General features: G+C 64.4%; 106 protein-coding genes, 3 tRNA genes and 1 pseudogene (2 of these 110 cut by a window edge). 50 read left to right on the top strand and 60 right to left on the bottom strand.

Going from position 1 to position 111387, the window contains the following annotated elements:
• Positions 1-1084, top strand: partial view of a type VI secretion system protein TssA gene (locus AC6H34_RS11970; RefSeq protein ID WP_497538958.1) — the 3' portion only. The gene continues 200 nt to the left of window position 1, outside the view; the window shows 1084 of its 1284 coding nt (coding positions 201-1284); its start codon lies off the left edge, out of view; the stop codon is at positions 1082-1084.
• Positions 1085-1264: 180 nt separating this feature from the next.
• Entirely contained in the window at positions 1265-3604 is a 2340-nt protein-coding gene (locus AC6H34_RS11965) for a caspase family protein (protein ID WP_497538957.1), read from the top strand.
• Positions 3605-3830: 226 nt separating this feature from the next.
• Here AC6H34_RS11965 and AC6H34_RS11960 read toward each other — a convergent pair whose 3' ends face one another.
• Together AC6H34_RS11960 and AC6H34_RS11955 are read right to left on the bottom strand one after the other, a co-directional pair.
• Positions 3831-4385 (bottom strand): tail fiber domain-containing protein, encoded by a 555-nt coding sequence (locus tag AC6H34_RS11960; RefSeq protein WP_448149764.1) that lies wholly within the window; start codon positions 4383-4385, stop codon positions 3831-3833.
• Positions 4386-4855: 470 nt separating this feature from the next.
• Entirely contained in the window at positions 4856-5785 is a 930-nt protein-coding gene (locus tag AC6H34_RS11955) for an AraC family transcriptional regulator (protein WP_497538956.1), read from the bottom strand.
• Positions 5786-5876: 91 nt separating this feature from the next.
• On the opposite strand from AC6H34_RS11955, the gene AC6H34_RS11950 reads away from it, so the two are divergent.
• Entirely contained in the window at positions 5877-6704 is an 828-nt protein-coding gene (locus AC6H34_RS11950; protein ID WP_497538955.1) for an SDR family oxidoreductase, read from the top strand.
• Between the two features lie 187 nt (positions 6705-6891).
• Here the strand turns inward: AC6H34_RS11950 and AC6H34_RS11945 are convergent, their stop codons facing one another.
• Positions 6892-8310 (bottom strand): RtcB family protein, encoded by a 1419-nt coding sequence (locus AC6H34_RS11945; protein ID WP_497538954.1) that lies wholly within the window; start codon positions 8308-8310, stop codon positions 6892-6894.
• A gap of 349 nt (positions 8311-8659) precedes the next feature.
• On the opposite strand from AC6H34_RS11945, the gene rtcR reads away from it, so the two are divergent.
• Positions 8660-10264: an RNA repair transcriptional activator RtcR gene (gene rtcR / locus AC6H34_RS11940; protein ID WP_497538953.1), complete on the top strand. Its 1605-nt coding sequence runs from the start codon at positions 8660-8662 to the stop codon at positions 10262-10264.
• A 201-nt stretch (positions 10265-10465) separates the two neighbouring features.
• On the opposite strand, the gene AC6H34_RS11935 is transcribed toward rtcR, so the two are convergent.
• Both AC6H34_RS11935 and AC6H34_RS11930 read right to left on the bottom strand, forming a co-directional pair.
• A complete protein-coding gene (locus AC6H34_RS11935) occupies positions 10466-11215 on the bottom strand; it encodes an outer membrane protein (RefSeq protein WP_497538952.1) in 750 nt (249 codons plus the stop codon).
• A gap of 624 nt (positions 11216-11839) precedes the next feature.
• Positions 11840-11929: transfer RNA gene (locus AC6H34_RS11930), tRNA-Ser, on the bottom strand.
• A 149-nt stretch (positions 11930-12078) separates the two neighbouring features.
• Between AC6H34_RS11930 and AC6H34_RS11925 the strand changes: the two genes are divergently transcribed.
• The 6 genes from AC6H34_RS11925 to AC6H34_RS11900 all read left to right on the top strand — a co-directional run bounded on the left by AC6H34_RS11925 (position 12079) and on the right by AC6H34_RS11900 (position 20203).
• The gene (locus AC6H34_RS11925; protein ID WP_497538951.1) at positions 12079-12399 is read left to right on the top strand and encodes a PetM family of cytochrome b6f complex subunit 7; all 321 of its coding nucleotides are present in this window, start codon (positions 12079-12081) and stop codon (positions 12397-12399) included.
• Positions 12400-12466: 67 nt separating this feature from the next.
• Positions 12467-13258 carry a molybdate ABC transporter substrate-binding protein gene (gene modA / locus AC6H34_RS11920; protein WP_448149771.1) on the top strand — a complete coding sequence of 264 codons (792 nt, stop codon included), beginning with the start codon at positions 12467-12469 and terminating at the stop codon, positions 13256-13258.
• A gap of 241 nt (positions 13259-13499) precedes the next feature.
• The gene (locus AC6H34_RS11915; protein ID WP_497538950.1) at positions 13500-14171 is read left to right on the top strand and encodes a TetR/AcrR family transcriptional regulator; all 672 of its coding nucleotides are present in this window, start codon (positions 13500-13502) and stop codon (positions 14169-14171) included.
• Positions 14168-15604 carry a DHA2 family efflux MFS transporter permease subunit gene (locus AC6H34_RS11910; protein WP_497538949.1) on the top strand — a complete coding sequence of 479 codons (1437 nt, stop codon included), beginning with the start codon at positions 14168-14170 and terminating at the stop codon, positions 15602-15604. The genes AC6H34_RS11915 and AC6H34_RS11910 overlap by 4 nt, the downstream gene beginning before the upstream one ends.
• A gap of 175 nt (positions 15605-15779) precedes the next feature.
• Entirely contained in the window at positions 15780-17021 is a 1242-nt protein-coding gene (locus AC6H34_RS11905) for an efflux RND transporter periplasmic adaptor subunit (protein ID WP_497538948.1), read from the top strand.
• Between the two features lie 2 nt (positions 17022-17023).
• Positions 17024-20203, top strand: coding sequence for an efflux RND transporter permease subunit (locus AC6H34_RS11900; protein WP_497538947.1), 3180 nt, complete (start codon positions 17024-17026; stop codon positions 20201-20203).
• A gap of 131 nt (positions 20204-20334) precedes the next feature.
• On the opposite strand, the gene AC6H34_RS11895 is transcribed toward AC6H34_RS11900, so the two are convergent.
• On the bottom strand, positions 20335-21162 hold the full coding sequence (locus AC6H34_RS11895; protein ID WP_497538946.1) for a class I SAM-dependent methyltransferase: 828 nt from the start codon (positions 21160-21162) through the stop codon (positions 20335-20337).
• 256 nt (positions 21163-21418) lie between these two features.
• On the opposite strand from AC6H34_RS11895, the gene acs reads away from it, so the two are divergent.
• A complete protein-coding gene (gene acs / locus AC6H34_RS11890) occupies positions 21419-23362 on the top strand; it encodes an acetate--CoA ligase (protein ID WP_448149777.1) in 1944 nt (647 codons plus the stop codon).
• Between the two features lie 257 nt (positions 23363-23619).
• Positions 23620-25407, top strand: a complete 1788-nt coding sequence (locus AC6H34_RS11885; RefSeq protein ID WP_497538945.1) for a chloride channel protein — start codon at positions 23620-23622, stop codon at positions 25405-25407.
• Positions 25408-25505: 98 nt separating this feature from the next.
• Here AC6H34_RS11885 and AC6H34_RS11880 read toward each other — a convergent pair whose 3' ends face one another.
• Positions 25506-26708, bottom strand: a complete 1203-nt coding sequence (locus AC6H34_RS11880) for a pyridoxal phosphate-dependent aminotransferase (RefSeq protein ID WP_448149779.1) — start codon at positions 26706-26708, stop codon at positions 25506-25508.
• A gap of 353 nt (positions 26709-27061) precedes the next feature.
• Here AC6H34_RS11880 and AC6H34_RS11875 point away from each other — a divergent pair, with 353 nt between their 5' ends.
• Both AC6H34_RS11875 and AC6H34_RS11870 read left to right on the top strand, forming a co-directional pair.
• A complete protein-coding gene (locus AC6H34_RS11875) occupies positions 27062-27223 on the top strand; it encodes a hypothetical protein (RefSeq protein WP_448149780.1) in 162 nt (53 codons plus the stop codon).
• Between the two features lie 177 nt (positions 27224-27400).
• Complete coding sequence (locus AC6H34_RS11870) at positions 27401-28126, top strand: NAD-dependent epimerase/dehydratase family protein (RefSeq protein ID WP_497538944.1); 726 nt, start codon at positions 27401-27403, stop codon at positions 28124-28126.
• Between the two features lie 19 nt (positions 28127-28145).
• On the opposite strand, the gene gcvA is transcribed toward AC6H34_RS11870, so the two are convergent.
• Positions 28146-29051, bottom strand: coding sequence for a transcriptional regulator GcvA (gene gcvA / locus AC6H34_RS11865; RefSeq protein ID WP_497538943.1), 906 nt, complete (start codon positions 29049-29051; stop codon positions 28146-28148).
• Between the two features lie 110 nt (positions 29052-29161).
• On the opposite strand from gcvA, the gene AC6H34_RS11860 reads away from it, so the two are divergent.
• The 6 genes and pseudogenes from AC6H34_RS11860 (at position 29162) to queC (ending at position 35753) form a co-directional block, all read left to right on the top strand.
• The gene (locus tag AC6H34_RS11860; protein ID WP_497538942.1) at positions 29162-29866 is read left to right on the top strand and encodes an SDR family oxidoreductase; all 705 of its coding nucleotides are present in this window, start codon (positions 29162-29164) and stop codon (positions 29864-29866) included.
• 105 nt (positions 29867-29971) lie between these two features.
• Positions 29972-31219 carry an aconitase X gene (locus tag AC6H34_RS11855; RefSeq protein ID WP_497538941.1) on the top strand — a complete coding sequence of 416 codons (1248 nt, stop codon included), beginning with the start codon at positions 29972-29974 and terminating at the stop codon, positions 31217-31219.
• A complete protein-coding gene (locus AC6H34_RS11850; protein ID WP_497538940.1) occupies positions 31216-31647 on the top strand; it encodes an aconitase X swivel domain-containing protein in 432 nt (143 codons plus the stop codon). Before AC6H34_RS11855 ends, AC6H34_RS11850 begins: the two co-directional genes overlap by 4 nt.
• Positions 31648-31808: 161 nt before the next feature.
• Complete coding sequence (locus AC6H34_RS11845) at positions 31809-33866, top strand: elongation factor G (protein ID WP_497538939.1); 2058 nt, start codon at positions 31809-31811, stop codon at positions 33864-33866.
• 173 nt (positions 33867-34039) lie between these two features.
• Positions 34040-34942, top strand: a pseudogene (trhO, locus tag AC6H34_RS11840) (oxygen-dependent tRNA uridine(34) hydroxylase TrhO); the annotation flags it as partial.
• A gap of 115 nt (positions 34943-35057) precedes the next feature.
• A complete protein-coding gene (gene queC, locus AC6H34_RS11835) occupies positions 35058-35753 on the top strand; it encodes a 7-cyano-7-deazaguanine synthase QueC (protein ID WP_497538938.1) in 696 nt (231 codons plus the stop codon).
• Positions 35754-35810: 57 nt separating this feature from the next.
• Here the strand turns inward: queC and AC6H34_RS11830 are convergent, their stop codons facing one another.
• The 3 genes from AC6H34_RS11830 to AC6H34_RS11820 form a co-directional block, all read right to left on the bottom strand.
• Positions 35811-36065, bottom strand: coding sequence for a hypothetical protein (locus AC6H34_RS11830; RefSeq protein WP_448149788.1), 255 nt, complete (start codon positions 36063-36065; stop codon positions 35811-35813).
• A 113-nt stretch (positions 36066-36178) separates the two neighbouring features.
• Entirely contained in the window at positions 36179-37162 is a 984-nt protein-coding gene (locus AC6H34_RS11825) for a glycosyltransferase family 2 protein (protein WP_497538937.1), read from the bottom strand.
• Positions 37163-37169: 7 nt separating this feature from the next.
• Positions 37170-38216: a glycosyltransferase family 2 protein gene (locus AC6H34_RS11820; RefSeq protein WP_497538936.1), complete on the bottom strand. Its 1047-nt coding sequence runs from the start codon at positions 38214-38216 to the stop codon at positions 37170-37172.
• Positions 38217-38627: 411 nt separating this feature from the next.
• Here AC6H34_RS11820 and AC6H34_RS11815 point away from each other — a divergent pair, with 411 nt between their 5' ends.
• Together AC6H34_RS11815 and AC6H34_RS11810 are read left to right on the top strand one after the other, a co-directional pair.
• The gene (locus AC6H34_RS11815) at positions 38628-39038 is read left to right on the top strand and encodes a YeeE/YedE family protein (protein WP_448149791.1); all 411 of its coding nucleotides are present in this window, start codon (positions 38628-38630) and stop codon (positions 39036-39038) included.
• Positions 39035-39466, top strand: coding sequence for a DUF6691 family protein (locus AC6H34_RS11810; protein WP_448149792.1), 432 nt, complete (start codon positions 39035-39037; stop codon positions 39464-39466). The genes AC6H34_RS11815 and AC6H34_RS11810 overlap by 4 nt, the downstream gene beginning before the upstream one ends.
• 56 nt (positions 39467-39522) lie before the next feature.
• Here AC6H34_RS11810 and AC6H34_RS11805 read toward each other — a convergent pair whose 3' ends face one another.
• The 10 genes from AC6H34_RS11805 to AC6H34_RS11760 form a co-directional block, all read right to left on the bottom strand.
• Positions 39523-40428 (bottom strand): glycosyltransferase family 2 protein, encoded by a 906-nt coding sequence (locus AC6H34_RS11805; RefSeq protein ID WP_497538935.1) that lies wholly within the window; start codon positions 40426-40428, stop codon positions 39523-39525.
• Positions 40429-40635: 207 nt separating this feature from the next.
• Entirely contained in the window at positions 40636-41523 is an 888-nt protein-coding gene (locus tag AC6H34_RS11800; RefSeq protein ID WP_448151367.1) for a glycosyltransferase family 2 protein, read from the bottom strand.
• A gap of 808 nt (positions 41524-42331) precedes the next feature.
• Positions 42332-42408 (bottom strand) — tRNA-Arg (locus AC6H34_RS11795).
• 67 nt (positions 42409-42475) lie between these two features.
• Positions 42476-43612, bottom strand: a complete 1137-nt coding sequence (locus tag AC6H34_RS11790) for an ABC transporter permease (protein WP_448149805.1) — start codon at positions 43610-43612, stop codon at positions 42476-42478.
• Between the two features lies 1 nt (position 43613).
• Entirely contained in the window at positions 43614-44690 is a 1077-nt protein-coding gene (locus AC6H34_RS11785; RefSeq protein WP_497538934.1) for a microcin C ABC transporter permease YejB, read from the bottom strand.
• A gap of 121 nt (positions 44691-44811) precedes the next feature.
• Positions 44812-45591 carry an LPS export ABC transporter ATP-binding protein gene (lptB, locus tag AC6H34_RS11780; RefSeq protein ID WP_497538933.1) on the bottom strand — a complete coding sequence of 260 codons (780 nt, stop codon included), beginning with the start codon at positions 45589-45591 and terminating at the stop codon, positions 44812-44814.
• Positions 45592-45731: 140 nt separating this feature from the next.
• Positions 45732-46334 carry an LptA/OstA family protein gene (locus AC6H34_RS11775; protein ID WP_497538932.1) on the bottom strand — a complete coding sequence of 201 codons (603 nt, stop codon included), beginning with the start codon at positions 46332-46334 and terminating at the stop codon, positions 45732-45734.
• Positions 46335-46407: 73 nt separating this feature from the next.
• Positions 46408-47124: an LptA/OstA family protein gene (locus AC6H34_RS11770; protein ID WP_497538931.1), complete on the bottom strand. Its 717-nt coding sequence runs from the start codon at positions 47122-47124 to the stop codon at positions 46408-46410.
• Complete coding sequence (lptC, locus tag AC6H34_RS11765; protein ID WP_497538930.1) at positions 47121-47897, bottom strand: LPS export ABC transporter periplasmic protein LptC; 777 nt, start codon at positions 47895-47897, stop codon at positions 47121-47123. The genes AC6H34_RS11770 and lptC overlap by 4 nt, the downstream gene beginning before the upstream one ends.
• A gap of 304 nt (positions 47898-48201) precedes the next feature.
• Positions 48202-48816, bottom strand: coding sequence for a ribonuclease D (locus AC6H34_RS11760; RefSeq protein ID WP_448149810.1), 615 nt, complete (start codon positions 48814-48816; stop codon positions 48202-48204).
• Between the two features lie 168 nt (positions 48817-48984).
• On the opposite strand from AC6H34_RS11760, the gene ubiB reads away from it, so the two are divergent.
• Positions 48985-50520, top strand: coding sequence for a 2-polyprenylphenol 6-hydroxylase (ubiB, locus tag AC6H34_RS11755; RefSeq protein WP_448151369.1), 1536 nt, complete (start codon positions 48985-48987; stop codon positions 50518-50520).
• 39 nt (positions 50521-50559) lie between these two features.
• On the opposite strand, the gene AC6H34_RS11750 is transcribed toward ubiB, so the two are convergent.
• The 6 genes from AC6H34_RS11750 to AC6H34_RS11725 form a co-directional block, all read right to left on the bottom strand.
• Positions 50560-51000, bottom strand: a complete 441-nt coding sequence (locus tag AC6H34_RS11750) for a DUF805 domain-containing protein (RefSeq protein WP_497538929.1) — start codon at positions 50998-51000, stop codon at positions 50560-50562.
• A gap of 29 nt (positions 51001-51029) precedes the next feature.
• Entirely contained in the window at positions 51030-51449 is a 420-nt protein-coding gene (locus AC6H34_RS11745; RefSeq protein ID WP_448149812.1) for a DUF805 domain-containing protein, read from the bottom strand.
• Positions 51450-51522: 73 nt separating this feature from the next.
• Positions 51523-51930 carry a DUF805 domain-containing protein gene (locus AC6H34_RS11740; protein ID WP_497538928.1) on the bottom strand — a complete coding sequence of 136 codons (408 nt, stop codon included), beginning with the start codon at positions 51928-51930 and terminating at the stop codon, positions 51523-51525.
• A gap of 467 nt (positions 51931-52397) precedes the next feature.
• Positions 52398-54317, bottom strand: coding sequence for a sulfate adenylyltransferase subunit CysN (gene cysN / locus AC6H34_RS11735; RefSeq protein ID WP_497538927.1), 1920 nt, complete (start codon positions 54315-54317; stop codon positions 52398-52400).
• On the bottom strand, positions 54317-55225 hold the full coding sequence (gene cysD / locus AC6H34_RS11730; RefSeq protein ID WP_497538926.1) for a sulfate adenylyltransferase subunit CysD: 909 nt from the start codon (positions 55223-55225) through the stop codon (positions 54317-54319). The genes cysN and cysD overlap by 1 nt, the downstream gene beginning before the upstream one ends.
• 291 nt (positions 55226-55516) lie before the next feature.
• Positions 55517-56764 (bottom strand): NAD(P)/FAD-dependent oxidoreductase, encoded by a 1248-nt coding sequence (locus AC6H34_RS11725; protein WP_497538925.1) that lies wholly within the window; start codon positions 56762-56764, stop codon positions 55517-55519.
• A gap of 159 nt (positions 56765-56923) precedes the next feature.
• On the opposite strand from AC6H34_RS11725, the gene AC6H34_RS11720 reads away from it, so the two are divergent.
• Together AC6H34_RS11720 and AC6H34_RS11715 are read left to right on the top strand one after the other, a co-directional pair.
• Positions 56924-57835: a dihydrodipicolinate synthase family protein gene (locus AC6H34_RS11720; RefSeq protein ID WP_497538924.1), complete on the top strand. Its 912-nt coding sequence runs from the start codon at positions 56924-56926 to the stop codon at positions 57833-57835.
• 113 nt (positions 57836-57948) lie between these two features.
• A complete protein-coding gene (locus AC6H34_RS11715) occupies positions 57949-58947 on the top strand; it encodes a 4-hydroxyproline epimerase (protein ID WP_497538923.1) in 999 nt (332 codons plus the stop codon).
• Positions 58948-58990: 43 nt separating this feature from the next.
• On the opposite strand, the gene AC6H34_RS11710 is transcribed toward AC6H34_RS11715, so the two are convergent.
• Positions 58991-59716, bottom strand: coding sequence for an SDR family oxidoreductase (locus AC6H34_RS11710; protein WP_497538922.1), 726 nt, complete (start codon positions 59714-59716; stop codon positions 58991-58993).
• A gap of 273 nt (positions 59717-59989) precedes the next feature.
• On the opposite strand from AC6H34_RS11710, the gene AC6H34_RS11705 reads away from it, so the two are divergent.
• The 4 genes from AC6H34_RS11705 (at position 59990) to AC6H34_RS11690 (ending at position 63999) form a co-directional block, all read left to right on the top strand.
• Positions 59990-60874 carry a sugar phosphate isomerase/epimerase family protein gene (locus AC6H34_RS11705; RefSeq protein WP_448149819.1) on the top strand — a complete coding sequence of 295 codons (885 nt, stop codon included), beginning with the start codon at positions 59990-59992 and terminating at the stop codon, positions 60872-60874.
• A 165-nt stretch (positions 60875-61039) separates the two neighbouring features.
• On the top strand, positions 61040-62272 hold the full coding sequence (locus tag AC6H34_RS11700; RefSeq protein WP_448149820.1) for an ROK family transcriptional regulator: 1233 nt from the start codon (positions 61040-61042) through the stop codon (positions 62270-62272).
• A gap of 59 nt (positions 62273-62331) precedes the next feature.
• The gene (locus AC6H34_RS11695; RefSeq protein WP_497538921.1) at positions 62332-63285 is read left to right on the top strand and encodes a tagatose kinase; all 954 of its coding nucleotides are present in this window, start codon (positions 62332-62334) and stop codon (positions 63283-63285) included.
• A 63-nt stretch (positions 63286-63348) separates the two neighbouring features.
• On the top strand, positions 63349-63999 hold the full coding sequence (locus AC6H34_RS11690) for a GntR family transcriptional regulator (RefSeq protein WP_497538920.1): 651 nt from the start codon (positions 63349-63351) through the stop codon (positions 63997-63999).
• 45 nt (positions 64000-64044) lie between these two features.
• On the opposite strand, the gene AC6H34_RS11685 is transcribed toward AC6H34_RS11690, so the two are convergent.
• The 4 genes from AC6H34_RS11685 to AC6H34_RS11670 are packed head-to-tail and all read right to left on the bottom strand — an operon-like array spanning position 64045 to position 67838.
• Complete coding sequence (locus AC6H34_RS11685; protein ID WP_497538919.1) at positions 64045-64425, bottom strand: DUF2147 domain-containing protein; 381 nt, start codon at positions 64423-64425, stop codon at positions 64045-64047.
• Positions 64422-65654 (bottom strand): class I SAM-dependent methyltransferase, encoded by a 1233-nt coding sequence (locus AC6H34_RS11680; protein ID WP_497539880.1) that lies wholly within the window; start codon positions 65652-65654, stop codon positions 64422-64424. Before AC6H34_RS11680 ends, AC6H34_RS11685 begins: the two co-directional genes overlap by 4 nt.
• A gap of 13 nt (positions 65655-65667) precedes the next feature.
• Complete coding sequence (locus AC6H34_RS11675) at positions 65668-66486, bottom strand: DUF1365 domain-containing protein (protein ID WP_497538918.1); 819 nt, start codon at positions 66484-66486, stop codon at positions 65668-65670.
• On the bottom strand, positions 66483-67838 hold the full coding sequence (locus AC6H34_RS11670) for an NAD(P)/FAD-dependent oxidoreductase (protein ID WP_497539879.1): 1356 nt from the start codon (positions 67836-67838) through the stop codon (positions 66483-66485). Before AC6H34_RS11670 ends, AC6H34_RS11675 begins: the two co-directional genes overlap by 4 nt.
• A 207-nt stretch (positions 67839-68045) precedes the next feature.
• Between AC6H34_RS11670 and AC6H34_RS11665 the strand changes: the two genes are divergently transcribed.
• Genes AC6H34_RS11665 through AC6H34_RS11650 form a run of 4 tightly spaced genes read left to right on the top strand, consistent with a single transcriptional unit; the run spans position 68046 to position 71118 of the window.
• Entirely contained in the window at positions 68046-68621 is a 576-nt protein-coding gene (locus AC6H34_RS11665) for a sigma-70 family RNA polymerase sigma factor (RefSeq protein WP_497538917.1), read from the top strand.
• On the top strand, positions 68618-69280 hold the full coding sequence (locus tag AC6H34_RS11660; protein ID WP_448149826.1) for a ChrR family anti-sigma-E factor: 663 nt from the start codon (positions 68618-68620) through the stop codon (positions 69278-69280). The genes AC6H34_RS11665 and AC6H34_RS11660 overlap by 4 nt, the downstream gene beginning before the upstream one ends.
• A gap of 3 nt (positions 69281-69283) precedes the next feature.
• Positions 69284-70099, top strand: a complete 816-nt coding sequence (locus AC6H34_RS11655; RefSeq protein WP_448149827.1) for a DUF1295 domain-containing protein — start codon at positions 69284-69286, stop codon at positions 70097-70099.
• Entirely contained in the window at positions 70096-71118 is a 1023-nt protein-coding gene (locus AC6H34_RS11650; protein WP_497538916.1) for an SAM-dependent methyltransferase, read from the top strand. The genes AC6H34_RS11655 and AC6H34_RS11650 overlap by 4 nt, the downstream gene beginning before the upstream one ends.
• 33 nt (positions 71119-71151) lie before the next feature.
• On the opposite strand, the gene AC6H34_RS11645 is transcribed toward AC6H34_RS11650, so the two are convergent.
• The 3 genes from AC6H34_RS11645 to AC6H34_RS11635 all read right to left on the bottom strand — a co-directional run bounded on the left by AC6H34_RS11645 (position 71152) and on the right by AC6H34_RS11635 (position 72319).
• Positions 71152-71541: a DUF2177 family protein gene (locus tag AC6H34_RS11645; protein ID WP_448149829.1), complete on the bottom strand. Its 390-nt coding sequence runs from the start codon at positions 71539-71541 to the stop codon at positions 71152-71154.
• A 113-nt stretch (positions 71542-71654) separates the two neighbouring features.
• A tRNA-Ala gene (locus AC6H34_RS11640) sits at positions 71655-71730 on the bottom strand.
• Between the two features lie 190 nt (positions 71731-71920).
• A complete protein-coding gene (locus AC6H34_RS11635) occupies positions 71921-72319 on the bottom strand; it encodes a TIGR02300 family protein (protein WP_448149830.1) in 399 nt (132 codons plus the stop codon).
• A 170-nt stretch (positions 72320-72489) separates the two neighbouring features.
• On the opposite strand from AC6H34_RS11635, the gene aroA reads away from it, so the two are divergent.
• From aroA to grpE, 3 genes are all read left to right on the top strand, one after another.
• Complete coding sequence (aroA, locus tag AC6H34_RS11630; protein WP_497538915.1) at positions 72490-73845, top strand: 3-phosphoshikimate 1-carboxyvinyltransferase; 1356 nt, start codon at positions 72490-72492, stop codon at positions 73843-73845.
• Positions 73842-74465 carry a (d)CMP kinase gene (gene cmk, locus AC6H34_RS11625; RefSeq protein ID WP_448149832.1) on the top strand — a complete coding sequence of 208 codons (624 nt, stop codon included), beginning with the start codon at positions 73842-73844 and terminating at the stop codon, positions 74463-74465. The genes aroA and cmk overlap by 4 nt, the downstream gene beginning before the upstream one ends.
• Before the next feature lie 66 nt (positions 74466-74531).
• Positions 74532-75161, top strand: coding sequence for a nucleotide exchange factor GrpE (gene grpE / locus AC6H34_RS11620; RefSeq protein ID WP_448149833.1), 630 nt, complete (start codon positions 74532-74534; stop codon positions 75159-75161).
• Between the two features lie 115 nt (positions 75162-75276).
• On the opposite strand, the gene AC6H34_RS11615 is transcribed toward grpE, so the two are convergent.
• From AC6H34_RS11615 to AC6H34_RS11605, 3 genes are read right to left on the bottom strand one after another with little or no spacing between them, the layout of a single operon-like run.
• Positions 75277-75993, bottom strand: coding sequence for a siderophore-interacting protein (locus AC6H34_RS11615; protein ID WP_497538914.1), 717 nt, complete (start codon positions 75991-75993; stop codon positions 75277-75279).
• Positions 75994-76006: 13 nt separating this feature from the next.
• Positions 76007-77983 carry a Fe(3+)-hydroxamate ABC transporter permease FhuB gene (fhuB, locus tag AC6H34_RS11610; protein ID WP_497538913.1) on the bottom strand — a complete coding sequence of 659 codons (1977 nt, stop codon included), beginning with the start codon at positions 77981-77983 and terminating at the stop codon, positions 76007-76009.
• Complete coding sequence (locus tag AC6H34_RS11605; RefSeq protein ID WP_497538912.1) at positions 77970-78839, bottom strand: ABC transporter substrate-binding protein; 870 nt, start codon at positions 78837-78839, stop codon at positions 77970-77972. The genes fhuB and AC6H34_RS11605 overlap by 14 nt, the downstream gene beginning before the upstream one ends.
• 392 nt (positions 78840-79231) lie before the next feature.
• Between AC6H34_RS11605 and AC6H34_RS11600 the strand changes: the two genes are divergently transcribed.
• The 8 genes from AC6H34_RS11600 to AC6H34_RS11565 all read left to right on the top strand — a co-directional run bounded on the left by AC6H34_RS11600 (position 79232) and on the right by AC6H34_RS11565 (position 86852).
• Positions 79232-81379, top strand: a complete 2148-nt coding sequence (locus AC6H34_RS11600) for a TonB-dependent siderophore receptor (protein ID WP_497538911.1) — start codon at positions 79232-79234, stop codon at positions 81377-81379.
• The gene (gene exbB / locus AC6H34_RS11595; protein WP_497538910.1) at positions 81373-82326 is read left to right on the top strand and encodes a tonB-system energizer ExbB; all 954 of its coding nucleotides are present in this window, start codon (positions 81373-81375) and stop codon (positions 82324-82326) included. The genes AC6H34_RS11600 and exbB overlap by 7 nt, the downstream gene beginning before the upstream one ends.
• Positions 82327-82330: 4 nt before the next feature.
• Entirely contained in the window at positions 82331-82783 is a 453-nt protein-coding gene (gene exbD / locus AC6H34_RS11590) for a TonB system transport protein ExbD (RefSeq protein WP_448149839.1), read from the top strand.
• Positions 82780-83667, top strand: a complete 888-nt coding sequence (locus tag AC6H34_RS11585; RefSeq protein ID WP_497538909.1) for an energy transducer TonB family protein — start codon at positions 82780-82782, stop codon at positions 83665-83667. Before exbD ends, AC6H34_RS11585 begins: the two co-directional genes overlap by 4 nt.
• 7 nt (positions 83668-83674) lie before the next feature.
• Positions 83675-84496, top strand: a complete 822-nt coding sequence (locus AC6H34_RS11580) for an ATP-binding cassette domain-containing protein (RefSeq protein WP_497538908.1) — start codon at positions 83675-83677, stop codon at positions 84494-84496.
• 379 nt (positions 84497-84875) lie between these two features.
• Positions 84876-85736 (top strand): c-type cytochrome, encoded by an 861-nt coding sequence (locus AC6H34_RS11575; RefSeq protein WP_497538907.1) that lies wholly within the window; start codon positions 84876-84878, stop codon positions 85734-85736.
• Positions 85737-86104: 368 nt separating this feature from the next.
• Positions 86105-86437: a hypothetical protein gene (locus AC6H34_RS11570; protein ID WP_497538906.1), complete on the top strand. Its 333-nt coding sequence runs from the start codon at positions 86105-86107 to the stop codon at positions 86435-86437.
• A gap of 85 nt (positions 86438-86522) precedes the next feature.
• A complete protein-coding gene (locus tag AC6H34_RS11565) occupies positions 86523-86852 on the top strand; it encodes a GlpM family protein (RefSeq protein WP_497538905.1) in 330 nt (109 codons plus the stop codon).
• A gap of 62 nt (positions 86853-86914) precedes the next feature.
• Here the strand turns inward: AC6H34_RS11565 and trxA are convergent, their stop codons facing one another.
• Both trxA and AC6H34_RS11555 read right to left on the bottom strand, forming a co-directional pair.
• Positions 86915-87247, bottom strand: a complete 333-nt coding sequence (trxA, locus tag AC6H34_RS11560) for a thioredoxin (RefSeq protein ID WP_284312895.1) — start codon at positions 87245-87247, stop codon at positions 86915-86917.
• Positions 87248-87505: 258 nt separating this feature from the next.
• Positions 87506-87955 carry a L,D-transpeptidase gene (locus tag AC6H34_RS11555; RefSeq protein ID WP_448149845.1) on the bottom strand — a complete coding sequence of 150 codons (450 nt, stop codon included), beginning with the start codon at positions 87953-87955 and terminating at the stop codon, positions 87506-87508.
• Positions 87956-88206: 251 nt separating this feature from the next.
• Here AC6H34_RS11555 and mepA point away from each other — a divergent pair, with 251 nt between their 5' ends.
• Positions 88207-89151, top strand: a complete 945-nt coding sequence (gene mepA, locus AC6H34_RS11550; RefSeq protein WP_448149846.1) for a penicillin-insensitive murein endopeptidase — start codon at positions 88207-88209, stop codon at positions 89149-89151.
• Between the two features lie 54 nt (positions 89152-89205).
• Here the strand turns inward: mepA and AC6H34_RS11545 are convergent, their stop codons facing one another.
• The 3 genes from AC6H34_RS11545 to AC6H34_RS11535 form a co-directional block, all read right to left on the bottom strand.
• The gene (locus AC6H34_RS11545; protein WP_448149847.1) at positions 89206-89712 is read right to left on the bottom strand and encodes a TIGR00645 family protein; all 507 of its coding nucleotides are present in this window, start codon (positions 89710-89712) and stop codon (positions 89206-89208) included.
• A 115-nt stretch (positions 89713-89827) separates the two neighbouring features.
• On the bottom strand, positions 89828-90196 hold the full coding sequence (folB, locus tag AC6H34_RS11540) for a dihydroneopterin aldolase (protein WP_448149848.1): 369 nt from the start codon (positions 90194-90196) through the stop codon (positions 89828-89830).
• An 18-nt stretch (positions 90197-90214) separates the two neighbouring features.
• A complete protein-coding gene (locus AC6H34_RS11535) occupies positions 90215-91027 on the bottom strand; it encodes a HesA/MoeB/ThiF family protein (RefSeq protein ID WP_448149849.1) in 813 nt (270 codons plus the stop codon).
• A gap of 182 nt (positions 91028-91209) precedes the next feature.
• Here AC6H34_RS11535 and polA point away from each other — a divergent pair, with 182 nt between their 5' ends.
• Together polA and AC6H34_RS11525 are read left to right on the top strand one after the other, a co-directional pair.
• On the top strand, positions 91210-94188 hold the full coding sequence (polA, locus tag AC6H34_RS11530; protein WP_497538904.1) for a DNA polymerase I: 2979 nt from the start codon (positions 91210-91212) through the stop codon (positions 94186-94188).
• 252 nt (positions 94189-94440) lie between these two features.
• Positions 94441-95127 carry a DUF2076 domain-containing protein gene (locus tag AC6H34_RS11525; protein ID WP_497538903.1) on the top strand — a complete coding sequence of 229 codons (687 nt, stop codon included), beginning with the start codon at positions 94441-94443 and terminating at the stop codon, positions 95125-95127.
• Between the two features lie 158 nt (positions 95128-95285).
• On the opposite strand, the gene cysK is transcribed toward AC6H34_RS11525, so the two are convergent.
• The 7 genes from cysK to AC6H34_RS11490 all read right to left on the bottom strand — a co-directional run bounded on the left by cysK (position 95286) and on the right by AC6H34_RS11490 (position 101753).
• Entirely contained in the window at positions 95286-96245 is a 960-nt protein-coding gene (gene cysK, locus AC6H34_RS11520; protein WP_448149852.1) for a cysteine synthase A, read from the bottom strand.
• A gap of 93 nt (positions 96246-96338) precedes the next feature.
• A complete protein-coding gene (locus AC6H34_RS11515; RefSeq protein ID WP_448149853.1) occupies positions 96339-96785 on the bottom strand; it encodes an RrF2 family transcriptional regulator in 447 nt (148 codons plus the stop codon).
• A gap of 22 nt (positions 96786-96807) precedes the next feature.
• On the bottom strand, positions 96808-97278 hold the full coding sequence (dut, locus tag AC6H34_RS11510) for a dUTP diphosphatase (protein WP_448149854.1): 471 nt from the start codon (positions 97276-97278) through the stop codon (positions 96808-96810).
• Positions 97279-97474: 196 nt separating this feature from the next.
• Complete coding sequence (coaBC, locus tag AC6H34_RS11505; RefSeq protein WP_497538902.1) at positions 97475-98737, bottom strand: bifunctional phosphopantothenoylcysteine decarboxylase/phosphopantothenate--cysteine ligase CoaBC; 1263 nt, start codon at positions 98735-98737, stop codon at positions 97475-97477.
• Positions 98738-98823: 86 nt separating this feature from the next.
• Positions 98824-99642: an AcvB/VirJ family lysyl-phosphatidylglycerol hydrolase gene (locus tag AC6H34_RS11500; protein ID WP_448149856.1), complete on the bottom strand. Its 819-nt coding sequence runs from the start codon at positions 99640-99642 to the stop codon at positions 98824-98826.
• 162 nt (positions 99643-99804) lie between these two features.
• Positions 99805-100344: a translation initiation factor IF-3 gene (gene infC / locus AC6H34_RS11495; RefSeq protein WP_497539878.1), complete on the bottom strand. Its 540-nt coding sequence runs from the start codon at positions 100342-100344 to the stop codon at positions 99805-99807.
• A 149-nt stretch (positions 100345-100493) separates the two neighbouring features.
• Entirely contained in the window at positions 100494-101753 is a 1260-nt protein-coding gene (locus tag AC6H34_RS11490; RefSeq protein WP_448149857.1) for a glycosyltransferase family 4 protein, read from the bottom strand.
• 117 nt (positions 101754-101870) lie between these two features.
• Here AC6H34_RS11490 and AC6H34_RS11485 point away from each other — a divergent pair, with 117 nt between their 5' ends.
• The gene (locus AC6H34_RS11485; protein ID WP_448149858.1) at positions 101871-102656 is read left to right on the top strand and encodes an alpha/beta hydrolase; all 786 of its coding nucleotides are present in this window, start codon (positions 101871-101873) and stop codon (positions 102654-102656) included.
• 52 nt (positions 102657-102708) lie between these two features.
• The gene (locus AC6H34_RS11480; RefSeq protein ID WP_448149859.1) at positions 102709-103272 is read left to right on the top strand and encodes a NifU family protein; all 564 of its coding nucleotides are present in this window, start codon (positions 102709-102711) and stop codon (positions 103270-103272) included.
• A gap of 83 nt (positions 103273-103355) precedes the next feature.
• On the opposite strand, the gene AC6H34_RS11475 is transcribed toward AC6H34_RS11480, so the two are convergent.
• The 10 genes from AC6H34_RS11475 to AC6H34_RS11430 form a co-directional block, all read right to left on the bottom strand.
• Entirely contained in the window at positions 103356-103727 is a 372-nt protein-coding gene (locus AC6H34_RS11475; protein ID WP_497538901.1) for a hypothetical protein, read from the bottom strand.
• A gap of 191 nt (positions 103728-103918) precedes the next feature.
• Positions 103919-105154: a DUF1501 domain-containing protein gene (locus AC6H34_RS11470; RefSeq protein WP_497538900.1), complete on the bottom strand. Its 1236-nt coding sequence runs from the start codon at positions 105152-105154 to the stop codon at positions 103919-103921.
• 3 nt (positions 105155-105157) lie between these two features.
• The gene (locus AC6H34_RS11465; protein WP_497538899.1) at positions 105158-106618 is read right to left on the bottom strand and encodes a DUF1800 domain-containing protein; all 1461 of its coding nucleotides are present in this window, start codon (positions 106616-106618) and stop codon (positions 105158-105160) included.
• 126 nt (positions 106619-106744) lie between these two features.
• Entirely contained in the window at positions 106745-106969 is a 225-nt protein-coding gene (locus AC6H34_RS11460) for a GCG_CRPN prefix-to-repeats domain-containing protein (RefSeq protein WP_497539877.1), read from the bottom strand.
• Between the two features lie 131 nt (positions 106970-107100).
• Complete coding sequence (locus AC6H34_RS11455; protein ID WP_497538898.1) at positions 107101-107541, bottom strand: periplasmic heavy metal sensor; 441 nt, start codon at positions 107539-107541, stop codon at positions 107101-107103.
• A gap of 2 nt (positions 107542-107543) precedes the next feature.
• Positions 107544-107981 (bottom strand): hypothetical protein, encoded by a 438-nt coding sequence (locus AC6H34_RS11450; RefSeq protein ID WP_497538897.1) that lies wholly within the window; start codon positions 107979-107981, stop codon positions 107544-107546.
• A complete protein-coding gene (locus AC6H34_RS11445; protein WP_497538896.1) occupies positions 107974-108288 on the bottom strand; it encodes a hypothetical protein in 315 nt (104 codons plus the stop codon). Before AC6H34_RS11445 ends, AC6H34_RS11450 begins: the two co-directional genes overlap by 8 nt.
• Positions 108281-108826 carry an RNA polymerase sigma factor gene (locus AC6H34_RS11440; RefSeq protein WP_497538895.1) on the bottom strand — a complete coding sequence of 182 codons (546 nt, stop codon included), beginning with the start codon at positions 108824-108826 and terminating at the stop codon, positions 108281-108283. Before AC6H34_RS11440 ends, AC6H34_RS11445 begins: the two co-directional genes overlap by 8 nt.
• Positions 108827-108867: 41 nt before the next feature.
• Positions 108868-109296, bottom strand: a complete 429-nt coding sequence (locus tag AC6H34_RS11435) for an EF-hand domain-containing protein (RefSeq protein ID WP_497538894.1) — start codon at positions 109294-109296, stop codon at positions 108868-108870.
• Positions 109297-109415: 119 nt separating this feature from the next.
• Positions 109416-110108, bottom strand: a complete 693-nt coding sequence (locus tag AC6H34_RS11430; protein WP_497538893.1) for a GntR family transcriptional regulator — start codon at positions 110106-110108, stop codon at positions 109416-109418.
• A gap of 190 nt (positions 110109-110298) precedes the next feature.
• Between AC6H34_RS11430 and mdcA the strand changes: the two genes are divergently transcribed.
• A protein-coding gene (gene mdcA / locus AC6H34_RS11425; RefSeq protein WP_497538892.1) for a malonate decarboxylase subunit alpha crosses the window boundary here: on the top strand, positions 110299-111387 show its 5' portion. 558 nt of this gene lie beyond the right edge of the window; only the first 1089 of its 1647 coding nucleotides appear in the window; its start codon is at positions 110299-110301; the stop codon falls past the right edge of the window.

The raw sequence follows: 111387 nt of genomic DNA, 5'->3' as shown, positions 1-111387 counted from the left end.
CGATCTGAGATACCTCGTCCTCGCTGCAAAATATCATATCCTGTCTGACGACCTGCCGGGCTTCGTCGATGCGATCGCAGCAGCGAGCGCCCTGCTGTCGGCCCAGTGGGACCATTGCCATCCCACGGAAGCGGCAGGCGGGGCGGAACTGCGGTCAGCCTTCCTCAAATCGTTCGACGACCTGCCCACGGTGGTGCTGCCGCTGCAGAGCGCCACCCTGATCAACGACAAGCGGCTGGGCACGCTGTCGATGCGCTCGATCCTTGTCAGCGAGAAGAAGCTGCCGCCCCGCGAGGGGGAAGCAGCCGTCGATTCCGCTGGAGTGAGGGATGCCTTCCTGCGCTTCGAACCCCTGCAGCAGCTCGTCGATCTGCAAGCCAGCCTGCAGGCGATTCTGGCCAGCCTCGACAGTCTGCGGCAGCTCTTCATAGACAAGGCCGATCATCAGACCGCCCCCCAGTTCGAGCAACTGCCGGAACTCGTGCGGTCCATTCGCGCCTATGTCGGCGAAATCGTGGCGACCCGCCAGCCGGATCTGGCACAGCCCGAACCCTCCGCCGAGGAAGGCAGGGAGGATGGCGCGGGCATCGGGGTCCCGGCGCCGTCCGGCCCCCTCGATGTCGCGTCGGTGAAGGAGGCGTCGAATGCGCTGGCGGCGATTCTCGCCTATTATGCGAGCCACGAGCCCTCCAGCCCGGCCAGGCTCCTGATCAAACAGGCACATCAGCTCGTCGGCAAGTCGTTCATCGACGTCATGAAGATCCTGGCTCCCGGCCTGGTCGAGAAGGCGAAGATCCAGATCGGCGGCAGCGTACCCTTCGCCCTGAATTTCGCTCAGCTTTCCGCCCTCGCCGCCGACGAAGGCAAGCCCCCCGAGGGGGAGGCGGAAGCGCGCAGCTATGCGGTGGCCACGCGCGGGGAAGCCACGGCACTGATGCGCCAGGTCGAGATGTTCTACAACAACATCGAACCTTCGAGCCCGATTCCGATGCTGATCGAAAAGTCGAGAAACCTCGTCGCGAAGGATTTTTACGCCCTTCTCACGGAAATATCACGGAAAGATGAGAAGAAGGACGACAAGTAGTAAGCTGCCGGGCCGACGAGTCGAGGTCGTCGCGAGTATGCCCGGATACCCAAGTAACGTATCCGTGATTACTCAAGCTGCCTTTTGAGTGTGCTGCTGACATCAGTAATCTCGAAAGGGTAATGAGCACTCAGTTCCAAAGATGATACAATACGGATCAAAGTATTGTAGGAGGCACTAATGACGACGCCGACCTCGAAGCGGATTGCGGGCACTCGTCGTGCCCATGCGTGGAAGGCCGCCCTGCCCCTTGCGGCGCTCGCGGCCATGACGATTGCGTTGCCCGTGGATGCCAAGGCCGCCGACAGGCGTGTGGCCTTCGTCGTCGGCAACAGCCGCTATGCGGTGGTTCCGCAGCTCAACAATCCCGACAACGACGCCACGGCCGTCGCCGCCGCCTTGAAGCGCGAGGGCTTCGAAGTGGTGACGGCCCTCGATCTCGACCGCGCCGACTTCGACAAGGCTCTCCAGCGCTTCATCCGGTCGCTGCCGGGCTCCGAACTCAGCGTGTTCTACTATTCGGGTCACGGCATACAGGTGGGCGGCGACAACCGCATCATTCCGATCGACGCGAAGCTGAAGGACCCGGCCGACCTGGAAGTCGAGACGATCAACGTCAAGACGATCATCGCCTACATGGAGCAGAATTCGAAGACGCAGCTGGTCTACCTGGACTCCTGCCGGAACAATCCCTTCCAGTCCCGCTCGTTTCTCGTCGGTCCCGAGAAGCAGATGGCGGTCGCAGGCGTCGGCCTGGCACCGCCGACGACGATTCCCAGCAGTCTCGTCGCCTACTCGACCCAGCCCGGGGCCGTGGCGGAGGACGGAACGGGCGACAAGTCGCCATTCACGGCGTCGATGCTCAAATATTCCTTCACCCTGGGCGTCGACGTGCAGCGCGCGCTCGACAAGGTGACCGCGGATGTCTGGGAGGCAACCAGCAAGCGCCAGCATCCCTGGTCGCTCAATACGCTCGCGCAGCCCGTCTACCTGGCCAAGCCCGTCATCCGCATCGCAGCGGTGATGCCGGCTGCGACCACGAAGAACGTCGCCGTGAGGATCGGGCCGGCGCCGAGGCAGGACACCGCGACGGTCGAGGCGCCGCCGGAGGCCCCGGTGCAGGTCGCGGTATTGCTTGGCGAGACGTTCAACAAGCCGCGCCGCGTTCCGATCGGCGTCGGCCAGGTGGCGATGCTCGATGACCTGCCGCTCGTTCGCGCTGCTACCGGAGCGCAGATCCAGATCGCGGCGGCACCGGCTTTCGGCACGATGTATCTCAACGGCGCTCCCCTGGCCGAGGGCGATGTAGTCGACCAGAACGCCATCCGCGCCGTGACGTTCGAGCCGTCCATCGGCTCGGAGGGCAAGGTCCAGAGCGTTCAGCTCAAGGTGGAGCAGCCCGGCGGCGGAAGCGGCGGAGAGATCGTCTCCGGCAAGATCGAGTCCTTCGTGCCGGCCTGTGATGAACAGGCGGGCGAGCCCCTCGACCCGCAGGGCGTGAGCGCCGGCAAGCTGCCCAACGAGATCGACGGCAAGGCCGCCATCGCCGCCTGCGGCGAGATGGTCGCGAAGTTTCCCAATGTCGCCCGCTACAAATATGAACTGGGCCGTGCCAAGCTCGCCGACAAGGACGTGCCGGGAGCCATCGAGCAGTTCAATGCCGCCGCCGATGCGGGCTATACGCGCGCCTATTACGAACTGGGCTATCTGGCGGAGCGGGGCCTGGGGCGGCCGCAGGATCTTGTCGAAGCCAACCGGCTCTTCAAGATGGGCGCCGACCATGGCGACCCCTATGCGATGCTCGCCTACGGGCGGAATCTGACACTCGGGCGCGGTGTGCCGAAATCCGTCGACGACGGCGTCAAGCTGCTCAACCGGGCCGTGGAACTCGGGCATACCTATGCGATGAACACGGTCGGCGCGATGTACTACTATGGCCAGAATCTCCCGGCCAATCCCAAGCGCGGTGTCAAGTTCTACGAAGCTGCCCTAGCGCGAAACGACATCTACGCCATGCACAACATGGGCATCGCCTATCTCGAGGGCAAAGGCGTGGCGCGCAACCCGGCCACCGCGATGGAACTGTTCAAGAATGCTTCCGACGGCGGCCACCCGAACGCGCCCGCCAGCATCGGAGCGATGTACTTCAAGGGCAATGGCGTCAAGAAGGACCTGGCGACGGCGATCAGCTGGTACCAGATCGGCGCCGAGCGCGGCGACTTCTACGCCGCCTCGAACCTGGCCTGGATCTATTCGAAGGGCCCCGCGGCACAGCGGGACCTGCAAAAGGCCGTGTGGTATGCGAGCCTCGCGATCGCTCTCGACGCCTATGGCGACCACAAGGACGAAGCCAAGAATCTTCATGCCCTTCCCCAAAAGGAGAAGGAGCAGGCCCTGCAGCAGCTCAACAGCGAGATCGGTGGCGATCCCACCGCAGCGGGCGCTGACATCGACGACACGCTTGTTGTCGTTGCGCGCAAGGCCTGGCAGAAGCGCAATCCGCGCCTCGACCTGTTCTGAAGCGCGATGCGGGGAGCTTGAATCCAGCAAGCGGAACCGCCGGACGCAATTTCTGTCATGCCCGGGCAGGGCCCGGGCATCCAGGCACCGTCGGCGGGATATCTGATCCGCCCCGGATCACCCGGCCAGGTCCGGTGAGGAAAACAGATCGAGATCCTGCGGATTTCCCGCACGGCCATCTTGCATGCGGGGAGCGCATTCCTGCCGCTCCCCCATCAAGCCGCACTCAATCGTTGAACTGGCGCTCAGACTTCCTGTAGTCCGCCAGGGTCATCATCCTCACGTCGAGGCGGTCATAATCCACCATGAAATAACCGCTGTCCGTGGTGATGACGGCATCCGGCCGGATGGATAGGAGATCCTGCGCCATCACGCCGACATAGGCCGGGCCGCCCCAGACATAGCGGAAGCTGTACACCGGCAAGCCGCTTGGAGAGTGGCCGAGCGCGCGGATGTCGGTCTTGAGGCGACGGTCCGACCAGCCGCCTCCTCCCGAACTGCCGCCACCACCGCCACCGCCGCCACCGCCACCACCGCCGCCGGTGCCGCCGAGGAGACGAGGACCATTCTCCTCCTGCACCGCCGGGCTGGGATCCACGATCACCTTCTTGCGGCGATAGACGGGCCGGCGCTTCCTGTAGACGGGCGCCGGACCTGGTTGAGGCTCATCCCAGGCGGGAGCCACACGATAGGCCGACTCGCAACTGGCGAGCATGGCGGCCAAACCGGTCCCGAAGACCCCCAGCAGTAGTCCCCGTCGCGTATCGAACTTGCTCGTCATCGATATCTCCTAAAATCTGGCCGCACCACGGCGCCGAGTTCGGATTATAACAAGCGCTGCGGAGCCAGGTGTGACGTCGCGCATAGGCCGGCGCGTATCTAGCGAAGCTTGCCCGCCCCGCCGGGTTCGCCCGGCCGCCGATCAAGGCGTGGACGCGCTCTCGCCCAATGAAACGCACAACTCGAGGGCGCCCGAAACGTTTGCTCTCAGCGTTCTTATTATAGAATACATTGGCATCGGCAGCCCTCATGCAAATAGGGGGCTCCGCCAATGTATTCGAACTGTAATCGCATATGTCAAGCTTTGCAGAGCACCGGACAGCCGCGACCATGCGGCCGGATAGTGAATGCCGGTTGCACCTCAAAGTTCCATTATTACTGGGATAGCCGATCCCGCGTGAACCAAACCGGAAGTGAGGTCACGGCGCCTGCCTTCGGAAACAGGCCGCTTCCTCGATCCGAGGGGGTCAGCTACGCCGCAGCGGCCTGAAGCCCGTTTGCAAGGCGCCTCGAACGGGCGAAGGCACCCGGCGAGCAGCCTACGCGCCGACGAAAGGCGGTGCTGAAGGCGCTGGCGGATTCATATCCGATCTCCTCGGCCAGGCGATCGAGCGGCTTGCCGCCGCGGCTCAGCGCATCCCGCGCCAGCGTCATGCGCCAACGCAGGAGATACTCCATCGGCGCACAGCCGAGGGTGTGCGAAAAGCGAGCCGAAAACGCGGATCGCGACATGCCCGCCAGCTTCGCGAGCCCGGCGACCGTCCACCCCGCTCGCACCTCGGCATGCATCGCATGAAGGGCGCGGGCCAAGGCGGCATCCTGCATTCCCGCCAGCAAACCGGAAGGCGGCGTTCCCCGCGGGACGCCGGGGCGGCGAAGGCATTCCACCAGCATGACATCGAGATGCCGCCGCAGCACCATGTCCTTGCCCGGCCGTTCGGCCGCGCATTCGTCCATGATCAGGCTGACGATGTGGGACAGCTGCATCGTATCCCCATCCCCGTCGCGAATGTGGATCACTGCGGGCAGGAGGGCCAGGACGAGCGGCGCGTTGACGGGATCGAGCCTGAACGCGCCGCCGAGCATCTCGAAGTCCGGCTCCCCCTCGGGATCGCCATGCCTGACGCCATGGGTCGACGGAACGCCCTTGGAGCATGCGGCGCCCGGACGGCTGAGCAGCGCGAAGGCCGGCGATGACGGCAACAGCACGAAGTCGCCTCGCTCGAGCACAAGAGGCTCGTTCCCCTCCACGGCAAGCCAGCAGCGACCCCGCATAACGACCGCGAAGCCGGGTTCCTCATAGGCGGCGTAGCGCACACCCCATTCGCCCCTGCCGGTGATCGGCTTGGAGAAGACTGCATGCGGGCGAAGCAGGCCAATAATATCGGTGACTGGATCCATTTTGGACGACAGATAAAGAAATATGGATCATTAATTATATATCATCCTCACCCGCATGCCTATCCTCCGCTCCATCGAAGTGGAGACAGACATGTCGAAGACAGTTCTCATAACGGGCGCATCATCGGGCTACGGCAAAGCCGCCGCCGAGCTTTTCGCTGGGCGCGGATGGAAGGTGCTTGCCACGATGCGGCGGCCCGACCCAGCCCTTTTCGCCGCCTTTCCAGACCGCGTGACGGTGCTGCCGCTCGACGTCACCGACGAAAGGAGCATCCGAGAAGCCATCGCCTCCGGTGTCGCCAGCCATGGCGCCATCGATGTCTGGGTGAACAATGCCGGCATCGGACTCGGCTCGATCGTGGAGGCGACGCCCGACAGCACGATCCGTGAAATCTTCGAGACCAATACGTTCGGCGTGTTCGCGGCCTGCCGCGCTGTCATCCCCAGGATGCGCGAGCAGGGAGGTGGGGTGATCGTGAACGTCACCTCGAGTACCGCCATCGGCATCATGCCGCTGGTGGCGATCTACGCGGCGAGCAAATGCGCGGTCGAGGGCTTCACCGAATCGATGGCCTACGAACTCGAAGGCTTCAACATCAAGGCCCGCCTCGTCGAGCCCGGCTATGCGCCGACCACCAACTTCACCGCCAGCGGCAGCGCCCGCATGGCAGGCCTCTTCCCGGCCGACTACGCCGCCTTCGCGCAAGCGTGCTTCGCCAGGATGGGGAGCTACCCGACCGCCTATTGCACGGAGGCGGAGGTCGCGGAAGCCGTCTTCGTCGCGGCGACCGACGAGAGCCCGCGGATTCGATATCCCGCGGGGCCCGACACCAGGCTTCTCGCCGAGCTCCGCTGGAGCACGTCCGAGGACCATTACCAACGGAAGATGCGGGAATTGTTCAGCCCGGCGGGAGCTTAGGGCGTATCGGCCTCCAATCCGCGCAACCAAGCGGCCTGATGGAGGCCGATCTGGAGGATCCGTTCCAGTTCAGCACACAGGCCCGCCGTGCCATCCCAATGGGTAGCGACGCTGGCTTCGCAGCCTTGACTGCCTTGCACATTTACCGAATTTCGAGAGAAGGCGGGCTCGCCGCCTTCTCTCACGATCAACGCCGCCTCTTGCGCCAAGGCGCGTTCCTCTGCCAGTCCCCAGCCATGATGCTCCCATAGGGAATCACCTCATCGACCACATCGGCCAGACCGTAGTGCTCGATCTGCTTCCGCACATTCGCAGCGGACTTATAGGCGCCGGGCAACTCGGAAATATCCGCGAAGCCGGAAAAGAAACGCACATCCAGCCCCGCCGTCTCCTTTGCCAGGATATCCGCCATGTTGTTCGGGCTCAGACCTCGGCTATCGGCGCCATATTCCTCAGCCAGACGCCGCAAGTAGGCGCTGCGGGAGAAGTTACGTCCAGCACCATGCGGCGAGAAACCGAGTCCATGACTTGCGTTCGAGCCGCGGACGATCAGGATAGGCTCCGCCATGTTGAGCGGAATAAGGGTCAGATCCGTCGCGTCGCCGGCCCATCCGTTGAAGGCGGGCGTTGCTCCCTTGCCGTGATAGAAGAGCCCATCCGTCTTCCGGAAGACGAAGTTGTGTTCGTTCCAGAAGCGGTCGGCGACCTTGACGGAGAGTTTCTCCGCCGCCATGTCGTGAATTACGAAATGATTCTCCTTCGTCCATTGACGGACTGCCTGGAGGGCTGACCAGTAGGAGGCTCCCTCCTCCGTGTCCGCGGGGATCCAGGCATTGTCGCGCAGCGTTTCCGGAGAGATGCGCTCGCGGAAGGCGTTCGCCACTTTCATGCCCTTGTCGTATAGCCGCGCTCCCGGCGCACGAGAGCCATGATGAGTGACGAGCGCCGTTTCGCTGGTCGACTTCATCGTTCCGACATAGGCGAAATGGTTGCCGTCGCCCTGCGTTCCGAAATGTTCGATCCCGACACTAAGCGCCCCTTCCTTGAGAAACGCATTCTCCTGGAAAGCCGAAAGTACCTCCTCCGACGGCTTGAACTGCGCACCGCGTGAGCGGCCGCCCGGCCCGAAATGTGTCACCGCATGAACAGCGTCCAGCAGCGACTTCGGACCGACGCCGGGAAATATCGAGATGGCCATGGAGCAGCAAATATCGGCTGAGTGCATACCCGGATGAATTGCCTCAGATGCCACGACCCCGCCGACGGGAATGCTGCCGATTGGGCCGGCGGGACAGGCGTCCGGCATGATCGCTGCAGCCCGGACGACCGGCGTGCGGACGAGTTCACGCATCGTTGCGTTGACTTTCTCGACATTGTCTAATTCGAGAGCCCCCTCCGGGCGGATGTTCGAATAGATCTCGATATCGTTTTCCATGCGCAAGGCGAGCGTCGGCACGGGCTGAAATGTCCGCGCAGCCGCCATCGCCTCGTCCCTGGAGCCCCCCTCGCCCAGGATCTTGTTGGCTGCATCCAGCGCTGGGCGGAACCATTTACCCTGTGGCATGCCCGCGTCGATCAGATCTTGCCCACTTACGATTTCAATCATCTTCTTTTCTGCGTCCGCAGCCCTTTTATTCTACTCTTCCACAGCATCCGGTCATGGTGACCGGATTTGAAAAACCGCTCACCGCATCTCCCTTATGGGAAGCGCCGGCGTGACGACGTTCGAACCCTCACAACATTCATCCGGCACCCGGACCGAGAGGTTCTGGCGGACATGTTTCAAGCAGCGTGCCAATTGGGGGACTCAAACTCGGTCAAGGTCGGCTTTTTTCTCTATCTCACTGTTTTAAAACGAATAAAAATCGGAGCCAAAGCTCTGGCCCCAAGTTGCGGCTTTTGAGCTTATTCAATAATCTATCTTTAAATATAGGATTTATAATCATGGATAAGAAATGAAGCGCCGTGTTGCCATTAGCATGCTGGGGACGACTCTCGATATGGGTCGCCGCGAGGACCGTTGGAATCGATGGCGCCCGAATGTCGGGCTTTGCCAGCAGCGCGGGGTGTTCATCGATCGCCTTGAGCTCATCCATGACAACCGATCCGAATGGCTAGCCAAGGTAATCATCAGCGATATCGAAATCGTCTCGCCGGCAACCGAAGTCCGCCAGCATATCATCAACCTTCGTGACCCATGGGATTTTTCCGAGGTCTATACGAGCCTGAGGGATTTTGCTCGCCACTATAATTTCGATCCGGACGCCGAGGACTACCTCGTCAACATCACCACCGGAACGCATGTCGCGCAGATCTGCTGGTTCCTACTGACGGAGGCCCGGTTCATTCCCGGGCGCTTGCTCCAGCTATCTCCCCCGCGGGACCGTGAGCCGGGACAGGATTTCGCCGGAACTCACACGATCATCGACCTCGACCTTTCCCGCTACGACGAAATCGCCACGCGTTTCGCCTCAGAGCGGGATGACGCGACATCCTTCCTGAAATCGGGCATTTCGACGCGAAACGCGGGGTTCAACCGGCTGATCGACGAAATTGAACGCGTGGCAATCCGGTCGAAGGCTCCTGTCCTGCTGACAGGACCAACCGGCGCCGGCAAATCGCAGCTCGCCAAGCGGATCTACGAGCTGAAGAAGGCGCAGCGCCAGGTTGTCGGCCCCTTTGTCGAGGTGAACTGTGCCACGCTCCGCGGCGACCAGGCGATGTCGGCGCTTTTCGGTCACGTCAAGGGTGCCTTCACGGGTTCTGCCGGAGAACGGGCGGGCCTCCTGAGATCTGCGGACAAGGGCGTTCTCTTCCTTGACGAAATCGGCGAGCTGGGTGCGGACGAACAAGCAATGTGTCTGCGTGCCATCGAGGAAAAGCGCTTCCTGCCTGTCGGCGCGGACAAAGAGATCGTGGCCGATTTCCAGCTTCTGGCCGGCACGAATCGCGACCTGCGCGAAGCGGTGCGAGAAGGTCGGTTTCGCGAAGACCTGTTCGCCCGCCTGAACCTTTGGACATTCAAGCTTCCTGCATTGCGGGAACGCCGGGAAGATATAGAACCGAATTTAGATTTCGAGCTTCGTCGTTTCCTGGAGCGGGAAGGCCAGAACGTCACGTTCAACAAGGAGGCTCGCGAACGCTATCTCGCTTTTGCTACCGGGCCGGAAGCCTTGTGGAATGCCAATTTTCGCGACCTCTCTGCGTCCGTCACCCGAATGGCGACACTCGCCCCGCAGGGGCGGATCACCGTGGAGGTGACCAACGACGAGATTCGGCGACTGAAGGACTCATGGAGCAACTCGCCCTCTAGCACGATGCACGAGAACGTACTTCGCGAAATCATGAGCGACGAGTCTGTAGCCCGACTAGACCTCTTCGACGCACTGCAGCTTGCTGCCGTCTTGCGTACCTGCAGGGATCATGTAACCGCGAGTGCGGCCGGCCGCGCGCTGTTTGCGAACTCTCGCCTCGAGAAGAAGAGCAGCAATGACGCTGATCGTTTGACGAAGTACTTGGCACGCTTCGGCTTGAAATTCGAGGACATCCGGCGGGCGTGAACCGCGGCGACCCTGCAGGGATGGTGTCAGAGTCCCGTGGCTTCGAAGTGCCGCGCAGGTGCATGGCGGCCAAGCCTGGACTCGAACAAGATGCATTGTCTTTGAGGCAGTAGACGGCTCGCTTTGGCGACAGGGCGTGCTATCAATTCAAAATGAAAAAGCCCGGCAAAAGCCGGGCCTCCACTTGCAGCGGGTCCCACCTCAGAACTTGTAGTTCACGCCGAGGCGTACGGTATGGAAATCGCTGCGCAACTTGGTGTGAATGGTGTACCCGGTGGGGGCCGCGTCCAAAATCTCCGTACCAGACATCGTTGAGCTGCCGAGGTCGATATACTGGTATTCGAGCTTGGCGGTCCAATGTTCGCTGAAAGCGTATTCGACGCCGGCACCCAGCGCATATCCGGCTTTCGTCTTGTCGTCTCGAATGGTAGCAAAATAGGGGTCGTCGTTATAGTTCTGCGAAAGCTTCACGCCTCCGAAAGCCAAACCTCCGGTCGCATAGACCAGAATATTGTCGAAGGCGTAGCCTACGCGAGGACGGACCGTTCCAAACCAGTTGACCTGACTCTTGGTCTTGACGAAGTAATCGGAAATGGGACCGACCGCGGAAGCGGTGTCGGTGATCCCAGCTCCCTGAACGTCACCTTCGAGGCCGAGTACGAAATTGCCGTACTGCCAATTGTATCCGCCCTGGAGGCCGCCGAACACACCCTTCGGTGAAACACTGCCGTAGGTATCAGGAAAAGGACCTGCGCCATCAAACAGCTCGGTCATATTGACGTGATGGCCCGCGCTGAAAGCATAGCCACCACTTATACCTGCGTAAAATCCCGTCCAGTTGTAAGGCACATATGCTGGCGCCGCAGGCTCTGCTGGAGCAGGCGCAAGATCAGCTGCAAAAGCAGTGCCAGCAAACATAGATACCGCAGCGGCAACTAAAATACGATTCATGGAAGATCCCCGAACTTGACGACCAATTTATAGCGCACGTCTCGGGTAAATGCTGTTGCAGATCGGCAACAATTGAAATTTATCAAATCGATAGCCCTTGCTTTGGAAGTCCAAAACAAACCTATGAATGAAATAATACATTAACAATTTAACTTTTATTTTAATAATATAACTGGTGTCGAGCCTCGACATCGACTTACTCTAGATGAACAACGTGGATGATGCCGCTTTAGAAAACTCAAATATGGTTAGGCAACAAAATTCTGGCGCTGAGTACTCAGAGAACACAGGTCGCTTAAAAGATGTTTACAAGGACAATTGTGGTACTTGGTTTTTCTAAATAGAGCGAGAGGCTGACATGGTCATTGCTCGCTACTGAGCAAGATGAAAAGCGCGTTAGCAGGTTTTCCGGCCCTCCGATGCGCTGTGTGAGCTCCGATTCACCGAGAAAATGGGGCCGACGCAGCCTGAACCTTCGGTGAAACAATCCCGAATGTCCGCATTTTTAAGAGAGGAGAAGTCGGCTGCAGCAATAGTGTCTATCGCTCTGCCAACGAGCAGCGAAGAGAACGCCACTTTTTCGTCCCAGCAACCTTCGGCAGGCGATACGATGCCGAGCTACACTGGCGGAAGGGGCGGGATTCGAACCCGCGATACGGTTTCCCGTATACACACTTTCCAGGCGTGCGCCTTCAACCACTCGGCCACCCTTCCGTCGAGCGGTGCTTATGGCGATGTCGGGGCCGTTTGTAAACCTGTGTTTGCAGGTTTTTCGCCGGATCCGGCTGATCGGACGGCGAATATCCTTCCGGCGCAGCGGCGAGATGGCCTAAGCTGCCGCGTCGCCCGAACGAGAAGACGTCATGCGTTTCCTGGCCCGCGCCCTCGGCCTGTTCCTGGCCGCCGGAACCTTCGTTGCCGTCGTCGTCGACGGCACGCGCTCCATCGCCGACAACCAGTTCGTCTATCTGTCCATCCGAGGCTTCTGGAAATGGTTCGCCGCCGCGAGCCTGGAGCGGGCACAGGGCTGGGTCGAGGCCTCGCTCTCGCCCTTCGTCTGGGCGCATATCGCAGCCCCGGTGCTGGACCTGCCCTTCGCCTGTCTCCTGGCGCTGCTAGCGGCCCTCCTGCTATGGCTTGGCCGCAGGCCCGCAAGCCGCATCGGCTATGTGTCGCATCTCTAGAATGGGGGCGCCGGTCCCGGGCTTGCCGTTTGCACGACCACGCTATATCCCTTGAAATACAGCCGCCATGGCTGACTGGGGATCCATCATGCTGCACTTCGCCCGCCGGGCCTTCCTTGCCCTCACCCTTGGCCTCGTCCTCTCGCCGGCCGTTGCACAGGCCCAGGACGTCACCGTCTTCGCTGCCGCCAGCCTCAAGGGTTCGCTCGACGCCGCCGCCAAGGCCTGGACCGCGAGTTCGGGCAAGAACGTCAAGATCTCCTATGCCGCCTCCTCGGCCCTGATGAAGCAGATCGAGCAGGGCGCGCCGGCCGACATCTTCGCCTCGGCCGATCTCGACTGGATGAAGTACGGGACCGACAAGAAGCTCATCAAGACCGACAGCGTCGCCAACCTCCTCGGCAACGCGCTGGTGCTGGTCGCCCCCGCCGATTCCACCACGACGATCACGCTCGGGCCGAATGCCGATCTCGCCGGAGCCATCGGCGACAGCAAGCTGGCCGTGGGCGAGGTGAAGACGGTGCCGGCCGGCAAATATGCGGTCGAGGCGCTCACCAAGCTCGGCATCCTCGCCTCCGTGCAGCCGAAATTCGCGCAGACGGACAATGTGCGCTCGGCGCTTGCCCTAGTGGCGCGAGGCGAGGCGAAATTCGGCATCGTCTATGCCACCGATGCCGCCGCCGAGCCCAAGGTGAAGGTGGCGGCGACCTTCCCCGAGGATTCGCATGCCCCGATCATCTACCCCTTCGCCCTCACGGCTTCATCGACCAACGCCGACGCGGCGGCATTCCTGGCCTATTTGAAGACGCCCGATGGCCAGGCGCCGTTCGCGAAGGCGGGCTTTACGCTGTTGAAATAGCCGAGCCCAAGGGAGCATTCGGAAATGGCGGCTTCGGCCGCCATTTTCTTTTTGGCCGCGCCCGCGTGCCCACGCTCCAAGGCCTTTACACGCCCGAAACATTGCTCACGCAGATGTGCGCGCAGTGCGAGCGCTCTTTGAAGTTGCAGCATTGAATCCGGCGTATTTTCTTCATATTTCGGGCCATAAACGAAACTCACTAGTTTCATTCGTAACTGCCAGGTTTTGATTCGAGGCCACCATGGATTCGCTGACGGACGACAAGCCTACGGGCGAGGAAAGGTGGCGCGACATCCGCCGGAACAACCTGCTCGACGCGGCGAGCCGCATCTTCGCCCGGCATGGCTACGAGGCGACCTCCGTGGAGGACATCGCCTTCGAGGCCGGCATCGGCAAGCCCACGGTCTACCGCTACTTCCCCTCGAAGCAGGCCCTGTTCGAGGCCGTGTTCGGCCAGGCCCTCGACGACCTCGAGATCAGGCTGGACGCCGCCCTTCTGCAGGACGGCGGCTTCGAAGAACGGCTAATGCGCCTCGTCATCGAGATCGTGCCGACGTTCCGCACCCATTTCGGCTCCATCCGCAACATAAACGAGGGCGAGACTTCGAAGCGGCGGCTGTTCCGCCAGCGCCGCAGCGAGATCGAACAGCGCCTCAGGGGCGTGATCGAAGCGGCACAGCGCGGGGGCGAGGTCCGCCCGCTCGATGCCGGCGTCGCCGCCAAGCTGATGATCGGCATGATGTGGAGCGGCGTGGGAGCCGACCACCTCAGCGATACCGAGGTCGCAGACGCGGTGATCGGCATGGCCCTTCACGGTATTTCCCAGGGCAGCCTCGCGAAGGGACATCCCGGCGACGGCACCGTCACCCTGCTCAGGCCGCGCGGCCGCAAGGGCAGGAGCGCCCGTTCATGAGCGAAGGCCGCATTCCCCAGGGCCGCCTGCTGCCGCTGATCATCGCCTGCGGGCTGTTCATGGAGAACCTCGATTCCACGGTGCTCTCCACCGCGTTGCCCACGATCGCGCGCGACTTCGGCACAAGCCCCATCTATCTCAAGCTGACGCTGACCTCCTATCTCCTCTCACTCGCCATCTTCATTCCCACCTCGGGCTGGATGGCCGATCGCTTCGGCGCGCGCACGGTCTTCCGCGCCGCCATCGTGGTGTTCGCGCTGGGGTCGATCGCCTGCGGCCTTTCCACCAATCTCACCGAACTCGTCGCCGCCCGCATCATCCAGGGCATGGGCGGGGCGATGATGACGCCGGTCGGCCGCCTGATCATCCTCAAGACCACTCCCAAGCACGATCTGGTCAACGCCATGGCATGGCTCACCTTCCCCGCGCTGCTGGGCCCCTTGAGCGGGCCACCGCTGGGTGGCTTCATCACCTATTATTTCCACTGGCGGCTGATCTTCTGGATCAACATCCCCATTGCCGTCCTCGGCATCATCCTGGCCACGCTCTATGTGCCCAATGTGCGCGAGGACGACCGGCGTCCCTTCGATCTCGTCGGATTCGGCCTGCTCGCCCCCGGCCTCGTCGCCCTGATGGGCGGAGCGACGCTTTCGGGCCTCGACCTTGTGCCGGCGAGCTACAACATCGCGCTCGCCGCGCTGGGCGCGGTGCTGATCGGTCTCTATGTCCCGCATGCCCGGCGCTCGGCCAATCCGCTGATCGAATTGCGCCTGATGAGCCTGCCTGCGTTCCGCTCCTCGATCACCGGCGGTTTCCTCTTCCGCATCGGCGTGGGAGCGACACCCTTCCTGCTGGCGCTCTACTTCCAGCTCGGCTTTCATTTCACGCCCTTCGAGTCCGGCCTGCTCACGCTGGCGACCGGCGCGGGCGCCATGGCGATGAAGACGCTGGCCGGCCCGATCCTGCGGCGCGTCGGCTTCCGGCGCGTGCTGACGCTCAACGCGCTGATCTCGTCGGCACTGGTGGCGGGGCCTGCCCTCTTCTATGCGGGCATGCCGGTCTACCTGATCTCGCTCACCCTGCTGGCGGCGGGGTTCACACGATCGCTGCAATTCACGAGTATCAACACCGCCGGCGTCTCGGACGTGCCGCCCCACCTGATGGGGCGGGTCACCAGCATGACGTCCGTCCTGCAGGAACTCGCGAGTTCGGTCGGCGTGTCCCTGGCGGCGCTTGCCCTGGAGGCGTCGATGCGCTTCCAAGGCGTGACCAGCCTGACCGCGGCGATCTTCCCGCCCGTCTTCGTCGTGATCGGGATCGTCGCCATGACTTCGACGCTGATCTTCATGCGCTTGCCGCGGGATGTCGGCAGTGAATTGCTCGCGCCCGCACCGGTGGCGGCATCCAAGGGAGGTCCGGTGCCTGCGGAGTGAGGCATCGCTCCGCAATCACGAACAGGTTAAATAACGTCCAGTATTGATCAAATTTTCAACACTGAAACATTACTTAACATAGCGTCATACTTTTGACGACCTAAACATTACAAAATAGGCTCGAGTTTTTTTGTGTGTACGCATTTGAGGCGTATGTATTTCTGTGGGTATAATCATGGCCGAGACAAAAGAAGATAAGCAGGTGAAGCCGCGCCGTCGCTGGCCGGTGTTCCTGACCATCCTGATTGCCGGCGGCATCGGATATGGCGGCTGGCGCCACTTCGTGGTCGACGCTGCCCCCGCCCCCACGCCCGAGACCAAGGCAGCGCAGGCCCCCGCCAAGGTGCCCGTTACCTATGCTGAAGTGAAGAAAGCCGACTATCCCGTGCACAGCTATGGCTTGGGCACGGTGGCGCCGTTCAAGACCGTGACGGTGCGCAGCCGGGTCGATGGGGAAATCACCAGAATCTTCTTCAAGCAGGGGCAGATGGTGAAGCAGGGCGACCCGCTGGTGGAGATCGACAAGCGGCCCTACCAGGCTGCGCTCGACCAGGCGACCGCCAAGAAGGCACAGGACGAGGCCAATCTCAGGAATGACGAGCTGAACCTCCAGCGTTTCCAGAACCTCGCCGAAAAGAGCTTTGAATCCAAGCAGGACGTCGACACCCAGCAGGCTCTCGTGGACCAGGTCAAGGCGCAGATCCAGGGCGACGAGGCAGCCATCGACAATGCGCAGACCAACCTGGGCTACACCACGATCGCCGCGCCCATAACCGGCCGCACCGGCTTCCGCCTGATCGACCCTGGCAACATCGTGCATGCCACCGACCAGACGGGCATCGTCACCATCGCACAACTGCAGCCGATCGCCGTGCAGTTCACCGAACCGGAGGACCAGCTTCCAGCCATCTCGAAGGCCTATGACGGCGGCACGGTGCCCGTGGACGCGCTGTCCTCCGACGGTCAGACGACATTGTCGCACGGCAGGCTGGCGGTGATCGACAATTCGGTCAACCAGGCCACCGGTACGATCAGCCTGAAGGCGCGCTTCGACAATCAGGACAACGCGCTCTGGCCGGGCCTGTCCGTGACCACCCGCATGCTGGTGAACACGCAGCGCCAGGTTCTGGTGGTGCCGCAAGACGCCGTGCAGCACGGACCTGCCGGGCTGTTCGCCTATGTCATCGGCGACGACGACAAGGTCACGGCCAAGCCGATCAAGGTCAGCCTCGACAGCCAGGACGGCGCCGTCATCGCCGATGGGCTTGCATTAGGGCAGAAGGTAGTGGTGGCAGGCCAGTCCCGCCTGCAGAACGGCGCCCTGGTCGACGCCCAGCCGATGGCCTCGACCGGCGAGAAAGTCGCCTCCCGATCCGCCCCGCCGGCTGACGGCGCCACCGAGAAGAAGGCGGATTGATCATGGCCGGCGGCATCTCAGCTCCCTTCATCCGCTACCCGATCGCAACCTCTCTGCTGATGGTCGGCATCCTCTTCGTGGGCATCATCGCCTATCCGCAACTGCCGGTGGCACCCCTTCCCGAAGTCGATTTCCCCACCATCCAGGTCTCCGCCAGCCTGCCCGGCGCCGATCCCGCCACCATGGCTTCGTCCGTGGCGCAGCCACTCGAATCGCAGTTCTCGCTGATCCCGGGCGTGTCGGAGATGACGTCGTCCAGCCAGACCTCGTCGACCCAGATCACCTTGCAGTTCGACCTCTCGCGCAATATCGACGGCGCAGGTGCGGACGTCCTAGCCGCCATCAATGCCGCCAATGGGCAATTGCCCAAGAACATGCCGAGCCCGCCGACCTACAGGAAGGTGAACCCGGCCGACTCGCCCATCCTGCTGCTCGGCGCCACATCCGATACCCTGCCGTTGACCGAGGTATCGGACCAGGCCCTCACCAAGCTCGCCCAGGCCATCAGCCAGATCAACGGAGTCGGCCAGGTCAATGTCGGCGGCCAGCAGACCCCCTCGATCCGGGTGCAGGTCGATCCGGCCAGGCTCGTGGCAAAGGGCCTGTCGCTGGAGGACGTGCGGACGCCCCTGGCGGTCACCACCGTCAACAACCCCAAGGGTACGTTCAACGGCGCCACCCGTTCCTACACCATCTACACCAACGACCAGCTCACGGACGCCAAGGACTGGAACGACGTCATCATAGCCTATCGCAACGGTAGTCCGATCCGCGTCCGCGACATCGGCCAGGCCGTGAGCGCACCGCAGGACGACACACAGGCCGGCTGGGCCGATGGCAAGCGCGGCGTCTTCCTCGTCATCTTCAAGCAGCCGGGCGCCAACGTCATCAACACCGTCGACAGCGTGATGAAGGAGCTGCCGCATCTGGAGGCCGGCATTTCGCCGGCCATCAAGATCTCCGTGCTCTCCGACCGGACGCAGACCATCCGGGCCGCGGTGAAGGACGTCCAGTTCACGCTGCTGCTGACGATCGGCCTCGTGGTCATGGTGATCTTCATCTTCCTGCGCAGCGTGTGGGCAACCATCATTCCCTCGATCACGGTGCCGCTCGCTTTGCTCGGCGCCTGCGCCCTGATGTGGATGGCCGGCTACAGCCTCGACAACCTCTCGCTGATGGCGCTCACCATCGCAGTCGGTTTCGTGGTCGACGACGCCATCGTCATGCTGGAGAACATCACCCGTTACATCGAGGAAGGCGAAAGGCCGATGGCCGCCGCCATCAAGGGCGCCGGCGAGATCGGCTTCACCATCCTCTCCATCTCGATCTCGCTGATCGCCGTGCTGATCCCCCTCCTCCTGATGAGCGGCATCATCGGGCGCCTGTTCCGCGAATTCTCCATCACGCTTGCCATGACCATCGTGGTCTCCGCCTTCGTGTCGCTGACGCTGACGCCGATGATGGCCTCGCGCTTCCTCAAGCCCGTGCATGACGAGCATCACGGCAAGCTCTTCCAGCTGAGCGAACGCGCCTTCCAGGCCCTGGTCAACGGCTACGAGCACGGCCTCGACCTCGTGCTGCGGTTCCGCTTCATGACCCTGCTGGTGTTTTTCGCCACGGTGGCGCTGACAGGCTATCTTTTCGTCATCATCCCCAAGGGCTTCTTCCCGCAGCAGGACACCGGCCTGATCACCGGCGTGGTCGAGGCCGCCCAGGATACCTCCGTCGCCGACATGGCCGGTCACATGGAGGAACTCGGCGCCATCGTCCTCAAGGACCCGGCCATCGCCCACATGGCGATGCGCATGGGCGGCAACGGCAACACGCTCAATGACGGCACGATGTACATCACGCTGAAACCGCGCGACGAACGCACGGCCTCGGCCGACGAGGTCATCCGCCGCCTGCAGCGCCAAACCTCCAAGGTGGAGGGAGCGCGGCTCTTCCTGCAATCGGCGCAGGACGTGCGCCTGGGCGGCCGTGCCTCGCGCACCCAGTACCAGTTCACGCTGCAGGGCACCGACATCGACCAGTTGAACGAGTGGGCACCCAAGCTCCTCGACAAGATGAAGTCGATGCCGGAACTGCGGGACGTCGCCTCCGACCAGCAGGCCTCGGGTACCACACTGACGCTGTCGATCGACCGCGACCAGGCGGCGCGCTACGGCCTGACGCCCGACATCATCGACGCCACGCTCTACGATGCCTTCGGCCAGCGCCAGATAGCCAGCTTCTCGACCCAGCTCTCCACCTATTACGTCATCCTGGAGGTGCTGCCCGCCCTGCAGAAGAACACCTCGACCCTGCAGCAGATCTATCTGCGCTCGCCCACCACGGGAGGCGAGGTGCCGCTATCGGCCTTCGCGAAATGGACGACCGATCCGGTTCGCCCGCTTGCCATCAACCACCAGGGGCAATTCCCCGCCGTCACGATCTCCTTCAACCTGGCCCCGGGCACCGCGCTCGGCCAGGCGACGGAGGCCATCAACGCCGTGGAACGGCAGATGAACGTGCCGGCGACCATCACCTCCACCTTCCAGGGCACGGCGCAGGCCTTCCAGGACTCGCTTTCCTCCGTGCCGCTGCTGATCGTGGCGGCGCTGATCGTGGTCTACCTGATCCTCGGCATCCTCTATGAAAGCTATATTCACCCGCTGACCATCCTCTCGACCCTGCCCTCGGCCGGCGTCGGGGCGCTGGCAACGCTGCTGCTCTTCCACTTCGACTTTAGCCTGATCGCGCTGATCGGCGTGATCCTGCTGATCGGCATCGTGAAGAAGAACGGCATCATGCTGGTGGACTTCGCCATCGTGGCCGAGCGCGACCACCGCATGACTCCGCTGGAAGCCATACGCAGGGCCTGCCTGCTGCGTTTCCGCCCGATCCTGATGACCACCATGGCCGCGTTACTCGGCGGCGTGCCACTGATGCTGGGGCATGGCACCGGCTCGGAAATCCGCCAGCCCCTGGGCTACGCGATGGTGGGCGGGCTCATCGTCAGCCAGGTGCTGACCTTGTTCACCACGCCGGTGATCTATCTCTACCTCGACAGCCTGTCCAAGTGGATCAGCCCGAAGCGCGCGGAGAAGGAGTTCGAGCCGGAAGAGGCGGGTATGGCCGGCGAACCGCTCGAAGGCCGCGATGTGCCCGAACTCAAACCGCAGACCATCGCGGCGGAGTAGCGTCCGGAACCCATCGGATCTCAAACCGCTGCGTTCAATGCGTAAGACACCGGCCACGTCGATGGCTGGAGCCTCGATCTTGCTGCCGGACTGTTTTAAGAGCCGGCTGGAAGCCGGCGGTCCCAGGAACGTCACACAGCCCGCACCACCATCTCGATCGGCGCCAGCAGGCCATCGCCCACAGCGGACATGACATTGCCGACGCGCAGCTGGGCGCTCTCGCCCATCAGCACCTGCGGCCCGATCGGCGGAGCACCTTCACGGGCGGCTTTCTCCCGCATTTCGCGCCCCACCTTGATGGCCAGGTCGCGGTGGCTGCGTTCCAGGTCGATGGCGAAGCCCGCAGCCTCCAGGCACTTGCGGTAATGGGCCGGCGTCTCCACGAAGCTGGTGTCCATCGTCATCGCCCAGGGCATTGGATAAGGCAGATCGCCCTCGGCCATGCGCATGATGTCGTAGACGCCGAAGCGCGCGCCCTGCCGCATCACGCGGCGCACCTCGCGGAAGAGCGCGGCCTTGTCGGCGATGTTCATGCCGACATGCAGCATCACCGCGCCCTCGAACTCGCCGTCGGCGAAGGGCATGGCGAGCGCGCTCGCCTGCACGAAGGAGACCTTGCCCGAGAGGTGGCAGCGCCGGGTCAGGGTCTCCGCGACCTCGACGAATTCGGGCGTGAGGTCGACGCCGACGACGTCGCAACCGAGCAGGCGCGCCAAGTGCCGAGCCGGGCCGCCGATGCCCGAGCCGACCTCCAGCACCGTCATGCCATGCTCGAAGCCAAGATCCTCGGCCAGTTCCTCGGTGGCCGCGCTCCAGCCCAGATGGAACTCGTCTATGTCCGAAAGGTCCTCGATGGCGAGATTGTCGGGATCCTTGCCGCGCGACTGCAATGCGGCGAACAGGGCCTTTTCCAGCGAACCATGCGTGTAGTGACGCGCGACAGCTCCTTCGATATCCATCGGGCTCCCCTTTTCCGGTGTGGTGGCAGTCATCGCTACAGGCTTGGAAGTATAACATCCGGTGGGAATGCCGCCGAGGGAATTGCGGGCCACCCGCCCCTCGCGGCACGGCCAGACGCCTCAAATGCGGGCACTCTGTCGCAAGGGCTTGCTCCCGGCAGCGGCTTTGTCTTAAGCCTTTTGTCACGAAGACACGCCAAATCGAACTTGGCGGAGTGGAGGCCGGCGGGATCGGACCGCGCGGTGGGAGGAATATATGTCTGAGACCAGGATTTACGACGTTCCCCGCGAATGGGCCGAGGACGCCTATGTCGACAATTCCCGCTACCAGGCGATGTACGAGGCCTCCGTCGCCGATCCCGAAGCCTTCTGGGGCGAGCACGGCAAGCGCATCGGCTGGTTCGAGCCTTACACGCGCGTCAAGAACACCCGCTACGCTCCCGACGTCTCGATCCGCTGGTACGAGGACGGCACCACCAACGTCGCCTGGAACTGCGTGGACCGGCACCTGCCCGAGCACGGCGACCGCACCGCCATCATCTGGGAGGGGGATGACCCCTCGCAGTCGCGCCACATCAGCTATCGCGAGCTCGCAATCGAGGTGCAGCGCTTTGCCAACGTGCTGAAGGGCGAGGGCGTCAAGAAGGGCGACCGCGTCACCATCTACATGCCGATGATCCCCGAGGCTGCCTTCGCCATGCTGGCCTGCGCCCGCATCGGCGCCGTTCATTCGGTGGTGTTCGGCGGATTCTCCCCGGATTCACTGGCCGGCCGCATCGCCGACTGCACCTCCACGGTGGTGGTCACAGCCGACGAGGGTCTGCGCGGCGGACGGCGCGTTCCGCTCAAGGCCAATGTCGACGCGGCCTGCGCCAAGACTGAAGGCGTCGCCTCGGTGATCGTGGTCCGCCGGACCGGCGCCCCGGTGCCGATGGTGGCAGGGCGCGACCATTTCTACGACGACCTCGCCGCCAACGTCCCCGACGAATGCCCCTGCGAGGAAATGGCCGCCGAGGATCCGCTCTTCATCCTCTACACGTCCGGCTCGACCGGAAAGCCCAAGGGGGTGCTGCACACCACGGCGGGTTATCTTGTCTATGCCGCGATGACGCACCAGTACGTCTTCGACTACCACGACGGGGATATCTACTGGTGCACGGCCGATGTCGGCTGGGTCACCGGCCATTCCTATATCGTCTACGGTCCCCTCGCCAACGGCGCGACGACCCTGATGTTCGAGGGCGTGCCGAACTATCCTACCGTGTCGCGCTTCTGGGAAGTGATCGACAAGCACAAGGTCACGATCTTCTATACCGCCCCGACCGCCATCCGCGCCTTGATGGGCGCCGGCGAGGAGCCCGTGAAGAAGACGTCCCGGGCATCCCTCCGCCTGCTCGGATCGGTGGGCGAGCCCATCAATCCGGAAGCCTGGGAGTGGTATCATCGCGTGGTGGGCGAGCATCGCTGCCCAATCGTCGATACCTGGTGGCAGACCGAGACCGGCGGCATCCTGATCACGCCTCTGCCCGGCGCCACCAAACTGAAGCCCGGCTCGGCGACGCGGCCCTTTTTCGGCATCCGTCCGGAGATCGTCGACGCCGAGGGCAACGTCCTACACGGCGCCTGCGAAGGCAATCTCGTCATTGCCGATTCCTGGCCGGGCCAGATGCGCACCGTCTATGGCGATCATCAGCGTTTCTTCGAGACGTATTTCTCCGCCTACAAGGGCAAGTATTTCACCGGTGACGGCTGCCGTCGCGACGAGGACGGCTACTACTGGATCACGGGCCGCGTGGATGACGTCATCAACGTCTCCGGCCACCGCATGGGCACCGCGGAGGTCGAGAGTGCGCTGGTCGCACACGAAAAGGTCTCGGAGGCGGCGGTGGTGGGCTATCCGCATGACCTCAAGGGCCAGGGCATCTATGCCTATGTCACGCTGATGGCGGGCGAGATCGGGGACGAGGGTCTGCGCCGCGAACTCGTCGCCTGGGTTCGCAAGGAGATCGGCCCCATCGCCTCCCCCGATCTCATCCAGTTCGCCCCCGGCCTGCCCAAGACGCGCTCGGGCAAGATCATGCGCCGCATCCTGCGCAAGATCGCCGAAGACGAATTCTCGGCGCTTGGCGACACCTCGACCCTCGCCGACCCGGCAGTGGTGGATGACCTCATCACCAACCGGCAGAACAGGAAAGAGTGAAAATCTCAAGGATGCCCGAACCCGGATTTCCCTCCCCAGCCTTGTGGGGAGGGCCTGGATTCATCTGGTGCGCAGTAGAAGACCAGCTGGCGGTCTACTTCGGCAATCCACCAATTTTATCGAAATAATAGCTCGAAATCCGGCGCAAGATTGTGTCGCCGCTGGACTTTTTGCTTTCACCCGAACCGTTTAAACAGGGATCGATCTGCTTCTCCCACGCCCCTCTCCGGCAGGACGGGGGGTAGTTTGCGTTTGTCATGTCCGCTGCCAGTGACGATACCAGCCTCTTCTCGCGCGCCGTACCGACGTGGATGCGCGCGCTCGTGCGCCGCAGCGAGAGCGGCATGGTCCTGCTGGCGGCCGTCGTCGGCGCGCTCGCGGGCCTTGCGGTCTTCCTGATCAGCCATACCGCCCAACTCGCCCACGAGCTTTTCTTCGGCCTGCAATCGGAGGAGCGCCTCAGCGGCACGCTCGGCCTGCCGATGGTGCTGGCTCTCAGCGTACCCGCCTGCGGCGGCCTGATACTCGGCTTCGTCAACCTCGTGATAGCGCGCCGGCGCCTGCCCCGTCCGATAGACCCCATCGAGGCCAACGCCCTTCACGGCGGTCGCATGTCGCTGAAGGGCAGCCTCATCGTCTGCCTGCAGACCTGGATCTCCAACGGCTTCGGCGCTTCGGTGGGCCTTGAAGCCGCCTATTCCCAGATCGGCTCCGGCCTGGCGGCGCGGCTGGGCACGAGCTTCCACCTGCGCCGGGCCGACATGCGCTTGATCGTCGGCTGCGGCTCGGCCGGGGCGATTGCGGGGGCCTTCGGTGCTCCACTGACAGGCGCCTTTTACGCCTTCGAGATCATCATCGGCTCCTATGCGGTGTCGAACCTGGCGCCTGTCGCCGCCGCGGCCATCGCCGGCACCATCGTCACCCACCTGCTGGGCCTGGAATCCTACGCGGTGGTCGGCGGCGTCGCCTTCCAGCCTCAGGCCGCGGGCGCCGCCACGCTCTGCGGCCTCGGCCTGTTCTGCGCCGGCATCGCCATCGCGGTCATGCAGGCGGTCGCCTGGACCGAGAAGGCGTTCCGCGGCACCAGCCTGCCGATCTGGCTGATGCCCTGCCTCGGCGGCCTGCTGGTCGGCGCGCTGGCGCTGATCTCTCCCAAGGTGCTTTCCTCAGGCCATGGCGCGCTGGTGAACATGCTCGTCGGGCCGCCAGCGCCGGTGCTGGTGCTGGGGGGACTGATCCTTCTCAAGGCGCTTGCTTCGGCCCTCTCGCTCGGATCGGGCTTTCGCGGCGGCCTGTTCTTCGCTTCGCTCTTCCTGGGCGCCCTGGTCGGCCAGTTCTATCTCGGGGGCCTGGAGCTTGTCGTCACCAATACGGGACTGACCCCGCATGCCGCGGCCCTCGCCGGCATGGCGGCGCTGGCGGCGGCAATCGTAGGAGGCCCGCTGACCATGAGCTTCCTCGTGCTCGAGATGACGGGCGACTTCCAGCTCACCGTCGCCGTGCTGATGGCGGTGATCGTCGCCTCCATAACGGTACGCGAGACTTTCGGCTATTCGTTCGCCACTTGGCGCTTCCATCTTCGTGGGGAGGCGATCCGCAGCGCGCATGACATCGGCTGGGCACGTGACCTCACCGTGGGCCGGGTGATGCGCACACCGGTGCCCACGGTGGACAGGAACGCCTCGCTGGTGGTCTTCCGCAATGCCTACCCGCTCGGCTCGGCCCACTATGTCGTGGCGATCGACACGCTGACCAGCCGCTATGCCGGCCTGATCCGCGTCGCCGATGCCTGGCAGGCCAATCCCGAACTGCCGGATGGCGGCAGGGCGGTGGAGACCCTGGCACTGTTCCGCGATCAGGCCCTGGCGGCCGGCATGACGCTGAAGCAGGCCACGCAGCAGATGGAACGCTGCGAGGCCGAGGCACTGGCGGTGACGGACGAGGCAGGCCATGTGATCGGCCTGCTGTCGGAAGCCCATGCGCTCCGGCGCTACGCCGAGGCTGCGGACAGGGCGCGGCGGGATCTTGCCGGGGAAGGGATCTAGCCCGGGAACACGGACGCTCCCCGGCGTGCCGGAATCGTATATTCCGACCGGGGAGGAGCCGGCCCCAAGCAGGCGGTCCCCGAAAGACGCGCTACCGCTCACACCAGCGTGTTGCAGAACCTCTGGATGCGCCGGCCCGCTTCTTCCAGTGCCTCGTTCGAAGTCGCGTAGGAGATGCGGAAATTCGGACCGAGGCCGAAGGCGGAGCCATGCACCACCGCCACGCCCTCGGCCTGCAGCAGCTCGGAGACGAAATCCTCGTCCGTCTCGATCACCTTGCCGGAGGGTGCCTTCTTGCCGATGGTGCCGGCGCAGGAAGGATAAACGTAGAAAGCTCCCTCGGGCGTCGGGCACTGGATGCCCTTGGCCTGGTTCAGCATGGAGACGATGAGGTCGCGGCGGCCCTCGAAGACCTTGCGGCGCACGGGAATGTAGTCCTGCGTGCCGTTGAGGGCTTCCACCGCGGCCCATTGCGCGATGGTGCAGGCGCCGGAAGTCTGCTGTCCCTGGATCATGTCCATCGCCTTGATCAGGTGCTCGGGGCCGGCCGCATAGCCGATGCGCCAGCCCGTCATCGAATAGGCCTTGGAGACGCCGTTGATCGTGAGCGTGCGGTCATAGAGCTTCGGCTCGACCTGGGCCGGCGTGTAGTAGGTGAAATCGCCGTAGACGAGATGCTCGTACATGTCGTCCGTCATCATCCATACATGCGGATGGCGCAGCAGCACGTCGGTGAGTGCCTTCAGCTCGTCATAGGTGTAGGCAGCCCCCGAGGGGTTGGAGGGTGAGTTGAAGATGAACCACTTCGTCTTCGGCGTGATCGCCTTCTCGAGGGCTTCGGCCGTGAGCTTGAAGTTGGTCGCGATGGTGGTCGGGGCGAAGACCGGCGTGCCGCCGCACAGGGCCACCATTTCGGGATAGGAGACCCAGTACGGCGTGGGGATGATCACCTCGTCGCCGGTGTTCAGCGTCGCCATCAGGCCGTTGAACAGGATCTGCTTGCCGCCGGTTCCGACGATGGTCTGCGAAGGCTTGTAGTCGAGCCCGTTCTCCCGCTTGAACTTGGCGGCAATGGCCTCGCGCAACTGCGGGATGCCCGAGACCGGCGGATACTTCGTCTCGCCGCGCATCATGGCGTCGATCGCCGCCTTCTTGATGTTGTCTGGCGTGTCCATGTCCGGCTCCCCCGCGCCCAGGCCGATGATGTCCCGGCCGGCCGCTTTCAATTCGCGCGCCTTCTGGCTCACCGCGATGGTCGCGGAAGGCTTGATGCGCGAAAGGGCGTCGGCGAGAAAGGCCATGGGGAGACTCCTGGTTAACCGGATGATTTTGCGGGCGGACCCTAGGCGCGCCTCGACAGCGGTTCAAGTGGACGGATTACATTTTCTTCACAACTCAAGGTGAAATGCCGCCGGCCATATTGCTTGGCTGCCGCGACACAACATTGCCATGAAACTTCCTCACCGCCGCCCGCAGACGTGCAAAGACCTGCCGTGATCGCGCGTATTCTTGGGAACATAGCCGATGCGCTTCGGGAAGAGGTCGTGATCTGGTTGAGTGCCGCGTGCGTTTTGACACTTCGCGACGGAAATCGAAGGTCTAAACGATAGGAACGTTAGGACGTTACAAGTCGATTGCGTTCAAGGAGATCACGATGGCCGTCAATCAGGCAGCACCGCACTTCTTCAAGGCCGATACCCGCGCCATGCGCGTATCGGCAGCCGAGGCAGAACGTCAATTGACCCTGGCGTTGTGGCTGGTTGGACTGCTTGTTGTCGCGACATTGATTACGGCGACCGTGGGTTTCTTCGCTTAACCCCCCCCGCGAGCGATAGAAATGGTCGCCTAACGCGCCGGATGGACCCCCCGCCATCCGGCGCATTTTTTTGTCTCGCGGCCGCGTATGGTCCAGCAGTTCTCTCCGCTCTTGGTGCTTTTTCCTGACCCGTCGCTGATGCACCCTTCAGGACAACGCATTTGACGGGAGCATCGAATGAACAATCGCGTCTTCCTCGCCGGAGCCTCCGGCGCCATCGGCCGGCCGCTGACGAGGCTGCTCGTGGCAGCAGGCCATCATGTCGTCGGCACTACGCGCTCGCCCGCGAGGGCCGAAGCGCTCGAGGCGCTCGGAGCCGAACCCGCCGTCGTCGATGTCTATGACGCCGAGGCGCTTGCCACCGCCGTCCGGACCGCAAGGCCCGACATCGTCATCCACCAGCTCACCGATCTGCCGGCCGGCGTCGATCCCGCCCGCATGGCCGAGTTCGCAGGGCGCAACGCCCGCCTGCGCCGGGAGGGCACGGCAAATCTGCTGAAGGCGACGCTCGCCGCCGGCGCACGGCGCCTGGTCGCCCAGAGCATCGCGTGGGTCTACGCGCCCGGCCTCGAGCCTCATCGGGAGGAAGATCCACTGGATCGGCACGCGGAAGGCCTGCGTGCGGTCAGCATCGGCGGCGTCATCGCCCTGGAGGAGGCCGTGCTGACGGCTCCTCTGCAGGGTGTCGTGCTGCGCTATGGCCGTCTCTACGGCCCCGGGACGGGCGTGGACGCCGCGCTTGCCCCCGCTGTCCATGTGGAGGCGGCGGCGGAGGCCGCCCTGCTGGCCATGGAGAATGCGGCGCCGGGCGTGTTCAACGTGGCCGAACCGTGCGAGAGCCTGTCGAGCGAGAAGGCAAGGCGCGAGCTTGGCTGGCAAGCGGATTTCCGCATGGCGGCATGAAGCTTTTCTACCGGCCCGTTCATCCGCTGCAGTCGGCCGGCGAGTGTGCGAGCAGCCACGACCGCATGCACGCCACGGCCTCCGTCTGGCGTTTCCTGCGCGGTGCCACGACATAGAAATTCGCCGGACCGCGAATAGCGTGATGGAGCGGCTTCACCAGCCGCCCGGCGACGAGATCCGGCGCGGCGAGGATGTCGCTCACCAGGGCTACCCCCTGACCCGCGACGGCGGCATCTATCGCGAGCGAGGACAGGCTGAACTTGAGCCCCCGTGGCGGCGTCCTCGCGCCCTGGCCCATCAGACCCTCCAGATAGTCCGGCCAGAGCCCATGGGTGTCGTGCAGCAGCGTGTGATCGGCGAGATCTTCAGGCGTGCGCAGGGGGTGGGGGCCGGCAAGCAGAGCCGGGCTGCAGACGGCCTCGAACATCGGCGCGAACAGGAGGTCGGCCGTGAGCCCGGGCCCGAAGGGAGGTTGGCCGTATCGCACCGCGATGTCGACACCGTCGCTCTGGAAATTGGAGAGGCCGTCGGTCGCCACCACCCGCACGTCGAGATCCGGATAGGCTTCCGTGAACTGGCCAAGCCGGGGGATCAGCCATTTGGCGGCGAATGAAGGCGTGACGCTGACGGTGAGGCTCGCAGGCTGCGGCTTCAGGCTGGCCGTCGCGTCCGCGATCAGTTCGAAGGCACGGCGTATCGAGGGCAGATAGGCCCTGCCTTCCTCGCTGAGGGCGAGCGAACGCGGCAGGCGCTCGAACAATCTCGCCTTGAGTTCCCTCTCCAGGCCGCGCACCTGTTGCGCGACGGCGCCCTGGGTAACGCCGAGCTCCTCCGCGGCGAGGCGGAAATTCAAATGGCGCGCGGCGGCCTCGAAGGCCTTGAGGGCATTGAGCGGGGGCAGGCGAGCGAAACGAAGATCGGCCATTAGGCAATAGATTTTCTATAGGAAAGACAGCTCAATTCTGCTTCGACAGACCCGGCAGTGCAAGCCTATCCTATGCTTCCTCGGAGAGTTTCCTGCCATCGGAGAAACCCATGCCTGTAGAAAAAGTAGCGCTCGTCACAGCCGCCGGACGCGGCATGGGTGCCGCCATTGCCCGCGAACTTGCCGATAGCGGCTATCGCGTCGCCCTGCTCTCGCCATCCGAACGTTCACTCGAACTGGCCCGGGAGATCGGCGGCCTGGGCATCCAGGGGTCAGTTGCCGAGGAGGCGGATCTGGAGAGACTGGTTTCTTCGGCGCTCGACAAATATGGCCGGATCGACGCGGTGGTGAACAACACCGGCCATCCTCCCAAGGGCGATCTGATCGACATCACCGACGAAAGCTGGCGCGCGGGGCTGGATCTCCTGCTGCTCAACGTCGCCCGTATCATGCGGCTCGTCACGCCGCCGATGCTGAAGCAGGGTGGCGGGGCCATCGTCAACATCTCCAGCATAACGGCGGTGGCGCCGGAGCTGAGCATGCCGGTCTCTTCAGTGCTGCGTGCCGCTCTAGGCGCCTGGACCCGCCTTTACGCCGAGCGCTATGCCAAGAACAACATCCGCATGAATTCCGTGCTGCCGGGCTTCATCGACAGCTATCCGAGCGATCCGTCCTGGATCGCCAAGGTTCCGGCCGGCCGCTTCGGTACGACGAAGGAGATCGCGACCGCGGTGCGGTTCCTGCTCTCGGAGGATGCCGGCTTCATCACGGGCCAGAACATCCGGGTGGACGGCGGATTCGTGCGCGCGGTGTAGGGCAGCCCGCCTTGCGAAACCGGCGATCATGACCATACGCCATTTCCAAATCGGCGCGCTTGCGGTTTAACCTGTTCCGCACCTACCGGCTCCGGAACATCCCCTTTGCAGCTCACGTCCGACGAACGCTCGATGCGCGATGGCGAACAGGGACCCGCCCTCGCCTTCGTCATGGACATATTGCTGCGCTTCGGCGAGGCGATCGGCGCTCCGGCGCTGATTCCCATCAGCCAGGCCCATATCGACGGATGCCTCTATCACGGCGAGGTCAGCCTGGATTTCGTGGAGCGCCTGGCAAATGACGGCGGCACGGTCCGTGTGCCGACCACCCTCAACGTCGGCTCGATGGATCTGATCCACCCCGAACTAATCGGCGGTCCCGAAACGGAGCGGATAGCCGGGCGGCGACTGATGGAGGCACATCTGGCGCTTGGCTGCGAGCCGAGCTTCACCTGCGCACCCTATCAGACGCGCTTTCGTCCGCGTTTCGGCGACCAGATCGCCTGGGGCGAGTCCAATGCCATCGTCTTCGCCAACTCGGTCATCGGTGCTCGCACCAACCGCTACGGCGACTTCATCGACCTGTGTTGCGCCATCGCGGGGCGGGCACCGGCGTTCGGCTTGCACTTGGACGAGCAACGGCGCGGCGAGATGCTGTTTCGCCTCCCCGACCTGCCGGCAGGCTGGTGCGGCTCCGATATGTTGTACGTCGCCGTCGGCTATCTCGTCGGCGAAAGATCGCGGGGTCGCGTGCCCGTGATCGAGGGCTTGTCGCCGGCCACGGAGGACCAACTCAAGGCACTGGGAGCCGTTGCAGCCTCGTCGGGCTCGGTCGCGCTGTTCCATGCGGTAGGCATCACGCCGGAGGCGCCGACCCTGCAGGACGCCCTTGGCGGCCGGGTTCCGGCCGAGACCGTCGATCTCACCCTTGCGGAGCTGGAGCAAGCGCTGGCGGGACTGTCGACGGCGGCGGAAGGCGCACCGCTCACCGCCGTGAGCCTGGGCACGCCGCATTTCTCCCTGCAGGAATTCAGGGCGCTGGCGGCGCACCTCGCGAAATTCCAGAAGGCGCCCGGCCTCGAATTCTACATCAACACCAGCCGCGAGACCTATCGGGCTGTCGAGTCCCAGGGCTTGAGCAGGCTGATCGAGAGGGCCGGCATCACCATCCTCACCGACACCTGCACATATGTCACCGCCCTTGCCCGCCGGCTCGACGGCGTGGTGATGACCAATTCGGGCAAGATGGCGCATTACGCGCCCGGCAATATCGGCGTGAGCATCGCCTTCGGCTCGCTGGCCGATTGCGTCGCCTCGGCCGCCGCCGGCTGCGTCACGAGGAACCCGGCATGACCGCCCTGCCCGCCCGCACGTTGGTGGAAGGCCGCGCCGAGGGACTGCTGATGCTGTGGAGCGTCCCGCTCAGCTTCTGGGGCGGCTATGACAGCGGCACCGGCCGGGTGATAGACCATTCGCATCCGGCCTTCGGCGTCGAGGTCGCCGGCCGCATCCTCGCCATGCCTTCGGGGCGCGGGTCTTCCTCCGCCAGTTCGGTGCTGGCAGAGGCGATCCGCCGCGGCACGGCGCCGGCAGGCATCATCCTCGCCCAGGCGGATCCCATCATCACCGTAGGTGCCATCGTAGCGGCCCGGCTCTACTGCAGGGCCTGTCCCGTCGTGGTCTGCGACGCTGAAGTCATGGGCCGGCTCGTCGACGGCACGCTCCTCCGCCTGATCGCAGGGACGGACACGGCGACCTTAAATCTAAGCGCCGCTGTATAAATCCCCGTCGCAAGGCCGTCATTTTTCCCTTGCCACTGCGCCTGATCGGCGCGACGCTTCCTCTCAGCCGCCCAACCCCCGCGCCGGAATTCCCAGGATTTCCGCCCGCAACAAGGGGCCAAGGATAAACCGCGGCGGCCAAACATAGGAGGGACGCGACAATGACGCAGAACACTCCAGGCGGCAGACGATTCAGCGGGCCACGCTGCATTGCCCTCGTTGGCCCGTTCCAAAGCGGAAAGACCACTCTCCTCGAAGCCATCCTCGCGCGCATGGGCGTGCTGCAGCGCCAGGGCACCGTTGCCGCCGGCTCCACCATCGGCGACGCCAGCGCCGAGGCTCGTTCCCACGCCATGAGCATCGAGGCCAACGTCGCCTCCGTGGACTTCATGGGCGACACCTACACCTTCATCGACTGCCCCGGCTCGATCGAATTCCTGGCCGAGATGCGGCCCGCCCTGCCTGCGATCGACGCCGCCGTGGTGGTGTGCGAGGCGGACGAGAAGAAGGTTCCCGCACTGCAGCTCATCCTGCGCGAGCTGGAGGACCTGAAGATCCCGCGCTTCCTCTTCCTCAACAAGATCGACAACGCCCACCATGGCGTGCGCGAGGCCTTGCCCCTGCTGCAGCCCGCCTCCCGACTGCCGCTGCTGCTGCGCCAGATCCCGATCTGGAAGCACGGCGTCGCCGTCGGCTATATCGACCTCGCCCTGGAGCGCGCCTTCATCTATCAGGAGCATGCTGCCTCACAGATCGTCGACATTCCGCCGGACGAGCAGAACGAGAGCAAGGATGCGCGCTATTCCATGCTGGAGCGCCTGTCCGACCATGACGATGCGTTGATGGAGCAGCTTCTCGAGGAGGTCGAGCCGCCGCGCGACCAGGTGTTCGACGACCTCGCCCATGAACTGCGTGACGGGCTCGCCGTACCCGTCCTGATGGGCTCGGCCCTCAACGGCAACGGCATGCTGCGCCTGATGAAGGCCCTGCGCCATGAAGCTCCCGGCATCACCGAGACGGCGGCGCGCCTGGGCGTCGCTCCCGGCAGCGAGCCGCTCGGCTATGTGATGAAGACCTTCCACACGGCCCATGCCGGCAAGCTCTCGCTCACCCGCATCCTCTCGGGCAGCTTCCAGGAAGGCATGACGGTGACGACTACCTCCGGGGATTCCGGCCGCATCGCGGGCTGTGCCCGCCTGCTCGGGCAGACCACGCAGAAGACCGGACAAGCCGGCCCCGGCGATACCGTTGCCTTCAGCAAGGTCGACGTCGCCCACACCGGAGACATGCTGGCCATCGGCAAGGCTGTCCCCTCGCCGGTAGCCACGCAAGCGCCGCAACCCGTGATGGCGCTCGCCGTGCGCGCCCGCGACCGCAAGGACGACGTGAAGCTCACCGCCGCGATCCAGCGCCTGCTCGACGAGGATCGCGCCCTCAGCGTGGAGCAGAACGCCGAACTCGGCGACATCATCCTGCGCGGCCAGGGCGAGATGCATCTGCGTGTCGCGGTGGAGAAGCTCGCATCGAAATTCGGCGTGGCCGTCAACTCGCACGTGCCGCAGATCGGCTATCGCGAGACCATCCGCAAGGCGGTGACGGGCGTGCGCGGCCGCCACAAGAAGCAATCCGGCGGGCATGGCCAGTTCGGCGACGTGGTGATCGACGTGATACCCCTGTCGCGTGGCGAGGGCTTCGCCTTCATCGACAAGATCACCGGCGGCGTGGTGCCGCGCAATTACATCCCCTCGGTCGAGGAAGGCGTGAAGCAATATCTCAGGCGCGGCCCGCTCGGCTTCCCGGTGGTGGACGTGGGCGTCTCCCTCACGGACGGCTCCTACCATACCGTGGACTCCTCGGACATGGCCTTCCAGACGGCGGCCCGCATCGGCATGAGCGAGGCGATGCCGCAATGCAGTCCCGTGCTGCTGGAGCCCGTGCTCTCGGTGGATATCGCAGTGCCTTCGGACGCCACCGCCAAGGCCAACGCCATCGTCTCCTCCCGGCGCGGGCAGATCCTCGGTTTCGACGCACGGCCGGGCTGGGAAGGCTGGGACGTCGTGCAGGCGCTGATTCCGGAAGCCGAGATCACCGACCTCATCATCGAGCTGCGCTCGGCGACCTCGGGGGTCGGGACGTTCAAGGCGAAGTTCGATCACCTGGCGGAGCTCTCCGGGCGACAGGCGGACACGATCGTGGCTTCGCGGCAAGCGGCGCAATAGCCCCGAGACCGCCGGCATCCCGCCGGCTCCTGGAACGACAACGGCCCGGAATGGGGAACCGCCCTCATTCCGGGCAGCTTTTCCTGCGGAAGGGCAGTTGGTCCAGGCAGCATGATCCCGCCGACCGTACCGGGAAGGTTTACCATCCCTCGCATCCGCGCTAGATAGCGCCGATGAAGCCCATCGAAATCGCCGCCTTCTATCATTTTGCCCGCCTGCCGGGTTTTGCCGACCTGCGCGAACCGCTGGCCAGGCTTACCTGCTCGCTCGGCATCAAGGGCATCATCCTGCTGGCGCCGGAAGGCATCAACGGCACGGTTGCGGGCACGCCCGAAGCGATGGCGACCTTCCATCGGCGCCTTCGCGACATCACCGGCCTCCATGGCATCGAGCACAAGACCTCCTTCGCCGAGGCGATGCCCTTCCTGCGCATGAAGGTGAGGCTGAAGGCCGAGATCGTCACCATCGGCGATACCAGCGTCGACCCGCTTGAGCGTGTCGGCACCTATGTCGAGCCGAAGGACTGGAACGCCCTGATCTCCGATCCCGATGTGCTGGTGATCGACACGCGCAATGATTTCGAGGTGCGCATCGGCAGCTTCAAGGGCGCCGTCGATCCCCGGACCAAGGCTTTCGGCGATTTCCCTGCCTATGTCAGGGGCAATCTCGACCCCGCGCGCCATCGCAAGGTGGCAATGTTCTGCACCGGCGGCATTCGGTGCGAGAAGGCCACCAGCCTGATGCTGCGCGAGGGATTCGAGGAGGTCTACCACCTCAGGGGCGGCGTCCTCCAATATCTGGAGGAGATCCCGTCGGAGGAGAGCCTGTGGCAGGGCGCCTGCTTCGTGTTCGACCAGCGTGTCGCCGTCGGGCACGGGCTTACGGTCGAGGATTACCAACTCTGCCATGGCTGCCTCGCTCCGCTGAGCGCAGAGGAGCGACACTCGCCCGACTACGAGGAAGGCGTGAGCTGCCCCCACTGCTCCCCGATCCTGACGCTGGAGCAAAAGGCTTCCTCGCGCGAACGGCACAAGCAGATGGAACTGGCGAAGAAAAGAGGCGGCGTGCACCTTGGTCCGGCCATGGAGACGCCGACCCCCAAGCCGGACCAGGCGGGCTTCTCCACAGGGCACGGAGAGGAGCTCCCACCTTCCTCGATTAGCGCTCCCACCGCCTCCCGCGATTCCTCCCATGCCTGAGGCCGCGCTCGTTCTCTTCTCCGCCGGGCAGGATTCGACCACCTGCCTCGCCTGGGCCCTGGAGCGCTTCGACCATGTCGAGACCATCGGCTTCGACTACGGCCAGCGGCATCGCATCGAATTGGAAATGCGGCCCAAGGTCCTGGCCGCGCTGCGGGAGAGCTTTCCGGCCTGGGGTGCGAGATTGGGCGGAGATCACCTTGTGGATCTCGGCATTCTCGGCAGGATCAGCGAGACGTCGCTCACCCGCGATGTCGAGATCGCCATGCAGGACAATGGGCTGCCGAACAGCTTCGTGCCGGGGCGCAACCTGCTCTTCCTGACCTTTGCCGCCGCGCTGGCCTATCGGCGGGGCGCGAAGCATCTCGTCACCGGCGTGTGCGAAACGGATTATTCCGGCTATCCCGACTGTCGGGACGACACCATCAAGGCGATGCAGGTCGCCCTCAACCTCGGCATGGAAACGCGTTTCGTCGTCCACACGCCCCTGATGTGGATCGACAAGGCGGCCACCTGGTCGCTCGCCCGCGAACTCGGGGGCAATGCCCTGGTCGAGCTCATTCGCGAGGATACGCACAGTTGCTATCAGGGTGACCGTGCGCATCGCCACGACTGGGGCTTCGGCTGCGGGGCCTGCCCTGCCTGCGAGCTCAGGGCTTCCGGCTACCAAAAATTCGTCGCAGCCTGAGCGTGCACGACAGGGCTTTCCGGGGTGCTGGCGGCAGCCCGGCCGCTGCGATCCGCCTCAGCTCTGGTGCGGGTGGTGCCGGTAGCCGTGCTTCACATGGCGATAATGGCGATAGTGCTTGTATCCGTCGCGCTGGACCCAGGGCCGGTAGTGCTCGCAGCCCTCATAGGCGTTGGGCACCCAGTGGCGCGGCAACGGGCCGGCATAACGGCAGTCGGTGGCGCTGTAGGGATAGCCGCGCTGCGTGCTGCAGGCGCCCAGCCCACCAGCCAGCAAGGCAACCATGGTTGCCGCAATCAATTTCGTGCTCATCGACGTCCTTCCGCACTCCGACCACGACGGCAACCTGAACCGGACATGCGACCTCGTCAAGCGCGGCGACTCCCGCCACCCATGCCGGCATCGACCCCGCAGCGATGTCGGTTTCACATCTTCTCGATCTTGGTAGGATCGAGCCTGCCCGTCACGAGATCCCACAAACCCGCCAAGTTGCCGATGAGCCGGCCGCGGCGATCGGCCCAGGGTTCCGGACGCAGGCTCTTGATGAGATTTGAGCCCAGGTTCCACAAGCCACCCCTCAGGGCACCCGATGGGCTCATATTGCCCTTGCGCATGATATAGACGCGGTTGGCGATCTGCGAATAGCCCAGACGCCTGCCGGGACTGCGCCCCGCCTTCTTGGTGCCGAGGTGGACGCCACGCAGGCGGGCCCCTTTGACGACCCGGCCGTGACGTGCGATCTCGCGCGAAAAGTCGACATCCTCGAGCCAGGAATAGAGCGGCAGCCTTTCGTCGAACAGCAGGCCATGGCGGCGGACCGTATCGAGCCGCACCGCCATGTTGCAGCCATACGCATTGTAGACGGGGCTCACCGCATCAGGCGCCCGGTTGGGGCCGGCGCCCCTCAGCGCCTCCAGCCCGGTGCCCATGTCGATGCCGGCGCCCGGGCCGCCATCGGCCAGCACGCATCCCGTCGCGATCACCACGTCGGGGTGCGCGAGGAAAAGCTTTTCGATCTCGACCAGGAAATCGTCGTCAGGCAGGAAATCGTCGTCGAAGAAGACCAGCACGTCCGCCTTGCTCGCCGCCATCAGGGCATTGCGCTGGCGGCACAGCCCAACGGGGCTCGACACCACCTCCAGCACCGGACAGGCCTGACGCAGGATATCGACGTCGGCATCCTCCGCACGGGCCGGGCAGATCAGGAACTCCTCCGGGGGCCGGGTCTGGTTGCGCATGAACAGGACGGTATCCGTCAAGACCTCGCGGCGTCCGGCGGTAGCGATGCCGACAGCAATCTTCAGCCTGGCCGCAGTCGATGCCACGGCAGGATCTCCCCAGGTCATCACCTGGTACGGCGCCGCATCGCGGCCGTGATAGTTCCGAAAATTGTGCAACATATGCATCATTTCACTATCAAAAATTCATGTTTTCGGTCAGCGCAAAGAAACCTAGCCGATCGAAAGATGCCGGAGATTCGAATTTTTGACTGATTTCTTCAGAAAACAGATTCAAGTTCTTTGGATTATTTATTAATTTATCGTACATTATATATTCCGCCCCGAATCGAAAATGTTCTTTTCTATGTAGTTCTATATTTATCTTATCTTTTAAGTCGGCTGTAAACTTGAAATGCAGAAGTACCGCCGTTTCGTCCGCGAATACTGGATGATGAATTCCGTGCGGACTTCCGTAGTCATTCGCGGCTTCGCCAGTCCGGCAACGGGTGAACGGCGTCTTGTTCAGCCCTGGCGGCTGTGGCGGATAGGACTCGACGATATGTCTGTGCCACCGCTCGGGCGAGATCTTGAGCAATCGTCCGAGTTGAGCCCGAAGGAAATAATCGAGCCACGTGGAGCGCTCCTCACGCGCAAGGCTGGAAATCAGCCGCAGGCGCGGGCCGCCAAGACATTCCAATTCCCGACGCGCCCGGCTCCATGGCTTGAGCGGACGCTGGCGAAACCGATAGATCGAATCGAAAAAGCAGCAGGTCTCCACCAGCCTGTCGTCGGGCTGGACCGCCAGGAAGGAACCCCTGGGATACATGTCGACCATCAATGCGAAAACCGCATTGGCCTCATCAGGCAGACTGGCGACCAACTCGTCGATCGTGCGCCTCGGGCAATCGCGATATACGAGATATTCGTCGAGATCGACATAGAGCGCCCAGGAATCGGCCGGAAGCGCCCGCCGCGCGGCGTTCACCCATTCCATGCCGAAGTTCGATTCACGGAACGAAAGGTCCATCGACAGGCAATGAACATCCTTTTGCGATCGAAGATATTCCACGCTGCCGTCGGACGAGTCATTGTCTATGACAATGAAGCATCTAATTCCTAGCGACCTATAATATTCCAGCCATCCAGGTAACCGTTTGATTTCATTTCGGCATACGGAAATCATCGTAATGCCATCGATGGGCACGATATCCTTTACGTAAGTATAGATATCTGAGATCGACATTGTAATACTATCGCCTCGGCCACTCCTAAATATCGCAGCAGACGACAAGGGGCGTCAAGCCTGAACAATAGAATAACCATCCCCTCGCACAAGGACGTAGGCAAGCACATCGAAAGTGTGAAAGCGCCCGAACGTCACCTCCCGTTCCGAACAGTATGTATTTAGGGATATTCGACACTTTCGAAATTTGCGATGAAGCGGCTGAAATCGAGTATCGTCGGAGATTCCTTCGCGCTGCCTGAAGATCTGCCGCAGTGTCCTCTAAAGCCCATGGGCGCGGCGACGCTCCCTCGTCCCGCCCGCGATGATGCATGTCAACGAGGGACGCAGAACATCCGGGCTATCCAGCACTTGCCCAGGAGCGGCAGACAACCGACATCTTGCTTTCATGACATCAGCAGGAGTTCCTTGATGAGTCCCTATTGGCCATCCCTATTCGGCGGCATGCTGATCGGCCTCTCCGCCGCATTGCTGCTTCTCCTCAACGGCCGCATTGCCGGCATAAGCGGCATCGTCGGCCGGTTGGCGCAAGGTTCCGACATCCTCACCAACGGCATGTTCCTGATCGGCCTCATGCTGGGTCCCCCGCTTTTTCTGTTGCTGGCGGGCCAATGGCCGGCAGTGACGATCACGGTGCCCTGGCCCCTTCTGGCGGTGGCGGGCCTCCTGGTCGGTTTCGGCACGCGCATGGGGTCCGGCTGCACCTCGGGTCACGGCGTCATGGGTCTCGCCCGCCTTTCTCCCCGCTCCTTCGCCGCCGTCGTCACCTTTCTCGTCACCGGCATTGCGGCGGTGACCGTTCTGCGGAGCTTCATGTCATGAAACGTAGGATCCGGCAGGGACTCGCAGCTCTGGGAACCGGAGCGATCTTCGGCTTCGGCCTATCCCTCTCGGGCATGCTCAACCCGGTCCGCGTACAGGGCTTCCTCGACATTTTCGGCCATTGGGATCCGAGTCTGGCTTTTGTACTCGCCGGCGCGGTCGTCGTCGCCTTCCTCGGCGTCCGCCTGGCGCGGCGCCTCGCCCATCCTGTCCTCGACGCGGACTTCAAGTTGCCGACGACGCGCGCGATCGACATGCCGCTCATCCTCGGCTCGGCGCTCTTTGGCGTAGGCTGGGGTCTCGCCGGCCTCTGCCCCGGTCCCGCCGTCGCCTCGCTTTCTCTGGGCCTGTGGCAGACGGCCCTCTTCGTGGTGGCCATGGTCGCGGGCATGATCCTGCATGACCGCGTACTGGCAAAGCGCAGCTAGCTCCGTGGAACCGGCAAGGGATCTTCGTCAGCGCTCAAGCCTCGCCCCATCTTGCCTTAGTGGCCGCGCAGGGCAGCCCCTACCTGCCCGGCACTCGCCTGGCCCTTCCGGGCGCGGCGGCCATCGCGATACCCTTCGAGGCGTCCGCGCAGCGTATTCAGGTAGTATGCCGCCCGGCCCCGCTTGCCCTTGGCAAGGCTGATCACGGCGCCGCCGAGCGACCGCACCATGTAGTTCATCGAATGGGCAAATCCCAGGTCGTGCTTGCCGAGGACATAACCCATGCCCCGGCCATAGCCGAGCGCCTTCTGCTGCATGCGCGCGTCGGTGACGTCGATACTGATCTCGGGGTGGTGCCCGTAGATATCGTAGTCGTAGTAGACCCGGAAACCCCTCTGCATCATGCGCAGCACGATGTCCGGCCCTTCGCAGGCCTGCCAGGGCGAGGAGGCGCCCACGCCGACATCGACGTCATAGCCGCCTACGGCGTCGAAGGCCTCGCGCTTGCAGAAGGATACCCATTCGATCAGGGAGTTGAACACTTCCTCCCGGCGGGTCCATCGCGCCCCATCGAGAAAGCGGCCATTGATCGGGCGCCCCGTCTCGTCGCCCGCGCGGCCATTGACGACGTCCGCCCGCATCTTTTCGAAGGTCTGCGTCACCTTTTCGAGAAGCCAGGTCGGATAGGTGCAATCGTCATCGGGAAAGCCATAGATCTCGCCCGTGGCATGTTTGACACCGTCATTCCGGCCCCGGCTCAATCCCCGGCTTTCAGGCGTACGGATGTGCCGGACCGGAAAGGGGCGCTGCCTCGCCGCGAGAATCTCCGTGACCCGCTCGTCGCCATTCTGGTCGACGATGATGATCTCGAAATCCTTGAATGTCTGGGCCTCCAGGCTATCGAGCATCAGCGCGATCTCCCTGGACCGACCAAGGGTCGCCATGATGAGCGAGAAACGCACGGCCATTGTCTCCTGAACGGGCATCGGTGATTGCATTTGTAGGATAGGGAGCGCGAAAAGTCTCCTCGCGCCTAAGTTCCCGGCGTTAGTAATTTAGGTGGATCATCGGCTTCCGATCGGATGACGACGAGAGCTGAACCGCTGTTTCATGCGGTCTCGGAAGACGGTGGCTTACCCATCCGATACCCTTCCACTCCCGATCCCGCATTACATCTTCAAAATGTTCGCGGGGTGCAGGCGGCCTCGCGCAAGGTCCCACAGGGCGATGAGATTCCCCATCAGCCGGCCGCGGCGATCGGTCCAGGGCTCGGGCCAGGCGCTCCTGAAGAAATTGGAGAGCAGGTTTGCCGCACTCCCCTCCAAGGCCCCCTTCAGGGTCATATTGCCCTTCCTCAGGATATAGACCCGGTTGGCTATCTGCGAATAGCCGAGGCGCCTGCCGGGGCTGCGGCCCGCCTTCTTGGTGCCGAGGTGGACGCCGCGCATGCGCAGACTTTTCACGATGCGGCCATGACGGGCGAGTTGGCGCGAGAAATCGACATCCTCGAGCCAGGCGTAGAGCGGCAGATTCTCGTCGAAGCGTGGCCCAAACCGGCGCACGGGAGCGAGGCGCACCGCCATGTTGCAGCCATAGCCGTTGTAGACCGGCTCCGGCTGGAACGGCAGGTCGTTCGGCCCCGCCGAGGCGAGCGCCTCGAAGCCGTCGCTGAAGTCGAGGCCCGCTGTCGTGGCGCCGTCGGCCAGGACGTCGCCCGTGGCGACGACGACATCCGGAAGAGCCAGGAACAGCCGCTCGGTTTCCTCAAGGAAATCCGGCGCGGGCAGAAAATCGTCATCGAAGAACACCATGACATCGGCCGAGGAGGCCTCCATCATGGCATTGCGCTGGTGGGACGAGCCCATGGGGCTCGAAATGATGCGCAACTGGGGAACGAGCTGCTGGAGGGCGGGGACGTCGACATCATCGGGCTTGGCGGGGCAGATCAGGAACTCGTCGGGAAAATGCCGCTGATGGACCATGAACCGTACGGTTTCCGTCAGGACGTCCCGCCGGCCGGCTGTGGCGATGGCGATTGCGATCTTCAACTTTTCCATCGAGCTCACAGCTGCCGATCTCCAGCGTTCTTCCTCGGCGTCTTCGTAGGCAGGATGTGAGGATGCACGTTCCTGCCGGCTTCTTCGAAGAAACCGTGCGAATTCCAATGCCTGCGCAGCTCGAAGGGACCCGCATGGCTGACGATGCCAGCCGCCTCGGGACTCCGATGCCGCCTCACCCAGAATGATACCCAAAAACCACTCTAGAGACAGTCGGCGTCACCGACGGTCCCAACACTGCGTAGCGATATTTTATATTGGCCGCCCTCTCAGGTTACATGCCTCCTGCATTCCAGACGAATGCGAAGACGAGCGCATCCGTCAGGCGGCAAGCCACCGAGCCCCCGGCAAAATTCGACCTCGCGAATTCAATTACGCTAGGGAAGACGACGGCACAGATATGCAAGGTTTCTCCCCTCCAACACAACCTATGAAAATCGGTAACTCACTACCCCTTTTGGGAAACAGGTGGGTACTTTCCGATATTCGCATTGGATATAAGCCGCGCAAGCACAGATCCGCAGGAAGAAGGAAGCGGCGTGTTGCGCCTCCGAGTCAGGCCTCCGAAGGAGCCGCTGTCGGTCCGCCCCATGCCCGGCACGATCGCATCGGCGCCGTAGAGGCGCCGGACCACCTCGCATCGCCCCCTCGACGTCGAGGAGACCTTGACGACGAGCCACGGAGGAGTTCTTGGAACGCCTGCTGCAAAGCCATCCGCCGGCCGGCAATTAAAGCCTGCGCGAGCACCGATCCAGCGCCCGATTCGTGATGATCGGAGTGGCCGACGAAAAAATGGGAAGCGTGGAAGTGGCGCACCCAGCACGATTCGAACGTGCGACCTTTGCCTTCGGAGGGCAACGCTCTATCCAGCTGAGCTATGGGTGCGTCGAAGCCCTTCTAGCCGATCATGGCGCTTCCCGCAATCGCCTCGGCGGCAGATTGCGGGAGTAGTTCAGTTGAAAGTCTTGCGCGGATCGAGGGCGTCGCGAACTGCCTCGCCGATCAGGATCAGCAGCGAGAGCAACATGGCCGTCACCAGGAAGCCGCTGATCGAGAGCCAGTAGGCGTCCGGCTTGGCGGCGGCCTGCTTGAGCAACTCGCCGAGGGAGGCCGTGCCGGGTGGCAGGCCGAGGCCGAGATAGTCGAGCGCCGTCAGGGTCGAGACCGAACTCGACAGGATGAAGGGCAGCATGGTCAGCGTCGCCACCGTGGCGTTGGGCAGGAGATGCTTGATCATGATGGTGCTGTCGGACAGGCCGAGCGCCTTGGCGGCGCGCACATATTCGAGATTGCGCGCGCGCAGGAACTCCGCCCGCACCAATGCCACCAGCGAGGTCCAGGAAAACAGCATCAGGATGCCGAGCAGGATCCAGAAGCCCGGCGCCAGCACGGCCGAGATGATGATCAGCAGGTAGAGCGCCGGCAGCGCGTTCCAGATTTCGATGATGCGCTGGAAGATCAGGTCGATCCAGCCGCCGAAATAGCCCTGGATCGCACCCGCCGCCACGCCGATGAGAGAGGAGAAGAAGGTGAGGATGAGGCCGAACAGCAGCGATATGCGCGTGCCGTAGATGATGCGCGCCAACACGTCGCGGGCGGTATTGTCGGTGCCGAGCCAGTTCCATTCGATGTCGCGGCAGGTCGACCCGCCGACGGTCTGCGCCGCGGCCTTGCACTGATCGTCGCTCAGCGCCCAGGTCGGCGGCGAGGGCACGCCCATGGGCGGATTGAGGTTGCGCGTCTCCGGGCCGTACCGGATAGGCGGCCACAGCACGAAGGCGCCGCGATCGGCGAGGAGCTTGATCAGGAAGGGATCGCGGTAGTCGGCCTCGGTCTCGAAGTCGCCGCCGAAATCGGTCTCGGTATAGGTGTGGAACACCGGCGTGTAGAGGTGGCCGCGGTCATAGATCACCAGCGGCTTGTCGTTGGCGATGAACTCCGCGCCCAGCGTCAGCACGAAGATGACGAGGAACAGCCAGAGCGACCAGTAGCCGCGCTTGTTGGCCTTGAAGTTGCGCCAGCGCCGCTGGTTGAGGGGCGTCAGCGAGAACCAGCCCTTCCTGGCGGGCTTGAGGAGGGAAGCCTCCATCTCAGACCTCGCGCGCTTCGAAGTCGATCCGCGGATCGACCAGCATGTAGATGAGATCCGAGACGAGGTTGATGACCAGGGCCAGCAGGGAGAGGATGTAGATGCTGGCGAGGACCACCGGATAGTCACGGTTGAGGATCGAGTTGTAGTTGAGCAGGCCCAGCCCATCGAGCGAGAAGGTCTGCTCGATCAGCAGCGAGCCGGAGAACAGGGCGCCGATGAAGGCAGCGGGAAAGCCGGAAATCACGATCAGCATGGCATTGCGGAAGACATGGCCGTAGAGCACGCGGCGGGTGGAGAGCCCCTTCATGCGGGCGGTCAGGACATATTGCTTGCGGATCTCGTCGAGGAAGGAATTCTTCGTCAGCATGGTGAGCGTGGCGAAGGCCGATACGCTCATGGCGATCAACGGCAGCGTCATATGCCAGGCATAATCGGTGACCTTGCCCAACAGGGAGAGGTCGCTCCAATTGTCGGAGACCAGCCTCGCATTGGGAAAGATCTGCCAGAAGGCGCTGCCTGCGAACAGGGTGATCAGGAGAATGCCGAGCGTGAAGCCCGGGATGGCGTAGCCGATGATGATCACGGCGCTCGTCCAGCCGTCGAAGAAGGAGCTGTCGTTCACCGCCTTGCGGATGCCGAGCGGAATGGAGATGGCATAGGAGAGCAGCATCACCCACACGCCGATGGAGATGGATACCGGCAGCTTCTCCTTGATCAGTTCAAGCACGGGAGTATCGCGGAAATAGCTCTGGCCGAAATTGAAGGTGGCGTAGTTCTTCATCATCAGCCAGAAGCGCTCGGGCGCCGGCTTGTCGAAGCCGTACTGCTTGCGCAGGCTTTCGATGAAGGCTGGGTCCAGCCCTTGCGAACCGCGGTACTGCGAGGCAGTGGCGTCGAAATTCTGGCCGCCCCCGCCGAAATCCCCGCCCCCGCCGGAAGCCGCACCGGAGAGCTGCGCCACCATGCGCTCCACCGGGCCGCCGGGCACGATCTGGATGATCGCGAAGGAGATGAGCATGATGCCGAACAGAGTCGGCACGATCATCAGGAGGCGGCGGAGGATATAGGCGAGCAAATCGGGTTATCCTGGGATCTTCCGGGTACGCGGACATCTTGTCCGCATCTTGGAAACGTTGTCCACGCCGGATGAGCGGAAGCGGGCAGAACGCCCGCACACCCGGCGGGATGCTCCGGGGCTACATCCGGAACTCGCTGCCCAGATAGAGCCTCCTGGCATCCGGATTATCGATGATCTCCTGTGGCGTGCCTTGCGTCAGCACATGGCCTGAGTGGATGATATAGGCACGGTCGATCAGCGCCAGCGTCTCGCGGACGTTGTGGTCGGTGATCAGCACGCCGATGCCGCGATTGGTGAGATGGCGCACCAGCGTCTGGATGTCTCCCACGGCAATGGGGTCGATGCCGGCGAAGGGCTCGTCCAGGAGCATGAAGGAGGGGCGCCCCGCCAGCGCCCGGGCGATCTCGACGCGCCGCCGCTCGCCGCCCGAGAGCGCGATGGAGGCGGTCTTGCGCAGGCGCTCGATCTTGAATTCTTCCAGCAGTTCGTCGAGCTGGCGCTCGCGCTCGGCCTTGTTGGGTTCCACCACCTCGAGAACCGCCCGGATGTTCTGCTCGACGTTGAGGCCCCGGAAGATCGAGGCCTCCTGCGGCAGGTAGCCCACGCCGAGCCGGGCGCGGCGATACATGGGCAGGTGGGTAACCTCATGGCCGTCGAGCTCGATGCGGCCGTGATCGGGCGGCACGAGACCGGTGATCATGTAGAACACCGTGGTCTTGCCCGCACCATTGGGGCCGAGCAGGCCGACGGCCTCGCCCCGACGCACTTCCAGGCTCACGTCGCTCACCACGGTGCGCTTGCCGTAGGTCTTGGCGATCGACACGACCTGGAGGACGCCCTCGGCCGTTTCGGCAGGCTTGGCGCTGCTGCCCGTTTCGTACTGTGCTGCCTCGATCATTCCCGGTCCAAATCTGTTCGAAGGCAGCTCGTCTCTACTTGCAGGGTCCCGCGGAAAAACCACGAAGCGCTTTTCCGAGGCCTGCCTGGCCGCAATCGCATTCTGTTACTCACTACGCCTCCGCCGCCCATGGGCCGGCCTCAGCACTTTGTCGGGTCGCTCCCCGAGATGAAGTGGCCTGTGGTTCCGCCCGTGACATTGGCAAGGCCCGTCTGCGTGTTGACCACGAGCTTCCTGCCCTTGAGCACATTGCAGCCCTGGCTCATGAGCACCTCTTCGCCGGTCAATGTGGCGATATTGGTCTCCATGTCGAGAATGCCGTCATCGCCGGTGGCCTTCTGGTCCTTGGAGGTGACGACGACCTTGCCCTTGGCCACCAGGCGCTTGACCTTGTTGGCAGGCTGGGCCGGCTCGTCGGAAGCGGCGGCATCCCCCGCCGCCGAAGCGGTTGCCGCCGCCTGGGCGTCACCCGTGGGTGCCTCCGCCGGCGCCTGGCCGTCCTTGCCGGCATCGGGGGCCTCGTAGAAGACGGTGAGTTCCTCCGAGGTCAGGACGGAATCGCCCTGCGTGGCCACCACGTTCCCGGTGAAGATGGCCTTCTGCTCCTCGTTGTGCATCTCGAGCTGATCGGCCTTGATGTTCACCGGCTTGTCGCTGTCTGACGAAAAGCCCTCGAACGGTGTCGAGGGCTTCTTCTCGTCGGCGCCAGCCGCCGGCATGATCGCGGCGTTGAGGAGCAACATCAAAGGTAGTATGAGCGCCGGCCCCCGCCGGCGTAACCACGTGTCGCGCTGCGCCATCTCGGCCCCGCTTCCTTCAGTTGGCGTTTTTCTTCTGGTCGTTGCTCTGAGTGAAGACGCCGGACACCCCCCCGCCGCCGCCCTGGACGTTGGCGACGCCCGTCTTCAGGTTGACCACCAGCTTCTTGCCCTTGAGCACGTTCGGTCCCTGGATCATCACCACTTCGCCGCCGGTGAGCGTGGCGAGATTGGTGGCCATGTCCATCACGCCGTAATCCCCCGTGGCCTTCTGGTCCTTGGAGGTGACGACGACGCTGCCCTTGGCGATCAGCTTCTTGATCGAATTGGCCTGGGTACCCGAACCGGAAGCGGCCGGCTTGTCGGAGGAAGCCGGCTTGTCGGCAGCGGCCTGGTTGGCCGTCGCTGCGGCCGGCTGGGAATCGGCGGGCTTGGCGGCAGCATCGGCGGGCTTGGCCGCATCCGTCGAATCGGTCTTGTCGGCCTTCTTGCCGCCGCCCGCTTCCGAATTGTCGTAGTAGACCGTCAGCTCATTGGTGCGGAGCACCGAATCGCCCTGGGTAGCCACGACATTGCCGGTGAAGATGGCCTTCTGCTCGTCCTGATGGACTTCGAGCGAGTCCGACTTCACGTCGACAGGCTTGCCGCTATCCGATGAGAAGCCCTGGAACGGGCTCGCCGCCTTCTTCTGGGCTGCGCCGGCATCGGCGGCCGAAAGCGCCAGGGCGAACGGCAGCAGGGCAAGTGGCGCCAGGCGGCTGAGTTTCGTCTTCATTGTGGGGAGCTTCCCTGAGCTGGGGTGGCGGTATCGGATGGGGCCGACCCGGTCGGATCGGCATCGTCGGGCGTGTCGTCGGTCTCCGGCGCGGCGCCATCGGCGCTTTCCGGCTTGAGCGGCGTGCGGAAAGTCGCACTCACGCCGCCGGCGAAAGTGATCTTGGAGCCACCTTCGATGATGTTGAGGTTCTTGGCCGAGATGGTGCCGCTGGTGAGGTTCACCGTCACCGGCTCGTCGCTGTGCACGGTGCTGGCCTTGAAGTCGATGATTCCGCTCTTCAGCATGGCGTCATACCCCTTGGTGGAGTTGACGTGGACATTGTCCTGCAGGAAGAGCGTCTGGGTATTGGAATCGAACTTGCCGGTCGAAGCGGTCAGCGTCGCATTGCTCTGGTCGACGGCGGAGATCACGGCATTGAGGTCGGTAAGGCTGACGACGCCAGGCGCAGTGACCTTCTGGGAGCCAGTGGTGGCCTTCACGTCATATTTCTGGCCCCGGTTGTTCGTGCCGGTCAGATGCGGCAACTCGACCGTGAGCGCACCGTCCTTCGGCGGAGCCGGCGGCACGGGAACCGGCACGATGGGCTCGCGGAAAGGGTTGAACCAGGCAAGAACCACGAACAATCCCGCCCCGGCAACCGCAGTTGCGGGAACGGCTACTTTCAGAAAGCGCACCAGCCTGCTGTGAGCGCGGGCAGCCCTGAAGGCGCTTTCACGCGAAGGCGAGGCGGGCCGAGCAATTTTTACCCGCGCATCCATGATATCGGCCAAAATTATACCTATCGAAACGCGTCCGGCAGCCGGAATTAAACGCCGCCATCCGCCATATTGCGATGCGGAGGGCGCACGTCAACCCGGCGCAAGGACGCCAGCTAATCCCTGCCTGCAATTCCTAAACTTTGGGTGAAATCCGCAACAGGTGCGCCCTCATAGCAGAAATCCCCAGTGGGGGGAACGTCACGTGAGGGAACGCGACTTCCGACCCACCCGGAAATGCCGGCCTTGTCTTCGCATGTCCTAGCGTTGCGCTGTGGCGTTTCCAAGACGAGGATGGGGCAAGGCTGCGCCACAGGCTTCAGCTATGCGCAAAAATGTCCGTGTCGGGCCAGCCCTGCAGGTCCAGCATAGCGCGGGTGGGCAGGAAGTCGAAGCACGCGCGGGCGATGTCGGCCCGGCTCTCGCGGGCGAGCGTGACGTCGAGCTTCGCCTTCAGTTCGTGGAGGTAAAGCACGTCCGATGCGGCATAGGCGAGCTGGGCGTCGGTGAGGGTGTCCGCTCCCCAATCGGAGGATTGCTGCTGCTTGGAGAGATCCACGCCCAGCAATTCGCGCACTAGGTCCTTGAGGCCGTGACGATCGGTGTAGGTACGCACCAGGCGCGAGGCGATCTTCGTGCAGTAGACGGGCCTGGCCATCACGCCGAATGCATTCTGGAGCGAGGCGATGTCGAAGCGGGCGAAATGGAAGATCTTGACGACGGAGGGGTTGGCAAGAAGCCGCTCCAGATTGGGAGCGCTCTTCTGACCCTGCGCAATCTGGACCACGTCCGCCGTCCCGTCGCCGGGCGAGAGCTGCACCACGCAGAGCCGGTCTCGATGCGGGTTGAGACCCATGGTCTCGGTGTCGATGGCGGCACTCGTCGTATAGCGGGACAGGTCGGGCAGGTCGCCCCGATGGTAGCGAATGGTCACGGAAAGATCCTGAAATCGATATCGAAAGGTCGGATTGCACATAGAACCCTTGTGAGAGGATAAGCAAGGCTCCTAGGGTTTTGCCAACGGGCGCGCGCGTGCTATCGACCTCCCCGCAGATTCAAACGGCTGGTACCCTTGGCTTCCTTTCTCGACCCCTTTCGACTCATGCGCGCGGGCTGGACCTTGGCGCGCGAGGGCGCGCTCGGTCTCGTCGACGTGCACGAACTCCCGGCTCCCGGCCGCCTCACCGTGCGGCTCGGCCGGCTCATCGAGCGGCGGAAGGTCGAGGGCGGCAAGGGACTGGCGGCGGCACTGGTGAAGCTGGGGCCGAGCTGGGTCAAGCTCGGCCAGTTCCTGGCAACGCGGCCGGACGTGGTGGGCTTCGCGGTCGCACGTGACCTGGAGGAGTTGCAGGACCGCATGCCGCCCTTCGGCCGGGCGGTGGCCATCGCGGAGATCGAGCGGGCGCTGGCCGGGCCGCTCGGCCATTTCTTCGCCGAACTGTCGGAACCGGTGGCCGCCGCCTCCGTGGCGCAGGTCCACAAGGCGACCATCCGCGATGCCGACGGCGAGCGCGAGGTGGCAGTCAAGGTGCTGCGGCCTGGCGTCGACCGGCGCTTCCGCAGCGATCTCTCGACCTTCTATTTCGCCGCCCGCACCATCGAGCGCATCGATCCGCGCGCCAAGCGCCTGAAGCCGGTCGAGATTGTCGACATGCTCGCGCGCACCGTCGCCTTCGAGATGGACTCGCGGCTTGAGGCTGCCGCCCTGTCGGAGATGGCGGAGAACATCGCGGACGATCCCGACTTCCGCATTCCCGCGCCGGACTGGAATCGCACGGCCCGCACGGTGCTGACGCTGGAATGGATCGACGGCATCCCGCTCTCGGATGTCGAAGGCCTGCGGGCAGCCGGCTTCAATCTCAACGAACTCGCCCGCATCGTCATCCAGACCTTCCTGAGACACGCCATCCGCGACGGTTTCTTCCATGCGGACATGCATCAGGGCAACCTGATGATCGATGCCTCGGGCAATCTCGTGGCGGTCGACTTCGGCATCATGGGACGCGCGGGGCTGAAGGAGCGCCGCTTCCTTGCCGAAATCCTGCACGGCTTCATCACCCGTAACTATCATCGCGTGGCGGAAGTGCATTTCGAGGCGGGCTATGTGCCCGCCACCCACTCGATCGAGGATTTCGCGCAAGCCATCCGCGCCATCGGCGAGCCCATCCACCAGAAGCGGGCCGACGAGATTTCGATGGCCAAGCTCCTGACGCTGCTCTTCGAGGTCACCGACCTCTTCGACATGAAGACGCGGCCCGAGTTGATCCTGCTTCAGAAGACCATGGTCGTGGTGGAGGGCGTGGCGCGCCGCCTCAACCCCAAGCTCGACATGTGGTCCACCGCCGACCCCGTGGTGCGCGAATGGATCGAGCGCAATCTGGGGCCTCTCGGCAAGCTCGGTGACCTGGGCACGCAGACGCTGGAGGCAGGAAAGTCCATCACGCTCATCCCCAGCCTGCTCAACCGCGCCGAGTCGCTGGCCGGGCGCCTGCACGAAGCCGCGGAGAAGGGCTTCGCTCTGCTGCCCGAAAGCGTGGAGGCCATAGGAAAGGCCGAGGCAAGACGCAACCGCTGGGGCAATCTGGCGCTGTGGGTGATCGCGGCGGCGCTGGTCTATATCGCCTGGCGGGGCTGGTAGCAGCCCGGGCTTCCGCGCATCCGGCAGAGGCGCAAAGGCTCAGAGATCACCGTTGACCGCCTGCCATTGCGCGACCATGCCCCTGGGCGCCGGCCCGAACTGGTTGGCCTGTGGCGAGCCGCGCCCGAAGATGAGCTCGAACAAGGGCCAGAGCTGCACCGCCGGCACCAGCAGCACGAGCAGGAACCACGCCGAACGGTCGCGATCGTGGCAGCGCTTGGCGAGAATGAAGGCGAACAGCACGAGCCCGATGAGGGCAAGCCCGGCCAGCGGCACGCTCAGCCAGGCCATGAAGGTCGCGACAGGCTCCGGCGGCACCAGCAGCGTTGCGAAGCCGAGCCAGAGCAGCCCTATCGCGGCCAGGATAATCGCGACGCAAAACAGCGCGAACAGCATGTCGAGCCGGGCGAGGCGCCCTCTCGGGCTGAGCAGAACCTGCCGGAGCCCCGGTCCGTCGTCGGGCATTTCGGCGATCGACAAAGCAGGCCCCCGCGCTGCCGTTGCATCCCTCAGGAGAATACATCGGAAAGCTGGCTATTGCCTATGCCCTTGGGCGACGGGCCATATTCGTTGGGTCCTTGCGTGCCATCGAGGAAGCCGAGCTCCACCAACGACCACAGGCTGATGAGAAAGCCGATATAGGGAATGGCGCCTCCGACCGTCCAGCCCAGGACCCACCAGCCGGACTTCTCACGATCATGGCAGCGCTTCACGCTCACCGCCCATAGCGGCCACAGACAAATGACGAGCGCGACGCCGCCCACCACCAGGGCCGGGTTTTCGCCATCGTGCCCGCTCATGGCGGTGCCGACAAGCCCGGCTATCAGCGCGAGAAGGAACACACCGAAGACAATACCGAGATGGTAGAGCCAGTAATCCAGGCGCGTGATGCGCCCCTCGAAGCTGAACAGCTTGTACTGCCAGGTCATGGCCGAGCCCTTGCCCCTATGGATGCTGGCACGAGACTGCGCCGGCGCGAGAGCCGGCGCTGTGCGAAAAGTCTCAGGAAAAGACGCTGGAGACCTGGTTGCCGGCAATGCCTTTCGGCGAGGGGCCGAAACGGTTAGGGCCTTGCGTGCCATCGAGGAAGCCGACTTCGATCAGGTACCAGATGCCGACCAGCGGAATGAAGCAGATGAGAATGAACCAGGCGGAGCGATCCCGGTCATGGCAACGCTTGGCATTGATGGCCAAACTTGCCCAGAGGAAGGGAATATAGACGACGAGAGCGATGGCATAGAAAGCCGGGGGTGGTCCACCGGCACCGAACTGTGCTGCCGAACCACCGAACAACGTGGCGATGATGAACAGGGCAATATAAAAGACAATCGATATGCCGAAATTGGACAGCCAAAACTGCAGACGCGTGATGCGGCCCTCGAAATTGAAAAGCAAACTCTTGAGATCCATTATTTCACTCCCCGGTGAATGTTCGTGTCCGTTTCAGAATTTGGTCGATCTGAAGCGACGTTTTGAGTAATTATAAATAAGATAGGCCGTCTTTTCGGTAGATCCGGCCTCCCTCACTCAGCGGCAAATGACATGATGGCAGAAAATTGGCAAGGCCACGGACCGCAAAATTACATAAAGGCTGGATCTGAGTGTCGACTGTTACCCAAGTCACAACAAACGAGCGTGACACCGATTTGCCAGCTTGCAAATTTGCTTGAAAGGCCGGCCGCCTGCTAGGCCTGCGCCGCCATGGGAAGCAGGAATTTCATGCCGGTGCGGGCCAACCAGACCGCCAACGCCACGATACGAAGTCCTGCCATGCCCCCCGCCCCTCTGGTGCGGTCTCCATCAGAACCCCGTCCTTCCCAAAAGGAAAGGCCGGGAATGACCCGGCCTTTTGCAATCTTCTCCAGAATGGCAGCTGCCTACAGCCCCCAGACGTCCTGGTGTTCCAGAAGGCCGCGCTCACGCAGGGCCTTGACGACCTCGTCCGCAAGGTCCTGCGCCGTGTGGCCCGGCGTCTTCAGCACGATCTCGGCATTCTCCGGCCGCTCATAGGGGCTGGTGACGCCGGTGAAATGCGGGATCTGGCCAGCGAGTGCCTTGGCGTAGAGGCCCTTGGGGTCGCGCTTGATGCAATCCTCGATCGGCGTGTCGACGAAGATCTCGACGAACTCGCCGGCCTCGACCAGCGAGCGCACCAGCGCACGCTCGGCCTCGAAGGGCGAGATGAAGGAGCACAGCACCAGGGTGCCGGCCTCGACGAAGAGCTTGGCCACCTCGCCAACGCGGCGGATATTCTCGACCCGGTCGGCGTCCGAGAAGCCGAGATCGCGGTTGAGGCCGTGGCGGACATTGTCGCCGTCGAGCAGCATGGTGTGATGCCCGGCATGGGCGAGCTGCTGTTCCACCAGATTGGCGATGGTGGATTTGCCCGAGCCTGACAGGCCGGTGAACCAGACGATCGCCGACTTCTGGTGCTTGAGGGAGGAACGGGCCAGCTTGTCGATGGCCAGCGACTGGCGGTGGATGTTGGTGGCCCGGCGCAGGGCGAAGTCAACCATGCCGGCCGCAGCCGTCTGGTTGGTCGAGCGGTCGATCAGGATGAAGGCGCCCGTCTCGCGATTGTCGGCATAGGCGTCGAACGCCACCGGAACGCTGGTCGAGACGTTGACGACGCCGATCTCGTTGAGCTGCAGCGTTCTGGCCGCAAGATGTTCCTGCGTGTTGACGTCTATCTTGTGCTTGATCGAGGTGACGGCGGCCGGCACGAACTTGGTGCCGATACGCAGCATGTAGGAACGGCCGGGAAGCAGCGCCTCCTCCGACATCCAGATCACATGCGCGGCGAACTGGTCGGCGACATCGGGTCTCTCGGTGGCCAGCGAAAGGACATCGCCTCGCGCGGCATCGATCTCGTCGGCAAGGGTGAGCGTGACGGCATCTCCAGCCACGGCCTGTTCGAGGTCGCCGTCCTGGGTGACGATGCGGGTCACCACCGATGTCTTGCCGGAAGCCGCCACCGTCACGCTGTCGCCCGGCCGGATGGCGCCTGAGGCGAGCGTCCCGGAAAAGCCGCGGAAATCGAGATTCGGCCGGTTAACCCACTGCACCGGAAAGCGGAAGGGCTTCTTGACGGCGTTGGAGGCGATATCAATGCCTTCCAGATGTTCGATAAGGCTCGGGCCATCATACCACGCGATACGCGCCGAACGGCTCGACACATTGTCGCCGAAGCGGGCCGACATCGGAATGGGCGTCACCGACGCGAAGCCGAGATTGGCGGTAAAGGCATAAATATCGTGAACGATCTTATCGAACACGGCCTTGTCGAAACCAGTCAGGTCGATCTTGTTCACCGCCACGACGATGTGGTGGATCCCCAGCAGGGAGCAGATGGTGGCGTGGCGTTTGGTCTGCACCAGCACGCCCTTGCGGGCATCGATCATCAGGACGGCGAGGTCGGCCGTGGAGGCGCCCGTCGCCATGTTGCGCGTATACTGCTCGTGGCCGGGCGTGTCGGCGACGATAAAGGAACGCTTGGCCGTCGAGAAGAAGCGATAGGCGACGTCGATGGTGATGCCCTGTTCGCGCTCCGCCTCCAGCCCGTCGACCAGGAGGGCGAAGTCGATGTCCTCGCCCGTGGTGCCATGGCGCTTCGAATCCTTCTCGAGCGTGGCGAGCTGGTCCTCGAAGATCAGCTTGGAATCATAGAGCAGGCGCCCGATGAGGGTCGACTTGCCGTCGTCCACCGACCCGCAGGTCAGGAAGCGCAGCAACTCCTTCTCGCGGGGTTTCAGCATCTCGGCGAGGGAAAGCTGCGCCTGGGGAGAGGGTGCGTTCATCAGAAATAGCCCTCGCGCTTCTTCTTTTCCATCGAGGCCGCTTCGTCGTTGTCGATCAGCCGGCCCTGGCGCTCGGAGGTGCGGGCCGTGAGCATCTCGCGCACGATGTCGGCCACCGAGGTGGCATCGGAATCGATCGCGCCGGAAAGCGGATAGCATCCCAGCGTGCGGAAGCGGACCCGGCGCATCTGCGGCACCTCGCCCGGCTCCAGCGGCAGGCGGTCGTCGTCGACCATCAGCATGGTGCCGGCGCGGAATACCACCGGGCGCTCCTTGGCCAGATAGAGCGGCACGATCGGGATATCCTCCTCGAGGATGTACTGCCAGATGTCGAGCTCGGTCCAGTTGGACAGCGGGAAGACGCGGATCGACTCGCCCTGCCGGATCTTGGTGTTGTAGAGCGACCAGAGTTCCGGGCGCTGGTTGCGCGGATCCCAAGTATGGTTCGCTGTTCGGAAGGAAAAGATGCGCTCCTTGGCGCGGCTCTTTTCCTCGTCGCGCCGAGCACCGCCGAAGGCGGCGTCGAACTTGTATTTGTCGAGCGCCTGTCGCAGGCCCTCCGTCTTCATCACCTGGGTGTGCAGAGCGGAACCCGAGGTAATCGGGTTGATGCCACGCGCGACGCCATCCTGGTTGATGTGAACGATGAGGTCGAGCCCATAGCGCTTGGCGATCTCGTCACGGAACGAAATCATGTCCCGGAATTTCCAGGTCGTATCGACATGAAGCAGAGGGAAGGGCAGCTTCGAGGGATAAAAGGCCTTGAGCGCCAGATGGAGCATGACGCCCGAATCCTTGCCGATGGAATAGAGCATCACCGGATTTGAGAATTCGGCCGCGACTTCGCGGATAATCCCGATCGACTCGGCTTCGAGCCGCTTGAGATGCGGAGAGAGGGTGCGCGACATCGGTGCCCTTGGGCTCTTTTTCACACGAAAAGCTGCGTAATTAGGGGATTTTACATAGAAGGTCAGTGCACGCAGCGCAAGTGCGTTTCTTGCATGGGAATTAGGCGCCCCGGAGATTGCTGCTCCAACTTCGGTGCCGGAGGCTCCCCGTCGATCGTCCCATGAACATCGCATGATTTGCGACAGATCCCAAGGAAGGCGCTGCAGCCTGCGCCGGACGATAAGCCGTCATCGCGACAGCCGCCGTCCCTGCGTCATTTTCGCGCCTCGTCGGGGATCGGCGTATCGATGCTAGTCGAAGCGCTTCAGGTCATACGGCGCCAGCGCGACTGCCGGGTCCTTTCCGCCGATCATTGCCGCCACGAGTTCACCGGTGAGGGGCCCAAGGGTAAGGCCGAGATGCTGGTGGCCGAAGGCGTAGAACAGGTTGGGCGCGCGCATCGTCCCGCCGATGGCCGGCAGGTAGTCGGGCAGGGTCGGGCGCGAGCCGAACCAATGTCGCCAGGGCCCGCGAGCCGGCAGGCCGAGCGACGCCGCACTGGTTTCCAGGCGATGCCACTTGCGGCCATCCGCCGGGGCATCATGCGCTCCGAACTCGACGAAGCTGGATGCACGCAGGCCGGAGCGGAAGCAGGATACGATCATCGATCGCTCCTCGAAGACGACAGGCGGCAGATCGGCGGGCCAGTCGTGATCCGGGCTCTGAATATGATAGCCCCGCTCGGCGATGATCGGCGCATGAAGGCCGACGGGTGCCAGCAGAGCGCCGCTCTCGACCCCGGACGCGACGAGGGCGCGGCGCGGCCTGATCCGCTCGCCTCCGGCCAGCACGAGCACAGCCGCCCCGTCCACGATCTCGATCGCCTGCGCCAGGCCTTTCCTTCGTTCGCCGCCCGCCGCCTGGAACGCCGCGCCAAGAGCCGACAGCACGGCGCCGGGATCGGCGACCTGACCCGTATTCTCGAACAGGATGGCCCCAGCCGGCGGCATCCTCATCGCGCGTGAGAGCCACGCCAGTTCGTCGTTCGAGGCCTCGTGGAAGCGTGCCGTCCCGGTATCGGCCGCCCGCCAGGCCTGCAATCCCGCCACGGCCGCCTCCCGTCCGTGCCAAACGACCGCGTGGCCACCTTCCTTGAGCAGGCCGCGGGGCTCCAGACTGCCCGCAAGCCGGCGCCATGCCGGCATGGACTCGGCCAGCAGGGCGGAGAGCGCGGCCCTGCCGGTCGCGAAGCGCTCCGGCCGGGCGGCAGCGGCGAGCCGCATTCCGAAGGGAAGCCAGCGGGCAATCTGAGCCGGCGGCAGGGAAACGGGGCCTCCGAACAGCGACAGTCGACGCGGCAGGGAGCGCAGCGTCGCCATCGAAGCAAGCGGCTCCACCTGCTCGATGGCGACATGGCCGGCATTGCCGTAGGACGCCGGTGGGCGGTCGCGATCAGGATCGATCAACAGCACCGCATCTCCCCGGCGCTGCAGGACCAGCGCACAACACAGGCCGACGATGCCGCCGCCCAGGACGACCGTTTTCTCCGACTGCGCCATACTTTCCCGCTGCACTGTTTTGCCCTTGCCATTCATGATCGTATATCGTATACGATTTTCAGGTAGCAGACTTCAAGCGTATTCCCCACGCCGTTTCGCGCTGATAGAACGCCGGAACAGGTGTGAGGCAAACCCAATCCTGATTAGCGGAGACGATCCATGAAGACCAATTGGAACGGGGTGTTCCCCGCAGTTACCACGCAGTTCGACGCCAGCCTCGCCATCGACATCGATGCCACCCAGGGCGTCCAGGACGCACTGGTCAGGGACGGCGTCAACGGCCTGATCGTGATGGGCACCTGCGGCGAGAACAATTCGCTCGATCCCGAGGAAAAGCGTACCGTGCTGAAGGCTGCCGTCGAGGTGGTGAACAAGCGCGTCCCCGTGATCACCGGCGTCTCCGAGTTCGACACGCGCCGCGCCATCGCCTATGCGAAGGATGCAGAGAGGATCGGCGCCGATGGGCTGATGGTATTGCCCGCCATGGTCTATGTGCCCAAGCCCGAGGAATTGACCGCGCATTTCCGCATGATCGCCGAGGCGACCTCGCTGCCAATCATGCTCTACAACAATCCTCCCGCCTATCGCGTCAACATCGGCTCGGATGTCCTGCGCGCGCTGGAAGACGTGCCCAATATCGTCGCGGTCAAGGAGAGTGCTCCGGATCCGCGCCGCTTCACCGACCTGATCAACGAGTTCGGCGACCGCTTCGAGATCTTCGCGGGCCTCGACGACGTCGCCCTGGAAGGCCTGATGCTGGGTGCCAAGGGTTGGGTCTCCGGCCTCACGAGCGCCTTCCCGCAGGAATCGGTTGAACTCGTCAGGGCCGCCGCGCGGGGCGACTGGGAAACAGCACGCACCATCTACCGCTGGTTCATGCCGCTGCTGCATCTGGATGCCGAGCACGACCTCGTGCAGTCGATCAAGCTGGCTGAGCAGATCATGGGACGCGGATCCGAACGTGTCCGCCCGCCCCGCTGGCCCCTCACGGGTGCCCGCCGCGCCGAGGTGACGGCTATGGTGGAGAAAGCGGCGGCGACCCGGCCGACGCTGAAGCTCAAGGCGGCCTGAGCGCGGATGGAGTGGCGGTCTTCGACCGCCATCCTCGGAAACTCCATCCTCGTCCGTAAAGAAAGATGGCGGTCGGAGACCGCCACTCCAATTTCGTCGCGAAAGTCCTGCCCATGCGTCATACCTTCTTCTGCATCGATGGCCACACGGCCGGTAATCCCGTGCGACTCGTCGCTGGCGGGGCACCGCTCCTGCGCGGCGCCAGCATGTCGGAGCGGCGCCAGGATTTCCTCGAGCGGTTCGACTGGATCCGCACAGGGCTGTGCTTCGAGCCACGCGGCCATGACATGATGTCCGGTGGGTTCCTCTACCCGCCGACCCGGGACGACACCGATATCGGTATCCTCTTCATCGAGACGTCGGGCTGTCTGCCCATGTGCGGCCACGGCACCATCGGCATCATCACCTTCGGCCTGGAGAACGGACTCATCGAGCCGCGCACGCCCGGCCAGCTCAAGGTGGAGGTGCCCGCCGGCATCATCGATATCGCCTATGAAGCCGAGGGCAATCGCGTCACATCGGTCCGCATCGTCAACGTGCCGTCCTATCTCGCTGCCAGCGGCATCGAGATCGACGTACCCGATTTCGGGCCTCTCAGCGTCGATGTGGCCTATGGGGGCAACTATTACGCCATCGTCGAACCGCAGGGCGCCTATACCGGCCTCGACGACCTCGGTGCGGCCCGCATCATCGCCCTGAGCGGCAAGGTGCGGCAATTGATGCGCGAGAAATACGAGCCTGTGCATCCGCTCGACGAGACCATTCGCGGCGTCAGCCACGTGCTGTGGGCCGACAAGCCGCGCGGCAACGGCGCCGATGGCCGGAACGCCGTCTTCTATGGCGACAAGGCCATCGACCGCTCGCCCTGCGGCACGGGGACTTCCGCGCGCCTCGCCCATCTAACGGCCAAGGGGCGGCTCAAGCCCGGGGACAGCTTCGTGCATGAAAGCTATATCGGCTCGCGGTTCACCGGCAGGGTCGAGGGACTGACCAATCTGGCCGGCCAGCCGGCCATCATTCCCTCGATCAAGGGTTCGGCGATCTCGACTGGTTTCAACACCATCTGGATCGACCGCGAGGATCGGTTCTGGCAGGGCTTCCAGGTGGTATAGGGGCCAAGGCAGCGCCGACGTCCCCATCCACCTTCCGGAAAGCTCAGATATCCTGGTTCTGCGGCAGCATCACCAGATCGCGAATCGTGACGTTCGGCGGCCGCGTGAGCATGAAATGCAGCGCGTCGGCGACGTCTTCCGAACGCAGGCCGCCATGCTCGTTCGCGCGTCGCTCGATCTCGGCCGGATCGGTGATGCCCCACAATTCGTTCAGCACCATGCCCGGCGCCAGCGAGCCGATGCGCACATTGTGCGGTGCGATCTGGCGGCGCACGCCATGCACGAAGCTCTGCACGGCGTGCTTGCTGGCCGAATAGACCGGCTCCCACTGGATCGCCTGGTGGCCCGAGACGGACGAGGTGACTACGATGTCGCCGCTGCGCCGGGCGATCATGCCTGGCAGCACCGCATGAACGGTCCGGAAGACGGCATTGATGTTGAGGGTGAGGAGCTTGTCCCACTCATCCGGGTCGCCATCGACGACGTCACCGGCGATATAGCTGCCCGCATTGGCGAACAGGATGTCGACCGCGCCGAAGCACTTCGTGGCCGCCTCCATGACTTTCGCGGACGCGGCAGGATCGGTCAGGTCGGCCGCGACGGTGAGCGACTCTCCGCCTATCTCGGCGGCAAGCGCGTCCAGCTTGTCGACGGAACGTGCCACCAGCACCTGCCGGACGCCTTCCTGCGCAAACCGTCGAGCAACCGCTCGCCCGATACCGGAACTGGCGCCGGTGACGATCATCACCTTCCCGCTCAGAGAAACCATGTCTTCCTCCCTGGCCGCCGCTGCCGGCGGTTTGTTTTTTGCGCTATGCGACCGTGTTTCCGAGGCCCGGCTGCTCTCATAGGCGGCGAGAGCAGGCCACGGCAAGGGCAAGACGGGCCGCTTTCGCTGCCGGCGACGATCCATGAATCATCCGACAACTTGAACACCCCGCAGTTTGCTGCTACTCACAACAAATAAGCAACAGCAAAATCACGACGATGCCGGACGGCTCCGCAGGGACCGCTCCGGCACGAAAAAAGGGCAGGAGCGCATATGGAAAAGCTAGGCATTCATTCCTTCGTCTGGACGGGTGGCACCACCCAGGAGGAACTCGAAGGCGCGATGGAGAAGTCGCACAGCCTCGGCTACAAGCTGATCGAATTTCCCCGGCTCGATCCCAAGAAGTTCGACGTTTCCTGGCTGGCCAAGCGCCTGAAGGACTATGACCTGAGGGTCGCCGTCACCATGGGCCTGCCGCTCGACGGCGATATTTCCAGCGAAGACGCTGCCGTGGTGAAGCACGGCGAGCAGATCCTCGCCGATGCGGTGGCGATCACGCGTGACCTCGGCGGACAGAAACTCGGCGGGATCATCTTCTCGGCTCACACCAAATATCGCAGCCTGCCCACGAAGAAGGGGTGGGACAACAGTGTCGGCGCACTCTCCCGCATCGCCGTCAAGGCCAAGGAAGCAGGGGTGACGCTCAATCTGGAGATCGTCAACCGCTTCGAGACCAACCTGCTCAATACCACCGCGCAGGGCCTCGCCTTCATCAAGGATACCGGCGCCGACAACATCTTCCTGCATCTCGATACCTTCCACATGAATATCGAGGAGGCGGATCCCGCGCAGGCTATCCAACTGGCCGGCGACAAGCTCGGCTATTTCCATATCGGCGAGAGCAACCGCGGCTATCTCGGCTCCGGCGTGATCGACTTCCCCTCGATCTTCGACGCCCTTGTGGCAGGCGGATACGACGACTGGATCACATTCGAGAGCTTCTCGTCCGAAGTCGTGGACGAGGACCTTTCGATCACCTGCGCGATCTGGCGCAACACCTGGAAGGACAATGTCGACGTGGCTCGCCACGCCAAGGCCTATATCGAGGACTGCTACCAGGTGGCCAAGCGCAAGGCTGCGACGACACGCACGGTGTGAGATCATCGGGACAGCCGGCGACGTGCCGGCTCCTGGAAATGGTAGTGCCTGCCGGCAAGGAAAAAGCCGGCAGGTTGTCGCCGATCCCAGGCACGCACTCCCGGTTTGCATCCTCCACGCCTTCGTGGAATAGACTGCAAGAGCAATCTTCCCGGACTCCCCACCTTGGCAACGCCGCAGACTGTCCGCCATCTCAACGAAATCAGGGCGCTCAACGCGCTGTTCCGTAACGCGGGCATGAGCCGCGCCGATCTTGCACGCGCACTCGGCCTCAACCGTTCGACAACGGGCAACATCATCACCAGCCTGATGACGGAAGGCCTCGCCGTCGAGCGACCGGGTACGCCGCGCGGCGAGAGTGCGGCCAGGACCGGGCGCCCCGGCATCCACGTCCAGATCGACCCTGTCGGCGCCAGCTTCCTCGGCGCCGAGATCGGCGTCGACAGGCTTACCGTCGTCGCCATCGACATGGCGGCACAGGAGATCTCGCGTGTCTCCATTCCCTTTCCGACCTTCGCGGAAACGCCCGACGAGGGCATCGATCGCATGGCCGCTCTCATTGCCGAGGTGATCGGGAGGCTGGCCAATCCCGGCCGCATACGGGGCCTGTGCGTGGCGCTCCCGGCCCTTCTCGATACCGATGGCCTCGTGATCAACGGCCTGATCCTCGGCTGGCGGAACGTTCCGCTGAAGGCGATGATTGCCGAGCGGATCATGGCGCGCTTCCCGGATCTCGACTTCGACATCTCCATCGAGAACGATGCCAACGCCTTCGCCATCGCCGAGACCTATCGCGATACCACGCACAGGTCCGAGACCGTGGCCTTCCTTCTGATCGAGAATGGAGCAGGCGGAGGCATCGTCATCGGCGGGCGGCTGTTCCGGGGCTCGGCGGGGCTCGCCGGCGAGTTCGGCCAGATCGTGCTCGGCGGCCCCGGCTTCTATACCGGGCGCCATAAGCCGGGGCATCTCGAAAGCTATATCGGCAAGGATGCCGTCCTCGCCCGCTATCGGGACAACGGTGCCCGGGACGATGTCGATATCGACGATCTCCTCCAGGCGCTCGCCGCGGGCGACGCCGCAGCGCTCAAGACCGCCCAGGCGTGGGGCCAGGGCCTGGCGACGGGCCTGATCCAGGTCACAAGCGTGCTCAATCCGGGCCTCATCATTCTCGGCGGCTCGGTGGCGCCGCTCTTTCCGCATGTGGCGCGTGAAGTGGAGCAGGCCATGGAGCGCGAACTGCTGGAGGGCTTCCCCATGCCGAAGATCGAAACCTCTTCCCTCGGACTCGAAGGTCCGGCGCTGGGCGCAGCGCTTCTGATGCACCAGCGCATGTTCTCGATCGACGAAAGCGCGATCTATGCGAGCGAGCAGCCGATCACGCTGTTCCAAAGCTGAAGGACCGGCCTGGCGCGGTCCAGGCGCGAGAACCCACAAACATCATACGGGAGAATTCCATGATCGAAGGCAAGGTCGTCACCATCGGCGAGATACTCGTGGAGATCATGGCGACCACCACCGGCAATGGTTTCCTCGAGCCGCAGCCTCTGATCGGGCCCTTTCCCAGCGGGGCTCCCGCCATCTTCATCGACCAGGTCGGAAAGCTCGGCCACGCCGCGGGCATCGTAGCGGCGGTGGGCGACGATGATTTCGGCACCATCAATCTCGATCGCCTGAAGCAGGACGGCGTCGACATCTCGGCCGTGGCCGTCCATCCCGGTGCAGCCACCGGCAGCGCCTTCGTACGCTATCGTCCCGACGGCAGCAGGGCCTTCGTCTACAACATGCGCGACAGTGCCGTCGGCAGGATCGCCGCCACGCCCGAAGCGGAAACCCTGCTCGCCTCAGCCGGCCATCTCCACGTCATGGGCTCCGGCCTGCCGGTGCCGGCGATCACCGGAATGGTGCGTTCCACCCTGCCGACCTTGAAGGCGCGTGGGGGCACCGTCTCCTTCGATCCCAACATTCGCCGCGAGATGCTGCGTGACGAGGGCGGCAAGGCCATCTTCCAGAGCGTCCTGGCCGCGACCGATCTGTTCCTGCCCTCCGGCGAGGAACTGTCGCTGTTCACCGGCGAGACCGACGAGGGCAGGGCCGTTACGGCCCTGCTCGATGCAGGGGTGAAGGAAATCGTGCTCAAGCGCGGCGAGGCGGGCTCCAGCCATTTCGACCGCAGCGGTCGCACGGACATGCCTGGTTTCGTCGTCGCCGAGGTCGATCCCACCGGCGCTGGCGACTGCTTCGGAGCCACCTTTCTCGTCGCTCGGCGCCTGGGCCGCAGCGTTTCCGAAGCACTCCGCTACGCCAATGCGGCCGGCGCACGCACGGTATCGGTCCAGGGGCCCATGGAAGGCAGTTCCACCTTTTCCGATCTCGACCGCTTCATTGCGAAAACGCCGGTTCGGGCCTAGAGAAAAGCCGGGGGCAGGTCTTCGGACCTGTCTGCCGGCCTTGTCCTTCAACTGCGTATCGTCATGACCCTGCTTGAAAAAAAGGCTCTGCCCGAGCGTATCGCCGACGTCATGCGCAGCCGGATCATCGCCGGCAGCCTCGCGCCGGATATGTCCATCCGACAGGATCTGCTGGCCGCTGAACTCGGCGTCAGCAAGATCCCGGTGCGCGAAGCGCTCGCAAGGCTCGAGCAGGACGGCCTCATCGTTTCGCAGACGAATCGCGGCTTCTTCGTCGCGCCGCTCTCGGCCGAGGATGCCTATGACGTGTTCGCCCTGCGGCTGAAGATCGAACCGGATGCCGTGGCGTATGGCTGCGAGCGGGCGGGTCCGGAGGACCGCGCCGCCACCCGTCGCACCCTGGATGCGCTCAATGGCGCCATTGCGGGGCACACGGAGAATATCGGGGCCTGCAACCGGGCCTTCCATCTCTCCCTGATCCGGCCCGGCCGGCGGCGCGTCACCTTGCAGGTCGTCGAGCGCCTGCATCTGCTGGCCGAGCGCTACATCTTCAAGCACCTGGAGTCTTCAAGCCGGAACGCCCGGGCGGAGGCCGAGCACGAGGCTCTGTTCGAGAGCTGGAGCCGCGGGGACGCCTCGGCGGCGGCAGCAAGGACGGCGGCCCATATCGAGGCGACGCTGGCCGATCTCACGGAACAGTTCAACGCGGGCTGACGGCTTCCCTTTCCGGAAGACCGTTTGGCCTTTTGCCAGCCTACGTCAACGTAATCTTGTCCAGCTTACACTGCTGCACAGCAGGCCGCCCAGGATGCAGCCCCGGGTCTGCAGCTTGCCGCCGAGACTCATCGTCATGACATAGGTCCGATGCCGCTGTGGATCGTAGGCCGTGCCCTTCCAGGCCTTGGCCCCGGTCGGCTGCAGCTTCATTTCCAGCCTGTCTCCCACCTTCTCACCGCTGGCGGGGTCGCGGATCCAGGTATTGGTGGCGCAGAGCGCCTGGCCGCAGGGCGCAATGACGACGCGGGCATTGCCATCGTCGCGAGACCAGTTGCCGAGGACGTCCGTAAATCCGCCACCGCTCTGCGCGAATGCAGGCCAGGCCAGCGCGACCAGAGCCATCCCTGCGACGAGGCGCCTCATGCTCCGCCCTCGGCGTGTTCCAGCGTATAGAGCCCGACGTCCAGCGCTCCCGCGCGGAAGCCGGCCTCGCAATAGGAGAGATAGTAGAGCCACATCCGCCGGAAGGCCTCGCCATATCCCATCTTGGCGATCGCAGGCCAGGCGGATTCGAAACGCTGACGCCAGTCGCGGAGCGTGCGGGCATAGCTCGGGCCGAAGGTTTGCGTGACCGTCACCCTCAGCCCTGCCTGCTCGAGCCGCTCTCGCATCAGGGTCTTGGTGGGCAGGAAGCCGCCCGGGAAGATGTAGCGCTGTATGAAGTCAGGATGGGCGCGGTAGGACTCGAAGCGCTCGTCGGCGATGGTGATCGCCTGCAGCACGGCGCGCCCGCCAGGAGCAAGGCGGCGGGCCAGGGTACGGAAATAGGACGGAAGGTAGCGCTCCCCCACCGCCTCGATCATCTCGATGGAGACGATGCGGTCGAACATGCCCTCGATGTCCCGATAATCCTGCAGCCGCAGGTCTGCCTTGTCCCACACGCCAGCGTCCTGCGCCACGCGCCAGGACTCGACGAGCTGGGCCTGCGACAGGGTCACGCCCACGACCGCGACATCGTGCACGGCGGCGAGCCGAGCCGCCAGCGCTCCCCACCCACAGCCGATCTCCAGCACGCGGTTTCCAGGGACGAGGCCGAGGGCGCCGGTGACCGCCGCGAGCTTGCGCTCCTGCCCCTGCTCCAGCGTATCTTCCTCGCGGTCGTAGATAGCGGCCGAGTAGATCATGCGGCTGCACAGCCATTGCCGGTAGAACTCGTTGCCAAGATCGTAGTGGAACCCGATGTTCCGCCTGGCCCGGGCCTTCGTATTGCTATTGCGGCGATGACCCAGCCAGTTGAATAGCCGGCTCGGCAGCGAGCCGCCGAGCCGGCGGACGATCTCGCTGCCGTTGCAGGCCACGAGCTCTATGAGGGCCGTGAGATCCGGGCTCGACCAGTCCCCCCTGATGAAGGCTTCAGCAAAGCCGACATCGCCGCCGAAAAGGAGACTGCGCAGAGCGCGGAGGCGATGCAGCACCAGCACCGCATCCGGCCCTGGCTGGCCGGTCTGGCGGCTCAGCGTCCGGCCATCGGGCATCACGACGGTGAGGGAGCCCTTGCCTAGACATGACAGGAGGCGACGAAGGAACCCGGCTGCCAGGCCAGCCCCGGGCCGTGTCTGGGAAGTCATGTCGTTCAGGCCGAGATCCTGCATCTGCTGGGTGGCATCAGTCATGGTCGTGGTGTCCGGATGATTCGATGGCGGTGACGGGGCGTGCCGGCGGTGGCGGCCGGGGCCGGAAGCGAAGCCCCTTGAGCCACAGCCGAAGGGCCTCCCAATGGATTCCGCCCAGCACACGCAGCATCTGCAGGGGGTGCCCGATGAAGGATCTCAGCAGGGCGGCATCGTCGAAGGCGATCCGTCGCGCCGAATGACCCGCAGTGAGCACGACGCCCTCGCTGTCGCTGACGCTGATCAGCACGGCGAGCCTCTCTCCCGGCGAGGAAAGCCTGAAGGCATAGGTCAGGTCCATCGGCATGAAAGGAGAGACGTGGAAATCCTTTGTGCAGGCTTGGCGCAGCGTGCCGTCGGCCCGCGGCGCGGCGGGAATGAGATAGGCGTGACGCTGGCCGAAGGTGTTGTTGACCTCGTAGAGGACCGCTGCGAGCCCCCCTCGGGGGCGATGGCAGAAGAAGATCGTGAGGGGGTTGAATGCAAAGCCGAGGATGCGCGGCATCGTCAGCACGCTGATGGGGCCGTCCACGACGGGCAGGCCGGCCTGTGCCAGATGAGCCTCGATCTGGATGCGCAGGCTCTGCGGGCCGCCGCTGCCATAGTCGCCATCGTGGAAGCTGAAGAGATTGAAGCGGTTGCGGGAAAAGAAGCGGCAATTGCGCGCGACGGCATCGATCTCATCCAGGTCGAGGAAGATGGAGAGGATGGGATAGCGCAGCCTATGGGTGCGGGGGCGGAGGCGCTGGTGCATCACCCAGCCTTCATACAGGGCGGATATCGCCACGCCGCGCCTGGAATCCCTTTCTCTCACGCCGCCGCCTCCTGCTCGAAACGCGGCATCCCGCCGACATGGATCCGATCCGATTCGGCCTCGACGCGCCAGGGACGGCGCACACCTCCCAGGGATTCAGCAACGGCGAGGCCTGCCTGGAGGCCGTCCTCATGAAAGCCCGTTCCGAAATATGCACCGGCGAACCATGTACGCCGTCGCCCCTGCAGCGACCAGAGATCGCGCTGTGCCATGATCGCTTCGCCGTCAAAGATGGGATGTTGATAAATTTGCCGGCAAATTATCTTGCTCTCGTCGATCATGCCGCCTGGATTGAGCGTGACGAAGAGCGGATTGACCGGATCGATGCCCTGCAGGCGGTTCATCCAGTAGGTTACGCAAAGCGGTGCGCCCGTCCCGGCCTGCGAGACGTAGTTCCAGCTCGACCACACGGCCCGGCGTTTCGGCATGGCGAAGGCGTCCCGATGAAGGACGGCCTCGTTCCGGCTGTAGCGGAAACGCCCTAGCAGGCGAACTTCGTCCGTCATGGCGTCCGCGAGCAGGCCGAGGCTTTGATCGGCGTGGGACGCGAGCACGACGTGATCATAGCGCTCCGGCCCGGCGCCGAGCGCCTCGACAAGGACACTATCTTCGCTCCTCAGCACCCTTCGCACCGGCGTACCCAGACGCAGCCGGCCGGAAAAATCGTCGAGCATGGCGCGCACATAGACCCGCGCACCACCCTCCACCGTTCGCCAGATGGGCCGGTTGGCGACCTTGAGCAGCCCGTGGTTGTCGCAGAAGCGGATGAAGGCGGCAGCCGGATAGTCCATCACCTGCCGGACGGGAATCGACCAGATCGCCGCCGCCATCGGATAGAGATGATCCTCGCGCATCGCCTGCCCATAGCCCTCCCGATCGAGAAGGGCGCCGAGCGTAAGATCCCCGGCGCCCCGGAGGTGGTGCGGTGCCTCGCGATAGAAACGCAGGATCTCCCGCAGCATGGACCAGAAGCGCATACGCAGCAGGTTCCGCTTCTGGGCGAACAGCCCCTTGAGATCGGTTCCGGCGTATTCGAGCCGCCCTCCTCCCAGCGAGACCGCAAAAGACATGTCGGAAGGCCGGGTGGTGACTCCCAGATGGCCGAACAACGCGGCAAGATTGGGATAGGTCGCCTCATTGTAGACGATGAAGCCGGTATCCACGGGAATGGCTCCCTGCTCGCCGGACACCGAAACCGTATTGGAGTGCCCGCCTGGCCGGGTCGCGGCCTCATAGAGCGTCACGTCATGCCGCTTCGCGAGCAGCCACGCCGAGGACAGGCCCGAAATCCCGGAGCCGACGACGGCTATGCGCAGGGGCGGACTGGAGGCGGGGCCGGCATCGTTCGTCATGTTCACGCCCAGGCAATCGGGGGAGCGCGGCAGCGCCCCTGGTTTGGCAACGGGATCGATGCCGGCTATACGTTGGGCACCCGCCATCGGATCACTGATCCAACCTCGCGCGCTCTGCGTATCGGGAGCATGCATGGCTCTCTGGCACACAAGATGCTCGAATTTCGCCCCCGGAAGACACCATCCCGGCAAGGGAGCGTCGTGACGATGAACCAGGCTGCCGCTCCTGTTCCGCCCGAAGCGCCGTCGGCCATGGATGCCCTGGTGGTGGCGATCGCCGAGCGGCAGGACAGGGAGGCTTTTGCAAGGCTGTTCGGCTATTTTGCCCCGCGGGTGAAGGGCTTTCTCATGCGGCGCGGCGCCAATGCCGGCCTTGCCGAGGAGATCGCGCAGGAGACGATGCTCTCGGTCTGGCGCAAGGCCTCGCATTTCTCGCCCGGACGCGGGACGGCAAGCACCTGGGTGTTCACTATCGCCCGCAATCTCGCCGTCGACCGCATGCGCCGCGACGGTCCCCAGCCGGAAGCGGAAATGGAGCCGGCGGAGGAAGCCGCGGTGGAAAGCGCCGAGGCGGCGCTGATCTCGGCCGAACGCGAACAGCGCCTCCGGGCGGCCCTTGCCACGCTTTCGCCGGAGCAGGGCACCATCCTTCGGCTTTCCTTCTTCCAGGATCGCCCCCATTCCGAAGTTGCCACGGAGCTCGGCATCCCGCTCGGCACTGTGAAATCGCGCATCCGCCTCGCCATTGCGCGGCTGCGCCTGCTTTTGGACGACCTGTCATGACGATCACCCGCCCCATCACCCATCATCCGGACGACGGCGTGCTGCTCGCCCATGCTGCAGGAACACTCGGACTTGCGCCACGCCTCGTGGTCGGCGCCCATCTGGAAGCCTGTTCCACCTGCCGCGCCCGCGTCGCCCGGTTCGAAGCCGTCGGCGGCGCCATGCTCGACGCGCAGGCTCCCGAGGCGCTCGCCTCCGACGCGCTGGAGCGCGCCATGGCCGCGCTGGACGCGCCGGCGCCGGTCGAGCCGCCGCCACGTCTTGCACCCGCCAGCTTTCCGCTCGGCATCGCACTGCCCAGATCGCTTGCGGGGCAGCGGCTCGGCCCCTGGCGCTGGACGGCACCCGGCATCGAGATCAGCAAGGTCGAAGGGCTGTGGAAGACAAGGGAGCGCTGTTTCCTGCTCAAGGCCGCGCCCGGGGTGACGGTGCCACACCACGATCATGACGGCGTGGAACTCGCCCAGATCCTCACGGGCGCCCTCATCGACGAGGACGAGCGTTTCGAGGTCGGCGACTGTGCCCAGGCCGAGCCCGGGCTGCGGCACCAACCGCAATCGGACCCGAAAGATGGCTGCATCTGCCTGATCGCCATCGACGGGCGGACCCGTCCGAGCCAATGGACGGGCCGCCTGATCCAGCGTTTCATCGATATCTGAAGCATGACCTCCGCCCTGCCCCTCTGGATCGCCGCCGCCGCCGTCTTCCTGGGCCTCCTCATGGCGGCCGCCTGGCTGGCGCAGCGCCGCACGGGCCAGTCGGGCTGGGCCGACGTCGCCTGGACAATCGGTGTCGGTCTCACCGGCGCCGCTCTGGCCCTTGCCCCGCTGGGCGACACGCCCGAGCCGCTCCGGCAGGGATTGGTGGCGGCGCTGGCGATAGCCTGGGCTCTGCGCCTCGGAGGCCATATCCTGCTCCGGACGCTCGGCGGCGGGGAGGATCCGCGCTATCGCCAACTCGCCCTCGAATGGGGCGACGCCTTTCCCCGCCGCCTGTTCTGGTTCCTGCAGCTCCAGGCCGTCTGCGCCCTCTTCCTGGCGCTCTCCGTCCTCCTCGCGGGCCACAGCCCGGGACCGCTGCGCTGGAACGACGTCGCCGGCATCGCCCTGCTGCTCCTCGCCATCGCCGGGGAGGGCCTGAGCGACCTCCAGCTTGCACGCTTCCGGGCTACCCCAGCGAGTGGCAAGAGGGTCTGCAGGGAAGGGCTGTGGGCGTTCTCGCGCCACCCCAACTACTTCTTCGAGTGGCTTGCCTGGCTGGCCTACCCCCTGATCGCCATCGATTTCGGCGGCGCTTATCCGTGGGGATGGCTGGCGTTGTCGGGACCGGCGTTCATGTATTGGCTGCTCGTTCACGTGTCCGGAGTGCCGCCGCTCGAAGCCCATATGCTGCGCTCACGCGGGCAGGCCTATCGTGCCTATCAGGACCGAGTGAGCGCCTTCTTTCCCACGTTCCAGCCCAGGGAGCCCCGGCAATGAATATGCTCACCTCCGCCATCGGCGTCATCGAGCGCACGTCCATGCCGGACTGGATGACGCGTGGCGGCGTGAGTTTCCTGGTCGGACGAACCAGCCGGCGCCTCGCGAACCGCCCGCCTGCCGATGCGCCGTTCGCAGCCATGATGGGCGAACACGCCATCGCCCTGCATGCAAGCGCGGCCAATGCCCAACACTACGAAATCCCCGCAGCCTTCTTCTCGCTCATCCTCGGTCCACGGCACAAATATTCCTGCTGCCTCTATCCCACGGGCCAGGAGACCCTCGCCGAGGCGGAGACGCTGGCACTGGAAGAAACGATCGCCCATGCCGGCCTTTCGGACGGACAGGCAATCCTGGAACTCGGCTGCGGCTGGGGCTCGCTCAGCCTAGCCATGGCGGCGCGTTTTCCCAACTCCCGCATCACCGCCGTATCGAACGCCGCCGGCCAAAAGGCTTTCATCGAGGCCCAGGCTGCCGCGCGCGGGCTCGCCAACCTCTCGGTCCTCACGGCGGACATGAACGTCTTTGCCACCCAGGAGCGATTCGATCGCATCGTTTCGGTGGAGATGTTCGAGCACATGACCAACTGGCGTGCCCTGCTGTCCCGCATCCGCGGCTGGCTGCGACCCGAAGGGCGGCTCTTCCTTCATGTGTTCAGCCATCGCAGCCAGCCCTATCGCTTCGATCATGCCGACAGGACGGACTGGATCGCCCAGCATTTCTTCACCGGCGGCATCATGCCGAGCCATGGGCTCATTCGCGAGTTCGCCGACATCTTCGGGCTCGACGAGGCCTGGCAATGGAGCGGGTGCCACTACCAGCGAACGGCCCGCGACTGGCTCGCCAACTTCGATGCCCACGGCGAGGAAATCGAAGCGATCCTCCGGGATGTCCATGGCCCCGGGGCGGGCCTGTGGAAGCGCCGCTGGCGGCTATTCTTCCTGGCCACCGAAGGCCTCTTCGGCCACGCGGAAGGAAGGGAATGGGGCGTCAGCCATTACAGGCTGCGGCCGGCCTGAGCCGGCCGAGATGTCTTCCGGCGCCCAGGAAGGTCATGGCCTGGCCGCGGCCAGATAGCCCGCAACGGCCGCGGCTGCGGTCAGCATCGTACCCCAGGCCATATCTGCGAGAGTCACCGCCAGGGGCCAGCCTTTCAGCGTGGCATGATTGGTGAGATCGTAGGTGCCGTAGGCCACCAGGCCGAGAAGAGCGCCGCGGGCGAGCACGTGCTCCCAGCGTCGCGAAGGCAGCACCGCCAGACAGACGATACCTGCGGCATAAAGGAGGTAGAACAGCACGGCAGGCGCCCATGCCACCGAGTCCGCGAGCAGGTGGCCAGTGAGCGGCCGATAGAGCCTGGCCGTCATGACGGTGAGCCAGACCGCATCCACCAGAAGAAAGGAGGCAAGCGTGGCGAGATAGATCGTGGCTGTCCTGATCATGGAATCGCTCCGAATCGCTGCCTGCGATACGAGCGCAAGCCGGCGACGGATCAATTTCGTGGCGGCGGAAACAATAAAGCCGCCTGGCGGCGGCTTGAAGACTTCGGAAGATATGGTGGAGCCAGACGGGATCGAACCGTCGACCTCTACAATGCCATTGTAGCGCTCTCCCAGCTGAGCTATGACCCCACTTCGCGAAGACGGTATGGGTGCCGCCCTCGGGTACCTTCGGCGTTTCCGCCGACGGGCCGCTCCTTTCTCACAGGTCGCGGTCCGATGCAAGTCATGTGACGAAGAAATTTCGTAAAAATCACTTCCCCGTCGAAAAGGCGCGCCCCTGTGGAAAACCGCGCCCTCTCTTGCCGGCGCGAGGCAGCCCTCAGGCTTCCTCGTCGTCCTCGATGCCGTCGCCGATCAGGTCGGTAACGTCGTCGTTCTCGTCCTCGTCTTCCTCAAGGAAGGTATCGTCGTCGGACGAGGAGTCGTCCTCGACATCGATATCGTCGTCGCCGACCGCGGTCTTGGCGGCGCTCGCCTCGTCGTCGGCCTCTTCCAGGCTGATGAGCTCGGCATCCGTCACGGGATCGAGATCGGTATCCTCGTCCGTCTGGCTGGCCCGCGGCGCGGTAGCGTCGGGACGGACGCCACGCAGCAGCGGAGCGGCGATGGCGACCACCTGGCCGGTATAGGGCGAGATGATCGGATCCTTGTTCAGATCGTAAAATTTGCGCCCAGTCGTCGGACAGACGCGTTTCGTGCCAAGTTCGGGTCTGGCCACGGCGTAAACCTCTATCGAAATACGGAGTGCGAGGCCGCTACAGTCAACAGCCCCCGATGTCAATTAGAATCGCAAAGATGGGAGCTTTTCATGGATTGGCAAGGGGACGTCAGTGAAACTCCCCAGCTTCTTCCTTTGCCCGCCGGGCCATCCATGCTAAGCGCCCGGCCATGCCTGCCCGTCCCCAGAAATCGACCGGACCCGAGACCCAGCCCCTGACCGCACGGCGCTCGCCTCGGCTGGTGGGTCGAGTCCGCGTGCCCGGCGACAAGTCGATCTCCCATCGCGCGCTGATCGTGGGCCTGCTCAGCGTGGGGAGGACCGAAGTGGAGGGGCTGCTGGAATCGGGAGACGTGCTTGCCACGGCTGCAGCCTGCCGCAAGCTTGGCGCCACCGTGACGCGGGAGGACGAAGGCTCCTGGCGGATCCACGGTGTTGGCGTCGGAGGCCTCCTCTCGTCCGGCAGCACGCTCGATTTCGGCAATGCCGGCACCGGCTCGCGCCTGGTGATGGGCGTCGTCGCGGGCCACGGCGTCACCGCGACCTTCGACGGTGACGCGTCCCTGCGCAGGCGGCCGATGATGCGGGTGCTGACGCCGCTCCTGAAGATGGGCGCAGAGATCGTCACCAGCGCCGAGGGTTATCGCCTGCCGCTCACTCTGCGCGGCGCGGCCGATCCCGTGCCTATCGTGTACGAGACGCCGATCGCTTCCGCACAGGTCAAGTCCGCGGTGTTGCTGGCCGGCATCAATGCACCCGGCGAGACCGCCGTGATCGAGGCCGAAGCCACGCGCGACCACACCGAACGCATGCTCCGTCATTTCGGGGCCGAGATCGCCGTCACCCCGCATGGTCCGCGGGGGCGCCGCATCGTGCTGCGCGGCCGGCCCGAATTGAAGCCGAGGCCCGTGATCGTGCCCGCTGATCCCTCTTCCGCCGCCTTTCCGCTGGTGGCGGCGCTGATCGTGCCGGATTCGGACATCGTGATCGAGGGCGTGATGATGAATCCGCTGCGCACCGGGCTGATCACCACCCTGAGGGAGATGGGCGCCGACATCACCATGCTCAACGCCCGGGTCGAGGGTGGCGAGGACGTTGCCGACCTTGCCGTGCGCCATTCCGCGCTGCATGGCGTGGAGGTGCCCGCCGGGCGGGCGCCCTCGATGATCGACGAATATCCGGTGCTGGCGGTGGCCGCTGCGTTCGCCAAGGGCGAGACTCGCATGAACGGCCTCGGCGAACTGCGCGTGAAGGAGAGCGACCGGCTGTCCGCCATAGCCGCGGGCTTGGCCGCGAACGGTGTGGCGCATGCCGTGGAAGACGATGACCTGATCGTGTCGGGCATCGGGGAAGCACCGGGCGGCGGCCTGGTGACGACCCGTATGGACCACCGCATCGCCATGGCCTTCCTGGTGATGGGTCTTGCTTCGCATGCACCGGTGGGCGTGGACGATACCGGCTTCATCGCCACCAGCTTCCCGGGGTTCATTCCGACGATGCGCAGCCTTGGAGCCGATTTGGCATGATCATCGCGATTGACGGCCCCGCCGCCTCCGGAAAAGGCACGCTTGCACGCCGGCTTGCAGAGCATTTCGGCCTGCCCCACCTCGACACCGGCCTTCTCTATCGCGCGGTCGGCCGCGCCGCGCTGGATGGGGGGCTCGACCTCGACGATGCCGACGCCACCGCCGAGATCGCCGAGCGGCTGGAGGTTTCCACCCTCGACGAGAGCCGGCTGCGCGGGCGGGAGATGGGCGAAGCCGCTTCCGTCGTCGCGGCCCATCCCAAGGTCCGCAAGGCGCTGCTCGACCTGCAACGCCGCTTCGCCCACCAGCGGGGCGGAGCGGTTCTCGACGGACGGGACATCGGGACGGTGATCGCGCCCGGCGCCGAGGTGAAGATCTTCGTGACCGCCGCGCCGGAGATCCGTGCAAGGCGCCGCCATCTGGAGCTCGAGAAGCGCGGTGATGCGCCGCCCTACGAGGCTGTGCTCGCCGATATCCGCAAGCGCGACGCCCGCGACGCCGGCCGCACGGATGCACCGCTGAAGCCGGCGCCCGACGCCCATGTGCTGGACACGACCGCTCTCGATGTCGAAAGTGCCTTCGCAGCAGCCCTTCTGCTGGCAAACCGGCACAAAAGCTGATCAACCCTTGATTTTAAGCCCTCGGGGGCTGATATCCGCCCCGAATGATTTTTTGGAACAGGTGAGATGACGAGCAAGACCAAACCCGAAGCCGAGACACCGATCGAGGCGGAAGCGAGCGCTTCGGCCGAAGCAACGGCGGAAAGCACGGGCCAGGCCGGTGAGCAGGGCGCCGTCAATGACAATGCCTTCGAAGTGCTGACCAAGCTCCAGGCCGAGAACGCCGATCTGAAGGATCGGCTGCTGCGTACCATGGCCGAGATCGAGAATGTGCGCCGCCGCGGCGAGCGCGAGGTCAACGATACCCGCCAGTATGCCATCGCCAAATTCGCAGGCGACATGCTCGGCGTGGCCGACAACATGTCCCGCGCGCTTGCGAACGTTCCCGCCGAAGCCCGTGAGGGCGATGCTGCGGTGAAGACACTGGTGGAAGGCGTGGAACTGACCGAGAAGGAACTGCTGCGCTCGCTGGAACGGCATGGCGTCAAGAAGCTCGACCCTCAGGGAGAGCGCTTCGACCCCAACTTCCACCAGGCCATGTTCGAGGTTCCCGATCCTTCGGTCCCGAACGGCACGGTCGCGCAAGTCGTCCAGGTGGGCTACAGCATCGGCTCGCGCGTGCTTCGCCCGGCACTGGTCGGCGTCGCCCGGGGCGGCCCCAAGCCAGTAGCCGCCGAGACCGAGAAGCAGGGCTAAAGGCACGGGGCTGCGGCCCTGAGGTTTGCCTTGATGCCTTCTCATCGATTCGCGGTGCCGTCGTTCCGGCCTGAAAGCCGGAATGACGCGGCGATTGCTCCAGGGTCGCAGTGCCCTATGTGAGGCAGTCGAAATCGCCTTCGGCGCGCCCGGCCTTCCAGTAGTTCAGGATCTGGCAGCGCACCGGCGGCAGGGCCAGCACGCCACGCGCGTGCCGGCGTATGGCACGGGCGATGCCGGCCTCCGCTCCGGCCCAGACCATCAGGCCTTCGTCACCCCTGGGGACGGCCTCGCGCAGGGCATCGGCGAGGCGGCTCGGTTCCCCTGCCCGCCGTTGCAGACAGCAAACCTCCCGGCCTGCGCAGGCAAGCAGGCAGCGCGTATCCGGATCGGGCGTCTCCAGCAGGACCGTGACGGCGACCTCTCGGGGCAGGATTTCGAGCATATGGGCTATCGCCGGCAGGGCAGTCCGGTCGCCAGCCAGCAGGTAGGACCGGCAAGGCGGGGCGGGAATGACGCCCGGCCCGCGCAGTCCGACCTTGTCGCCGGGGCGCGCATGCAGCGCAAAGCGGGAGCCGATGGAATCCTCCCCGTGTAGAACGACGTCGATGTGAAGCTCGCACCGCTCCGGGTCCAGGTGGCGCAGGGAATAGGTGCGGATACGCTCGCGGCCGGCGGCATCGGCGAGATGTAGCTTCAGATAAGGCCCCAGAGTGCCCGGCGGCGGCAACAGCCTAGCCAGGCCCTCCCCGCCCAGCACCAGCCTGCGCAGACCCGGCGCGAGATCGCGGGAAGCGAGGACGGCGGCTTCGATCGGCTCTGCTGACGACATCAGGACCGTTCCTTCATTGCGGTTTGCGGCCAAGCTGCCAGACGAGGTAGGGCAGGCCGATGAGCGCGGCGACGATGCCGGTTGGCAATTGCCGCGGGGAAATGGCGGTGCGCGCGAGAGCGTCGGCGACCACCATGACGATGGCGCCGATCAGGGCCGAGGCCAGCAGTTGCGCCCCAGCTCGCCGCAACCCCAGGAGGCGCGCGATATGCGGGCCGGCAAGGCCGACGAAGGTGAGAGGCCCTGTGGCCATCACCGCAGCTGCCGTCAGTAGGGAGGCGATGCCCATGATGGCGAGCCGCACGCCCGGGAGGGGGAGGCCGACGGCGCGGGACACCGCTTCGCCGAGCGGCATGATCTCGAGCCAGCGCCCCAGCAGGAGCAGAAGGGGAAGCAGGACGGCGACGAACACGACCGAGATCAGCACGCTCGGCCACCCGGTCTGGTAGGTGGACCCGGCGATCCAGGCGAGCACCTGGTTGGCACGCGGATCGCCGAGAGCCAGGAAGGCGACGACGATGGCATCGAGCAGCGCCGACAGCGCGATGCCGGTCAGCAGTACTTGATCGGGCGCGAAGCCGCTGCGGCGTCCGGCGAGGAGCACGGCGGCCAGGGCGAGAAATGCGCCGCCGGCACCGAGGAGAACCTGCCCCGCCGGCGTAACGACCCCCAGCAGCAGCGCCGTCACCACGCCGAACGCGACGCCGGTGCCCACCCCCAGCACTTCCGGCGCCGCCAGGGGATTGCCGGAAAGGCGCTGCAGCAGCAGGCCTGCCACCGCCAGCATCGCGCCCGCGAGCAGGGCGATGAGGGTACGCGGCAGGCGCCAGGGCTCGACCGCCGCGAAATCCGCGAGCGCGGTGAACTGCCAGCCCCCGCTCGTGCGGCCGACCAGGAGTGCCAGGACCGTTGCGGCGAGCAGAAGAGCGGCGAGCATGGGCAGCAGCATCGACGTGCTGCGCGGTTCCGCTGGACCGGCGCTGCGGATCGCCGGTGGTTCGTTGCGGCGCAGCCGCGGGAGCAGCCACAGGAGCAGTGGCGCCCCCAGCAGCGCCGTGGCCGCTCCGGTCGGTAGGTTGGCGATGCCCGCCAGTTCCAGCAGGCTCACCGCGCCATCGACCGCGAGCACCAGCAGGCCGCCGACGATCGGCGCGGCGGCAAGCCTCCAGCCGAAGCGTCGAGCGCCCGACAGGGCCGCGATCTGAGGTGCGGCAAGGCCGATGAAACCGATGACGCCGACATGGGCGGTGACGATGGCCGTCAGCAATGCGGCCACCACCGCGCCGAAGCCCCGGATCCAGGCGATGGGCAGGCCCAGGCCGCGGGCGGCCTCGTCGTCCAGCGAGAGCAGCGAGAGCGGTCTGGCTCCGAGGATGGCGAGCAGCAGGAGGCCGCCGAGGCGGGGAGCCATCGCGACAGGGGCCGACCAATCCTGCTGGGCCAGCGAACCGCCGCCCCAAAGGAAGAGGACGGAAACATATTCCTGGTTGGTCAGGCGCAACGCCACCGTCAGCGCACCACAGAACAGGCCCGTCACCAGGCCAGCGAGAACGAGGGCGATGGAGGAGAAGCGATTGCGCACGGCGCACAGGAGCACGAAGCCGAGTGCCAGCAAGGCCCCGGCCAGGGCCACGGCCTCGCGGGCGGCGAGCAGTGCCGGCGCCGCCAGGAGGGCGGCCGTCATGGCAAGTTGGGCACCAGCCTCCAGGCCGAGCGTGGTGGGAGACGCAAGGGGATTGCGCAGCACCTGCTGCAGCAAGAGCCCCCCAAGACCTAGCCCGGCTCCGGCGAGAAAGGCCGTCAAGGCGCGCGGAAGCATTGAAAAGTGAAAGAGAAGCTGCCGGGGATCATCGAGTGAGGGATCGAACGCGGCCTGCCACCACTGTATCGCGGAGAGTTGCGCCTCCCAGCACCAGGCCGTCAGCAGGCCGGCCAAGCAAGTCAGCGCGGCAAGGGTGGCGGCAAGGCGCGTGACCTCATAAGCGCGCATTGTTCCGTTCCGGCAGAAGGCGATCCACGAGCAGGTCCGCGAAGCGGTCGGCGGCGGTGATCTCGCCGAAGGTCCACACCGCCGGCATGCGGCTGACGCGCCCCTGCCGCACGGCGGGCAGGTTGCCCCAGAGGCTGTCCGCGGACGGCGCCAGCGAGACCTCTGCCGGCAGCGGGTCGACCACCACGACATCCATATCCGGCAAGGCGGCGAGCCTCTCGATGCCAGTGAGGGCGAACCCCCAGTCATTGACGGCTTGCGTCCAGGCGTTGACGAGGCCGAGGCGGTCGAGCACGGCTCCAGGCAGGCTGGAACGACCGTAGATTCGCACAAAGCGCGCATCGAGAAACTGGATGACCAGGACCCTGCGCGACGCCTGCCCGGCGAGCCTGCCTCGAATGGCCGCGAGCTTTGCCTCGCTTGTCGCGACGAGGGCCTTTGCCCGATCCTCGCGGCCCAGCAACCGGGCGAGCGAAAGCAGTTCTTGCCCGGCCTGCGCGAGCGCGTCGCCCTGCCCTCTCTGAAGCGAGATTTCGCGCGTGGGCGCAATCCGTTCCAGCAGCGGCCGGGAAGCGCCGCCGAGAGGGCTGATCAGAATGAGATCAGGGTTGAGCGCGGCGACGATCTCCGGATTCGGCGCATCGCGCAGGCCCATGTCCGGGGTGCCCTCGGGCAGGGCCGGCTCACGGACCCAGATACGATAGAGACCGGCATCGCCGACACCGACAGGCAGCATGCCGATGGACAGCAGCATGGCGGTGGCAGTCCAATCGAGCGCGACGATGCGAACGGGCGCCTCGGCACGGGCAAGGCTTGCCGGCCAGGCGCTCCCCAGCGCGCAGGCCAGGAGACCCATGGCGACTGTTCGCCTCGTGCTCCTCGCCTGACATTCCCTGATTATTCGCATCCTGTCGCTCATGGCGGGCGGCAATGCAGCTGCCGGAAAGAAGCTGCCCCTCGTCAAGTCAGAGCGCTTATGGCATTCATAATATAGGCGTTGCAAGTCTTCGTATAATTCTTCATGTGCAGTTTAAATCTCTTCAAAATTGCACAGTCTTTATGTTATATAATTCAGTAATTTGGATTAATTGTAAATTAAACTCATTTACAATGAGAAGTTTTTGAGTCTAAACGTCCACCTTGCAAGCGCTTTGGCTAGATACCTCTAGGGCTGCGCGAAATTCCAATTTGAAAGTGGCGAAGCCGATGGGTCGGGGTGAGAGAGTGTGTGTTCGGGCGAAGGTCTTCATGACCTCGAGCCTGTTGGCCTTGAGCGTCGCGACGGTCGCGAACGCGCAACAGGCCGATGCCAATGGCGGCACCGTGGCTCTCGACCCCGTGATCGTCACCGGCGAGAGCGGCACCGGACCGGTCACGGGTTACGTCGCCAAGCAGACCACGGCTGGCTCCAAGACCGACACGCCCATCGAGAAAGTCCCGCAGTCGGTCACTGTAATCGGCGCCGAGCAGTTGGAAGCCCAGCAGCCCCTGAAGCTCGACCAGGCCCTTAGCTACACGGCCGGCGTAACCGGCGCCCCCTATGGCTATGATTCCCGCACCAACTGGGTGTTCATCCGCGGCTTCGATGCGAGCCAGACGGGCATCTTCCTGGACGGGCTTCCGCTCTACCAATACGCCTTCGGCAGCTTCTACATCGATCCCTACCAGCTCGAACGAGTGGAGGTTCTGCGCGGCCCTTCCTCGACGCTTTATGGCGGCGGCAATCTCGGCGGCATCCTCAACCTCGTCTCCAAGCGGCCCACCGATCAGCCGTTTCGTGAAGTGGAGGCTGGTGTCAACACCTGGGGGCAGGCCTATACGGGTTTCGATCTCGGCGGCAAGATCGACGATGCCGGCGTATGGAGCTACCGCGTAAACGGCAAGATCGCCGGCGGCGGCTATGAGGTCGACAAGGCCAAGGGTTTCCAAGGCTACATCGCACCGTCGCTGACCTACAAGCCGAACGATGCGACGAGCCTGACACTCCTCGGCAGCTTCACCAGCATGGACCTCGACCATACCGGCGGCTTCCTGCCCTACTACGGCACGGTAAAGCCGGCGAGCTTCGGCTACATCTCACGCAGTTTCTACTCGGCCGAACCGTCTGACGACATGTATCGCCGCCAGCAGGCGCTGCTGGGCTACGAGTTCAAGCACGACTTCAACGATGCCTGGACCTTCCGGCAGAACGTACGCTACGGCTATTTGGACACGCGCGAGCGCTACGCCTATCCCTACGGCTATTACGATCCCAACAACGCCGTCTATGGCGGCGGCAATCCCCAGCCGATAACGCCGGACAACGAGCTCTACCGCATCGGTTTCGAGCAGCATACCATCGCGAACATCTTGTCGGCCGACAATCAGCTCGAAGGCAAGTTCGACACCGGCCCCCTTGCCCATGACGTACTGTTCGGCATCGACTACAAATACTACAATATCAATCAGTCGCAGGCGCTGTTCAACGCAACGCCCATCAGCGCCACGGATCCGGTCTATGGCGCTCCGCAGGGGGCAACCGGCGCTCCCTATATTCGCCAGCACTACACGATGAACCAGCTCGGCGCGTATCTGCAGGACCAGATCAGCTTCGCCGACAATTGGCTGCTGACCCTGAACGGACGGTATGACCGAGTCTGGACCGAAAGCCGGGGCACCGCCAATTTCGACGGCACGGAAGGCGCCTTCAGCGGTCGCGCCGGCCTCTCCTACGCCTTTTCCAACGGCATCACGCCCTATGTCTCGGTGGCTCGCGGCTTCGACCCCGTGATCGGATCCGATTATGCCGGCAAGCCCTTCAAGGCCCAGACCGGCGTACAGTATGAAGCGGGCCTGAAATATCGCCCATCCTTCTTCGACGGCCTGATCACGGTCGCCTACTATGATCTGACCAAGCAGAACGTGCTGACCAACGATACCGCACATCTGTTCTTCCAGAACCAGCTCGGCGAGGTGCGCTCGCGCGGCCTCGAATTCGAGGCACAGGCCAACGTCACCGATGCTCTCAAGATGACGGCCGCCTTAACCACCTCGCGCATCACGATCGAGAAGGACACGGACTCCACGGTGATCGGGAAGCGTCCGAGTATCGTACCGGAAACCACCGCCTCGCTGTGGGCCGACTATACGTTCCAGGAGGGCATCCTGAAGAATCTCGGCCTGCAGGGCGGCATCCGCTATCTCGGTTCCTCCTATGCGGACAACCAGAACCTCTACAAGGTTCCTTCCGCCGTACTGTTCGATGCGGGGGTGCACTATAAGTACAAGGACTGGGACTTCGCGGTCAATGTGAACAATGTATTCGACAAGCGTTATGTCGCAGCCTGCAACGGCTCCCTCTCCTGCTACTATGGACCCGGTCGCGTTGCTTCCTTCAAGGCCAGCTATACATGGTAAGGCCGCAGGAATGGAGTGACGACCAGAGATCGCCGCTCGCGGACACCACATCCCTGTGGAGGGGCAAGCCGGCGGCCAGTGACCGCCGCTCCGCGCCGGGCCGCCTCCGGGTCCCACGGGCCCTCGCACGGCGGATCCGGCTTGGGCTGATCGCTGCACTGGCCCCGGCCAGTGCCCTTGCCCAGCAGGCCGATGGTGCACCGGCACCCTCCCTGCTTCCGCACGACCTCTCGCCGTGGTCGATGTTCATGCAGGCCGACATCGTCGTGAAGGCGGTGATGATCGGCCTGGCCTTCGCCTCCCTGGTGACCTGGACGGTATGGCTCGCCAAGGGGATCGAACTCCTGGCGGCCAAGCGGCGGGCGCAGGCCGCCACCCGCATGCTCGAGCGTGCCGGCAGCCTGGCCGAGGCGCGCCACGCCGTGGAGGGCGGCTGGACGCGCCGCGGCACGGTCGCCGATCTCGTCCAGGCGGCGGTGAGCGAACAGCAGCGCTCGGATGAGCTTTCGGCCGAGGGCGTCAAGGAACGCCTCTCCATCGCGCTCGCCCGTATCGAGGCCCGTGCCGGCCGCTCGATGACCCGCGGCACCGGCCTTCTCGCCACCATCGGTGCCACCGCCCCCTTCGTCGGCCTGTTCGGCACGGTCTGGGGCATCATGAACGCCTTCATCGGCATCTCCCAGTCGCATACCACCAACTTGGCCGTGGTGGCGCCCGGCATCGCCGAGGCCCTTCTCGCCACCGCCATCGGTCTCGTCGCCGCCATTCCCGCCGTGATCATCTACAATGTCTTCGCGAGGGCCATCGCGGGCTATCGCGCCCTGCTGTCGGACGCCTCCGGCGAGGTGCTGCAGCATGTCTCCCGCGATCTGGAGCGACAGGAACGCCAGGCCGGTGCGACTCCCGCTCGCTCCCTCGCGCCCGCGCGCACGCATGTGACGAGCTGACCTCATGGGCGTTTCCCTCAAGGACCCGCAGGACGGCGATCTCGCCGAAGTCGCCGACATCAACGTCACGCCGTTCATCGACGTGATCCTGGTCCTCCTCATCATCTTCATGGTGGCGGCGCCGCTCTCCACAGTCGACGTCGCCGTCGACCTGCCGGTCTCCAACGCCAAGGTGCAGCCGCGCCCGGACAAGCCGGTGTTTCTCACCGTGAAGAAGGACCTGTCGCTCACGCTGGGCGAAGACACCGTCCCGCGCGACCAGCTCCAGCCGGCCATGGACCGCCTCACCCGCGCGGACCGCGAGCAGCGCGTCTTCCTGCGCGCCGATGGCGGCGTCGCCTATCGCGACATCATGGGCGTGATGAACCTGCTGCGTAGCGCCGGCTATCTCAAGATCGCGCTGGTCGGCCTCGAGGATACGGGGCAGGCCCCGGCCGGGGCCGTTCAGGCGCAATGAGAGCACGGGCGTCCTCGCTGGCAGACCGGGCCAGGCACTGGCCATTGCCGTTGCTCGGCCTGTGGACCGCCGCAGCGGCAATCATGCTGGCGGTGCATGGCGGCGCGATCTGGGCCACTCGCGACTGGCACCCGGTCGAGCCGCCGCCGAAGGGCGATCCGCAGATCCCGATCGAGATCGATACGCCGCCACCGCCGGAGCCGGCGCCTCCGCAACTGCCCCAGGAAGCCATCCCGGAAGTGAAGCCCGAGGAAGTGCCGGACACGCAGGCCGACACGGTCCAGCCGGTCGAGCCCGACCCGGTGCCGACGGAGGCCACGCAGGCGGAGCCGACGCCGGTTCCACCCGACGAGGTGCAGCAGGCGTCACCGGACGAGCCGGCCCCCGTGCCGCCGGAAGAGGCACAAGCCGAGACGCCGCCGGAGCCGGAACCCGATGTGGTGCCCGAGACGCAGAAGACGCAGCACGCCGAAGTCGTCCTGCCGCCTGCGCCAAGGCAGGAGAAGAAGGAGCGCAGGCAGCCGCCGCGCAAGCAGCCGGAGCGCAGGAAGGTCGAACAGCCGCGCCCGCAGCCGCAACGTCAGCAACCCGCCATAAACGCCACGCCCGGAGGACGGGTGACGGGCGATGAATTGGCGGCATGGCGGCGAACCGTCTCCGGAAGGGTGACCAGCGCGACACGAAATCGTGGGGGGTCCATACGCGGAACGGCGAAGGTCACCATCTCCATCAGCGGTTCAGGAAGGATTACCTCGGTATCCGCTTCCTCGGCCAATCCGGAGGCCGAGGCCAAGGCCAAATCCTTGATTCAAGGCATCGGCTCGGTCCCTGCCCCTCCCGGGGGAGCAGGCCGATCAGTTACCGTGCCCATCATTTTCAGATAGGCGTGTCATGCTCCAGCCTCAATCCGGGACCGAAGCTTCGCCCCCCGGCACGGAAGTGGCTCTGTTCACTCTTCGCGAGACGAGCTTCGCAATCCCAGGCCGCACGCTGCTCCATCCCCTCACGCTGGATCTCGCACCCGGACGGGTCATCGGACTGATCGGTCACAACGGCTCCGGCAAGTCGACCCTGGTGAAGCTGCTGGCGCGGCAACAGCAGCCCACGACCGGGGAAATCCGCTTCAATGGCGCCGCGCTGCCGGCCTGGGGCGAGCGGGACTTCGCCCGCAAGGTTGCCTATCTGCCCCAGCATACTCCGCCGGCGACCGGCCTTCTCAGCCGGGAACTGGTCGCCTTCGGACGCTATCCCTGGCATGGTGCGCTCGGGCGCTTCAGCGCGCGCGATGCCGAAAAGGTGGCCGAAGCGCTGAGGCTCGCCAATGTCGAGGCCTTCGCGGACCGCCTGGTGGATACGCTGTCCGGCGGCGAACGCCAGCGCGTCTGGCTCGCCATGCTGGTGGCGCAGGATACGCGCTGCCTGCTACTCGACGAGCCGATCTCGGCCCTCGACGTTGCCCATCAGGTCGAGGTGCTGTCGCTGGTGCGGCGTCTTTCGCAGGAGCGCGGCGCGGGCATCGTCGTCGTCCTGCATGACGTGAACATGGCCGCGCGCTATTGCGACGAACTCATCGCGCTGCGGGGCGGGCGCCTGATCGCGCGCGGCACGCCGGCGGATATCATGACGACGCCGTGCCTCGAAAGAATCTACGGCATTGAAATGAGTGTCATCCCGCACCCAGAGACCGGCCTTCCCGTAAGTTTCGTGCGCTGAGAATAATCAGCCCACGACCCCAAGGCACGTGGGTAAAACAAGCGCCTCTATCGCAACGGCACGTATATCTCCGATCATCGCGAACCAGTCCTTCACGTGCCTGCCAATAGCGAGCCCCTTGGTGAGGCGGATGGCCTTGTCTAGGCCTTCCCCTTGGCGAGATATTCGTCCCGTTCTTCATACCAACACCCGAGGAGAAGATTCGGGTATAAACTATATTCAAATTATTGATTTCATTTTTTCTTGTCAGAATTGGAGGTCGCGAATATCATCCAAAATGATTACTCAATTTCCTCACTATAGTTTAGAATAATTATAGAATAGACGTTCGCCTTCGCATATGTTTCGGCCTCGACAACCATGCCGCGGGAGGGGCACCATGAATCGAGGCGTATCGTTGCTGGTCGCGCTGGCGAGCCTGGCTGCAGGCCTGATGCCGCTCCAATCGGCGACTGCAGATCCACTGCTCGATCGTGGACGCTACCTGATGGAGGGGATCGTCGCATGCGGCAATTGCCATACGCCCAAGGCGGCGAATGGCACCCCGATAGCCGACAAGGAACTGGCAGGGGGCTTTGCCATCGACGCCCCGATCTTCCATGCCGTCGCATCCAATATCACACCGGACAAGGAAACGGGCATCGGCAACTGGACGGATGCGCAGATCATCGACGCCATCCGCAACGGGCGCCGCCCGGATGGCTCGATCATTGGCCCGCCCATGCCGATCGCCTTCTACCGTGGCATGTCGGACAGTGATGCGAAGGCCATCGTCGCCTATCTACGGCAAGTAAAACCGGTCTCCAACAAGGTGGAGAAGTCGGTCTACAAGATCCCCTTGCCCGACTCCTACGGGCCACCCGCCGAGAGCGTTCCCGATGTACCGCACACCGACAACGTCGCCTACGGTGCTTATCTCGCCAACGGCCTCGGCCATTGCATGGATTGCCACACGCCACTGGACAAGGGGCGCAACGACATGAAGCGCCTCGGCGCCGGGGGCAACGAGTTCGGCATGCCGGGCGGCAGCGTGATTACATCAGCGAATCTTACTCCGGCTAACAAACACGGCATCGCCGGCTGGAGCGATATGCAGATCGTCTCCGCACTGAAGACCGGGCAGCGTCCAAATGGCAGCCATATCATACCGTTAATGGCCTTCGGGTGGTACAAGAACATCAACGACGAGGATTATGTCTCACTCGTCGCCTATCTGCGGGCCCTCAAGCCGGCTGAGTAAGAACGACCAAAGCTCCGGCATCCGCGAGATACCGGAATATTCATATTACCCGGCTAAACGATTGAGCTTTCAGGGGCGGCGATACGCGGTTGGCGGATCTCGCTCGCCGGACTATCGTACCGCCGCGAGATCACCCACCACGCACCGATTCTCAAAAGACACCTTCAAGAATTCATAAGATCAACTCCGCTCGAGATTCGCTTCTTCATCGATAGTTTACTTATTGGTACTGTTTCCCAAGTATCAGATCCTGTTGGTTTCCTCTTAATTCTTTGGACAAGCGCGAGTCGAGACGGCATTTTCCTGCCGGCCCGCCAGGGCCCTTTTCATAGCTGTGCGTTTCAATTTCGCACCATAGAGAGTACCAAATGCGCAAATCGACAATGATTGCCCTGATCTGTGGCGCGTTCGCGCTATCGGGTATGCTGCCATCAACATCGGCCCTCGCGGACGGCACCATCACGGTGGTGAACCGCAACTCCAGCCGCGCAATCCAGCAGGTCTGGTTCGCCAATGCCGGTGAGAGCGACCCCTGGCAGGAAGCGAGCGTGGAGGAGGCCATCCGCCCACAGAGCCAGAGCACGTTCACGATGAGGGGCGACAATTGCCTCTTCGACATCAAGGTACGCTTCAGCGACGGCTATGAATCGACCTTCACCAATGTCAATGTCTGCCGCGGCGATCGCGTGCTCGCAGACTGACATTCACGCGCTGTGCCGGTCCGGACGGGGAACTTTCCGGGCCCGCCCTCAGCGCCGGGAACATTCCCTCACACTTGTACCAATCATGTTCGAAATTGCCTGGAAGGGAGCGGTCGGCGGGGTGATCACGGCACTGATCGTCCTGCTGTCGAAACGGGGCAATGTGCTGCCTGGCATCCTGCCGCTATTCCCGACTTTCGCAGTCATCGCGCTCGCCGTCATCGGCGCCAAGGGTGAGACGGACGGATTCCGGCAGGCATGCCTCGCGGGGGCGAAGACAATCCCGGCCTATCTCGCTTTTCTCGCGGTGTGCTACGCGGCCATCGGCAACATCGACTACCGCCTTGCCATCATCCTCGGCCTGATGGCCTGGCTGGCCGTCATCCTGACCATGCTCTATCTGGTGCGGACATGAAAAAGGCGGCCCGAAGGCCGCCTGCAGAACCACCGGCACCTCTTGCCGGAGGCTTCTCGAACTTACGCGGCAGCAGCTGCAGAGATCCAGCGAGAAAGCTCGCTCTTGGGAGCAGCGCCGAGCTTCTGCGCGGCGGGCTTGCCGTCCTTGAACACCATCAGCATCGGGATCGACATGACGCGGAACTGGGAGGCGATCTGGGGATTCTCGTCGACGTTGAGCTTGGCGATCTTCACCTTGCCCGCCATCTCGGTGGCGATCTCATCAAGTGCCGGGGCAATCATGCGGCAGGGGCCGCACCATTCGGCCCAGAAATCGACAACCACCGGTTCGGAGGACTTCAGCACGTCGTCCGCAAAGGACGCATCCGTGACCTTGATCGTGTTGGCACCCATTTGAGAATTCTCCACTGCGGGAATGGCGGAATCGCCACGCAAACATCCGTTGCCTCAAGCTAGGAATGCGAGGGCCGGGCGTCAAGACGACGAGGGCCGACTCTCGCGAATGTGCACGGCTGCCATGCGGATTCAGGCGATTAACAGCCTGATTTCGTTGAATAAGCCACGGGACTGGGCTGGAGACGGGTCGGGACAGGGCCATGACGCCCCGGTGCGGGTCACCGCGCCTGCGCGCAGAAGGCTGATCCCGATGCCTCAGCTTATCTCGAGCTGCGTGGACGACACGCCGTGAGCCCGGATGAGCTGGTACAGGGCGGCCGCGTTTCTCGGAGCGAGGCGTATGCAGCCATGCGAGGCGGCCTTGCCGAGATGCCCGACCTCGTAGGTGCCGTGTACGGCGTAGCCTCCCTTGAAGAAGACGGAGTAGGGCATGGGCGAATTATGGTACTTCTTCGAGTAGTGCATGCGCTGCAGCGCCTGGGGCTTGTAGACGCCACGCGGCGTGTAGTAGCCCCGGCGCGCGGTGGAAACCGCCCAGACAGCTTCGACGTTGCCGTCCACGATCACCGTCATGCGCTGGGTGGCGATATCCACCTTGGCGATCACGCCGGCCGCGGCCGGTGCCGCCTGGAACAGCACGCCGGCGAACAAGGCGAAGAAGACGGCAATCCAACGAAACTTGGCGATATGTGCCGAGGCAGACATGACAGGGCTCCTTGATTTGGCTCACTGACATCTCGCCGTTTTGGGCCGTCGGCCGCCATGCGATTTGGCACAGGCTGTGTTCGGTATCCCGAAACGATCGATCTGAACAAAGCATGAATCGCGACAGCTAATTATTCGTTGCCGCCCGCGCCCGGAGAGCGTCCCATTTTGAATCACGCTCAAGCGGATGCTGCCGTCGGGAGCCAGACAGGTTAGAATCGCGAAGCGAATCAACTTCCGCGGGAGCATCCATGCATCGTCTCGTCCGGTCCGTCCGGTCCCAGAAGGGCTGTCTGCCGGTCCTGTCCCTTCTGGCCGCATTGGGGAGCGCCCCGGCTCTGGCGCAGGACGTCACCCCGCCCGGCTACAAGCTGCCGCCGTTGACTGCCGTCACGCCTGCGACGCCCGCCAAGCAGCTTTTCGGCCGCCAGACGACATCGGCCGATCTCGGCCTCAATTCCATTGGCTTCTACGCCAAGGGCTGTCTTTCGAACGGGGTCCAACTGGCCGCCACCGGACAGAACTGGCAGGTCATGCGCCCCTCACGCAACAGGGCCTGGGGCAATCCGGTGCTTGTGCGCTTCATCAAGAAACTCGCCGGCCAGGCGCCGAGCGTGGCGGGCTGGCCCGGAATCCTGATCGGCGACATGGCCCAGCCGCGCGGCGGGCCGATGATCACGGGCCACGCCTCCCACCAGATCGGCCTGGACGCCGACATCTGGCTGACGCCGATGCCGAGCCATGTCCTTTCGGTGCAGGAGCGTGAGACCACGAGCGCCGTCATGATGGTGCGCTCCGACCGCCTCGACGTCTCGCGCGCCTGGACGCCTGGCCAGATGGCGATCATCCGGGCGGCCGCGCGGGATCCGCAGGTCGAGCGTGTCTTCGCCAATGCAGCGATCAAGAAGGCACTGTGCCGCGATGCCGATGGCGATCGCTCATGGCTCTCCAAGGTGCGGCCGATCTATGGACATGACTACCACTTCCATGTCCGCCTGCTGTGCCCGGCCAACAGTCCCACCTGCAAGCCGCAGACACCGCCGCCCTCGGGAGAGGGCTGCGGGAAGGAGCTCGACTACTGGTTCTCCGATGCGGTGCTGCATCCCAAGCCGCCGACCAAGCCGCCGCCGCCGCCCCACCAGATCACGATGGCAGAGTTGCCGCCTGCATGCCGTCAGGTTCTGGCCGTACAGTAAAGCAGGTTGGGCCGCCCAGGCGGCCGATCTGATGTATGGGAGCGTCAGACCCGCTCAATCGTCGGGATGGCCCGCCTTGGCTTGCAGCCAGTCGGATAGCGCCAGCAGCACGCTGGAGACCATGAATACGATATGGATGCCGACGAGCCAGTAGAGGTCCCGGTCCGTCAGCCTCTCGATCTGCATGAAGCCCTTGAGGAGCTGGATGGCGGAGATCAGCACGATGGAGGCGAGCAGCTTCAGCTTGAGGCCGGCAAAGTCGACCTTCGTCATCCAGGACGGCCAGTTGACATGATCCGAGCCGTCGATCCGGGACACGAAATTCTCATAACCGGAGAAGATCACGATCAGGATGAGGCTGGCGAGCAGAGCCAGATCGACCATTTCGAGAGCGCCCGTCACCGTCTCCTCGCCCGAAAGCGTCAAGGCCGTCTCGACGTAGTGCAGCAATTCCTGGCCGAATTTCAGCAGCACCACGAACAGCGCCACCACCAGACCTATGTAAAAAGGTGCCATGACCCAGCGCGCCGCAACCAGCCCGCGTTCGATCAATTTTTCCATCTGCAAGTCCCAACCCGATTCGAGAAGCCGGGCGCAAAATAGAGACGGCCCGCAGCCGATGGAACCCGTGGTTGCCAATTTGTAATCTGCAGGCGCGGGACTCGCGGGCGTCAGGTCACCCCTCGCCCTTCACCCTCATGATCTCGACACCCGCCATCGCCTCCGGCACGGCGCGAGGCTTTTCGATGCGCACCCGCACCGACTTAACGAGAGGAAATGCCAGGCAGCGCGCGGCGAGGCGTTCGGCGAAGGTCTCGAGGAGATCGACGTGACCACCGGCGAGTTCGCGTGCGATGCTCGCGATCTTGTCGTAGTCGACCGTGCCGTGAATGTCGTCGTGGCCGAAGGTCTCGCCCGATAGCATCAGCTCGACATCGACGATCAGCGGCTGGGTTACGCCCTTCTCATGGGCGTAGTAGCCGATATGGGCCTCAAGCGTGAGGGCGCGCAGGAAGACACGGCTGTAGGGACGGAACTCTGTCATTCCCGACCAGTGCCACACTCAGCCGTGGATGGCCATCGCCGTCGCGTCTTTTGCTTGTATCGCCTCGCCATTCAGCGGGTTGTCGGGATCCCAGCCGTAGAGGGTCTCGCCGAAACGCATGTCGCGGGCGTCGAGATGGATGAGGCGGCCGACAAGCCCGGTGCCGAAGCCGACGATCTCGCGAATCGCCTCCAGCGCCATCATCGAGCCGAGCACGCCAGCAAGCGCGCCCAGGACACCCGCCTCCGAGCAGCTTGGAATGGTGCCCGGCGGCGGCTTCTGCGGGAACAGGCAGCGCCAGGTCGGGTTAGGCTCGCCAGCCGCATTGCGCTCGAAGGGCCGAAGCGTCGTGAGCATCGCATCGAAGACGCCCAGAGCCCCCATGATCAGGGGTTTGCCGGCGTGAAAGCAGGCATCGGAAACCGCATAACGGGTATCGAAATTGTCCGAACCGTCGATGACCAGATCATAACCGGCGACGAGCGGGGTTGCATCGGCGGCGCCGAGACGCAGCGCGTGCTGCTCCACCTGCACATGCGGATTGAGCCTGCCGATCGCCTCCGCGGCTGTCTCTACCTTCGGCCGGCCGATATCGGACGTCGCATGGATGATCTGGCGCTGGAGATTTGAAAGCGAGACGGTATCGTCATCCACGATGCCAAGCGTGCCGACCCCGGCCGCCGCGAGGTAGAGCAGGACCGGTGCCCCGAGCCCGCCGGCACCCACCACGAGCACCCGCGCCCGCATCAACGCCTGCTGCCCGGCCCCGCCGACCTCATGCATGACGATATGCCGGGCGTAGCGCTCCAGCTCTTCGGATGTGATTGCCATGGCGCGAATGTAGGCGCGGCAGGGTTGGCGCGCAATGGCGGGGAGCGGCGGCTTTTGCCATCCCCTTCCGGCGATGCCTCGCATTTCGAGCCGGCTTCACGCCAGGCATACCGGGCGCTCGCCTTCGCCGCCTCAGCGAGTATGATCGCGATCCAAGAATCAGAACTGAGGATGAGGCTTCCATGACTTCGGCTCCGCGCGCGCCCGGACTAGGCGATCACGTCTTCCTGGTCGACGGCTCGTCCTTCATCTTCCGGGCCTATTTCCAGTCGATCAACCAGGATGCCCGCTACAACTACCGCTCGGATCGGCTGCCGACGGGCGCGGTACGGCTGTTCTGCAACGTGCTGCACAAGATGATCAGGGAAGGCGTGATGGGCAAGAAGCCGACCCATCTGGCCATCATCTTCGACAAGTCCGAAGACTCCTTCCGCAAGGAGCTCTATCCCGACTACAAGGGCCACCGCCCCCCGCCGCCCGAGGAACTGGTGCCGCAGTTTCCGCTCATGCGCGACGCCGTGCGCGCCTTCGGGCTGAAGCCGGTGGAACAGTCCCGCTACGAGGCGGACGATCTCATCGCCACCTATTGCGGCCTTGCCGTGAATGCCGGAGCGGACGTCACCATCGTCTCCGCCGACAAGGATCTCATGCAGCTCATACGCCCCGGCGTGGTGATGTTCGACCCCGCTTCGGGCGACCAGAAGGCCAAGGGCTCCCGTCCCGAGCGCCTGATCGGCGAGGCCGAGGTCTTCGAGAAATTCGGTGTCACGCCGGACAAGGTGGTGGACGTGCAGGCCCTCGCGGGCGACTCGACCGACAACGTCCCGGGCGTGCCCGGCATCGGCGTAAAGACGGCCGCACAGCTCATCAACGAGTTCGGCGATCTCGAAAGCCTTCTCGACCGCGCCGGCGAGATCAAGCAGGAAAAGCGGCGCCAGAACCTGATCGAGCACGCCCGCCTCGCCCGCATCTCGCGCGACCTCGTCAAGCTGGTCACGAACGTGGAACTGGAGACACCGATCGAGGATCTCGTCGCCCCGGGCCTGGACGCCAGGGGAGCCATCGCCTTTCTCAAGGCCATGGAGTTCTCCACCCTCACCCGCCGCATCGCGGAGGACGCCGGGCTCGACGTCAACGAGATAGCGGCCGACGAAAAGCTGAAGATTCCGGATGCAGACTTCTCGGTAGCGCCGGCGAGGCCCGCGGCCAGGGCCGTGGTCGACACCACCGGCCTGCCGGTTCCCGCCGGCCCGGCCGACGCCGGAACGCCCGCCGCCCTGGTCGAAAGCGTCAAGGCCCGCCTCGCCGCCATTCCATTCAAGGTCGAATCCTACGAGACCGTGGGCAGCCTGGAAGCTCTGGACGCCTGGGTGGCGCTGGCTCGCGAGCAGGGCTACGTCGCCTTCGATACCGAGACGACCTCGCTCGACGCGCTCCAGGCCGATCTCGTCGGCTTCTCGCTGGCCGTGGTGCCTGGACACGCCTGCTATGTACCGCTTCGGCACCGCGACAAGGCCGATCTCTTCGGCGGCGGCACGATGCCCGGCCAGATCGATCCCGTCGAGGCCCTGAAGCGGCTGAAGCTGATCCTGGAGGATCCCTCCATCCTCAAGATCGGCCAGAACCTCAAATACGACACCCTGGTCATGGGCGAGCAGGCCATCAAGGTGGCGCCCTATGACGACACCATGCTGATGTCCTATGTCGTGGATGGCGGTCGCAACAATCACGGCATGGACGAACTTTCGGTACGCCATCTCGGCCATAAGCCGATCGCCTTTTCCGAAGTCTGCGGCTCCGGCAAGTCCCTCATCGGCTTCGACCAGGTGCCGATCGACCGCGCGACAGCCTATGCGGCCGAGGATGCCGACGTGACGCTTCGCCTGTGGCTGCTCTTCAGGGCACGCGTGGTAGCCGAGGGCATGACCACGATCTACGAGACGCTGGAACGTCCGCTGGTCTCCGTGCTCGCGCAGATGGAATCGCGCGGCATCATGATCGACCGGCAGATCCTCGCCCGCCTCTCCGGCGAATTCGCCCAGAGCGCGGCACGGCTGGAGGCGGAGATCCACGAGCTCGCGGGCGAAACCTTCAATGTTGGTTCCCCCAAGCAGCTCGGCGACATCCTGTTCGGCAAGATGAGCCTGCCGGGGGGCAAGAAGACCGCGACCGGCCAATGGGCCACTTCGGCCCAGATCTTGGAGGACCTGGCCGACCAGGGCTTGGAACTGCCGCGCCGCATCGTGAACTGGCGCCAGCTCACCAAGCTGAAATCGACCTATACGGACGCACTGCCGACCTATGTGAACCCGAAATCGGGCCGTGTGCACACGTCGTATTCCCTGGCGGCGACCACCACCGGACGTCTTTCCTCGTCCGAGCCGAACCTGCAGAACATTCCCGTGCGCACGGAGGAAGGCCGCAAGATCCGCTCCGCCTTCATCGCGGCGCCCGGCTGCAAGCTGATCTCGGCCGACTATTCGCAGATCGAGCTGCGCGTGCTCGCCCACGTGGCCGAGATCCCGCAGCTCAGCAAGGCCTTCGAGGACGGGGTCGACATCCACGCCATGACGGCCTCGGAGATGTTCGGCGTGCCCGTCGCCGGCATGGATCCGCTGGTCCGCCGTCGCGCCAAGGCTATCAATTTCGGCATCATCTACGGAATATCGGCCTTCGGGCTCGCCAACCAGCTCTCGATCCCGCGCGAGGAGGCGGGGGCATATATCAAGAAATACTTCGAGCGCTTCCCCGGGATCCGTGACTACATGGATCGCATGAAAGCCGAATGCCGCGCCAACGGCTTCGTGACCACGATCTTCGGCCGCCGCATGAATTTCCCGGCCATCGAGTCCAAGAACCCCTCGGAGCGCGCCTTCGTGGAACGCCAGGCCATCAACGCCCCGATCCAGGGCTCGGCCGCGGACATCATCCGCCGCGCCATGGCGCGCATGGACGGTGCGCTGGTCAAGGCCGGCCTCTCCGCCAAGATGCTGCTGCAGGTGCATGACGAACTGGTGTTCGAGGCGCCGGAAGAGGAAGTCGAGGCCACCCTGCCCGTGGTGGCAAGGGTCATGGAGGCCGCGACCCTTCCCGCTCTCTCCCTGAAGGTGCCGCTGCAGGTGGAGGCACGGGCGGCAAACAATTGGGAGGAGGCGCATTGATCGTGGGAGCGCGGACATCCTGTCCGCTCGTGAAGCGATTGCCGTTTGCGTCGAAGACGGAATAAAGCCGAAAGCTGCAATGTCCAGGCCGAGGATTCCAGCCCAAGAACGGACTGGTTGTCCGCGCTCCCGGGCATTAATCCTTTGTAATCCGCCCTATTTCAGGCCGGTTCTTGTCCCATCTCACGCATGCTCCCAAATTGGGGGCGTTGCGGCCCGCCTCCTGGCAATGGCCGCGAAGGAGAATTCAGGATGACCCCGAACGAGAAAGCCCTCATCGAGGATCTGTTCAACCGCCTGCGTAGTGCCGCTCCCAGCGGACGCGACGCCGAGGCCGAGGCGGCCATCGCCGCCGAGATGGCCCGTTCTCCGGGCGCGGCCTACGCGCTGGTGCAGACGGTTCTGGTTCAGGATCAGGCCCTGCGGGAAGCCCATGACCGGGTCCAGGCGGCCGAGACGGCGGCGCAGCAAGCCCGCGAAGCCACACAACAGGCTCCCCAGCAGGCCCAGTCGTTCCTGGAACGCGCCGGCTCCGCCCTGCAGGGCTTCGGAGGACAGCGTGGCCGTGCGCCCCTGCAGCAGGCCCAGGACCCGGAACCCCAGGGTCGCCAGGGCGGTGGTTTTCTCTCCGGCGCGCTGCAGACCGCGGCCGGCGTCGCCGGCGGTGCATTGCTGTTCGAGGGCGTGCGCTCGATGTTCGGCGGTGGCGGCGGCCTCCTCGGCGGCGGCAACCCTTTGGGTGGCGGCGGCACCACCATCAACGAGACCATCATCAACGAAGACTCGAGCAAGGGACGTGACGACAACGCTCGTGACGCCCGCGACGACCGGGACGATCGTGACGACGACGATGTCCGCAACGCAGGTTACGACTCGGATGACGATGACGACGACGGCTATGACGACGGGCCGGATGGTTCGGACAACGGCTGGATCTGAACGGAGGCTCGCTGGCGAGCACCGCCCCGATCACCATCAAAAAGAAGAGCTCCGGTCAGCAATGGCCGGAGCTCTTTCATTGTGGGCAAGTAAAATGCTGGTGATATCCGTATGTTAAACTGGGCGGGCGGTTCGGCCCAACCGCTTTCCGCTGCAGGTCACAGTCCTTCGAACAGGGCGCTGGAGATGTAGCGCTCGGCGAAGGAGGGTACTATGACCACGATGGTCTTGTTGTCCATGCCGGGGCGGGCGGCAAGTTCCAGGGCTGCGGCAACGGCAGCGCCGGAGGAGATGCCGCAGGGAATGCCCTCGATACGGGCAAGCAGGCGTGCCGTGTCGAAGGAGGTCTGATTGCCGACGGTGATGATGTCGTCGATCACCGAGCGATCGAGGACGTCGGGAACGAAGCCCGCGCCGATGCCCTGGATCTTGTGCGGGCCGGGCTGGCCACCGGAGAGAACCGGGGAATCCTCAGGCTCCACCGCGACGATCTTCAGGTCCGGCTTGCGCGGCTTCAACACCTGCCCGACGCCCGTGATGGTGCCGCCCGTCCCAACGCCCGCGACGAAATAATCGATGTCGCCCTTGGTGTCGTTCCAGATCTCCTCAGCCGTGGTGAGGCGATGGATCTCCGCATTGGCGGGATTGCGGAACTGCTGGGGAATGATAGCGCTCGGCAGTTCCTTGACGATCTCCTCCGCCTTGGCCACCGCGCCGCGCATGCCCTGCGCCGCCGGCGTGAGGACGAGCTCGGCACCGAGCAGGGCCAGCATCTTGCGGCGCTCGATCGACATCGACTCGGGCATCACGAGGATGAGGCGGTAACCGCGGGCGGCAGCCACGAAGGCGAGCGCAATGCCGGTGTTTCCCGACGTGGGTTCGACCAGTACGGTATCGGGCTTGAGATGTCCGCTCTTCTCGAGGGCATCGATCATGCTGACGCCGATGCGATCCTTGACGCTCGCGATGGGGTTGAAGAACTCCAGCTTGGCCAGGATGCGTGCCTTGACATTCTTGGCCTTGGCCAGCCGGTTCAACTGGACGAGCGGCGTGTCGCCGATGGTCTCGGTGATCGACTGATAGATACGGCCGCGGCCGGGCACATGGGCATTCGCCATGGGGTTCTTCCCTCGTTGAGAATTTGGCTGGAATTCAACATTAATCCATTTATTTGTCGAGATTAATATTGAATTACAAATTATTTAAGTTGATTAGATCGCGAAATCGATATTGGTGGTGGTGCCACCGAAAACCTGCTTGCGCTCGGCTTCGCGACAGAGGTCCTCCACCGTGATCTGGTCGAGTTCCGCGAGGAAGGATTTCGAGGCCTGGTCGACCGCCGGCGCAATGACCTGATCGACCAGGCTGGAGACAGGCGAGGGCTCCTCATCGTTCGAATCGGTCATCGCAGCCCGCACGATGTCGCCGGCGGTAATACGCCGCCGCTCACGCGCAAGTTCGTAGCCGCCGCGCGGCCCGCGCACACCCTTGAGGATATTGTGGCGCACCAAGGCCTGGAGCAGCGTCTCCAGATGGCGCGGAGGCAGGGCGTGACGGGTGGCGAGAGCCTTGGCGGCGACCGGCGTGGGCCTGGAGTGGTGAGCGATATCGACCACGGCGGCAAGACCAAGCAAGGAACGACGCGAAAGCAGTTGCATAATCAAACCCCTGAAAGGATGCCTACTTCATCGTCACGGTGCCGGTCGAACCGAAGCCGCTGCTGCCCCGGGCCGTCGAATCGACTTCCGCCGTTTCGACCAGGACGGACAGCGTCACCGGCGCGATGACCATCTGGGCAATCCGCATGCCATGCGTGATGACGAAGGCTTCGACCCCCAGATTGATCAACGGGACTTTGACCTCACCGCGATAATCGGCGTCTACGGTACCGGGTGCGTTCAAAACGGTAATTCCGCTTTTCACAGCCAATCCGGAACGAGGGCGCACTTGTCCTTCATAGCCCTGTGGAATTTGGAAAACCAGCCCGGTCGGCACCAGTGCGCGCATCAGCGGTTGAAGAATGAGCGTCTCGCCTGGCGAGAGCGCGGCCATCAGGTCGAGACCGGCGGCGCCCTCGCTCTGGTAGCTCGGCAAGGGCAGGTCCTGGGCGTGAGACAGCTTCAGGACAGGTATGGAGAGGGGAGCGGTCATGGCAATCCTGTGATGGTGGGGACGAGGCCACCGGAACCTGATTCGGAAATCGCGAAATGGCCGAGCTTGTCCCGGGCATCCGGTTGCGACGCTTGCCAACGTTTGCGCCACACCCGATCACCGGGACAAGCCCGTCCGGCGACAAAACCGGGGTTCTGCAGATTTTTCGGCGCCGGGCCAAAGCCCGCGACGGAGGTCACACCCCGGCCAACTTGGCGATATGGGCCACCAGCGCGCGCGCCACGGCATCCTTGTCCATGTCGGGCCAGGTCTCCACGCCGGCGGACGAGACGAGGTGGACGCGGTTGCGGTCGCCGCCCATCACGCCGCTCTCCGGCGACACATCGTTGGCGACGATAAGGTCGCAGCCCTTGCGCGCAAGCTTCGCCTTGGCATGTTCGACGACGTTCTCGGTCTCGGCCGCAAAGCCCACCACGAGAGCAGGCCGCCGGGCGTCGGCGTGGGCAACGGTGGCAAGGATGTCGGGATTCTCGACCAGGGAGAAGCGCGGCGCGCCGCTCTCGCCCTTCTTGATCTTCTGCGTCCCGGCATCTGCGACCCGCCAGTCGGCCACGGCGGCGCTGAAGATCGCGATATCTGCCGGCAGGGCCTCCTCCACCGCCTCCAGCATCTCGCGCGCCGTCTCGACCGGCACCAGGTGCACGCCGGGCGGCGCCAGAAGGGCGACGGGCCCCGAGACGAGCGTCACGCGAGCGCCCGCCGCCAGGGCCGCGGCCGCGATCGCGTAGCCCTGCTTGCCGGAAGAGCGGTTGGCAATGTAGCGCACGGGGTCGATCGGCTCGTGTGTCGGGCCGGCGGTGACGAGCACATGCTTGCCGGTGAGCGGCATGGCGGCCAGGAGCTTGGTCCCGGGCCGGACACTCGGCGGCAGCGGGATGACGGTCGGCCCGGACAGCGCCTGTTCAATGGCGGCAACGATTTCCAGCGGCTCCGAAAGCCGGCCCGGTCCGTACTCCCCGCAGGCCATTTCGCCGTCATTTGGCCCGACGAAGCCGACGCCGTCCTCCTGGAGCCGGGCCACGTTGCGCTGCGTGGCGGGATGCAGCCACATGCGCACATTCATGGCCGGGGCAACCAGGATCCGCTTGTCGGTGGCCAGAAGGGTGGTGGAGGCGAGATCGCTGGCGATCCCCTGCGCCATCCTGGCGAGGAGGTCGGCCGTGGCGGGCGCGACAACCAGCAGGTCGGCGTCGCGCGACATCTCGATATGGCCCATCTCGGCCTCGTCCGTGAGCGAGAACAGGTCGGTGTAGACCTTGTCGCCCGTCAGCGCCGAAACCGAAAGCGGCGTGACGAAGGCTTCGCCCGCCTTGGTGAGGATGGCCCGGACGTCCGCCCCGCGCTCGCGCAGGCGACGGATGAGGTCCAGCCCCTTATAGGCCGCGATGCCGCCGCCGATGATGAGGAGAATACGCTTGCCGGCAAGGATGGAGGACATGTCAGAACCCGCGTGAAGCCGATGCCCCACACATAGACAGCGCGAGAGGGGGATTCAATCGCCCCCCGCGACGTGTCGCCCTGCGGTCACTCCCCTCCCATGGCCAGCTTGTCCATCCCGGCATAGCGCTGCGGATCGCCACCGCGCGAATTGGGCATGCCGGCGAGGATCTGGCTGGCAATGGCATCATAGTCGCCATTGAAATGATGGCCGCCGGGAACTGCCACCACCTCGACCTTCTGGGGATCGACATCGTTGCAGCCGGAGCGCTCGCCCTCTTCCATGCCGCGGAAGCATTGCACATGGGGACCGCTGATGCCCGCGACGGCCGGGATCGTGGCCTGCCGCCCACCGGTGACCTTCATGAAGCCCACCGCATAATCGGCCTCGCGAGAGAGCCCGAGCAACGAGACCTCCTGGATCCGCCCACGCAGGTCCTCCGGCAGATGGGCATACACGGTAGCGGCGACGTCGGCCCCGAAGGAATAGCCGACCAGGATGATCGGTCTGTCGGGCCGGAAGGGCGCGACCATGCGCTCGATGGTCTGCGCAACCTCCTCGGGCGTGCGCTTGTGGATGAAATAGGCGAGACTGTTGAGGCCTATGGTGGTCACGCCCGCACGGGCGAGGCCATTGGTAATGCCGTCATCGATGCCCCACCAGCCGCCATTGCCGGACAGCAGCACCGCGATGGGACCGCCCTCGTTCTTGCCATCCACCATCACCACCGGCAGGTCGCGCAGGGCCACCGGCACGTTGGAATTGTCAGGTGCGCCGAACGCTCCCCAAACGCTGCCAAACGCTCCGGGGAACCAGCGCGGCAGAACCTTGTCCGTGAAGTAGAAGCTGGCGGCAAGCGCAAGTAGAACGACGCCGAGAAGGCGCAGCGAAAAAAGTCGGATCATGGCGGCAACACGCGGTACGAGTATAAAGCCTTCTGTTCCTCGAACATGGCGCGACAAAGGCAACCCATTGCGACCTCATGGCCGAAGTGGGTCAGCCCGTACACATATCGGTGATATCGGGGTAAAAGGCCTTCTCCAAACCGGGGAAGGCCAAGCCGGTCCTTAACGCGGAGCGAGGACCATCACCATCTGCCGGCCTTCCAGCGAAGCATCCGATTCAACCTTCGCAATCAGGCCGGTGTCGTCCTTGACGCGGTTGAGCAGACGGTAGCCGATCTCCTGATGGGCCATTTCACGGCCGCGGAAACGCAGCGTGACCTTGACCTTGTCTCCTTCCTCGAAGAAGCGCTTCATCGCCTTCATCTTGACGTCGTAGTCATGATCGTCGATGGCCGGGCGGAGCTTGATCTCCTTGATTTCAACAGTCTTCTGATTCTTGCGGGCCTCGGCGGCCTTCTTCTGTTCATTGAACTTGAACTTGCCGTAGTCCATGATCTTGCAGACCGGAGGCTCGGCATTGGCGGCCACCTCGACCAGGTCAAGACCAGCCTCGAAGGCCATGGCAATGGCAGCCCTCGTTTCGGTAACGCCGCGATTCTGGCCGTCCTGATCGATCAGCATGACTTCGCGGTTACGAATCTCCTCATTGATGCGCGGGCCGTCCTTGGCAACCGGCGCGTTTGTCCTCATAGGGCGACGAATGGCGGTAAACTCCTCTACCGTTGAAATGATTTGGGCGCGCGAACAGGTTCACCTGCGAACCTCGCGCCCGGATGCGGGAAGATGTTGCCGAAGCGACCGGAAGTCAACGCCTTCCATTGCAATTACTGCGATTTTATCGGCCGCGGGTTCTATTCTTCCTTCAGCTTGCGGCTTTTGATCAGGAGCTCTGCATAGGCGTCGAGCGTGGCATTACACATCACGTCGAGCGAAAAATGTGCTTCGACGTGAGCACGGGCACGCGCGGCCAAGCCGTCGCGAGCCGAGGCTCCCAGAGTGAGCGCTTCCATCAACGCCTCGGCCAGAGCGTCGGCGTCACCCACCGGGGTGCGCCAGCCCGTACGCAGATTGCCGACGATCTCCGGCGGGGCCAGGACGGTCTCGGACGTGGCACCATGGTCGGCGACGACGACGGGGCAACCCATGGCCTGCGCCTCGACGGCCGTGCGGCCGAATGCTTCCGGGCTGGTGGAGGGGATGGCGACGGCCGCGGCGGAAAGATAGGCCGCCGGCATGTCGCTGCAATGGCCCACCATGAGCACCATCCCCTTGAGGCCCCGCTCGGCGATGCGGGCGTTGAGGTCGGTGACATAGCCATCGCGCCCTTGCGCGTCGCCCGCCAGCACGAACACCGTATCCTCGAGGCCCTTCTGCTTCATGATGGCGGCTGCGTCGATCAGCACGCGCTGGCCCTTCCAGCCGGTAAGGCGCCCGGGCAGCAGCACGATGCGCTGATGCGGCGCCACGTTCCAGGCCTTGCGGAGGGTCTCGACCCGCTCGAAGGAAACGGCCGAGGGAGTGAAGGCGGTGAGGTCCGTGCCGCGATGGATGACGCGCAGCCGATCAGCCGCCTCGGGCCAGTTCTCCTTGATGACCGCAGCGGTATAGTTGGAATTGGCGATGACCGTGTCCGCCTCCGCCATCACGCCGTTATAGCGTTTCTTCCAGGCGCTCGAAGCCGAGTAGGCGCCATGGTAGGTGGTGACGAAGGGCAGGTTCAGCCGCTTGGTGGCGAGCCGCGCCGACCAGGCCGGCGCCCGGGAGCGGGCATGGATGAGATCGATCTTCTCCTCGCGCACCAACCGCTCCAGACGCCTGGCATTGCCCCAGATGCGCAGCGGGTTCTTGGTGGACGCGTTGAAGGGTATCCACAAACCGCCGCGGGCCTGCAGTTCGCCCACCAGCCGCCCGCCCTCCGTCGCCACCAGGGCTCGCGCCCCGGCTCGCGTCAGGGCGTCGGCGACATCGATGGTGGTGCGCTCGGCCCCGCCCGCATCGAGGGCCGGAATGATCTGCAGCACGGTAATGCCGGCGAAGCGTTCGTCCTTCGGCCGCGAAGGCGCACGAGGCTTGGGAGGGGAATCGGGAAAGGGCGCTGGTTGTTGCGGCATAGTTCTGCTTATAGAGCGTCATTCTTAACGAATGAAAGATGTTGCGGCGGCCGGGGTGGGGTTGCCGCCAGGTTTTTCGCAGCGACCTTTGCAGAAGTATCAAAAGGAAGTGACTGGATGATTAGCGATTCCGGCGTAATCGAGCTCGGAGAGGGTGCTTCGTCCCGAAAAATTGCATGGCGCCATCAGCCCGGTCGCGGACCGGATGTGGTCTGGCTCGGCGGCTTCCGCTCCGACATGCTGGCGACGAAGGCTTCCTATCTTGCCGAGTGGGGCACGCGCCATCACCGCGCCGTGACGCGCTTCGACTATTCCGGCCACGGCGAATCCGGCGGACGCTTTGAGGACGGCACCATCGGCTTGTGGCTCGAAGATGCACTGGCCGTGATCGGGCAGGTGGTGAAGACGCCGCCGATCCTGGTTGGGTCGTCCATGGGCGGCTGGATCGCCCTCCTGGCCGCACAGCGTCTCGCCGGCACGGATCTGGCGCCGGCCGGCATGGTGCTGATCGCGCCCGCCGCCGATTTCACGGAGAGGCTGATGTGGGACCAATTCCCCGAAGCCGTGAAACGCGACATTCTCGAAAAGGGCGCCTGGCAGCGCCCTTCGGCCTATTCCCCCGAGCCCTACCCGATCACCCGCGCCCTGATCGAGGAAGGCCGCAGCCATCTTTTGCTGGGCGGCATGGTGAAAACCGGTTGCCCCGTGCACATATTGCAGGGGATGGAGGATCCCGACGTGCCCTGGCAGCATGCCATGACGCTGGTGGAGCGCCTTGCGGAAGACGACGTCACGGTGACGCTGATCAAGGACGGCGACCATCGCCTGTCGCGACCGCAGGATCTGGAGAAGCTGATCGAAGCAGTGGAAGGCATTGCGCCGAAATCGCAGCTTCTCCTATAATCGTCGAGTGATCCTGACCGGCCTTGACCCGGCTTCTGGAGCGGAGAAAGAAATGTTCATTCAGACCGAGGCGACACCCAATCCCTCGACCCTCAAGTTCCTGCCCGGCCGAGAAGTCCTGCCGGAGGGCAGCACCCTGCACATGACCAATGCCGCGGAGGGCGCCCAGTCGCCGCTGGCCGAGAAGCTGTTCTCGATCGAAGGCGTGGCCGGCGTGTTCTTCGGCTCGGACTTCATCACCATCACCAAATCTCAGGCGGAGTGGCAGCACCTCAAGCCCGCCGTGCTTGGCGCCATCATGGAGCATTACCTCTCCGGCGCGCCCATCCTGCGCGAGCATGCCGTGACCAACGGCGCCATGGGCGAGGAGTTCTTCGACGAAGCGGACGAGGAAACGGTCGAGACGATCAAGGATCTGCTCGACACCCGCGTGCGTCCGGCCGTGGCCGCAGATGGCGGCGACATCACCTTCCGCGGCTTTCGCGAGGGCGTCGTCTATCTCGACATGAAGGGGGCGTGCTCGGGCTGCCCCTCCTCGACCGCGACTCTGCGCAACGGCATCCAGAACCTGCTGCGCCATTTCGTGCCGGAAGTGCAGGAAGTGCGGGCGGCCTGAAGCCCGTTGCGGGGACGGGCGTGGGCGGCTTTCCCGGTTCCGGGAAAGCCGGCGGCCGCGGCAGCGCCTTCAGGCGATGCTGCTCAATAATCTTCCCAATGGAACAACTCGGGATGCATGCGGCGCCATTCGGCCTCGCGCTCCCGGTGTTCGCCGATGAATTCGCCGAAGGCGATGCACGCGCGCCGGCTGCCGGCATCGCAATCGGCATGCATGCGGTCGAGCTGGCTGAAATAGGGATCGTAGATCACCGGCGCGGGCCGCACCACCGGAGGAGGAGGCGGAGGCCGATCTGCCAGCGCCTGGCCGAGCAGCACGCCACCCACGGCGCCGAGCGCCGCTCCGCCGACAAATGCGCCGGTACGGCCATCTGCCGCCGAAGCCGGCGTCGCCACGAGGGCGGCGCTTAGGCAAAGGGCGGCAACGGGAAGGGAAAATCGCATCATCACGCTCAAGGGAAACTCCTGCATACGCCCCCCGGCGATACTTACATGCTAGCGATCGCAACTTAATGTTTGATGAATACCCGATTCATCAATGTAAATAATTGTACTTCACAAAAATAAATATCCCCTTCCAAAGCAACATTTCATTTACGATCAAGGCAATTCCGTTGCTTCTTGCCACATTCTCGTCGAAATATTACTCAAACTATCAGGCCCTGCACGGGCCTCACCGCTTGAGAGTCCGGAAAAATCTTGTCAGCCAATACGGCGGACGATAGTCCGAACTGATCCGCGAGCAATCCCTTGAGCACGCCGCGTATATCGGCCGTGGGATTGAGGTCTCGGCCCTCATAGAGCTGAGCCGGCTTCAGGCCCGGCCAGTCCGTGATGACCCGGCCACCCCCAACGGCACCGCCCGCCAGCAACGCCACGGTGCCCGTTCCATGATCCGTGCCCACCGTGCCGTTGATCCGCGCCGTGCGCCCGAACTCGGTGATCGCCACCACCGCCGTGTCTTTCCAACGCTCTCCCAGCCCGGTTTCCAAAGCCGCAAAGGCACCGTCGAGGCCGCCCAGCAGGGTAGCGAGCCGGCCGCTGGCACCGCCTTCGTTCACATGCGTATCCCAGCCGTCGAAGGCGAGAGCCGCAACGCGCGGCCCATCGTCGGCGGCCATCAGACGTGCCGCGCCCTCAGCCGCCTGCTGCATGCCTGCGGCGTTGTCGAGGCCCGCCCGTCGGCCGGGCGCAGCCATGCCGTCGCAGGCCGCCATGCGCCCTGCCTCCAGTCCACGCTGCAAGGCGGAAGCCAGCACGGGATCGCGATGGCTGTAGAGGTCCAACAAACGCGTGGCGAGGTCGTCCCCCGGATCCGGCAGGGTCTGGGGAGCCCAGCCGAGCACGGGAGCGGCGCCGCGTATCACCAGCGGCGTGGTAGGACCGACAGCGAGGCCGCCATCGGCCGCGACCCGATCGCCGGCCGGCAGGGAGGCCAGAGCCCGGTTGAGCCAACCTGTGGCGACATGGCCGGGGCCGGGATACCCGCTCTCCAGCACATCCTGGCCGTCGAAGTGAGAACGGTCGCGATAGCCGGTGGCGGCCGCATGCACCACGGCTGCCTGCCTCGCCCGGAATAGGCGGGCGAAATTCGGCATCGACGGATTGAGCGCGAAGAATCCGTCAAGGGGCAGGGCGGGATGGGGTCCGCTCAGTGACAATGCGATGTCGCCATGCAGCCCGGCATAGTCCGGGTCGCCGATCGGTCCCACAGTCGACAGCCCGTCCAGCGCGCCGCGCAGCACGATGACGACGAGACGCGGATCGCGTGCGCCGGCGGCGCGCGCAAAGCGCGGCAGATAGGCCCACGCGAACAGTGCACCGCCTCCAAGCAGGACCGCACGCCTGGACGGATGGGGCCTTTCGCAAAGAAGGTTCGTCATTTCCTACCTCCGTTGAAACTCGGGTGCCATCAACAGGAGTGCGACCGCCTGCTGGCGAGACTCCGCCCTGGCAACGGCCTGACGCGTCTCGACGGAGGCCGAAGCACCGACGATGCCTTCCAGCAGGCCTTCGGGCTCACCGATCTCCTTGACCTGGCGTGCCGCCTGCCAGGCGATGTCGAGCCGCATCTTCATGCCCGCCGGCACGGCATGGGCATCGGCTGTATCGGGAAACCCGTTCGGCCCGGGCGGTTGCCACAGCGGTTCGCCGAGCATGCCGAGCCAGTTCAAGGTCTGGCCGGGGTCCGTACCAGCTCCGGGGCCGACAGCCCGGCGCACGGCCAACACGAAGTCGAGCGGGGAGCGCATCTTGCTCAGCGGCAGTTCCCAGGCTTCCGGCAGGTTGATCAGTGCCACGGCCACGGCCCTGAGATCGCCCTCCCGCTCGGTGAAGACCTTCGCAAGCGTGGCGACGGCCGAGGGCGGCGGATCGTCCGCGATAAAATGGCGGGCGAGCTTCGTGGCGATGTGACGTGCCGTTGCGGGGTGCCGGGCGATATCGTTCAGCGCCGCCTCGGCCTGGCCGAGGCCGCCAGCCGGATAGATCTTGCCCATGAAGACCTCGTCGCCCGGCTCGTGGGCGTTCGCGTTGAAGACGAAGCTGCCGGGCTCGCCCAGCCGGCCTTCGCGCCCGGCCATCGTCCAGCCCGTCAGTATACGGGCGAAGGCGGTCACATCGGCCTGGCCGTAGCCGCTGCCGACGCCGAGCGTGTGAAGCTCCAGGATCTCGCGGGCGAGGTTTTCGTTGAGGCCGCGGTTTCTGTTTCGGCCGGCGCGCGAATCCGGGCCGATGGACTGCTGGTTGTCGAGATAGAAGAGCATGGCGGGATGGTGCTCGACCGCCATGAGCATGTCGGCGAAGCGGCCCAGCACGAAGGGACGGATGGCTTCCCGCTCGAAGGCGCCCGCGGAAGCGCGCACGACCATGTCTTTCGCGACAGAGATGCAGAAATGGTTGGACCAGAAGGCGACGAGACGTTCGACGAAGCCGATCTCGGCGTCCAGCGCCTTGGTGAAACGGGCCTTCGCCTCATCCCTGAACAGCCTCTGCTCGATGGAAGGAGGAGCGGGCTTCGGCTTGGCATCGGCGGGAGCGGTAGCGGCCGTCTCCGGACTCATGGCCACTGGAGGTGGCGTCATTCCCTTGTCCGAGACCGCGGCGCGATCTCGTTCCAGCTTGCGCTCCAGGGCGGCTGCCATGCTGGCCTGGATCGCGGACGTGCTGCCGGGCAGCACGGTCGTGGATGGATCGTCGCGAGAGATCAAGGCGACGTCAGGCGCCGCAAGCTCCGCCCTGAGGAAGCCCCGCGGATCACCGCCCGGCTTGGCAAGGTCTCCCGGCCGCGAGCCGAGACCGAAGCGGTTGAAGACGATCAGGGTCGGGTCGGGATTGGTAACCGCCATGACGAACCTCGGATTTTTTCGGGAGAGGCATCGGCAAGGGCTCGAATCCCAGCCGATGCCCACAGGTCCTGCGGCCCGCTCCTCAGAGCGCCGGCCGGGTGGCAGGGAGGAGCGTGGCGACGGTTCTCACCAGCGATGCCAATGCCCGGATCCGTACCAGCCATAGCGCCGGTGCCAGCCATAGTAGGCGGGGTGGCTCCAGCCATAGTAATAGACGGGCGCATTGGGCACGCAGCGCCCCCAATAGTTGGGATGCCAGCCCGGACCGCAGCCCCAGGCGATGTCCTGGACCGGGGTGGAGACAGGGGGTGTGGAAGGTGCGAACGGCATGGCCGATGCCGTTCCCGCCATTGCGATCAGGCCACCGAATGCGCAGGCGGCGATGCTCAGGGATCGGGTCACATGTTACTCCATCGACTGGAAGGCGGGACTTCGCCTCCTTCATCGACTTGAACGTGGCATGCGTTCCGATCCGTCGCAGCTCAGGGTGATTTTTTTGCGGGCGGCAGATGCCGCACAAGGCCTTCGGCCAGCAGGAGGCGCACGCCCGGCGAGCTCGCGGCGGCGAATTCGGCGATGCGCTGTTCCAGGTTGGCGCGCACGGTGACGTCGGCAGTGCGTGCGCGCTCGAGGGCCGCCGAGAGGGCGGCGGCATCCACCGTCGGCTGCTTCAGGAGATCGGCCGCATCCCGTCGCGCGCTCTGGCCTTCCAGAATGGTCTGGCGATTTTCCTGGCGTACGGACCGCAGTGCCTCGCGGAAGGCATCCCGCTCGGTCGGCGGCAACTGCTCGATCGATGCCTGCAGGGAACCGCCGGGAAGCGGCGTATGCGTATAGATCCAGACGCCTCCACCGGCGAGGCATCCAGCCAGGAAGACATTCAGGACGGCGGAGACGACAAGGGAAGCGCGGAAATCGGCCACGATCAGAGATCCTCTTCCGTCGCCGTCCTTGCCGGCGCGACGTCCCCGAAGGCCGTGGTATCGGCGTCGAAGATTGCGTGTTCCTGCCGCGGCAGCGGCGCCAGGACGGTTGCCATCACGGCACCGGCGAGCGCCCCGGCAAAGCCGACCCCGGCGAGCCCGAAGCCCGACCACCACAACCGGGTGCGCCTCCGGCGGGCCATGGCCGGGGTGGCATCGTTGAGGATACGCGCATGCAGCGCAGACGTAGGCGCGGAAGCGGCATAGGAGTCGAGAAAGGCATCGAGGCCGCTCGCCCGATCGAGAATGGCCTTGCCTTCCTCGGTCCGTGCGAAGGCTCGTGCTTGTGCCTGCTCATGCTCCGGCCAGCGCCGCAACTGTCCGCCGAAGGCTGAAGCGAGCGCCGCAAAGCGACCTGCATCCATGAATTCTTCAGACATGGGTATGCCCTCCCCTGCGCATCGCCTGCGCCTCGCGCACCCCGCCCCGCGTCCTGTCGCGAGGATCGGGACTGGAGCGCCCCTCCTGCCAGCTGTTGCTCCAGGCCGGGCCCCACTGCTCGATGATGCGACTCAGGGCCGCGTCGAGCTTTCGGGTCATGTCGAGGATGGCGCGTCCCCGCTCATCCCTGGCGAAGAGATTCCCATTGGCGCGCTCCCTGGGCGGCCAGTTCTCGAGCTCGCCACCATAGGCCGCAGCAAGAGCGGCAAAGCGATCCGCATTCATAGACGCATGCCCGTCAGCCATCACCGTCGTCCCCCATCAATATCCTCTGCAGCGAGCGGCGCCCCCGTGCAAGCAGGCTTTCCAGTGCCTCGATGCTGACCTCCATCACCGCAGCCGCATCGGCATTGGACATCTCCTGATAGTAGGTCAGGACAATGGCCTCACGCTGGCGGGGAGCGATCATTCCGAGAGCCTGCTCCACCCGCATCCCGGCATCTTCGTGTCGCCGGCTTTCCGCCGGCAGTTCGGCCTCGGCCTGCTCGGGCAGGTCCGCGCTGGTCCATTCTCGCCTGTGGCGCAGCCGGTCGTAGCACAGGTTCAGCGCCACGCGATGAACCCAGGTATCGAAACGCGCGCGCTCCGGTCGCCAGCCCGCGGCGTGACGCCAGATCCGCAGGAAGGTTTCCTGTGCGACGTCCTCTGCTTCCGTCGCATCGCCCAGCATGCGCCGCGCCAACGCAAGGAGCCGCGGGAGCTTTCGCGCGATCAGGCTGCGCATGGCCGCCTCGTCGCCAGCACCGATGCGGCGAACAAGGTCCTCGTCCGGATCGGGAGCCATTGGCGGGCGAACTCCCAGTACTCATGGCATGCGATCCAGCATCACTGCCCCTGCTTGGGAGCGGATTTGTGGCCGGGCAACTCGTCCCGCGTCACCAAACCGTCGTGGTTCTTGTCGAGCCGCGCAAAGCGCTTGGCGAAAAAAGCATCCAGTTCGTCACGATCGATGAAACCATCGTGATTGCTGTCCATGCGAGCGAACTGCTTGGCGGGATCGCCCTTTGCCTGGCGCTTGGCCTGGAAGGCCGTCCATTCAGCCAGGCTGATCTTGCCATCCCCGTCACTGTCCGCCGCCATATAGGTCTTTTCGCGGCGGGCCTGGAATTGCGCCAGGGTGACGCCTCGCGGCTTTGCCGCGGGCGGGGCCGGTGAACCCGGCGCGGCCGGCACCGATGGCGCGGGCGGGGTCTGCGCGAAGGCGTGGCCGGCAGCCAGGCTCAGGACGATGGCCAATGTCAGGGGTCGGATCATGAAATTCTCATCTCGGTTGGCAAGACTCCCTTGCCGGGAGTTGCGGGCTGGCTCCATCCCTTCAACGGACAGGCCCGGCATATCCGTCGCCGCCCTTCCAAAAAATTCCCCCCGCCGCCTCAGGTTAGGGTCGATCCCTGCTCCTCGATGTAGAGCCGCAGCGCCGTGGCGGCATTCAGCATATGCGCACGCATGCGCCTCGACGCCGCCTCACCGTCTCCCTCGGCAATGGCCTGCATGATGGCTTCGTGCTCGCCGGTGGACCTTTGCAGTCTGTCCGCGTGGCGCAGTTGCATACGCCGGAAAGCGCTCAGCCGCGCCCTGAGGGCAATCGCCTGCTCGGCGAGGAAGGCGTTATGCGTCGCGCGATAGATGCATTCGTGGAAGGCGTGGTTGAAGCGGTCATAGGCATCGAAATCGCCGGCGGCGACCATGACGCGCGAGGATTCGTGCAGTTCGATGAGATGGCTGCGCTCGAGCGGCGTCATGCGATGCGTTGCCAGCCTCACGCACATCGCCTCGATCTCCGCCATGGTCTCGAACATGTCCATGACCCGCTCCGGCGTCATGCGCGCCACCACCACGCCACGTCTCGGGCGCATCTCCACGAGACCGCTGACCGCCAGCTGGCGCAGGGCCTCGCGGACCGGCGTTCGCGAGGCGCCGAAGCGATCCGCCAACTGCTGCTCGTCCAGACCCGAGCCCGCCGCAAGCTTGCCCGACGCGATCTCGTCGGTCAGCGCATTGCGGATTCGATCCGACAGGAGCCCTCCGCCATCGCCGATATCGTCATCGCCGTCGAACGATGGCATCCTATCCTCTCCTCGAACCGCGCCGGAGGCGCTGGACCACCCCTCCTGCATGCAGACCCCCGATTTATCGCGCGCCCTGCATACAAAGCAACAATCACGAAGCTGTTACGCACTCGTTATTTGATCTTCTGCGTATTATTGCATACAAGATCAATCAAGAACCAGGACGATGCATACAAGGAGCGCTGCGATGAAGGAGTGGTGTACGCAAAAGGCGGCCCTGGCGGAGCGTATCGCCGCCGGCAGCCGGCACGCCTCGGGCAAGCGGATAGCGGTCGAGAATCTCCCGGCATTCCTTGAAGACGTGTTGCGCCCCGGCGACAGGGTCTGCCTGGAAGGAGACAACCAGAAGCAGGCAGACGTCCTCGCCGTGGCCCTGGCGAACGTCGACACTACCCGGATACATGGACTTCATATGGTGCAGTCCGGCGTGGTGCTGCCGGAACACCTCGACGTGTTCGACAAGGGCATCGCGCGCCGGCTCGACTATTCCTATTCGGGGCCCCAGGCGGCGCGCATCGCCCGCATGCTTTTCGGCGGCAGCATCTCACTCGGCGCGGTTCATACCTATCTCGAACTCTTCGCCCGCTATTTCATCGATCTCACGCCGCAGGTTGCCCTGATCGCCGCCGTCAGCGCCGATCGCGAAGGCAATCTCTACACGGGACCCAACACCGAGGACACGCCCACGGTGGTGGAGGCGACCAGCTACAAAAGCGGGCTCGTGATCGCCCAGGTGGCGGAAATCGTCGACAGGGTTCCCCGCGTCGATATTCCCGGAGACCTCGTTCATTTCGTCGTCGAAGCGAAGAAACCCTTCTACGTCGAACCACTCTTCACCCGCGACCCCGCCGCGATCACCGAAACGCAGATTCTCACCGCCATGCTCGCCATCAAGGGCCTTTACGCGCCCTATGGGGTGCGCAGGCTCAACCACGGCATCGGCTTCAACACCGCCGCCATCGAGTTGCTCCTGCCGACCTTCGGTGAAAAGCTCGGGCTCAAGGGCAGGATCTGTACGCATTTCGCCCTCAATCCGCACCCAACCCTGATTCCGGCCATCGAGGCGGGCTGGATCGAGCAGGTGCATTGCTTCGGCTCGGAAGTGGGCATGGAAGACTATGTCGCCGCCCGCCCGGATGTTTTCTTCACGGGACCCGACGGATCGCTGCGCTCCAACCGGGCATTCTCGCAGACCGCCGGGCTCTACGCCCTCGACATGTTCATCGGCTCCACCCTGCAGATCGATCTCGAGGGCCACAGTTCCACCGTCACCACC

The sequence above is a fragment of the Labrys sp. ALF-8 genome (assembly GCF_059699065.1).
This window is presented reverse-complemented; position numbering and strand designations above follow the sequence as displayed.

What these genes read in the sequence shown, in the direction of transcription:
- AC6H34_RS11965 (WP_497538957.1), top strand. Translation starts at nt 1,265, where the DNA reads ATGACGACGCCGACCTCGAAGCGGATTGCGGGCACTCGTCGTGCCCAT.
- lptB (WP_497538933.1), bottom strand. Translation starts at nt 45,591, where the DNA reads ATGATCGAGGCAGCACAGTACGAAACGGGCAGCAGCGCCAAGCCTGCC.
- AC6H34_RS11725 (WP_497538925.1), bottom strand. Translation starts at nt 56,764, where the DNA reads ATGGCGCAGTCGGAGAAAACGGTCGTCCTGGGCGGCGGCATCGTCGGC.
- coaBC (WP_497538902.1), bottom strand. Translation starts at nt 98,737, where the DNA reads ATGTCCTCCATCCTTGCCGGCAAGCGTATTCTCCTCATCATCGGCGGC.
- AC6H34_RS11860 (WP_497538942.1), top strand. Translation starts at nt 29,162, where the DNA reads ATGCCTGTAGAAAAAGTAGCGCTCGTCACAGCCGCCGGACGCGGCATG.
- AC6H34_RS11950 (WP_497538955.1), top strand. Translation starts at nt 5,877, where the DNA reads ATGTCGAAGACAGTTCTCATAACGGGCGCATCATCGGGCTACGGCAAA.
- AC6H34_RS11535 (WP_448149849.1), bottom strand. Translation starts at nt 91,027, where the DNA reads ATGGCAATCACATCCGAAGAGCTGGAGCGCTACGCCCGGCATATCGTC.
- AC6H34_RS11945 (WP_497538954.1), bottom strand. Translation starts at nt 8,310, where the DNA reads ATGATTGAAATCGTAAGTGGGCAAGATCTGATCGACGCGGGCATGCCA.
- AC6H34_RS11825 (WP_497538937.1), bottom strand. Translation starts at nt 37,162, where the DNA reads ATGATGCATATGTTGCACAATTTTCGGAACTATCACGGCCGCGATGCG.
- AC6H34_RS11695 (WP_497538921.1), top strand. Translation starts at nt 62,332, where the DNA reads ATGATCGAAGGCAAGGTCGTCACCATCGGCGAGATACTCGTGGAGATC.
- AC6H34_RS11555 (WP_448149845.1), bottom strand. Translation starts at nt 87,955, where the DNA reads ATGTCTGCCTCGGCACATATCGCCAAGTTTCGTTGGATTGCCGTCTTC.
- AC6H34_RS11645 (WP_448149829.1), bottom strand. Translation starts at nt 71,541, where the DNA reads ATGATCAGGACAGCCACGATCTATCTCGCCACGCTTGCCTCCTTTCTT.
- grpE (WP_448149833.1), top strand. Translation starts at nt 74,532, where the DNA reads ATGACGAGCAAGACCAAACCCGAAGCCGAGACACCGATCGAGGCGGAA.
- ubiB (WP_448151369.1), top strand. Translation starts at nt 48,985, where the DNA reads ATGCGCGCGGGCTGGACCTTGGCGCGCGAGGGCGCGCTCGGTCTCGTC.
- AC6H34_RS11665 (WP_497538917.1), top strand. Translation starts at nt 68,046, where the DNA reads ATGAACCAGGCTGCCGCTCCTGTTCCGCCCGAAGCGCCGTCGGCCATG.
- AC6H34_RS11770 (WP_497538931.1), bottom strand. Translation starts at nt 47,124, where the DNA reads ATGAAGACGAAACTCAGCCGCCTGGCGCCACTTGCCCTGCTGCCGTTC.
- AC6H34_RS11430 (WP_497538893.1), bottom strand. Translation starts at nt 110,108, where the DNA reads ATGCCATCGTTCGACGGCGATGACGATATCGGCGATGGCGGAGGGCTC.
- AC6H34_RS11910 (WP_497538949.1), top strand. Translation starts at nt 14,168, where the DNA reads ATGAGCGAAGGCCGCATTCCCCAGGGCCGCCTGCTGCCGCTGATCATC.
- AC6H34_RS11605 (WP_497538912.1), bottom strand. Translation starts at nt 78,839, where the DNA reads ATGGGTCTCCTGGCCTGCGCGCTGGGGAGCGCCTGGCCGGCAAGCCTT.
- mepA (WP_448149846.1), top strand. Translation starts at nt 88,207, where the DNA reads ATGCATCGTCTCGTCCGGTCCGTCCGGTCCCAGAAGGGCTGTCTGCCG.
- acs (WP_448149777.1), top strand. Translation starts at nt 21,419, where the DNA reads ATGTCTGAGACCAGGATTTACGACGTTCCCCGCGAATGGGCCGAGGAC.
- cysN (WP_497538927.1), bottom strand. Translation starts at nt 54,317, where the DNA reads ATGAACGCACCCTCTCCCCAGGCGCAGCTTTCCCTCGCCGAGATGCTG.
- AC6H34_RS11485 (WP_448149858.1), top strand. Translation starts at nt 101,871, where the DNA reads ATGATTAGCGATTCCGGCGTAATCGAGCTCGGAGAGGGTGCTTCGTCC.
- AC6H34_RS11900 (WP_497538947.1), top strand. Translation starts at nt 17,024, where the DNA reads ATGGCCGGCGGCATCTCAGCTCCCTTCATCCGCTACCCGATCGCAACC.
- AC6H34_RS11670 (WP_497539879.1), bottom strand. Translation starts at nt 67,838, where the DNA reads ATGACGAACGATGCCGGCCCCGCCTCCAGTCCGCCCCTGCGCATAGCC.
- AC6H34_RS11775 (WP_497538932.1), bottom strand. Translation starts at nt 46,334, where the DNA reads ATGTTGCTCCTCAACGCCGCGATCATGCCGGCGGCTGGCGCCGACGAG.
- AC6H34_RS11575 (WP_497538907.1), top strand. Translation starts at nt 84,876, where the DNA reads ATGAATCGAGGCGTATCGTTGCTGGTCGCGCTGGCGAGCCTGGCTGCA.
- AC6H34_RS11810 (WP_448149792.1), top strand. Translation starts at nt 39,035, where the DNA reads ATGAAACGTAGGATCCGGCAGGGACTCGCAGCTCTGGGAACCGGAGCG.
- exbB (WP_497538910.1), top strand. Translation starts at nt 81,373, where the DNA reads ATGGTAAGGCCGCAGGAATGGAGTGACGACCAGAGATCGCCGCTCGCG.
- AC6H34_RS11445 (WP_497538896.1), bottom strand. Translation starts at nt 108,288, where the DNA reads ATGGCTGACGGGCATGCGTCTATGAATGCGGATCGCTTTGCCGCTCTT.
- AC6H34_RS11880 (WP_448149779.1), bottom strand. Translation starts at nt 26,708, where the DNA reads ATGGCCTTTCTCGCCGACGCCCTTTCGCGCATCAAGCCTTCCGCGACC.
- gcvA (WP_497538943.1), bottom strand. Translation starts at nt 29,051, where the DNA reads ATGGCCGATCTTCGTTTCGCTCGCCTGCCCCCGCTCAATGCCCTCAAG.
- AC6H34_RS11450 (WP_497538897.1), bottom strand. Translation starts at nt 107,981, where the DNA reads ATGTCTGAAGAATTCATGGATGCAGGTCGCTTTGCGGCGCTCGCTTCA.
- AC6H34_RS11815 (WP_448149791.1), top strand. Translation starts at nt 38,628, where the DNA reads ATGAGTCCCTATTGGCCATCCCTATTCGGCGGCATGCTGATCGGCCTC.
- AC6H34_RS11600 (WP_497538911.1), top strand. Translation starts at nt 79,232, where the DNA reads ATGACCTCGAGCCTGTTGGCCTTGAGCGTCGCGACGGTCGCGAACGCG.
- AC6H34_RS11705 (WP_448149819.1), top strand. Translation starts at nt 59,990, where the DNA reads ATGGAAAAGCTAGGCATTCATTCCTTCGTCTGGACGGGTGGCACCACC.
- exbD (WP_448149839.1), top strand. Translation starts at nt 82,331, where the DNA reads ATGGGCGTTTCCCTCAAGGACCCGCAGGACGGCGATCTCGCCGAAGTC.
- AC6H34_RS11745 (WP_448149812.1), bottom strand. Translation starts at nt 51,449, where the DNA reads ATGACCTGGCAGTACAAGCTGTTCAGCTTCGAGGGGCGCATCACGCGC.
- AC6H34_RS11720 (WP_497538924.1), top strand. Translation starts at nt 56,924, where the DNA reads ATGAAGACCAATTGGAACGGGGTGTTCCCCGCAGTTACCACGCAGTTC.
- aroA (WP_497538915.1), top strand. Translation starts at nt 72,490, where the DNA reads ATGCCTGCCCGTCCCCAGAAATCGACCGGACCCGAGACCCAGCCCCTG.
- AC6H34_RS11585 (WP_497538909.1), top strand. Translation starts at nt 82,780, where the DNA reads ATGAGAGCACGGGCGTCCTCGCTGGCAGACCGGGCCAGGCACTGGCCA.
- folB (WP_448149848.1), bottom strand. Translation starts at nt 90,196, where the DNA reads ATGACAGAGTTCCGTCCCTACAGCCGTGTCTTCCTGCGCGCCCTCACG.
- AC6H34_RS11660 (WP_448149826.1), top strand. Translation starts at nt 68,618, where the DNA reads ATGACGATCACCCGCCCCATCACCCATCATCCGGACGACGGCGTGCTG.
- AC6H34_RS11570 (WP_497538906.1), top strand. Translation starts at nt 86,105, where the DNA reads ATGCGCAAATCGACAATGATTGCCCTGATCTGTGGCGCGTTCGCGCTA.
- AC6H34_RS11650 (WP_497538916.1), top strand. Translation starts at nt 70,096, where the DNA reads ATGAATATGCTCACCTCCGCCATCGGCGTCATCGAGCGCACGTCCATG.
- AC6H34_RS11545 (WP_448149847.1), bottom strand. Translation starts at nt 89,712, where the DNA reads ATGGAAAAATTGATCGAACGCGGGCTGGTTGCGGCGCGCTGGGTCATG.
- AC6H34_RS11955 (WP_497538956.1), bottom strand. Translation starts at nt 5,785, where the DNA reads ATGGATCCAGTCACCGATATTATTGGCCTGCTTCGCCCGCATGCAGTC.
- AC6H34_RS11655 (WP_448149827.1), top strand. Translation starts at nt 69,284, where the DNA reads ATGACCTCCGCCCTGCCCCTCTGGATCGCCGCCGCCGCCGTCTTCCTG.
- AC6H34_RS11440 (WP_497538895.1), bottom strand. Translation starts at nt 108,826, where the DNA reads ATGGCTCCCGATCCGGACGAGGACCTTGTTCGCCGCATCGGTGCTGGC.
- AC6H34_RS11525 (WP_497538903.1), top strand. Translation starts at nt 94,441, where the DNA reads ATGACCCCGAACGAGAAAGCCCTCATCGAGGATCTGTTCAACCGCCTG.
- AC6H34_RS11435 (WP_497538894.1), bottom strand. Translation starts at nt 109,296, where the DNA reads ATGATCCGACCCCTGACATTGGCCATCGTCCTGAGCCTGGCTGCCGGC.
- fhuB (WP_497538913.1), bottom strand. Translation starts at nt 77,983, where the DNA reads ATGCGCGCTTATGAGGTCACGCGCCTTGCCGCCACCCTTGCCGCGCTG.
- AC6H34_RS11885 (WP_497538945.1), top strand. Translation starts at nt 23,620, where the DNA reads ATGTCCGCTGCCAGTGACGATACCAGCCTCTTCTCGCGCGCCGTACCG.
- AC6H34_RS11820 (WP_497538936.1), bottom strand. Translation starts at nt 38,216, where the DNA reads ATGTCGATCTCAGATATCTATACTTACGTAAAGGATATCGTGCCCATC.
- AC6H34_RS11895 (WP_497538946.1), bottom strand. Translation starts at nt 21,162, where the DNA reads ATGGATATCGAAGGAGCTGTCGCGCGTCACTACACGCATGGTTCGCTG.
- AC6H34_RS11685 (WP_497538919.1), bottom strand. Translation starts at nt 64,425, where the DNA reads ATGAGGCGCCTCGTCGCAGGGATGGCTCTGGTCGCGCTGGCCTGGCCT.
- AC6H34_RS11715 (WP_497538923.1), top strand. Translation starts at nt 57,949, where the DNA reads ATGCGTCATACCTTCTTCTGCATCGATGGCCACACGGCCGGTAATCCC.
- queC (WP_497538938.1), top strand. Translation starts at nt 35,058, where the DNA reads ATGCCTGAGGCCGCGCTCGTTCTCTTCTCCGCCGGGCAGGATTCGACC.
- AC6H34_RS11960 (WP_448149764.1), bottom strand. Translation starts at nt 4,385, where the DNA reads ATGACGAGCAAGTTCGATACGCGACGGGGACTACTGCTGGGGGTCTTC.
- AC6H34_RS11830 (WP_448149788.1), bottom strand. Translation starts at nt 36,065, where the DNA reads ATGAGCACGAAATTGATTGCGGCAACCATGGTTGCCTTGCTGGCTGGT.
- AC6H34_RS11465 (WP_497538899.1), bottom strand. Translation starts at nt 106,618, where the DNA reads ATGGCGGTTACCAATCCCGACCCGACCCTGATCGTCTTCAACCGCTTC.
- AC6H34_RS11790 (WP_448149805.1), bottom strand. Translation starts at nt 43,612, where the DNA reads ATGGAGGCTTCCCTCCTCAAGCCCGCCAGGAAGGGCTGGTTCTCGCTG.
- AC6H34_RS11500 (WP_448149856.1), bottom strand. Translation starts at nt 99,642, where the DNA reads ATGATCCGACTTTTTTCGCTGCGCCTTCTCGGCGTCGTTCTACTTGCG.
- AC6H34_RS11470 (WP_497538900.1), bottom strand. Translation starts at nt 105,154, where the DNA reads ATGACGAACCTTCTTTGCGAAAGGCCCCATCCGTCCAGGCGTGCGGTC.
- polA (WP_497538904.1), top strand. Translation starts at nt 91,210, where the DNA reads ATGACTTCGGCTCCGCGCGCGCCCGGACTAGGCGATCACGTCTTCCTG.
- cmk (WP_448149832.1), top strand. Translation starts at nt 73,842, where the DNA reads ATGATCATCGCGATTGACGGCCCCGCCGCCTCCGGAAAAGGCACGCTT.
- AC6H34_RS11905 (WP_497538948.1), top strand. Translation starts at nt 15,780, where the DNA reads ATGGCCGAGACAAAAGAAGATAAGCAGGTGAAGCCGCGCCGTCGCTGG.
- rtcR (WP_497538953.1), top strand. Translation starts at nt 8,660, where the DNA reads ATGAAGCGCCGTGTTGCCATTAGCATGCTGGGGACGACTCTCGATATG.
- AC6H34_RS11870 (WP_497538944.1), top strand. Translation starts at nt 27,401, where the DNA reads ATGAACAATCGCGTCTTCCTCGCCGGAGCCTCCGGCGCCATCGGCCGG.
- dut (WP_448149854.1), bottom strand. Translation starts at nt 97,278, where the DNA reads ATGACCGCTCCCCTCTCCATACCTGTCCTGAAGCTGTCTCACGCCCAG.
- AC6H34_RS11690 (WP_497538920.1), top strand. Translation starts at nt 63,349, where the DNA reads ATGACCCTGCTTGAAAAAAAGGCTCTGCCCGAGCGTATCGCCGACGTC.
- AC6H34_RS11875 (WP_448149780.1), top strand. Translation starts at nt 27,062, where the DNA reads ATGGCCGTCAATCAGGCAGCACCGCACTTCTTCAAGGCCGATACCCGC.
- AC6H34_RS11850 (WP_497538940.1), top strand. Translation starts at nt 31,216, where the DNA reads ATGACCGCCCTGCCCGCCCGCACGTTGGTGGAAGGCCGCGCCGAGGGA.
- AC6H34_RS11680 (WP_497539880.1), bottom strand. Translation starts at nt 65,654, where the DNA reads ATGCAGGATCTCGGCCTGAACGACATGACTTCCCAGACACGGCCCGGG.
- cysK (WP_448149852.1), bottom strand. Translation starts at nt 96,245, where the DNA reads ATGGCGAATGCCCATGTGCCCGGCCGCGGCCGTATCTATCAGTCGATC.
- AC6H34_RS11915 (WP_497538950.1), top strand. Translation starts at nt 13,500, where the DNA reads ATGGATTCGCTGACGGACGACAAGCCTACGGGCGAGGAAAGGTGGCGC.
- cysD (WP_497538926.1), bottom strand. Translation starts at nt 55,225, where the DNA reads ATGTCGCGCACCCTCTCTCCGCATCTCAAGCGGCTCGAAGCCGAGTCG.
- trxA (WP_284312895.1), bottom strand. Translation starts at nt 87,247, where the DNA reads ATGGGTGCCAACACGATCAAGGTCACGGATGCGTCCTTTGCGGACGAC.
- AC6H34_RS11740 (WP_497538928.1), bottom strand. Translation starts at nt 51,930, where the DNA reads ATGGATCTCAAGAGTTTGCTTTTCAATTTCGAGGGCCGCATCACGCGT.
- AC6H34_RS11710 (WP_497538922.1), bottom strand. Translation starts at nt 59,716, where the DNA reads ATGGTTTCTCTGAGCGGGAAGGTGATGATCGTCACCGGCGCCAGTTCC.
- AC6H34_RS11580 (WP_497538908.1), top strand. Translation starts at nt 83,675, where the DNA reads ATGCTCCAGCCTCAATCCGGGACCGAAGCTTCGCCCCCCGGCACGGAA.
- modA (WP_448149771.1), top strand. Translation starts at nt 12,467, where the DNA reads ATGGCTGACTGGGGATCCATCATGCTGCACTTCGCCCGCCGGGCCTTC.
- AC6H34_RS11800 (WP_448151367.1), bottom strand. Translation starts at nt 41,523, where the DNA reads ATGGAAAAGTTGAAGATCGCAATCGCCATCGCCACAGCCGGCCGGCGG.
- AC6H34_RS11845 (WP_497538939.1), top strand. Translation starts at nt 31,809, where the DNA reads ATGACGCAGAACACTCCAGGCGGCAGACGATTCAGCGGGCCACGCTGC.
- AC6H34_RS11515 (WP_448149853.1), bottom strand. Translation starts at nt 96,785, where the DNA reads ATGCAACTGCTTTCGCGTCGTTCCTTGCTTGGTCTTGCCGCCGTGGTC.
- AC6H34_RS11615 (WP_497538914.1), bottom strand. Translation starts at nt 75,993, where the DNA reads ATGTCGTCAGCAGAGCCGATCGAAGCCGCCGTCCTCGCTTCCCGCGAT.
- AC6H34_RS11565 (WP_497538905.1), top strand. Translation starts at nt 86,523, where the DNA reads ATGTTCGAAATTGCCTGGAAGGGAGCGGTCGGCGGGGTGATCACGGCA.
- AC6H34_RS11935 (WP_497538952.1), bottom strand. Translation starts at nt 11,215, where the DNA reads ATGAATCGTATTTTAGTTGCCGCTGCGGTATCTATGTTTGCTGGCACT.
- AC6H34_RS11480 (WP_448149859.1), top strand. Translation starts at nt 102,709, where the DNA reads ATGTTCATTCAGACCGAGGCGACACCCAATCCCTCGACCCTCAAGTTC.
- AC6H34_RS11460 (WP_497539877.1), bottom strand. Translation starts at nt 106,969, where the DNA reads ATGGCGGGAACGGCATCGGCCATGCCGTTCGCACCTTCCACACCCCCT.
- AC6H34_RS11925 (WP_497538951.1), top strand. Translation starts at nt 12,079, where the DNA reads ATGCGTTTCCTGGCCCGCGCCCTCGGCCTGTTCCTGGCCGCCGGAACC.
- AC6H34_RS11490 (WP_448149857.1), bottom strand. Translation starts at nt 101,753, where the DNA reads ATGCCGCAACAACCAGCGCCCTTTCCCGATTCCCCTCCCAAGCCTCGT.